We start from the raw sequence: 115,343 nt of genomic DNA, 5'->3' as shown, positions 1-115,343 counted from the left end.
GGTCGCTCACTGGTTGACCCACCACTGCCAGCTACCGGTTTCCCCACTTTGTTAAGGAACTGCCCGTATGAAGACTCTCGATAAAATACCCAGCATCACACCCTGCGCCAACCAAGCACGAACTGAATACCAGCAACTGCTTGCCTGGTTGCTGGCTCACTGTTACGGCCTGGAGCTTAACGATACGCCCTTTCACGACGATCAGGCCATAGCACAACAGATTGAGCATGGCGTCACGGTACGGGAAACCGTCAATGAACTGGTGGAGAAGTTCGACCTATTACGCATTGATCGCCCCGGTTTCAGCTTGATGGCACAAGATCCCACCTTAAGCAGCGGCGATATGTTACGCGCCCGCAGTGCGCTGGGCTTGCGCAGTTCCGTCATTCGCCGCCTCGCCTGACAGCCTTTCACTTAACTCAGTGATCCAACAACACGCCAGCCTCACCGCTGGCGTTTTACTTTTTCAAGTTCAAGGAATTTTGACGATGAAGGAAACCCAATCCAATGCCACCAGCAACGACAGCACTCCGTCGCCTGTCTGGGGCTTGCAATCTGCTATCACGCCACACCTGGGAGCCCGGTTGGTCCAGCAGGGTAATCACCTGCATTTTCTGGCCGACCGTGCCGGTTTTGTCGGTACGTTCTCTCCTGATGCCCTTAAAAGGCTGGATGCCGCTTTCCCCATACTCATTGAACAGTTGGAAGCCTGCTTGCGCTCCGGTGAGCTTGATCAACGCCGCCAGCATTCCGTCACCGTACAGCATGCTGGTTTTACCTGTGATGCAGACACCTTGGGCAGCTTTGGTCATCTCTATATCGCTGTTTATCAGACAACACCGCCCAACCCGGAATAAGCCGTAAGCGCTCACATACCCCAGCCTTTAACCCTGCCTGCGATAACGCGGGCATTTTTTTCTAAGGAACTCATCGATGCCAACCACATTTAATACCGTCATTGAACCAGAAGTTTTAACCGGTCACACCGAAGTGATTTGTTCCACCAGCATTGAACGTATCGTTACTGGTCGTAATGCCGCGCTGGCGCAGATTGAAGCCCTGATTCACCAGCTCGAGGATATCTCGGCCATCACCAGCAGTATTGGCGGTGGAGTGGCAAGAGACTGGGCAATGAAACAAGACTTTCGCTGCGGTAGCTGGCTGATGGAGAAAGCAGAAACGGCCATGTCCGTGATCACCCGCAATCTTGATCGCGATATATGGCGGGATCTGATGAAGAAATCAGGAATGTTCGCCATCATGGACGCTCAGGCGCGTGACCAGTGGTACAGAAACCTGGAGAACAAAGACCTGCCCGCTATCAGCGAAGAAAGTATCTACAGCACATTCGAGCAGTTGCACCGCGATAAGGGCGAGGTGTTTGAACGGGGGGTGATCAATGTCTTCAAGTCGCTCTCCTGGCATTACAAAACCAACAGCCCGTGCCGCTTTGGCAAAAAGGTGATCGTGTCCAATCTGGTGAGTTATAACCAATGGGGATTTACACTGAACCACAGTTATCGGCGTGACCAACTGGCCGATCTGGAGAGGATGCTGCATTTACTCGATGGCAAACCGCTGCCTGATAATCGTAGCGATCTCACCGCTCGGCTTTATGAGCATATCCGTGCCAATCCGCAGATGGCGAAGGTGTATGAGGATGAGTATTTTTCAATCAAATACTTTATGAAGGGCTCGGCACATCTGACGTTTAGGAAACCGGGGCTGGTTGAGAAGATGAATGACATTGTGGCAAAAAATTTTCCAGAAATGCTACCGTCACGACTGTGATAGCGGAGAGCAAGTAAGCTGCCTGACTTCGCATAGACATCCCATCCCCCTACTCTTTTTACTCGCCGATATTCGAGATACCTAACACCGCATTGTGGGTTCTTCAAATATCGATTCAACACAGGGTAAAGGAGGACAACTGAAACCAACATCCAATGGCATACTGGATGGCATACTGAAAAATAGAAAAAACAAAAAACCCCAAGCTTATTAAAAGCTTGGGGTTAATATTTGGCGGAAGGACAGAGATTCGAACTCTGGGACAGTCGCCCGTCGACGGTTTTCAAGACCGTTGCCTTAAACCACTCGGCCATCCTTCCAATGGGCGCAGATATTAGCGCTACCGTTATGAAATGTCTAGCGTTTACATGCGAAAAAATGAGACGAAACGCTTGCCTGCTTAAATTTCAGGCCAATAGTGGTTAAAAATTAAAGAACCTCGAACAGGCGAGGTTCTTTTAGGCAACAGATGGCCGTTATTTAGGCTGGGTATCGTACTCAGAACAGCTCTGATAGCCCTTGTTCATCACATGACCGGTATCGCTGTAGCTGACAAAGTAGGTCTGCACTTTCCCGTCACGCGGGGCAACGGCATAAGTATCGCAGGTGCCTTGGGCGTGGATCAAAGTGGCAGAGGTTGATGGTGGGCCGGCAATCGCACGTACTTGCTGTTTAGTCATCCCGACTTTTACATCGCTTACCACAGGTTCTTGAACATAACTCGCGGCCCTGTCGTAAGCGGTACAACCAGCAAGAATAGAAAATGTCGCCGCTGCGCACACGGCCAAAACCAGTTTCTTCGTCATAGCTTATCCTCTTAGCATACGTTTACTGTTATCTAAGTGTAGAAGTTAAAAGGATTTTCTACAAATTACGCTTTGTCTTCCCGTGCTAAATCGCCCGTCAAGTAACCGTAACATAGCTAATAGTTAGCCCAGATCCCCGGAGTGACCAATTCCAGCAAATGGCCATCGGGATCGCGAAAATAGAGACTTTCGCCACCCTGTTCCCAACGCATACGCCCTTCTATCTCAATACCCTGTTCAGTCAGATGTTGCTCCCAAAGGGGTAACTGTTCTTTACTCACTGCCAAACCGATATGCTGCGGGCCACTGCCATCGTGCGGTGGGATAAAGCCTTCAGGATAGTGGGCTCCGTTCACCGAATCCCCCTCCAGAAACAATAGCAATACGCTTTGGTTGCCAATGTTATAAGCTCGGAAACGTTCATTAGCCACCATTGCCGGCAGTTTTAACACTTGCTGATAGAAGGCCGCAGCGCGCTCGATATCGCTTACATACAGTACCGTTTCAATCACACGCTCAATATTAAGTTGCATATCATCCTCGGGTTTGTGGATTTATTAATAGGATAAACAGGGAGGGAAAAACTGAATAGCAATCAGTGCCGTGCGAAGATCAATTTGTGCAGTTGTCTGCGGGCAAAAAAACGCGACCCGAAGGCCGCGCTGACAAATTCACACAGGTTGATTAGAACTGGTAAACCAGGCCTACAGCAACCACGTCGTCGGTATTGATACCGGCAAATTTAGTGAAGTTGTTTTCATCCAACAGGTTGATTTTGTAATCAACATAGGTGGACATGTTTTTGTTGAAGTAGTAAGTAGCGCCAACATCAACATACTTCAGCAGATCCTGGTCGCCGTAGCCGCGCTCGATATCCTTTCCTTTAGACTGCAGGTAAGCCACAGAAGGACGCAGACCGAAGTCGAACTGATACTGTGCAACCACTTCGAAGTTTTGCGCTTTGTTAGCATAGCCATAAGCAGTGCTGTTGCTGCTACCGATACGGGTCGCATTATAAGACTGGGTAAACATGGTTGCCAGGTAGACATTGTTGGCATCGTATTTCAGGCCACCGCTATAAGCTTCGGCTTTATCACCGCTACCCAGGATGGAGGCATTACCGTTGGCACCGTTCTGCTCGCTGGTGCGGTCAGAGCTGAAGTATGCACCCGCAGCGCTGATGCCGTAGCCCAGATCGTAAGATACGGACATGCCGTAGCCGTCACCGTTCTGGCCCAGCACATCACGGCCATTGTTAGACTCTGTCGCGCTGCCGTTTTTACCCTGATACTGCAGAGCAAAGTTCAGGCCATCAACCAGACCAAAGAAGTTATTGTTACGGTAAGTCACTACACCGTTGGTGCGTTGGAACAGGAAGTTGTCTGCGCCATAGGTATCACCGCCGAACTCAGGCAGCACGTCAGTCCAGGCGCCGATGTCATACATCACACCGTAATTACGGCCGTAATCCAGTGAACCATAATCGCCGAATTTCAGACCAGCGAAACCAACACGGGTGAAGGCATCATTTTCAGCTTCTGTCTGGTTCAGCTGAACTTGATATTCCCACTCGCCATAGCCAGTCAGTTGATCGTTAATCTGGGTTTCGCCACGCAGGCCAAAACGCATATAAGACTGGTCACCATCGGTGCCGTCATTGTCGGAGAAATAGTGAAGACCATCGATTTTACCGAACAAATCCAGTTTATTACCGTCTTTGTTGTAGATTTCCGCTGCACCCGCTGTGCCAGCGATCAACAGAGCGGGAACGATCAGGGAGAGTACTCGAAGTTTCATCGTTATTATCCTCTTTAATTATGTCGAGCTATGGCCACTGCCCTTCTGAGCATTATTAGCGCGACTGTGCATTACCATTCTGGTAACAAGGGTCATATTAATCCAGAAAGAAAATGATACCAAGTATCCAATAGTGTTTCATTCTAATATTTAAACGTTTCCAAATGTGAATTCAAGCGAACTTTTATCAAAAAGCACCACCAAAACAAATAAGGCACATAATGCCAAATAATATGTTTTTACTTAAAATACATATAGATATACAAATCTTCATAAAAGAAGACAGAAGCGTACAAAAGTATTTATCAATAAGCACGTTGTGCCAAAAACCGCGCTAAATCACCAGGCTATAATCCACCCGCTATCATCATTATTTTCATTATTACCTTCATTATCTGTAAGATATTTTATGTACTTACGACCGGCCTATGGCCGGTTTTTTTATTTTCTTTTCAGGCCGACAATCACACGGAAAAAGCATTTTATGTTAAAAATAATAACCAAAAGATATTATTAGCCTATTTGTAAAAAAGCACTATTAGCTAAAAACAATCGCAAATCAGCCGGCTGATTAATCAAATCAGGATGCCAATCCTTGCAGATCGTTTAAATGACATACGATTATGCAAAAATAAGGGTTACGCGGCTTTAAATAGCCATTGCCAATATTTTTGTTTTTCAGCAACACATTTTCACTATGCTCTGCGTGAAATTTCTCAATTATTCCTTCATATCGATGGCGCTGGTCGCGCGAATCCTTTCGACCCCGATCGCAGATTGTGATAAAAACAGGGATTCTTTTGAGTCACTATCCAGAACCGATCCCGATACCTACATGACATCCACTTTATGCAACGAACAACGTAAGCCTGGTGTACCCGAACAGGTTGTTACCCGTCTGGCCTTTTTCATCGCTGGCCTCGGTATGGCCACTTGGGCACCGCTGGTGCCTTTTGCCAAAACACGCATCAGTATTGATGACGGTTCATTGGGATTGCTGCTGCTGTGCATCGGCGTGGGCTCGATCCTGGCAATGCCGCTGACCGGCCTGCTAACCGGAAAGTTTGGTTGCAGACGAGTGATCCTGCTGGCGGGAATAGCCTTATGCATCGACCTGCCTCTGCTGGTGTTGATGGATTCAACCCTTGGGATGGCACTGGCTTTACTGTTATTCGGTGCAGCGATCGGTATGGTGGACGTCGCGATGAACATTCAGGCTGTCGTGGTCGAACGCGCCAGCGGACGGGCAATGATGTCCGGTTTTCACGGTTTCTTCAGCATTGGTGGGATCGCCGGTGCTGGGGGTGTCAGTGCGCTGTTATGGCTGGGGCTTGGGCCATTGCAAGCCACGCTGATCGCCGTTGCAATGATTCTGCTGCTGCTTTTTATCGCCAGTAAAAATCTGCTGCGTGAAAGTGGGGGTAATAAGGAAGGCCCGATGTTTGTCCTGCCGCGAGGCTGGGTGATGTTCATTGGTCTCCTGTGCTTTATTATGTTCCTGGCGGAAGGTTCTATGCTTGACTGGAGCGCTCTGTTCCTGACCAGCTTACGTGGAATGGATCATAGCCAGGCGGGGCTTGGGTACGCGCTGTTTTCTATCACCATGACGTTGGGCAGGCTGAATGGCGATCGCGTCGTTAATGCCATGGGAAGATACCAGGTGCTGTTCCTGGGTAGCTTGTGTGCGGCTATCGGTCTGGCACTGGCCATTGCCATCAATAGCGTGATGGCGTCACTGATTGGTTTTATGCTGGTCGGCATTGGCGCATCCAACGTCGTCCCCATTCTGTTTAGCGCCGCCGGTAATCAACAGGCCATGCCTGCCAATCTGGCTATCGCTTCAGTCACCACTGTCGGCTATGCCGGTATTCTCGCAGGCCCTGCGCTGATCGGGTTTATCGCCCAGGTTTCAAGCCTGACGTTTGCCCTGAGCTGTGTCGCCGCCATGTTGCTGATCGTGACCGCCAGCGCTAAAGCGATCACCCGATAAATTCAGGGATGCGTTGCAATGCTACAGAATAGACAACTGACTATCAGCTCCAGCTATATCACCCGCAGTTTCTGGCTGTTCATCATACTGCTGGCCGTGGGCGTGGGTATTTATGGCTACAACTATACCAACGCCTATCTGACGGAGAAAAAACACGCTGTCGTTACCATTGCCAACGCCCTGCAAAAACGTATTGATAGCTATCGTTACCTCACCGATCAGATCTATGACAAATTCGGTAACACGGCGGCCCCCCTCTGGAGACCGAGATACAGGAAACGCGTCTGCGCCCGGATGTCTATTACATTGAGAAACCGCGCAATAAAACCGATGCGGTCATTTTCGGCAATCACGATAGCAGCACGCTCACCACCATGGCGAATATCTCGAACTACCTGGATATCCGCTGGGGAGCAAAAACCGAAAACTATGCAATGTATTATCTTAACGGGCAGGATAACAGCCTGAGTCTGGTAACCACGCAGCCGCTTAAAGAGCTGACATCGCGTTTAAAGGAGAACTATCTTACCGCATCAGCATCGGATCGGCGGGCTGAAATGCTGCAACAGGCCAACCTGCTGGACGAACGGGAAAGCTTCTCTGGCTTACGTAAACAACGCTTCCAGAACGCCTATTCATTTTCCATTCGCACCACTTTTAACCAGCCCGGGCATCTGGCCACGGTGATCGCCTTCGATCTGCCGATTAACGATATCATCCCTCTGAATATGGCCCGAGCCAACTTCCTGCTGCTGCCTGACGATGATGAGCTTGATGATAATGGGGCACCCAGCGATCCTCTGATCAACGCCGAAGCCGCATTAAAAGGCAGTTGGGTTGAGTTCAGCGTTTCTTTGCCAAATGCGCCGATGAAACTGGTTTACCGCGTTTCTGCCTTTAACCTGGCGGTTGACCTGCTACGCAACAACGTCTGGTTACTGGTGGTAAACCTGATATTGCTGGGCCTGTCGATGATGGGCATCTACTTTATTCGCCAGCAATATATTCGCCCCAGTGAGAACATGGCTGCTGAGCTGGAAAGCGAACGCTCGTTAAACCAGGAAATTGTCGCCAGTCTGCCCTCGGGGCTGCTGGTTTATGATTTTGCCAGCAACAGCGTCATTATCAGCAACAAAATTGCCCAACACCTGATGCCGCACCTTAGCCTGCAAAAAATTGCCCATATGGCCGAGCAGCATCATGGCGTGATCCAGGCCACGGTAAACAACGAAGTCTATGAGGTTCGTATCTTCCGCAGCCCTCGCACACCGGAAACCTACCTGTTCCTGCTCAACGATCAGGACAAGGAAGTGGTGGTAAACAAACGGCTGCAACAGGCCCGCCGTGAATACGAAAAAAATGTTCAGGCACGCAAGCTAATGCTGCATAACCTGGGGATCGAACTCACCCAACCGGTGCGCCAGATGCACAACCTGGTCGAAAGCCTGTGTGATGCCCAGGACGAGGAACAGCAGGCATCACTCAAGCAACAGATAAGCCTTGCTTCGGCATCGGTATTGACGCTGATTGACAATATTACCCTGCTGACCCGGCTGGAAACCCAGGATTGGCAGCCTTCACGGCAGCCTTTCAGCCCTTCTGCGCTGTTGGATGAACTGCTGCTGGAAATGCTGCCAGCGATGAATCAGAAAGGGTTGGCACTGCTCCATCATTTCCATCTTGATGTTGGCCAACGCTACATTGGCGATGCAGAGGCCTTACGCAAGGTCATCTCTTTACTGCTCCGCTATGCCATCATCACAACCGACTACGGTAAGATCTCTTTGGTCGTTGAGCATGAAGCCGATCGCCCGGAACATCTGGTTTTTCATATCAATGATACCGGCTCCGGGATCTCCAACGAGGAGATCAGTAACCTGACGTATCCGTTCCTCAGTCAAACGCTGGTCGATCGCTTTAACCACGGTTCCGGGCTGACGTTCTTCCTGTGCAATCAACTGTGTAAAAAGCTCAATGGTCAGTTAGATATCCGCAGCAAAATCGATATCGGTACGCGCTATACCATTCGCGTCACCCTGGAGTTGGAAAAGCCGGAAGAGGAAGCAGCAGAAAAATTACTGGACGGTGTAACCGCGCTGTTGGATATCGCCTCTGATGAAGTCCGCAGTATCGTCACCGCGCAGCTTGACGCCTACGGAGCCAGTTGTCTGGTTGCCGAAGACCGGCAGACCAACCGCGATTATGATGTTCTGCTTACCGATAACCCACAACAGGCCGATGATTATACGCTGTTGCTGGCCAGTGATGAAATCGGCTGGCAACAGTTGGATAAACGTTACATCCGGGTTAACTTTAATCTGCATGGTGCGATGATTGACGCCATTCTCATGCTGATCGAACAACAAATGGCTGCGCTAGAACAGCAGGATGACAGCCTTGCGCCGGCGGAAGATGACATCCAACTCTATGAAAAACAATTGAGATCAAGCGATTACTATGGTTTGTTTATAGAGACAGTACCCGATGATATCAAAAAACTGTATACTGAAGCGGGCAGCGGCGATTTTGCGGCGTTGTCTCAAACGGCACACCGCCTGAAAGGCGTGTTTGCTATGTTAAATCTGCTTCCCGGAAAGCAACTGTGTGAATCGTTAGAACAGCACATCGCGGACGGTGATACGCTCAAGATCGAGAATAACATCAGTCAGATTGATTTTTTCGTCAGTAGACTGCTGCAGCAAGGTAGCCAACAACATGAATAACCTGAACGTAATTATTGCCGATGACCATCCTATCGTACTGTTTGGCATCCGGAAGTCACTTGAGCAAATTGAGTGGGTGAATGTTGTTGGGGAGTTCGAAGACTCGACAGCACTGATCAACAATCTGTCCAAGTTGGACGCCAACGTCCTGATCACCGATCTTTCTATGCCGGGTGACAAATATGGCGACGGCATTACGCTAATTAAATATATCAAACGCCACTATCCGCAGTTGTCGATCATTGTTCTGACCATGAACAATAATCCGGCAATTCTGAGTGCCGTGTTGGATCTGGACATCGAAGGTATTGTACTCAAGCAAGGCGCGCCAACCGATCTGCCAAAAGCGCTGGCTGCATTGCAAAAAGGCAAGAAATTCACGCCCGAAAGCGTTTCCAAGCTGCTGGAAAAAATCAGCGCCAGTGGTTACGGTGACAAACGCCTTTCGCCAAAAGAAAGTGAAGTGCTGCGCCTGTTCGCAGAAGGCTTCCTGGTAACCGAAATCGCCAAGAAGCTGAACCGCAGCATCAAAACCATCAGCAGCCAGAAAAAATCAGCCATGATGAAGTTGGGTGTTGATAACGATATCGCCCTGCTCAACTATCTCTCTTCCGTCAGCATGACGCAGTTGGATAAAGACTAAACCAGCGGGTAAATCGAACGGTAAAGGGCGCTTGTGCGCCCTTTGCTTTTTCTAGCCTTCCTCGCGTGCAACCCGGTTGCGCCGCACCTGTTGGCTGTAATAGGCCAACGCCTGATCCAGCGTTTCCAACGTAACCGGTTTCGACAGGCAATTATCCATCCCGGCCTCAATACAGCGCTGTTTCTCTTCAGCCAGGGCATTGGCCGTGACGCCGATTACTGGCGCGGTAAAGTGCGATTGGCGCAGACGCTGTGTCAGACGGTAGCCGTCCATATTCGGCATATTGACATCCGTTAACACGATATCCACCGTATTGCGGTTCAACACTCCTAATGCATCAATACCGTCATTGGCTGTAATCACATGATAGCCCAACGACGTCAGTTGATCGGACAATAACCGGCGGTTAATCGGGTGATCGTCCACCACCAGCAGGTGAATATCACCGTTATCAACACTGTTGGTTTTGGTGGGCAATGGCAGTTGCACCAGATTTTTGGCGCTATCGGTTTCAAAGCCAAACAGCCGGTTCAACAAGACGATGATATCCCTGGGTGTCGACGTGCTATGCAGCCAATAACCGGGATGTATTTCTAATGACGGCCCAATGTGCGCTATAGAAAGCTCAATCTGGGCCAACAACGGGGTAGTTACCTGCATAGCGTAGTCACTGAGCAGGACATCACCCGATGCAATCTCCTGCCCTTCATGGCGTTGTAGCGTAGCGCCATAATCCCCAAGGATCGCCATCAGATAATTTTCCAGCCGTTGGTTACGGATCTGCAACCACAGGGTTTTCCCCTGCCAGACATCGCTGATCTGCGGGGTTGGGAACTGCACCCCAAACAAAGGAATACGGATGGTGAACAAGCTGCCAAGCCCAGGCTCAGATTCCACCGCGATATCACCGTCCATCAGGTTGATCAGCTTTTCACAAATTGCCAACCCTAAACCGGTTCCCTGGAAATGGCGCTGCACACCACTGCCAACCTGGAAAAACGGATCAAACAGGCGGGTGATCTCTTTCTCAGGGATGCCAACACCCGTATCACGCACGCTAAATTCCAGATAGCTATCACGCGTGCAGACCTGCAAAATGATGCAGCCGGTATCGGTAAATTTAATGGCATTATTCAATAGATTGGAGAGCACCTGCTGCAGGCGCACCGGGTCACCGTTAATCCGTTCCGGCACCCCCGGCTCAATAAAGCAGTACAGCCCAACGCGTTTCTTCACCACCAGCGGCAGATAGTTACCGGCAATATGGGTAATCAGCTCCAGGCAGGAAAACTCGCGTGGCTCAATCTTCAACTGCTCCGACTCTATCTTGGAGAAGTCCAAAATATCGCTGATAATTTTCAGCAACAGCCCCGACGAATTATTCATCGCGTTGACCAAACGATCCACGCCTTGTGGCAGCGATTTGGTTTGCAGCAGATCCAGGTTACCGATAATGCCGTAAAGCGGCGTGCGCAACTCATGGCTGACGGTGGCCAGGAACATCGATTTGGACTGACTTGCCTGCTCTGCCGCCGCGGCCATTTCCTGCAGCGACTCTTCCATTTTCACACGGGCGCTGACATCAACCAGCACGCAAATAGCAACGTCTTCATTGCGATAGCGGGAATGCACAAAGCTGATTTGCAGATTGTTGTTGTTGCTGGTCATCACATCGACAAAATTGACCTGCTGCTCGCAAATAATACGCGTAATGCGATCGCGATCTTCATTGGTCAGCAGATTGATATAGTTATGGGCCAGTTCATTACTCAGGATATTGGTGCCATCGCTGATACGCAAAATACAGATGCCTACCGGTGCCGAAGCCACAATCTTGCGGTTAAACTGCTCGTGCTCCTCCAGGCGGAATGCATTCTCCTCCGCAGGCAGGAACATTTTGCGTTCAAACAGCCATGCCAGGCTGAACAACACCACGGCAGAAAGCAGGTTAAGCAGGACCGCATTGAGGATCAACACTTTAAAGCGCTCCACCACGGTTTTCACCGGCAATGAATAAACAATGCTGAGTGAAGAAGGCGGCAGGGCTTTTTTCATGATTAAATCGTGATAGCTGTCGACATAACCAAAATAATTGTGTTCCTGCGGGTAGGTATTGAGTGACGAAGCATAGCGATCGCCGTTGGCCAGCCGCAACACCGGTTCGCTATTTTCATCCAGCAAGGTGACCCCTAGCGGCAAGTTACCTGCAGTGACAAAATCCTCCAGCCGCACGGTCTGCTCAATCCCCAATAACGCTTCCAGCTTGTTACCGATATAGATTGGCGTCATCACATACAGATAGCCAACGTCAGGCCGCTGTGTGCTGGGGTTGATCCAGTAGAGGTTATTGTCTTTCTCCGGGCTATTGGCGTTGCGGTATTTGAGAATGCGCTCATGTAGCGATTTCAGTACGTTTTGCCGATCGGTGATGCCGCTACTGCTGCCAAACTCGGCCATGCACAAATTATCGCCACCAATAAAGAAAATCCGGTTCAGGTCATACGCTGCAACAAAGTTTTCTTTCCAGTATTGGATCAGGCTGTTCAACGAGGTGAGTGAGTCACTGTAGGACGAATTAAGCGTACAGTTAGATTCTGGGTACAGCGGCTGCAACTCCGGCTGGCTGTCCTTACCGTTCATCATGCCGGTGAACAACTCCAGGCTGCCAACCGCACCGTTCAGGCGATTCTCCGCCATATATTTGATGTCACGGATGATGTCTGCCGAATGGCGGATGTAACCCTGGGCCTGATCAAAATTGAGGTTATATTCTTGGCGAATATCAGACTCTTTTTCATGCAGGATATCCAGGATATAAAAGGTGGTGAGCAGCGCCCCCAGCGACCACAGCATGATCGCCAATACCCGGAACAGATAGCGGGAAATTTTTAAAGTGGTGCGGAAGGACGCTAAATATTTCAATTTGTTACCATGAAAAGGTGAGTAATAACGAGCGTATTCATAGCCAAATGACGTTCCCGGGAAGCACCGCTAAATGATTGTGGCAATTAAACCATATAACTGAAAAAGGGCCTAGCATCGCTGCCAAGCCCTTTTGATTTATGGGCTCGCGCACTGCCAAGCCCTGCACCTACGGGTAATAACCCTTAGGCGTTTTCGTCATCCACATCGTCTGCGGCGCCAGTATCATCACCATCATCTAATGGCGTAGTATCTTCTTCCGCTTCTTCTGCACCCGGTTCGAGGCTGTCGAGCTCTTCATCTTCAACCGGTTCGGCAACGCGCTGCAGGCCAACGACGTTTTCGTCTTCCGCAGTACGGATCAGCGTCACGCCCTGGGTATTACGGCCAACAACGCTGACTTCCGCCACACGGGTACGCACCAGCGTACCTGCATCGGTAATCATCATGATCTGGTCAGTGGTTTCAACCTGAACGGCTCCGACAACCTGGCCATTACGCTCGCTGACCTTGATGGAGATAACCCCTTGGGTCGCGCGCGACTTGGTTGGATATTCCGTCACCGCAGTACGCTTGCCGTAGCCGTTCTGCGTTACGGTCAGGATATCACCCTCACCACGTGGAATAATCAGGGAAACTACGCTGTCGCCCTCACCCAGATTGATACCACGCACACCGGTAGCGGTACGGCCCATAGAACGGACCTGCCCTTCAGGGAAGCGCACCACTTTACCGTTGGCGGAGAACAGCATGACTTCGTTACTGCCATCGGTCAGGTCAACACCAATCAGTTCGTCACCCTCATTGAGGTTGACAGCGATGATGCCAGCACTGCGCGGGCGGCTGAATTCGGTCAATGCGGTTTTCTTCACGGTACCGCTGGCGGTTGCCATAAACACATGGCGCCCTTCTTCGTACTCGCGTACTGGCAGAATGGCGGTAATACGTTCGTTGGCTTCCAGTGGCAGCAGGTTGACAATTGGACGGCCACGGGCACCACGGCTCGCTTCCGGCAGTTGATAAACCTTCATCCAGTACAGACGGCCACGGCTGGAGAAGCACAGGATCGTGTCGTGGGTGTTAGCCACCAGCAGACGATCGATAAAGTCTTCTTCTTTAATGCGGGCCGCCGACTTGCCTTTACCGCCACGGCGCTGCGCTTCATAGTCGGTCAGAGGCTGATACTTCACATAGCCCTGATGCGACAGCGTCACCACAACATCTTCCTGGTTGATCAGGTCTTCAATGTTGATGTCAGAGGTATTCGCGGTGATCTCGGTACGGCGAGCATCGCCAAACTGGTCGCGCATCGCCACCAGTTCTTCACGGATCACTTCCATCAGGCGATCCGGGCTTTCCAGAATAAAGATCAGCTCGGCAATCACGCCCAGCAGCTCTTTATACTCGTCCAGCAACTTCTCGTGCTCCAGGCCGGTCAGTTTCTGCAAGCGCAGATCCAGGATCGCCTGAGCCTGTTGCTCGGTCAGGTAATACTTACCGTCACGGATGCCGAATTCGGGTTCCAGCCACTCTGGGCGCGCGGCGTTATCACCTGCACGTTCCAGCATCGCCCCCACGTTACCCAGTTCCCACGGTTGCGCAATCAACGCAATCTTGGCTTCGGCCGGGGTCGGTGCACGGCGGATCATTTCAATAATCGGATCGATGTTGGCCAGCGCGATAGCCAGAGCTTCCAGGATATGAGCGCGATCGCGGGCTTTACGCAGTTCAAAGATCGTACGGCGGGTAACCACTTCACGGCGGTGACGGACAAATGCCCGCAGAATGTCTTTCAGGTTCAGCAGTTTTGGCTGGCCCTGATGCAGCGCCACCATGTTGATACCAAACGTCACCTGCAGCTGCGTCAGCGAATACAGGTTGTTCAGCACCACTTCGCCCACCGCGTCGCGTTTGACTTCAATCACGATGCGCATACCGTCTTTATCAGACTCGTCACGCAGCGCGCTGATGCCTTCCACACGTTTATCTTTCACCAGTTCGGCAATTTTCTCGATCAGGCGAGCTTTGTTCACCTGATAAGGAATTTCATGCACGATAATGGTTTCGCGGCCAGACTTGGCGTCGGCTTCTACTTCAGCGCGGGCGCGGATGTACACCTTGCCACGGCCAGTGCGGTAGGCCTCTTCAATACCCCGACGGCCATTGATGATCGCCGCCGTTGGGAAGTCTGGCCCCGGGATGTGTTCCATCAGGCCTTCGATGCTGATGTTTTCATCTTCGATATAGGCCAGACAGCCATTGATAACCTCAGTCAGGTTATGTGGCGGAATGTTGGTGGCCATACCCACAGCGATACCGGACGAGCCGTTAACCAGCAGGTTCGGGATCTTGGTCGGCATAACGGCCGGGATCTGTTCGGTACCGTCATAGTTCGGTACAAAGTCGACAGTCTCTTTTTCCAGATCTGCCAGCAGTTCGTGGGCGATTTTCGACATGCGCACTTCGGTATAACGCATCGCCGCAGCGGAGTCGCCGTCCACAGAACCAAAGTTACCCTGGCCGTCCACCAACATGTAGCGCAGTGAAAACGGTTGGGCCATACGAACGATGGTGTCATACACCGCGCTGTCACCATGCGGGTGGTATTTACCGATAACGTCCCCAACGACACGGGCCGATTTCTTGTATGGTTTATTCCAGTCGTTACCCAGTACATTCATCGCGTACAGAACGCGGCGGTGCACCGGCTTCAGTCCATCACGAACATCTGGCAGCGCACGCCCGACAATAACGGACATCGCATAATCCAGATACGAGCTTTTCAGCTCTTCTTCGATATTAACCGGTGTGATTTCTCTGGCAAGGTCGCTCATGGAGCTGCTATCCCTCTACTGAATGATTCATCTGCCCTGGCATAGTGCCAAAGGTGTAAAACTATATCACAAAGCACAGTTTACGGGGAAATTACCGCCGCTGTTTCGCTGAAATATCCCTACAGCAGCGGTAAAAAGCATTAGGCTGTGTCCCTTAATTGCACCTGGGTGCCGCTGGCGGTCATCGGGTTACGCGACAAGGCACGCGTCGTGAGGTTTAGCGGCCCAGATAGGCGGCGAGTAACGTCGTTGCATGCTCCTATGGCCCAGCCCGGAGAGCCGCGCCCCAAAAAACCGTACTCCGCGTTGTCGGGCCTGCACCCAGGCCCGCCATGCCCTGCCCCCACCGCCTTGATAACGGGCTTTTGGGTGTGCGACGGCACCCTGTTCAATTAAGGGACACAGCCTAGCACAACAGCGCTGCGCCAAGTGGTCCGGAACATGTATAATCCGCGTAATAGAGAACAAGGAGCCTATAACGCCCATGAATGCTGAATCATCCCGCCACATGCAAAACGTCGATCACCAGGAAATAGCCAAATTCGAGGCTGTCGCTTCGCGCTGGTGGGATCTGGAAGGCGAGTTCAAACCGTTGCATCGGATTAATCCGCTGCGCCTGAATTATATCATGCAACGCGCCGGTGGCATTTTTGACCAACAAGTGCTCGACGTTGGCTGCGGCGGCGGCATTCTGGCAGAAAGCATGGCGCGTGAAGGCGCAATAGTTACCGGCTTGGATATGGGAGCAGAGCCGCTGCAGGTGGCGCGCTTGCATGCGCTGGAAAGCGGCATGAATGTGACCTACGTTCAGGAAACCGTCGAAAGTCATGCCCAGGCTCATCCACAACAGTACGACATCGTCACCTGCATGGAGATGCTTGAGCACGTTCCCGATCCGGCCTCGGTCATCCGTGCCTGCGCCCATCTGGTCAAGCCTGGCGGCCACGTTTTCTTCTCCACGATTAACCGCAATACCAAAGCCTGGCTGATGGCGGTTATCGGCGCAGAATATGTGCTCAAAATGGTGCCGCAAGGAACGCACGATCATAACAAGTTCATCCGCCCTTCTGAGCTGATCGGCTGGGTAGACGGCACCGAGCTGCGTGAAAAACATATCATCGGCCTGCATTACAATCCGATCACCGACCATTTCAGATTGGGCCGCAACGTTGATGTGAACTATATGGTTCATACCCAGCACCAAGGCTAAACCTGCCGGGGCGGTTTTGGGGCAGGTTACAGCCTCCGGGGCCGCTTAAGTATCAGGGTAGATTGCCATTTCTCCGGTTTCGATCAAAAAAGACGACATAATCCGTTTTTAAGAATATTAAAGCAGATCAATATGCCGTTTTTTTCTAACGTTTAATAAAGCGGCAAACGATCCGGATTTTAAGATTTTCCGTAAAATCTTATCCGGCTTATTGACAAACTTGTCGCCCCAGTCACAGCGCGCACTGGGAACCGGGCGTAACATTTCACCCCCAAGTTATCCACAAAATAGGCAGGTTTTGTTCACTTGCAAACCCGCTGTTTTATCACTATCTTGTTACCTCACCGACATACACCCCCTATATATAGTGTTTACATACTGAGCAGAGCGACTACACTTTCTGCTTAGGGGAACCACACGGACAAGTCAAAATGAACCAAAGTCTGCTTGTAACTAAACGCGATGGCCGTACAGAGCGCATCAACCTCGACAAAATCCACCGGGTCATCGATTGGGCCGCGGAAGGTTTACACAACGTTTCGGTATCTCAAGTAGAGTTGCGTTCACATATTCAGTTTTATGACGGCATTAAAACCGCCGATATTCATGAAACCATCATCAAGGCTGCCGCCGATCTGATCTCCCGTGACGCTCCGGATTATCAGTATCTGGCCGCGCGCCTCGCTATCTTCCACCTGCGCAAAAAAGCCTACGGCCAGTTTGAGCCACCAAAGTTGCTCGATCACGTAACGCGCATGGTTGAGATGGGCAAATACGATAAGCATCTGCTGGAAGACTACACGGCTGAAGAGTTCGAGCAGATGGACTCCTTTATCGATCACTGGCGTGATATGAACTTTTCCTACGCAGCCGTTAAGCAGTTGGAAGGCAAATATCTCGTGCAGAACCGCGTAAGCGGCGAAATCTACGAAAGTGCGCAGTTCCTGTATATCCTGGTGGCCGCGTGTCTGTTCTCCAACTATCCGCGCACAACCCGTCTGGACTACGTAAAACGTTTCTATGACGCGATTTCCACCTTTAAGATTTCTTTACCCACGCCAATCATGTCTGGCGTGCGTACCCCAACCCGCCAGTTCAGTTCCTGTGTGCTGATCGAGTGTGGTGACAGCCTGGATTCCATCAACGCCACCTCCAGCGCCATCGTGAAATACGTGTCACAGCGTGCCGGTATCGGTATCAATGCGGGTCGAATCCGTGCTCTGGGCAGCCCGATCCGGGGTGGCGAAGCCTTCCACACCGGCTGTATCCCGTTCTACAAACACTTCCAGACCGCCGTGAAATCCTGTTCGCAGGGCGGCGTGCGTGGCGGTGCGGCGACGCTGTTCTACCCGATGTGGCATCTGGAAGTAGAAAGCCTGCTGGTGCTGAAAAACAACCGTGGCGTTGAAGGTAACCGCGTGCGCCACATGGACTACGGCGTGCAACTCAACCGCCTGATGTACCAGCGCCTGATCAAGAACGAAGACATCACGCTGTTCAGCCCGTCTGACGTCCCGGGACTGTACGACGCATTCTTTGCCGATCAGGATGAATTCGAACGCCTGTACACCCATTATGAGCAGGATGACAGCATCCGCCAAAAACGTGTGAAAGCGGTAGAGTTGTTCTCACTGATGATGCAGGAACGTGCTTCAACTGGCCGTATCTACATCCAGAACGTCGATCACTGCAACACCCATAGCCCGTTCGATCCGCTGGTTGCTCCAGTGCGCCAGTCAAACCTGTGCCTGGAAATCGCCCTGCCAACCAAACCGCTGGATGACGTTAACGACGAAAACGGTGAGATTGCGCTTTGCACCTTGTCGGCGTTCAACCTGGGTGCCATTGAAAGCCTGGACGATCTGGAAGAGCTGGCGATCTTGGCGGTACGTGCACTGGATGCGCTGTTGGATTATCAGGATTACCCCATCAAAGCCGCGCATCGTGGTGCGATGGGCCGCCGTACCCTGGGTATCGGCGTGATCAACTTTGCCTACTATCTGGCGAAGAACGGCGTGCGTTATTCCGATGGCAGCGCCAACAACCTGACCCACAAAACCTTCGAAGCGATTCAGTATTACCTGCTGAAGGCATCGAATCGACTGGCTCAGGAACAAGGGGCTTGCCCGTGGTTCAATGAGACCACCTATTCGCAGGGCATTCTGCCAATAGACACCTACAAGAAAGACTTGAATACCATCTGCTCCGAGCCGCTGCATTACGATTGGGAAACCCTGCGTAAAGAAATCAAAGAGTCCGGCCTGCGTAACTCAACGCTGTCTGCGTTGATGCCTTCGGAAACCTCTTCGCAGATTTCCAATGCCACTAACGGCATCGAGCCACCACGCGGCCACATCAGCATCAAAGCCTCCAAGGACGGCATTTTGCGTCAGGTGGTGCCGGAATATGAGCGTCTGAAAAACAACTATGAGCTGTTGTGGGAAATGCCGAACAACGACGGTTATCTGCAACTGGTAGGCCTGATGCAGAAATTCATCGACCAATCGATCTCGGCCAACACCAACTATGATCCAACGCGTTTTCCAAGCGGCAAGGTGCCGATGAAGCAGTTGTTGAAAGACTTGCTCACCACCTACAAATTCGGTGTGAAAACGCTGTATTATCAGAACACCCGCGACGGTGCAGAAGATGTCCAGGAAGATTTGCAGCCTGCTCAGGCTGGCGATGACGACTGTGAAGGCGGCGCCTGCAAGATCTAACGTTTGACACAGCGGGCCGGAACTCTTCCGGCCCCTTCAATTCAGCCCGGCACTAATGGATCCAAGCTTATGGCTTACACCACTTTTTCTCAGAACAAAAATGACCAGTTGCTTGAGCCGATGTTCTTCGGCCAATCGGTCAACGTGGCACGTTTCGACCAGCAAAAACACGAAATCTTCGAAAAACTGATCGAAAAACAGCTTTCCTTCTTCTGGCGTCCGGAAGAAGTCGACGTTTCCCGCGATCGTATCGACTATCAGGCGCTGCCAGAACATGAAAAACACATTTTTATCAGCAACCTGAAATATCAGACGCTGCTGGACTCCATCCAGGGTCGTAGCCCCAACGTTGCTTTCCTGCCGTTGATCTCGATCCCTGAACTGGAAACCTGGGTAGAAACCTGGTCTTTCTCGGAGACCATTCACTCGCGTTCTTACACGCATATCATCCGTAACATCGTGAACGATCCGGCGCTGGTGTTTGACGATATCGTCACCAACGAAGAGATCCTCAAGCGTGCAAAAGACATTTCCGGCTACTACGACGATCTGATCGAGATGACCAGCTACTATCACCTGCTGGGTGTCGGTACACATCAGGTTAACGGCAAAACCGTTACCGTGAACCTGCATGCCATCAAAAGGTTGCTGTATCTGTGCCTGATGAGCGTCAACGCGCTGGAAGCCATCCGTTTCTACGTCAGCTTCGCCTGCTCGTTTGCCTTCGCCGAACGCGAGCTGATGGAAGGCAATGCTAAAATCATCAAGCTGATCGCCCGCGACGAAGCCCTGCACCTGACCGGTACCCAGCATATCCTGAATCTGATGCGCGCTGGTGCAGACGATCCTGAGATGGCCGAGATCGCCGTAGAATGCCAGCAGGAGTGCTACGATCTGTTCGTCCTGGCGGCACAGCAAGAGAAAGAGTGGGCTGAGTATCTGTTCCGCGACGGCTCGATGATTGGCCTGAACAAAGACATTCTGTGCCAGTATGTGGAATACATCACCAATATCCGCATGCAGGCAGTTGGCCTGGGCTTACCCTTCCAGACCCGCTCCAACCCGATCCCGTGGATCAACGCCTGGCTGGTTTCGGACAACGTGCAGGTGGCGCCGCAGGAAGTCGAAGTCAGTTCCTATCTGGTTGGCCAGATTGACTCTGAAGTCAATGCTGACGACCTGAGCGATTTCGAGCTGTAAGTGGCTGCATCAACCATTACGCTGCGTACCAGCGGTACGCAGCTCCCTGCCCCGAAGGTGAAAGCTGCCTGCTCGACGTGCTTGAATTGCACGATGTTGCGGTAGAATACCAGTGCCGCTCCGGTTATTGCGGCGCTTGCCGCTTGAAGTTGCTGAAAGGCAAGGTCGCTTACCGCCAGCAGCCATTGGCATTTATCAATGACGGGGAAATCCTGCCCTGTTGCTGTATGCCGCTGGTGGACATCGAGCTGGAGATTTAGAGCGGGAGTTCGCCAGCCGCGCCAGATACCGTAATGCGGGGTTTCCCCACATTACGATCCCCAGGTTATCTCCCGGCAAACGGCATCTGTTTTATTCAACGATCTCAACAATTTCCAGCCAGCTGTTTTTGCCGCAGACTTTTCCACCGTTCAACCAGCGGCGCAGCATATCCAATGCCAGCATCGCCACCGACTCCTGGCGTAAACGCAGGCTATGGCGCGCCGCACGATAGCTCACCGTCTGGCCAATACCGCCTTTTGGCGTATGCAAGACGACGCTGACACGATCCCCCGCCATTGCGCTGACCGCCAACGCCAAAGGGGCTCCGGTAAGTTGGGCCAGAGACTGGGCGCGGGCCAGCAGCGTTTCCAAGGTCTCAGAGCAGTACGCAGGCAGCAGCTCGCCACCCGCCAGGGGAGCCTCTTCGCTCTGCAATTGCAGGTTGACAAGCCCGGCGGTAAATTGCTCGCTCAACGCCAATTTCAGCCCCTGTTGCTGTAACCGTTGCGCCAGTTCCGCAGGCAGACCTCGCGTTCCTTCAAAAATCGTATTATCACCGGCTACCGCACGCACTCGTTGCCATGCCTGTTTCATGGCAGCCTGTTGGCTACGCGGACCGGTCAGCTTCAGCTCAATAATCGGGCTGGAAGAGCGGTAGCCCAACGCCACATCCGGCGGTAAGGGCATACCGTCCAGTTCCGCTGCCAGATCGCTTTCCGAGGTACCGAACGTAGTCAGGCGCAGGCATAACGGCGGCTCCGGCAGAGTAAAGCCTTGTCGCAGGCGTGGGAGGATCTGCTCTTCAACCATCACTTTAAATTCTGAAGGCACGCCTGGGGTGAAGAACATCTGGCATTTATTCAACGTTAAGACAAAGCCACAGGCAGTACCGACGCGGTTATCCAGCATGTCGGCATTCGCCGGGATCTGCGCCTGTTTGCGGTTGGAGGCGGCCATCGGGCGGCCACGTTCGGCAAAATAGGCCTCCATGCGGGCAATCCATTCAGGATGCTCCACCAACCCCACTCCGCTGGCCTTTGCCGCCGCCAGCGCACTGAGATCGTCACTGGTTGGCCCCAGGCCACCATTGACGATCAGCACATCGGCAATATGGCTACGCTCTTGCAGGATTTCGATCAGCGAGGAAAGGTTGTCCCCCACTGTTTCACGCCCACTCATCGGTAAGCCTTGCTGGAACAGGTAATCGGCCAGCCAGGCAGAATTGGTATCTATAATTTGCCCATGCAGCACCTCATCGCCGGTGCTGAGCATCTCCACCCTTAACATAGATCTCTCCCTTATTTTCAGATCCATCCACTATAGAAGTCTGGAAATAACTTTTCACTAGAGACTCGAAGATATTGTTCATCAAAGGCATTGTTATCGCCGCCACGGCGCCATTCACGCCGTAAACTTAGATGTACAGCGCACGTAACGCCCGTTTGACACAAAATGGGCAATCAACTATTCTGCCGCACTAAAAATGGGGTCCTCATAATTCCCCTAAATCGACGAATAGCAGAGAAAAAGTGAAGAATCGCACTCTGGGCAGTGTTTTTATCGTAGCAGGCACCACCATTGGTGCCGGAATGCTGGCCATGCCGCTGGCGGCGGCAGGCGTAGGTTTTGGCGTAACGCTGGCGTTGCTGGTGGGGCTGTGGTTACTGATGTGCTATACCGCACTGCTATTGGTTGAGGTCTATCAGCATGAGCAGGCTGATACCGGCCTGGGTACGCTGGCCAAGCGTTATCTTGGCGATGGTGGCCAGTGGCTTACCAGTTTTAGCATGATGTTCCTGATGTATGCGCTGACGGCGGCTTATATCAGCGGGGCTGGCGAACTGCTGGCCGTCAGTATCGCCCAGTGGACCGCTCAGGAGTTCCCAACCTATCTCGGCGTACTGCTGTTCACCCTGGTTGCCGGCGGCGTGGTGTGCATTGGCACACATTCGGTCGACCTGTTTAACCGCATTCTGTTTACTGCGAAAACCATTTTCCTGCTCGTCATGCTTGGCCTGATGATGCCGCATATCCATCAGACCAACCTGATGACTCTTCCGCTGGAACAAGGGCTGGCGCTTTCTGCCATACCGGTCATTTTCACTTCGTTCGGTTTTCACGGCAGCGTGCCAAGTATCGTCAACTATATGGGCGGTAACATCCGCAAGCTGCGTTGGATTTTTATTATCGGCAGCGCCATACCGCTGGTTGCTTATATCTTCTGGCAGTTGGCAACGCTGGGCAGCATCAGCTCAACCACCTTTGTCGGTATTCTGGCGCAACAGGCCGGGCTGAATGGCTTATTGCAGGCGGTACGCGACGTGGTTGCTTCGCCGCATGTCGAGCTGGCGGTACATCTGTTTGCCGATCTGGCGCTGGCAACGTCATTCCTGGGGGTTTCGTTGGGGCTGTTTGACTTCCTGGCTGACCTGTTCAAACGCCAGGATAATGTCCGTGGCCGCTTGCAGACCGGCGCCATCACCTTCCTGCCACCATTAGCTTTTGCGCTGTTTTATCCGCGTGGCTTTGTGCTGGCGCTGGGGTTCGCCGCAATTGCGCTGGCCATTCTGGCTTTGCTGTTACCTTCCCTGTTGGTCTGGAAAACACGCCAGCGGCACCAGACCCACTATCGAGTCTGGGGCGGTACACCGGCTCTGGCGCTGGTATTTGTCTGCGGGATAACCGTGATCGCTATTCAGATTGGCATTGCCAGCGGGATATTGCCGGCGGTTGGATAAGTAGACAATCGGGGGCAATAATGCCCCCATCGGGTCAGAAACTCAGGCCAACCCCCACGTAAGGGCCATCGGCCAACGTGTTGTCGCGCCGGCCATCTTTACCTTCCATATTGATGTAGCGGTAGCCCACATCCACATTAAGCGGACGGATAACATTCCAGCGCAAACCGCCATTGGCTTCGTTATAAGCCTTAACGCCACTGGTCAGTGATTCCGGAGCAAAATAACCTTCACCGTAAAGGGTGAAATAACGGTTGAGGGTCCACTGCAGACCGCCACCTACCGCCAGTGCGCCGCCGTCCTTACCCTCTTCAGGGCTGAGGTAGATGGCCTTACCGCCCACGGTGGCCATCAAAGGCCCTACCGGCAAACTAAAGCTTAACCCCAGACTCCCTACTTCCCCATCATGATCGCTACGCATCCAGTTACCACTGATGCCAATACCAGACGTAGAAGTCCCCATACCAACGCCCACATTGGTGTAATGTTCTCCGGCTTCACCACTTACACTGATGGCATTGGCAGAACCAGCCACAAACAGCAAACCAGCTGCACACGCGACTAAAGTTTTATTCATTATCTTTCCCTTTCTATTTTCATCTTCAGACAGTGAAGATGAGTTACCTAAAAATGATTCGGCGATAAGTGTCATTGAAGCGTCATGGATATCGGGATAATTTAAAGCAATAATCTTCAAATTTTTCAATAAACTGTAAATAAATGAAACCTGGCTAAAACTGGATTACAACGATAACCCGAACCTATTTGCCGAGGATTGAGAATAAGACTACAACTAGTAGTGACTTTGATAGAGGTCAGCAGAAGGCGGCCTCACATTAGTTATGATTATGAAGATGTACAGCACCCGATACTGAGCTATCAACTTAACTGCAACACAGTAAGGAGCAATTGATGAGCAAGAAAGGATTAACTACCGCAGCAGGCGCCCCCGTTGTTGATAATAATAACGTGATCACCGCAGGCAAACGTGGCCCAATGCTGTTACAAGACGTATGGTTCCTGGAGAAACTGGCCCACTTTGACCGTGAAGTGATCCCAGAACGCCGCATGCATGCCAAAGGCTCTGGCGCCTATGGCACCTTCACCGTTACCCATGATATTACCCAATACACCCGCGCAAATATCTTCTCTGAAATTGGCAAGCAAACCGAGATGTTTGTCCGTTTCTCCACAGTAGCCGGTGAACGCGGTGCTGCCGATGCCGAACGCGATATTCGTGGCTTTGCCATGAAGTTCTACACCGCCGAGGGTAACTGGGACCTGGTAGGTAACGATACGCCAGTATTTTATCTGCGCGATCCGCTGAAATTCCCCGATCTCAACCACGTGGTAAAACGCGATCCGCACACTAACCTGCGTAACCCGGTCTACAAATGGGACTTCTTCTCCCACCTGCCGGAATCCCTGCATCAGTTGACCATCGACTTCAGCGATCGTGGCCTGCCTAAGTCCTACCGTCATATGCACGGTTTCGGTAGCCACACCTTCAGCTTTATCAATGCCAATAACGAGCGTTTCTGGGTCAAATTCCACTTCCGCTGCGAGCAGGGCATCGAAAACCTGATGGATGATGAAGCCGAAGCCATCGTCGCCAAAGACCGTGAAAGTTCACAACGCGATCTGTACAACGCCATCAAAAACGGTGATTTCCCACGCTGGAAACTGCAAATTCAGATCATGCCGGAACATGAGGCCTCTCAAACTCCGTATAATCCGTTTGACCTCACCAAGGTTTGGCCACACGGCGATTACCCACTGATTGACGTTGGTTTCTTCGAGCTGAATCGCAACCCGGATAACTACTTCTCTGAAGTGGAACAAGTGGCGATGAACCCGGCCAACGTGGTGCCTGGCGTGAGTTTCTCGCCAGATAAAATGCTGCAGGGCCGTCTGTTCTCCTATGGCGACGCGCACCGCTACCGTCTGGGTGTCAACCATCACCAAATCCCGGTTAATGGCGCAAAATGCCCATTCCATAACTATCACCGCGATGGGGCGATGCGGGTGGATGGCAACAGCGGTAATGGCGCAACCTATGAGCCAAACAGCTTTGGCGTGTTCCAGGAGCAACCCGATTTCAGCGAACCACCGTTAAGCATTGAAGGTGCCGCCGATCACTGGAATCATCGCGAAGATGACGATTATTACAGCCAGCCGCGCGCGCTGTTTAATCTGCTGAGTGCCGAAGAACATCAGCGTATGTTTGCCCGTATTGCCGGGGAGCTGTCGCAGGTGCCTGAGCAGATCCAACGCCGTCAGGTCGATCTGTTCACCAAGGTACATCCAGACTACGGCAACGGTGTCGCCAAGGCTCTGGGCCTGAAATAGTCTGTTACAGCAATGCCAAGGCCGCCCTCGGGCGGCCTGTTTTTACTCGATTCATCTATTGTTGTTAGATATAGTGAGGCCAATGCCGCTAGGGCCAATCTATACCTGTAAGTCATTGCGAGCCAACTCGCGCAATTTATCACGAAAATAGACAAAACTTGGTGACAGGTTATTAGTGATATCCATATGTGGGCTAATTCTTTCAGCCCACAATGATTTCTCTGTGCCGACGGCCTGCCATCCTTTTGCGGAAAGAGTCGTTGCCCCTCCGTGATAAAGTGCATCAGCCAATCTCTCCCAGGTCCCAGAGATAGAATCATGCACGTAGGCACGTAAAACAGCGTCTTTAGCTTTCGGATACGCGGCCTTGATAGCTGAAATATCGCCCAAGAACCATGCCTCTCCCTCCTCAATAGCGATACAAAAACGTGTCTCCGGTCTCGGGTTACAAGCATCAAGAAGCCTGTAAAGCTCTTCGTGGAAAGCCTTTAAACATTTGTCATCAAGATCACAGACCACTATCACTGCTGCCGGATAATTGATAAACGATTTGCCATATCCACGCAATAGCCGTGGCAACTCGTTAAGTAAAATACGTTTACTCGCGTCTCCCGTTGCCATAAGGTTCTTGGGAATCCGCCCCACACCTTTATAAGGGCGAACAATAAATGTATGAACAGTCTTATCAACAATTTTGGGAATCAAGATATCAAGCATTTTTTTGCCTGATTGATCCTCAACCAGAATTTCAAAATGCATCCATTCATCCCCTGTCCAAATAATCGCTGTACCACAGCCCACCTAGCGGTAATCCCTCATCGACCATATTCATTACCAGCACATCGTCACTTGCCCTGCGAATGACCGAGAAACCGTCCACACCTTTCTCCAGGATCCAAACTTCGGCAGGTTCCAATGCATCTACTAAATAGGGTTGATGAGTCGTAATAAAAACCTGAGATCCCCCTTTGCGCCCTGTCGCATGCTCACGAAATTCTCTAGCCAACGATTCAAGCAATTTGTGATATAAACCATTTTCCGGCTCTTCAATGCATAAAAATGGTGGTGGAGTAGGATCTTCTAGTAATAATAGATAGGCAAAAACCTTTAGTGTGCCGTCAGACATTTGTTGCGAATAAAATGGATCTTGAAACCCTCTATCATTAAAGCGCAGCAGTAATCGACCATCGTTGGTTCTTTCTGTGTCGATTCTATCGATGCCTGGGATTTTTTCGGCAATTCTATTAAGAATGGTTTGAAAGCGTTTTGGATGCTCCCGTTCCATAAACTGCACGACATTACCAAGATTATCACTCTTGCTATTGAGATGTTTTTGGGGCCCCGCCAGCGGTAAACTGCGAGCCGCATCGGGTGTAAAGTAGCTGAGGTACCATCCCTCAATAAACCGACGAAATGCCGAGATTCGCGGATGCTGTTTCAATGACCCCAACGTGGCAATACCAAGTTTGCGAACATCCTCTAATTCAACAAGTTCGGTTTCCTTGGACTCTTCTTCGACCTCACTTAACTTAATCGATTCAATCAAGCCTGTTAAGTCAAACTCCCCCTGTTCTTCATCGATTAAATGCCCTTCCTGCTCCCCTTTCCATACCACACCTTTACCACGGTTCAAGACCAAAAATGAGAATGGCCAACCACGTGTCTGACCTTTACGTCGCTGCCTGAGACGCTCCTTCAGCACAAATGGACGACCAGAACTATCAATATCAATAGCAATCTCATAAGTAATCGGTCGAGCGTTACCATCTTCTTTATAGTAAATTTCGAACTCTATCGGTTCCTTTTGCCCTTGCGCTCTGATCCTTTCAAATCCCCCTCGTCCTCGAGAATCGCAAGCTTCCTCTACTCCCAGTTTCAAAGCATCGGCAAGAAAACCGAAGGCATCGAATAATGTGCTTTTTCCTACGCCATTTTTACCGATAACAGCCGTCATCGGAGTAAGAGGTACTGCCCGCTGTAGATTCCACAAGCGGCCAAGTGTAATGTCCTTCAGTGCCCTGAAGTTTTTTATACGAAAACCTTCTATTTTTGCCATTCCCGCCTCCCATTTCTTTCCTTGCCCGATATCATCACATGCCCAACATGATGTATAGCTCTTTCATGGTTAGACTCAGAGCACCGTAAAGTGTTTGGCAGCCCATAGCTGCAACCGGCGGCGTGAAATTTTAATCCCACCGTTTTTCAGCTCTGCGGGTAATGGCAGTAAAGCAATGGGCCGCTGGAAATTGGCCAAGCGATCCTGTGCCCATAACAGCAAAGCCTCCAACGACAATTCACCTTCCAGACTGACAACCGCTACCGGGCGTTGGCCAAACTCCGGGTCGTCGACGGGCACGACAAAGGCTTGCTCAACCTGCGGATGTGCCGCCAATACGCGTTCGACATCCTCTGGCTGCACCCCTTCTCCTCCGCAGAAGAACAGGTTATCCAAGCGGCCAATAATACACAGCTCACCCTGCTCCATAGCCCCGCGATCGCGCGTGTGGAACCAGCCATCATCATCGGCAATCGGCCGTAATGCCCCTTGATGCCAATAACCCAATGCCAGGCTTTGCGAACGGATCCACACTTCCTGATCCACCAGCTTTATTTCACGGCCCTGCAAAGGCAAACCAACCCCAGGCAGTTCATCAGCACGTTTGGCGCAAACCGTGGAGGCCAGCTCCGTCAGGCCATAACCGCACCAGCAGCGGATCCCCATAGCTTCGGCCTGCTGAGTAAGAGAAACCGAGATCATCGAGCCCCCAAGCAGCACTTCCTTCAACGCATGTTTAGCCATAGGTTCAGACAGCAATCGCCATAGCTGCGTCGGCACCAGCGATGCATGCGTGCAACCCGCCAGCGCATCAGCCAGGGGTTGCATATCGCGGACCACCAACTGGGCACCCACCGCCAGCCAGCGCCAGACAATGCCCTGGCCGGAGACGTGGAACAGCGGCAGGGAGAGCAGCCAGCTATCCTGCGGCTGGAAATCCATCAGATGCAATACCCCTTGCGCGCTGGCAAGGTGCCCGGCATAGCTGTGAGCGGCCGCTTTTGGCACGCCGCTGGAGCCGGAAGTCAGCGTCAGCGTTGCCAGCCGCTGTTCATCCCACGCCAGCCACTGCAGATTGCGTTCATCCACTCCTGGCGGCGACAAGACTATCAGCTCAGGCGGTAATTCCGGCAAAGTATCCGGGCTGAAAGCGAAGGAAATATCCAGGTCGGGTAACAGCTTCGCCAGCAATGGCGCAGGCAGCGTCGGATTGAGCGGTAACAGCCGTGCGCCACACTGCAACAGCGCGAGATAAGCCAGCAGCAAGGGGTAGCTGTTTTTCCCGCACAGCGCTGCGCCACTGCCGGGCTGCACGCCCTGGTGCTGAAAGTCAGCCGCCAGAACGTCTACCTGCTGTTGCAGCATCAACCAACTGACCGGCTGTTGCTCAAAGATTACCGCAGTGTCCTGTGGACGCAGTGCTGCCCAATGCCGCCACGGCCAATCATTTAACTGCGCCATATACACTCCAGGGCTTGGGTATCCAATAACGGCAGGTTGCACTCTGGCCAACCGCGTAACAATTGGGCCTGCATCAGGTTTAGCGTATCCAGGCCCGGCACCGTATCCGGCGTCAGCCAATGGGCGATACGCGCCAATTGTGTCAGCCCAAGACTGGATTCGATACTGGAACTGATCACTGCCACCAGACCCGCTTGATGCGCCTGCGTGACCAGTTCACGGCAACGCGCCAGGCTACCGGTCAACGTGGGTTTGATAACAATGGCTGCCACGCCCGGCTCGGCCTGCACCACAAAATCCGCCTCCCGCACGCTCTCGTCCCAGGCGATGGCAATCCCGGTGGCCCGGGCAAAGTCACGTGACTCATCGCGGGTTTTGCAGGGCTCTTCCAGAAACGCAATGCGATCGCGCCACGAAGGGTTGACGTATTTGGCAAAACCGTCGGCCTTGGCCCTTGTCCAACTGCGGTTGGCATCCAGCCGCAGTTTCAGATCCGGCAGCGCTTCCAGCAACACGTTGACCACCATACCATCCCGTACCGCTTCATACAGGCCAACCTTTACCTTGGCGACTTTCTCGCCAGGCAAGGCGGCCAGTACATCAAACAACTCATCGGGATCGCCGGTACACAGCGGCGCCTTGCGGTAATCGGCCTGCTGCGGCAATTGCCCGGTCAACTCAGCCAAAGCACAACTGGTGCCGAAGGCAACCGAAGGCCATACGCTGGCTGCGGGTGTCTCCCCCGCTTGCCATGCCTGCGCCCAGGCTAATGCCGCCTGCTGAGCCTGTTCAAGCGTCTCCTCACTGAACTCCGGCAAGGGGGCAATCTCCCCCATCCTTGCTGCTCACCCTGTTGCAGGTGAATCAGCAAGCCGTCACGGGTTTTCAGCCGCTGATTGCGCAGCACCACGCCAGCCTCCATCGGCAGGCTATAGCGATAGATCGCCACGTTACGGGTTAGCGTCGTCATTACGGATTACGCTTGAATTTGCTGAAGTCCGGCTGGCGTTTTTCGATAAAAGCGTTGCGCCCTTCCTGGCCCTCATCCGTCATATAGAACAGCATGGTGGCGTTACCGGCCAGTTCCTGTAGCCCCGCCTGGCCATCACAGTCAGCGTTGAGCGCGGCTTTCAGGCAACGTAGCGCCATTGGGCTGTTTTGCAGCATCTCACGGCACCAGCGCACGGTCTCTTTTTCCAAATCAGCCAAGGGGACAACGGTGTTGACCAGGCCCATGTCCAGCGCGGCGGCAGCGTCGTACTGACGACACAGGAACCAGATTTCACGGGCTTTCTTCTGGCCGACGATACGCGCCATATAAGAAGCGCCCCAGCCGCCATCAAAGGAACCGACTTTCGGCCCAGTCTGGCCAAAAATGGCATTGTCGGCGGCGATAGTCAGATCGCACATCATATGCAGCACATGACCACCACCGATGGAGTACCCGGCCACCATGGCTACCACGGGTTTAGGGCAGGTACGGATCTGGCGTTGGAAATCGAGCACGTTCAGGTGATGTACGCCACTGTCATCACGATAGCCGCCGTAGTCACCGCGTACTTTCTGATCGCCACCGGAACAGAAGGCTTTATCACCGGCACCGGTCAGAATAATGGTGCCAATCCCATCGTCGTAACGCGCGTTGGCCAGCGCCTCGAGCATTTCTTTTACGGTATGCGGGCGGAAAGCGTTACGCACCTGCGGGCGGTTGATGGTGATTTTGGCAATGCCGTCACTGGATTTGTGGTACAGGATATCTTCAAAATCACCTGAACAGTCCTGCCAGTCGATGGCGGCATACAGTTGTTCTTCATTGGGATAAAGCATGTTCGGTTCCTTTATTATCAAGAAATTCATGTAGCGCGGCGGCGAAATCCGCCGGGTTTGCCAGATGGGCGTTATGGCCAGCCTGTGGCACGGTGCCTAATGGCAAACCCGCCTCACGCGCCAGCGCCTGGAATTTGTGGTCGTCAGCACCGCACAACACTTTTATCGGCAGTGCCAGCCGTTGTAATTGGGGCACCAGCCAAGGCTGCCTCCCGAGCGAAGTGGCTTCCAGCATATTGGCAACCGATGGGCCATGGTTATCGGCCCGGGCGGCGATCAACGCCTGGCGATGTACCGCGCTGAGGTTGGCAAATACCGGTTGTTGATACCAGTCCGCCAGCACTTTTCTGATGGGTTCAGAGCGAAAACGCGCCGCCCAGCCAGCATCATGCGCCATGCGTTGAGCACGCAGGGTGGGGTTCTCTAACCCGGGGTTACCGCCCTCAATCACGATGCCCTGCAGCCCCTGGGTATCGCCATGACAAGCGTGGTACATGGCAATGCGCCCGCCAAGTGAATAGCCCACCAACCAGTAACGCTCAATGTGGTGTTGTTGCAGCGTGGCGGTGATCTGCTGGCTGACATCGGCAAAATCCAGGCAAGTCTGCGCCACGGAATCACCATGACCGGGCAAATCGATAGCCAGTGATGGCCACTGCTCACAGCGGGAGGCAATCACCCGCCACTCATTGTTATTGCCCAACAGGCCATGCAGCCAGACCAGCCACGGGCGTTGGCTTTCACCCTGTTGCAGAACGCGGGAGGCCAGCATCATTTAGCCGCCATCAGTTGAACCAGGTGCTGCAAAGTCTCAGCCCCATCGCTTGGCGGCACCTGCAGCTCAATCAACGTTGTGCCGCTATGACGCCAGGCCTGCTCCACCGCCTGTTGCAATTGGCCCCAGTTTTCCGGGCAGGCATAGCCCAGTTGGAACATCGCCGCCGCATGGCTGAACTCCACGTCCTGCGGCATGCAGTAGAAACGCTGGCGTTCCGGCTCCGGCGTTGGCAACAGCGAGAAAATCTGCCCGCCGTTATTATTCACCACGATCAGCACCGTGGGTGCCGAGCTCTGGCGCAGCAATGCCAGAGCATTAACATCGTATAGCGCAGAAAGATCACCCACTACCGCCAGCGTCGGTTTGGCGGTTGCGCGCTGCACCCCAGCGGCGGTGGAGATTAATCCGTCAATTCCGCTGGCGCCACGGTTGCTGAAAACCGGATAACCGGCTGGCAACTGGGTTAACGCATCGATCAGGCGCACAATCAGGCTGTTGCCAAGAAACAGCTGGCCGTTTTCCGGCAACAGTTCCGGCAAACGGTGGGCCAGTTGCGCCTCGCCAAAACGATTAACCAGATATGCCGACGTTGCATCCAAAGCCTCGTCCGCCAACACCGCCAATTCGCCAGCCCAGGGAGAACGCGGCTGTGCCGGGTGCAGATCCAGCCATTCACCAACGCTGGAACGAATACGGCGGCCACGGTGATGCGCAGGATCAAGGCGGCCAGGCAGAGAGTCGATCAGCCAGAACTCTTCAGGTTGGCAACGTTCCTGCCATTGCAGCAGGCGTTTACCCGTCAGGCTGCTGCCGAACTGCATCACCAACTGCGCATTTTCCAGCAGGTGCCGCGCCTGCGGGTTGGCCAACCACAGATCAGCACAGGGCAAGGGCTGCCCGGTTTGCGAAAGCACATCGCCAATCAGTGGCCACCCGAGCATGCCTGCCCACTCGGCCAGTTGCACGCCCTCTTCGGCACTCATCCGCCCGGCAATAACCACACCGCGCTTTTGCCGCCAGAAAAACCAGTCTGGCTGTTTCAGCACCTGACGGGGATCCAGTTCACGCAACCAAGGGTGCGTATCCTGCCACCAGTCCCCCAGCGCCGCCGACCACTCTGCATACTTCTGTTCATCGCCACCATACAGCGGTTCGGCAAACGGGCAGTTGATATGCAAAGCCCCGTGCAACAGCTGCGCCAGGGCGCTGTCCAGGGTAGAGACCAGCCAGCGGGCCGGGATATCCGGGCTGGGGCGGGGTAAATCGATATTCAGCGTCGGGTGGCTCGCGTAGAGCCCCTGCTGGCGAATCGCCTGATTGGCACCGCAGTTAATCAACTCAGGAGGGCGATCGGCGGTAAGAAACACCAATCGTTCCCCGGTTAACCCGGCTTCAATCAGCGCAGGGTAAAGGTTTGCCGCCGCCGTTCCGGAAGTGACGATCACCGCTACCGGCTCACGGGTGGCTTTTGCCAGGCCAAGCGCCAAATGGCCCAGCCCCCGCTCATCAAAATGGGTATGACAGACTAAGGCGCGGTTTGCCGCCGCTGCCAGCGTCAAAGGTGTGGAGCGCGATCCTGGAGCGATACAGACATGCCGTACCCCGTGGCGGACCAGCGTTTCCAACAACAACGCCGCCCACCGGCGATTAAAAACACTTGTCGACATAATTCGCTCACAAGTCAGTAAACAGAGGTTACGCGCCGAGCCTCACCCTAATGAGGTAGCATACCAGGGGTCATAACTCTGAATTATAAAAGTAATTATCTTTACGGCTTTTGCGCTGGCGCAAAAACGCCGTATTTCCCTGTGGCAGGTTTACCCTGAATATATCAATGCCAATCTTCTAACGGTCAATAACCGCCCTGAATGGAACAAAAAACAAACATATGAATCACAATAAGTTTACACACGAACTTCAAGCTGCTCAATTCGGCTCTCGGGGAGCTTATCGCGGATCGTCGGGTTGCAGTAAAGTGCGCAGCCCTGCGGCTTTGTTTTCGATCTCCTGCCACTCCTGCACCGGGTCCGAACCGGCCACAATCCCGGCTCCGGCGTAGAGCTGAACCTGGGCGTCATCAATCTGGCAGGAACGCAAGGCAACACAAAACTCAGATTGCGCAGCAGAAAGATACCCAGCGGAACCGGCATACCAGCGGCGAGGAAAAGGCTCATGCTGGCGGATAAAGTCCCGCGCTGCCTGACGGGGTAACCCGGCAACCGCCGCCGTTGGCTGGAGCCGCTGCAGGCAGTCTGCATCATCACAACGATTCAGTTGCCCTTCAATGCGCCGCCTTAGATGTTGCACCTTACGCAGCCGCACCACTTCTGGCGGCATGACATCCACCGCACTGGCCCCGCCTTGCAGGCGTTGGCAGATATCATCTACCACCAGCAGATTTTCCTGCTGGTTTTTCGTATCCAGCAGCAACCATTGCGCCAGTTCCTGAGCCTGTCGCTCGTTGTGGTGATTGGCCACGGTACCGGCCAGCGCTTCGGTAAACAGATGATGCCCTGCACGCAGGTACAGCCTTTCCGGGCTGGAGCCTAGAAAGGCAGAGTGGGCGTCCATACGCATCATAAAGTGGTAGCACTGATGATTGACTCTCCGGCTGGCGGCCATCAACGCAGGTGCAAACAGCGGCTCTTCCAGCGTTAACCGCGAGCTACGTGCCAGCACCACTTTATCCATCTGCTGGCGATCTATCGCCTTCAGCGCTGCGCGCAGCATGATTTCCCACCCGGCCTGCTCCGGCTGATGCTGTACTCTGCGCACTTGCACCTGCAAATCCGCTATCGGCTTCGCTACCACCAGCTTTTCGAGCCAGGCTCGTGCAGCCTTGGCGTCCTGGTCTAAAGCCCGCTCTGAAAACAGATTAAGCGTCAGTTCACCTTTGCCCTTACGGCTGAGAATTTCCAGACGCGGCAACAGCAACAGCGCTTCACCGTCAAATGCGTTAAGCCCCCAGAGCCGGGCACCCGGATGGGTATTCAAAAACGCCTGCGCCCGTGCGGTTTGTGAAAACTGCCTGGCCGAACCGCATACCGCCGCCTCATGCCCCCCTTCACGATGTCGCCAGTAGAACTGAGGAAACAGCGCCTGCGCCGCCAGCCACTCCAGCAAAAGTTCGGTCATGCGGCCCGGCACAGCCAAGGTGATCTGCCGAAATCCGGCTTCAGAGGGAAAGCCTTGCTCAAGCTGCTGGCCTAACTGCCGCAGCAATCCCGAAAGTTGTTCCACTGCCACCTCATTAACCAAACGCTATGTGGGGAATTATACGGTAAAACCACTGCGGCGGGCGGAAAAATACCGTGCGTTTATCAATACCTTTTCTCGCTAATTGTTTATTAAAATTAAAGGATTAGGTTAAAAAACAACCCAATTCACCGAGCAGGACTATACTTAGAAGCTATGTTCCTGCCGCAGTGAACCCTTGCCATATCAATTCGATGGTAAATACAAGATGTTCGCAGCCTCCCAACGGTTTTCACCGGCTGTCCTTTGGGCCAGATGTAAGGAGCTTTTTGCGTGAAAGAAATACTTATCAATTGGTTAAAGAAACATCGTCGCCTCCTCAAGCCCCATCTGTCGCCAACGCGACATAACAGGGCCGCTGCCGAAATCCCTCCCGCCAGCAATATCAAGGCAGAGCTGTTTTCTGTTGACCAAATGGAGCGCTATGGCCAGCGCCTGGCGCGTTCGCACAAATTGGCAACGCGTAAAACCCCGTTCAATCTGCTCAAACGTCTGGATAACAACGAGCAGGTGCTGACTGAAAGCTGCAGCCTGTTGAGCAACGGCAAGAAAACCACCATGACCCCCGCAGGTGACTGGTTACTCGATAACTTTTACCTGATCGAGGAACAAATCCGCGTAGTCCGCCACCATCTGCCCAAAACCTTTGGCCGTGGCCTGCCGCAATTAAGCGCACCACATAACTGCCCAAGGATTTACGATATCGCAACCGAAGCCATTGCTCACGGCGACGGGCGCTGGGATGCACAAAGCCTAACGCGCTATATTGCCGCCTACCAGAAAGAAACCAATCTGACCCTGGGCGAACTTTGGGCATTGCCGGGCATGTTAAGGCTGGCGCTGATTGAGAACCTGCGCCGCGTGGCGGTAGAAGTTGCCCAGGCTCAGGAAGAGCGCAACCTGGCCGATAGCTGGGTGACTAAAATGCTGGAGTCGGCAGAAAACGATCCGGCCAATCTGATTATCGTGATCGCCGATATGGCGCGATCCAACCCACCACGCACCAGCGCCTTCGTAGCCGAGCTGGTGCGCCGCCTGCAAGGGCATGGCACCATGCTGGCGCTCCCCCTGACCTGGGTTGAACAACGTCTGGCAGAAGTCAGCCTGACCTCTGATGAACTGATCCACCGTTTTAACCAGCAATTGGCTATCAGCCAACTGTCGGTCAGCAACAGCATTGCTGGCCTGCGCCAGTTGAGTGAAATGGATTGGGCGGAATTTGTCGAAACCATGAGCCAGGTCGACCAAACCCTGCGTGAAGATCCCGCCGGGGTTTACCCGATGATGCATTTCGATACCCGTGACAACTACCGCCATGTGATCGAAATGCTGGCCCGTCATAGTCCGTATAACGAAGTCGGGGTAGCCAGATATGTGCTGAATATGGCCCAGGTTGCTGCCGAAGATCCCAGCAGCGATCCGCGTACTCATCATGTCGGCTATTACCTGATCGACGATGGTCGTCGGCAGTTGGAAAAACAACTGGACGTGCAACTTGGCCGTATTACACGCATCCGGCATGCCCTTAATCAGTCGCCTTTGCTCTCCTGGCTGGGCAGCCTTAGCCTGCTCACTACCGCCTGCTGGGCACTGCTGCTGCGCGATACCTATCAAACCGGCATCACCTGGGGATTGCTGATCCTGCTGTTCCCATTAGGGATTGTGATCGGCCAGTTCGCCCTCAACCTGCTCAGTGAAATCACCACGCGCAGCCGCTCGCCACAGCCGTTGCCAAGGCTCGATTTCTCCTGCGGTATCCCGGCGCAATTTCGCACGCTGGTGGTGATCCCAACGCTTATCGACAGCAAACCCGGCATTGATCAACTGATCAACAAGCTGGAAGTCTGTTATCTCGGCAACCCCATGCAACACCTGCATTTTGCCCTACTCACCGACTTTACTGACTCCCCTCAGCAGCAGCACCCAGATGATGCCGAGCTGCTGGCTTATGCCAGCCAAAAAATGACCGCGCTGAACGCACATTATGCCTGCGAAGGGCCAAGCCACTTCTTCCTGTTCCACCGTGAGCGCCAATGGAATGAAAAACAGCAGACGTGGATGGGCCATGAGCGTAAACGCGGCAAACTGAATGCGCTGAATGATTGGTTGCGCAATCAGGGCAATGCGTTCACCACCCAGATTGGCCAAGAGCTGGAGGTGCTGAAGAACGTTAAATACGTGATTACCCTGGACAGCGATACCGTTTTACCGCGCGAAACCGCGCATCAGCTGATCGCTGCGATGGCTCATCCCCTGAACCAGCCACAATACGATGCCAAACAACAGCGGGTGGTGGAAGGCTACGCCATCCTGCAGCCACGCATGGCGGAAGAGATCCCCGCTTACGGCCAGAGCCGCTATGCTGCCCTGTGCAGCAGCACGCCGGGTAACGATCCCTATACGTTGATGGCATCGGATATCTATCAGGATCTGTTTGGCGAAGGCTCTTTTATCGGCAAAGGAATTTATGACGTCGACGTCTTTGCCCAAAGCCTGAAAGGCAGTTGCCCGGAAAATCTGGTGCTAAGCCACGATCTGCTTGAGGGTTGCTATGCCCGTTCCGGTTTGCTGAGCGATGTGTTGCTCTATGAGCAATACCCAAGCAATTATCTGGTGGATGTGGCCCGCCGTTCGCGCTGGATACGGGGGGATTGGCAGCTACTCAACTGGCTGATGCCGAAGGTGACCACCGAAGACGGTAGCCGCGTTGCCAACCCGCTGAGCTATCTGTCACGCTGGAAACTGCTTGATAACCTGCGCCGCAGCCTGGTAGCGCCCAGCTTCCTGTTGCTGCTGTTCTTCGGTTTTACCTGGCTGCCGAATACCCGCTACTGGTTGGTGGTATTCGCCATTATTCTGCTGCTGCCCACGCTGCTGGCGCTGTTGCAGGATGTGGTGCGCAAGCCTCCGCGCCGCCCCTTTATTCAGCACCTGCAGCTGGCGTTGAATGGTTCACTGCATCGGCTTTCGCAGGTGGGCCTGCGCCTGGCCGAATTGCCCCATGAGGCTTTCTACAGCCTGAAAGCCATTGCCATCACGCTGTGGCGTTTACTGGTAAGCAAACGCAATCTGCAAGAATGGACCAGCTTCGCTCAATCCAAGCATCATCAGGCGGTCACGTTAGAGAATTTTTATCGTAACCTGTGGTTTAACCCGTTTGCAGGCCTTCTGCTGGTGGTACTGGCGGCGTTTTCCGGCCCGGTATCGCTGCTGGTAGCCATCCCGTTTGCCTCATTGTGGATCCTTTCACCCTTCCTGCTTTACACTCTCAGCCTGGAGCCACAGCGCAGCAAAAAGGCGCTCAACGATCAGCAGCGCCATTTCCTGCGCCAGACCAGTCGTGAAACATGGGAGTTTTTCGCCACCTTCGTCAATCAGCAGGAAAATTGGCTACCACCAGATAATTTCCAGGAGATCCCGGAACCGGTGGTGGCACACCGGACTTCACCCACCAATATCGGGTTGGCTTTACTGGCCGATCTGACCGCGTATGACTTTGGTTATATCACCTGCAGCAGCGCCTTGCAGCGTATTACACTGACGCTGGATACCTTGGATCGCATGGAGCATTATCGGGGTCATCTGTACAACTGGTACGACACCCGGACGCTGGAACCGCTGGTCCCACGCTATGTTTCCAGCGTAGACAGCGGTAACCTGGCCGGTCACCTGCTTACCCTGAGTGCCGGGCTACCGGCGCTGGCAACACAGCCTGTCATCGAGCCAGCGCGCATTCTGGCCGGGTTGGAAGACACGCTGCTGTTGCTGGAACGCCATTGGGGCAACGCCGCGCCGAAAGTATTAGATAAGCTACGTAAACATTGGGAGCAGGCACAAAACGCTCCCCCGACGGCGCTGCTGGTTGAACTGCATGCCATGCGCAATCACAGTAACAGCCTGCAGGAACCCGCATTGCAACAGGGTGATGAGGTCAAACGCTGGGCCGGAGCCCTGCATCAGCAGCTTAATGAACTCTGCGCCGAGTGGGCATTGTGGTTTGGCTGGTTGAGCGACAGCATGCCAGAACTGGAACAGGTTCCCAGCCTGCAGTGGCTGGCCACTCCCCCAGACGGCTGACGCTGTCGGCAGAGCAGCAAACACAGTTTGATGAGGTGACGCAGCTCGCCAGTGAACGCCTCACGCGGTTGGCGCAATTGCAACAGCGCCTGGAAAACATGGCACAGATGGATTTCAGCTTCCTGTATGACGAAGCTACCCATCTGCTGACCGTCGGTTTCAACTGCGATCAAAACCGGGCAGACAGCGGTAAATATGACCTGCTGGCCTCAGAAATCCGCCTGACCAACTACGTGGCGATTGCCACCAACCAGATCCCGCAGCGCAGCTGGTTTGCTCTGGGGCGGCTATTTACGGTGATCGACAAGGAGCCCGCGCTGATGTCCTGGAGCGGCTCGATGTTTGAATACCTGATGCCGCAGTTGGTGATGCCCGCCTATCCCGATACGCTGCTGGTGCAGATGTGCCACTCGGCGGTAGATCGGCAGATTGCCTGGGGCAAGGAGCGCGGCGTTCCCTGGGGGATTTCTGAATCCGGCTATTTCGGCTTCGATGCGTTGCAAAACTACCAATACCACGCCTTTGGTGTACCAGGTTTAGGGTTACGGCGCGGGCTGGGCGACGACATGGTGATCGCCCCTTACGCCACGGTGATGGCGCTGATTGTCGATCCTGACAGTGCCTGTAGCAATCTGGTCACTCTGGAAAAAAGCGGCGCCAAAGGCCGCTACGGATTCTATGAAGCGTTGGATTACACCACTTCACGTCTGAGCCGTGGTCAACTGTATGTGATTGTCCGTTCTTATATGGCCCATCACCAGGGCATGAGCTTCCTGGCGTTGTCACACCTGTTACTGGACGCGCCAATGGTGAAGCGCTTTGCCAGTTATCCTGCTTTCCAGTCGGCCCGTTTACTGTTACAGGAACGCGTGCCGGATGCCGTAGAGCTTTACAGCACCCGCCGCCACTTCGAAACCCACGAAGGCACGATTAAACCGGCCAGCTTTACCGCGCGCGAGTTTACCCGGGTTGATTCGCCGATCCCGGAAGTGCAGTTGCTCTCCAACGTCAATTATCATCTGATGATTACCCAAAGCGGCGGCAGTTACAGCCGCTGGCAGAACCTGGCGCTGACCCGCTGGCGTGAGGATGCCACCTGCGATAACTGGGGGGCATTCTGTTACCTGCGCGATCCGCAGACCGGCGAGGTCTGGAGCAATACCTGGCACCCGACCGGCAGCACAGAGAAAGGCTTTCGCGCCGTATTCAACGATGCCGGGGCTGAATTCCACCGCAAACAGGGAACCTTGACGGTGAAAACCCAGGTGGTGATTTCGCCAGAGGATGACATTGAATTGCGGCGTCTGACCTTGGTGAACCGGGGCAAGCAGCCCAGGATCATTGAAATCACCAGCTACGCCGAAGTGGTATTGGCACCTGCCAGCAACGATCTGGCGCACCCGGCGTTCAGCAACCTGTTTGTACAAACCGAACTGCTGGCGGATCAGGATGCCATTTTGTGCCACCGCCGCCCGCGTGAGCCTAAGGATAAATCCCCCTGGCTGCTGCATATGATGATGGTGCAAGGGGGAGCAGCCAAACCTCCTTTGAAACCGACAGGGCCAAATTTATTGGCCGTGGCCGTACATCCGCCAATCCGCAAGCGTTGTACCAGAATCAGCCGCTGACCAATAGCGCAGGCCCGGTGATCGACCCGATCATTGCCATCCGCCAGCGAGTCCAGCTTGAACCCAACGTTCCGCTGACGCTGGATATCTTCTATGGCGTCTGTGAAGATCGCGCCAGCAGCCTGGCCATGCTGGAAAAATACCGCGATCGTCATATGGCCGATCGTATCTTCGAACTCGCCTGGTCACATAGCCAGGTGGTACTGCGCCAATTGAACGCCAACGAGGAAGACGCCAATCTGTTTAACCGCCTGGCCAGCGCGGTGGTGTTCCCAGCACAGGAAATGCGTGCCGCCAGCCATGAGATCATCAGTAACCGCCGGGGGCAGTCCGGGCTGTGGGGCTATTCGATCTCTGGCGATCTGCCGATCGTGCTGGTATCCGTTACCGACAGCGAGAACATCATGTTGGTGCAACAGCTTATCCAGGCGCACAACTACTGGCGCCTGAAAGGGTTGCAGGTCGATCTGGTGATCCTCAATGAAGACTCTGGCGGCTACCGCCAAGATCTGCAAAATCAGATCCTGGGGCTGATCGCCGCGGGGATGGAATCTTCCCTGACGGATAAACCCGGCGGGATCTTCGTGCGCTCCAGCGAGCATATGTCGCCGGAAGATCACACTCTGCTGCTGAGCGTCGCACGTATTTATCTGGACGACCGGCGCGGTGGTCTGGTGGAACAACTCAACCACCGTCTGCAAATGCCGCAGACCTTGCAGCAACCCTTGGGTCCCCCGACGGCGTCCTCCAGGCTGGCCACCGTGGCCAACTTGCCGCGTAATCTGCATTCACCCCAGTTACCCATTATCGACAAGCTGCAATTTTACAACGGTTACGGTGGGTTCTCCGAGGATGGCCGGGAATACGTGATTACCATGAACGAAAGCAAAGTCACGCCAGCGCCCTGGTCAAACGTTATCGCCAACCCGATGTTCGGTTCGGTGATCTCGGAAAGCGGCCAGGCTTATACCTGGTATGAGAATGCCCACGAATATCGGCTGACCCCTTGGGATAACGATCCGGTCAGTGACCGCAGCGGCGAAGCTTTCTATCTGCGTGATGAAGAAAGTGGCCATGTCTGGTCGCCAACGCCGCTGCCTGCTCGAGGACGTGGGCATTACCTGACGCGTCATGGCTTTGGCTACAGCGTGTTTGAGCACCGCGAAGCGGGTATCGACAGCCAATTGACCATGCTGGTGGCCAAAGACGCCCCGGTGAAACTGTTCCTGTTAACGCTCACCAACACCTCTGGCCGTACGCGTAAACTCTCAACCACCGGTTACGCCGAGTTTATTCTCGGTGATTTACGTCAGAAATCGGCGATGCATGTGGTCACCCGGGCCACGACGCCGCAAGGGGTTGCGGGATCCTCGCGACCAACCACTACACCAGTAGCGGATCGCCACGCACCGCGTTCTTCGGTGTCTCCGGCGTGCATTGTTCTATCACCGGCGATCGGCGGGAATTTATTGGCCGCAACGGGACCTTGGCCGATCCGGCAGTTCTGAGGCTGCGCAGGTTATCCGGCAAGACCGGCGCCGGATTGGATCCTTGTGGCGCAGTGCAGTCGGCCATCAGCATGATTGACGGCGACCAGCGTAGCTTTGTCTTCGCGCTTGGCCTGGGGCAAGACGCCGATGAAGCCGAGACCTTGCTGCAGCAATATCTGCGGGAGGAAGCCGTGCAACAGGAACTACAACGGGTAGGTGAACATTGGAATACCCTGCTGAACAAGGTTCAGATCGGCACGCCGCACCCGGCAGTGGACCTGCTGGCGAATGGCTGGTTGCTGTATCAGACCCTCTCCTGCCGCATTCAGGCACGCAGCGGTTACTACCAGTCCGGTGGGGCATTTGGTTTTCGCGATCAGCTCCAGGATACGCTGGCCCTGACGCACGCCATGCCGGAACGGATGCGTGAACAGATCCTGTTATGTGCTTCGCGCCAATTTATCGAAGGTGATGTTCAGCACTGGTGGCATCCACCGCAGGGTAACGGGGTCCGTACCCGCTGCTCTGATGATTACCTGTGGCTGCCGTTGGCGATTTGCCATTATCTCGACGCCACCGGAGATCAAGAGATCCTCGAAGAACAGGTCGGCTATCTGACCGCCCGCGCATTGGCGCCAGGTGAAGAGTCTTCTTACGAGCAACCCGGCGTCAGCACGGAACAGGAAAGCCTTTACCAGCACGGTGCCAGAGCGCTCAAGCATGGCCTGACGCTGGGTGAACACGGCTTGCCATTGATGGGGGCCGGTGACTGGAACGACGGCATGAATATGGTGGGGCTGGAGGGCCGTGGCGAGAGCGTCTGGCTCGGTTTCTTCCTGTTCCATATCCTGCAACGTTACGGAAAACTGGCCAGCCAACGCCAGGATAATGAACTGGCCGAGTTGTGCCGCCAGGAGGCGGAAAAGCTGCGCACCAATCTGCACAACAACGCATGGGATGGCGAATGGTATCGGCGTGGCTACTTCGACAGCGGGGAACCTTTGGGCTCACAGCAGGCGGCGGAATGCCGCATTGATGCCATCGCCCAAAGCTGGTCGGTTCTTTCCGGCGGCGCAGACAAAGCGCGCAGCGCACAGGCTATGCAGGCGCTGGACAAGCATCTGGTGGATAACCAGGCAGGGATCATCAAACTACTGACCCCGCCGTTTGATGGCAATGGGCCGAACCCGGGTTACATCCGGGGATACCTGCCAGGCGTGCGTGAAAATGGTGGCCAATATACTCACGGCGCGGTTTGGGCGGTAATGGCGTTCGCCGAAATGGGCAATATTGAGCGGGCCTGGGAATTAATGGCATTGATTAACCCGATCAACCACAGCCTGGACAGCACTGCGGCAGAACGTTACAAGGTTGAGCCTTATGTCGCCACGGCGGATATCTATGCGGTGACCCCGCATGTTGGCCGTGGCGGATGGAGCTGGTATACCGGCTCGGCAGGCTGGATGTATCGCCTGATAGTCGAATCCTTGCTGGGGCTCAAACGCCAGGGCAATACGCTGTCCATCAATACCCGTTTACCCGCCGACTGGCCACCGGTCACCCTGACCTACCGTGAAGGCAGCAGCGAATACCAGATAGTGGTGCGCCAAGGCGAAGGAGATACTCAGGTGAGGGTTGATGGTGAACTGCAGTCAGAGGCGGTAATTACGCTGCGGGACGAAGGCAAAACCCATCAGGTGGACGTCACGCTGGGGCGATGATCAACACGGGCGCGGCAGTTTCCGCGCCCTGTTCCGGTTATTTACGAGCTAACAATAAGCCAAGCACCAAGCCTACCGTGGCGCCAATGCCAACGCTGTGCCAAGGCTTTTCACGCACATAGACATCGGTGCAGCAGGCAAGGTCTTTCGCCCTGGAATAATAGGAGTTGGCACTATCTGCCATGCGTGACTTTACCTGCTTCAACGCGTTCTCGGCATGCGCCTTGATGTCCATATAGGCCTGGTCAGCACGGTCGCCAGAGTATTCCAGCACTTCCTGCAGGGTGTCGCTCAGCATTCTCAGATCGTCATCAAGCGTCGTTTGGTTCTCATCTCTGTATGTCGCCATTTTTAAGCTCTCCCATGATTAGAAAATTCAACGTTGCTTAACCGTAAACAACCATTGGTCGCAGTCCATGGTAGGACACGACCAGTATAGATGCTATCGGATTTTTGGCTAAAAAAACGGCGCTGGCGGGGCGTGGTCAGGTAGCCAACGCCTTTTCAGGCGTCGGTAGAGGCTTGTTCCGCCAGGGGAGAAGAGACGGTTTTACGGCGTGCTGCCAGCCACAGGCCGCTGTTTTTCATCGCATAGCCAAACACCAGCCCGACCAGCAGTGAAACGGTAATCAGTGGCCAGTTGCCCCCACCCGCGAAAGTCGCGCAGGCGCCAATAAAAGTGCCGGGGACAAACCCTAGCCACTGTTGCCGGGCCTGAATACACATCAGAAAGGCTACAGCACCGGTCAGTAGATACCCCAGCAGGCTCCAGGCCGGTTCCAGCGCGCTGCCATGGATAATCACCATTGCCCAGAACACGCCGCTACAGCTGGTTAATGTGCTGATCAACAGGCCCTTGAGCCCCCCTTGCGGACAGGCAAAGTAGGCTGTGCAACCAAGAAAGCCCGCCCAACTGATTAACCCCAGGCTGATGGCAACCCAGCCCCATATACCGGAAAGAATACCGGTGGTCACCGCAATGGCAAGAATGACGTTCATAAACCGTTCCGCAAAAAATAATGCGCACAGTTTACGCGAAACCTCGTTATTTTAAGTGACTTAAGTCACATTAATTATGCAATAAAAGAAACTGTAATTTCATAAACAGGATTTAGATCACAAAAAAACAGCGTGCAAGCACGCTGAAAGTGACACATAACAACACCAGGGAAATCGGCAGTAACGCTAATCACGAAGCGTGAAAGACTCCGGATCTCAGCGCGGGAATCCCGCCCTCGTTACCCGTATACCTAAGCCCACGCAAGCTACTGCGCTGACCATAAATAACAGATTGACCGCCAGTTGCAGGCTGGCATGGTCGATAACTACCCCCAACAGGATTGGCACCCAGTTGGCAATATAGGCAATCACATAGAACAGCGAAATCAACCTTGCATGGCTGGCCTTGGGCGAAATCAGATTCACCAGCGTCGCACTGCCGACGAAGATGGCGCCATACGCATAACCGGCAATCACCATGCCCGCAGCGGCCAACCCCAGCGAGTGGATGTAAATGGCTTCCGCAAACACCACCACCGACAGCGCCTGCGCCTGCGCCAGGCAGCCAAACATCAGCGAATAGCGCGCAGGAAGGCGACGGCTTAAAATCTGGCTGGCTCCGGCAATCATCAGGTAGATGGCAATCACATAACCATAGATACCCCGATCCTCCATGCCCAATAGCTTTTCTGCCACGTTAGGGCCGATGGCCAAAATGCTGGCAGCGACCACCCAACAGATAAATAGCGCCCCGGCACAGAGGAAAAATTTGCCTCCCGTAGCACGCAGGCCTGCTGCCAGAGTGCTGTTTGGTCCGCCAACGCCAGCAGCCACGCCCCCCACTGGCTCTGCAATTTCTATCGCTGGCCACCTGAACATCACGCCCAAGGCAGCAATCGCCGCCACCGCCATAATGATCACAAACGGCATTGAAGTCGCATGGAAACCGGTTTGCAACGCTACGCCACTGAAAATTGGCCCCAGCGCCAACCCGGCAGTAAAAGACAAGGTTGCTATCAGCGCCGCCTGTTTGCCGCCATCCCGCGGGCCAAAGCGAACCAGCGCAATATTTGCCGCACCGGTCAGGGCCCCGGTGCCAACACCGGCCAGCAAGCGAGCCATAAACATCATGAAGAATGAATCAGCCATGGCAAACAGCAACGCCCCCACCAGCACGACCAACAGTGCAGGCACGATCATGCTGCGCAAGTCTTTCACCTTGCCAGCCATATTACCCACGCCAAACAGGGAAATCAGGACACCTGCGGCATAAGCACCATAAATCAGGGTCAGGCTGACCGAGGTCAAAGCCAACTGATGCTGGTAAAGAGGATAGAGCGGGGTCGGCGCACTGCTGTTCAGCAGTGCAGACATCAGTGCCAGCGCCAGAAACAGCAGAATGGCAACCTGCGACGAACCCGTATTGGTTTTCGTGACCTCATCAACGGTCAGACCGTCAGACATGCATTTCTCCAGCAACAGCCAGGTCTTCACCTGTAATGAAAACGCCCCCAGAACCAGACAGGTTCGGAAAACGCGCTCATCATACCGTTCGGATATCACCGCAAAAATAGCCAAGAATGCATCATGGTGATTCATTTTTGCATGTTGCTACATGCAAAATTACATCGTAGCGGCCTTAACCGTTTTGGCTGGCGCGCGGCGCACTAGCGCCAAAGCACCGGAGAGAATAATCAGAACCATACCGACGGCGGCAATCGAAGACAGCGTCTCTGCAAAAATCAGGTAGCCAAGCAGCGTCGAGAAGATGATCGTGGTGTAAGAAAGAATGCCGACGGTCACCGCGTTACCGCTGCCATAGGCGCGGGTCATGGTGATCTGCCCCAGACTGCCGAACACGCCGATGGCACAGACGCACAACAAGGTGGCCGTATCCAACGCCGCAAACCCGACGATCGAGGTCATTACTCCCCCACCAGGGTACCGACCAGCGAGAAGTAAAACACCACCCGCAGTTCAGGCTCCCCGGTGCGTACCAGCTTGCCGACGTTGAAATAGGCCAACGCCGTCAGCAAACCGGAGAGCAGACCAACCAAGGTTGCGGCAAACTCGCCATGCGGCACGTCCGGACGTAGCAGGATCAGAATGCCGACAAACCCCAGCAGCACCGAGAACAGCAGTTTGCCGGTCAGTTGCCCCCTGGCCGTGACGAAGGTGATCACCGACTGAAAAATGGGGTTGGTATAGCCCAGAGTGGTGGCAGTAGCGATAGGCAGATGGATCAGCGAATAGAAACCACAATACATGGCCGCGTTGCCGATAGCGGCACGTTTCATGTGCAGGCCCAGATGTTGGGTGCGAAAGCCGATGTTCTTGATTTTAATCAGCACCGCGACGATCGCCACGTTGATAAATGAGCGGTAAAAAACAATGTCGAAGAAACCGACTTTTGCCGAAGCCAGTTTGATACAGGCCCCCATCAGCGCAAAAAACAGGCTGGCGACCACCATCCATAAAGCAACCATAATTTCCCCGGAATGCAGCCCAAACGGGCTGCAAAAAATAATCTATACCCTATGAATTTCACGTTGGCCGCTTTAACACATCCATGCACCTGCGGCATTCGTCCATCCCTGTACAACACCGCCAGGCGACCGGTTATTGAGACTAACTCATTGTCTGGATTCACAGATCTGTCTGGAACAGATTTGAACGCTGCAACGTGAAAGACAGCGGGTCTATTATTCGGCGGCTTTCACCGTCAGTGATTTATTATCAGCACAGGCAAAGAATACCAGCATTTCCGCACCTTTATCGCCGGAAACCCCCTGATGAACAATATCTACCGTATCGGTAAAAGAGTCACCTTGCTTAAAGGTTTTTTCACTCCGGTGGCCTTTACCGTCAAAGAGACGCTGCCTCCGGTCATATACACCGCACTGATACAAGGGTGTGTATGCCAGGCCAGCACCTTGTTCGGCTCTACCGTCACCTTCAGCATGGTGATTTGCGGCGCTCCGGCAGGATAGTGCTGATAGGCCGTCCCTTCCCATGAGGTTTCGGTTTTCAGCAGGGTTTCTTTGGTGATCCCTTCACCGTGTTCATCCGCTGCCATCGCGTTGCCCTGAAATGCTGCCATTAATGCCAGAAGTATCCATTTATACATGGTTATTGCTCCATCGTTGCTGTGATTAAAAAAACAGAATGGGGAAAGGCCTGGAAGTGAAAGTCATTGACCCTGTGGATGTCAAGCTGGCCGCTTAAGCGCATCCATGCGCCTGCGGCATGTGTACATTCCGGTACCGTTAACTCTGTTTAACCCGCTGCTCATAGTCACTGAAGCTGTCGGCATAATAGCGATTAGGCACCCTGTGGTTGCCGACGATCATTTCGATCAGGAACGGGCCATCGTGTTCCGCCGCCGCAATCAGGGCGCAGTCCAGTTCCTCCAGGGTGCTCGCCTTGGCCGAAGCGACCCCCAGACTATTGGCAAACGCCTTCCAGTCATGATTGGGTAATGCGGTATAAGCAGCAGAGACGCCCCGGTTTTGCAGGGTATCAATATGCATCGCGCCGTGTGCGCTGTTGTTCATTACTACAAAGGTCATTTTTACCCGATAACGTGCTGCGGTCTGGATCTCCATACCATGCATCAGCATACAGCCGTCGCCGGTTACTACCAGGCAGTTACGCTGTGGGGCGGCCAGCTTGATGCCGATACCGGCACAGATGGCCCAGCCCATCGGTGCCAGACAGCTGGAAGTATGGTAATCGCCACCACCGCGGGCCTGCCAATGGTGTGCCATAAAGATGCGGTGTGCGCCAGAATCCACCACGACGTTGGTATCATCCGCCATGCGGCTGCGAAGGTGCCTGATCGCGTCCCCCGGGTACATATTGGTTTCACCCAGAACCTTGCGTGCCGGTAAATCTGGATGCTCTTGTTCCAGAGGCAAAGAATGCAGTTGACCAATCCACTGATCGCGCAAACGGTTCATGCAGGCCAACCGCTGTTGGTGAGGCTCGGCAGCAGACAGTAGATATTGCAAGGAACCGCTCAGGCTGGAGAAAATCTCTACGTCCGGCTGATAATGGGAGCTTACCTTGTCAAAGTCTTCGTCAACCACCACCAGCGTTTTGGTGCCGTGCAGTTTCGGGTTCCAGTTAAGGCTGTCGCGCTGGTTAAGATCGCAGCCCAGTACCAGCAACACGTCCACGCTGTCACCATTAATGGTTTCCACCGCGCGGGTATGGCCAGCAAAACCGTACAGACCCAGCGCCAACTCATGCTGTTCCGGAAAAGCGCCCTTTCCTGACAGCGTGGTCGCCACTGGCAGGCGGTATTTCTCGGCCACGGCCAGTAGCAATTTTGCGTCTTGGGGATTATTCACCCGGTTGCCGACCAGGCAGGCTATGTTCAGCCCACGCAGCAGATAGCTGTCTAACAGCATCTCCAGCGCCTGCTGATCGACCGCCGCTTCACGACACAGCGGCTTACGGCCTGACTCCGGCTGGCTTTTCCCGATGGCAGCCTTCTTTTGCATATCCACAGGGACGCTCAGATAAGCCCGCCCTTTACGCTGGGTATTCAGATACGACAGGCTGCGCCGCAGTTCATGCTGCAGTGTGAAGTTATTTTTGACCTCAATGGCGGCAGAGAGCAACGGCTTGACGACGGTTAGCTCATCAATGCCGCTATTGCTGCCATCCTGGAATGCGCCCTGCGCCTCATGATAGGTAGCGATACTCCCGGCAAGATAAAGCACCGGGATTTTATCGGCCTGTGCGGCAGCCATCGCAGGGAGGAAGTTCATGGTGCCGGGGCCGGAGATCCCCAGACAGGCACCGAATTTGCGGCTGGCGCGGGCATAACCATCAGCCATAAAGCCGCAGGCGGTTTCATGAGCACCAACGATGCCTGTCACCGTAGAATCTTCAATGGATTTGATCAGTGGGTAGACCAGCTTGCCTGGCACCAGAAAGATATATTCAATGCCGCGCGCTTCAAGCCCTTCGATAATAATATCTGCATTGTTTCTCTCTGCCATGTTGGCAACGGATGAAGGGATCACCCTGATCCCGTCCGCCGTGGCGAGTGCCACAGGGGCGTGCATTTTCTCTGCGTGAGACTCCATTATTTTATATCCAGTCATGGTAGGCCAACCTGATTCAGAGCGGTTCTCATCAGGCAGTAATGCCCACAGAGACAGGCTCTCATGCGTCTTTACTGATCGCCATACCGGCTCAAATCACCACAAAATGTGTGTCAAATGACGGCATTGCGCTGAGTAGCATAAAGATTGTTTACTAAAAATAAAGATGCAAAACTGCTTCATGTGGATGCAATTATTCATATCCTGAAACATAATGGCTGCTTGTGATACGGGAGCCTCAATTTTCGTCAGGTGTTTGCCAGCCAAGGGCAAAACCGAAAAGATGGGCAAAGAATCGATAAATTTCCACCAAGGAAATAGCATTATGAATTGGGATGATGCACGTTTCTTCCTGGCGGTGGCACGTTGCGGCACCTTGAGAAAAGCCGCCCATGAGCTACACGTCGATCAAGCCACGGTTGGCCGCAGGATCGCCGCTTTCGAAGAAACTCTGGGATCCAAACTGTTTATTCGCACACCAAAGTCTTTCTCACTTAGCCCATTGGGCGAAGAAATGCTGGCTGACGTGATCAATATGGAAAACGCCGTACAGGCTATTGGCCGCAAGGCAACCAGCGGTGATGAAAGCCTGTGCGGGAATGTGCGTATCGCCACCACCGATACCATGGCAGAAGCCTTTGTCATACCTGCGCTGAGGCAGCTACGCGAAAAACACCCCCGCATTACCGTGACGCTACTGACCGCGGTGAATATCTCTGACATCTCCTATCGCGGTGCCGATCTGGCTATCCGTGGCGCACGCCCGGAATCCGATGAGCTGATCATCAAACGGTTAGCGACCATTGAGATGGGGCTGTACGCCACGCAAGAATACCTGGATAAACATGGGGAACCGGTCAAAGGTGAGCATCTGTGCGGCCACAACCTGCTGATGTTCCCACGCGAACTGGTGCCGCGCCATTGGAGCAACTTCTGCGGTGAGACACTGAACGATCCAAACGTGGTATTACAGTGCAATTCGCAACTGTTATTGCGTTCGGCGACGCGCAATGGGCTGGGTATCGGCCTGCTCTCTTCCTTCCTGGCCGACAAAGACCCCGATCTGGTGCGCATCTTCCCGGAAAACAAAGACTGGGTGGATATCTGGCTGGTGTTACACCCAGACTTGCAGCGCGCTGCCCGGGTGCGGGCGGTAGTTCATGAGCTTGAAGCGTCGTTTAAAAACTGCCCGGAATAATCTTTTGGCGTCCCACAATGAAGAAAGGCCGCCGGATGGCGACCTTTCTTGGTCTGGCTAGCAGGTTTGCCAATCAGAACATCGGTTGTGCCATCTGCACCAGCGTAATCAGCGGCTGCGGGTAGATACCCAGGAACAGCACCAACGCGGCGGAAATCAGCACTACCACCCCCTGCGGTCAACGCCCAGTTGTTTGGCGTATCACGAGCCAGGGTTTCCGGCGCACTGAGGAACAGACTGACGGTCACGCGCAGGTAATAGTACAAACCAATCGCACTACCGACCACTACCGCACCGGTCAGCCACCACAGGTGAGCACTGACGCCCATAGCAATGACGAAGAACTTACCGATAAAGCCCAGGGTCATCGGAATACCGGCCAATGACAGCATCATCACCGTCATTACCGCCGACAGGATTGGCTTGTGCCAGAACAGACCACGGTAGGAGAACAGTGAATCCGCATCCGGGCCACGGTAAGGACTGGACATCAGACTGACCACACCGAAGGCACCCAGGCTGCTGAACAGGTAACCGGCCAGATACACACCGGCTGTTTCCAGCGAAAGCTGGTGGGTTTGCACCGCAATCAGCGCGACCAGCAGATAGCCCAGGTGAGCGATCGAAGAATAACCCAGCAGACGCTTAAGGTTGGTCTGGCTGATCGCCATCAGGTTACCAAACAGGATTGAGCAGAAGGCGATGATCGACAGCACCATACGCAGTGCTTCGCTATCGGCGGCCGGTGCGTACAGGAACAGACGCATGACTACCGCGAAAATCGCAATCTTGCTGGCCGTGGCCAGGAAGGTTGAGACCGGCGCTGGCGCCCCCTGATAGACATCCGGCGTCCACAGCTGGAAAGGTACCAGCGAGAGCTTGAAGCCCAGACCGACGATCATCATGCCCATGCCGGCCAGGATCAGCGGCTGATGCACCATTTGCTCCTGCAGGCTCTTGCCAAGGCCGGCCAGTGACAGGTCACCGGATTCGGCATACAGCAGCGCCATACCAAACAGCAGGAAGCTCGAGGCAGCCGCAGACAGCACCATGTACTTGATCGCGGCTTCCAGCGAACGCTTCTGCCGGTAGGCATAGCCAACCAGACCAAACAGCGGCAGCGAGATCAGTTCAATACCGAGGAACAGCGAAGCCAGGTGATTGGCGCTCGCCAGCAGAATGCCACCCAAGGCGGCAATCAGCACCAGCAGGTAGAACTCTTCGCGGTTATCCGGGTAACCCACCAGCCACGGGTAGGCAAAGGTACAGGTTGCCAGACTGGCCAGCAGCACCAACCCGGTATAGAACATTGAATAACCGTCAACCCGCATCATCGGGGTGACATCCATTGGGCCTGCCTGGCCAACAAAATACAGCGAAAGCAGCGCCAGGTTTAGACCAATCACTGTCAGGGTGGCGTTGATAAAGTGGTCGCGTCGCCACGCAATGCACAGCATCACAACCACCACCGTCAATCCGACGATCAACAGCGGTAGCAGTGCGATCAGTTGTTGAGGAGTTATTGTCATGGCGAATTACGGCCTTGTTGTTAAAATTGCTGAAACTGACGGACCAAACCAGTGTTGCACGTTGCTCATTGCCGCACTTGAGGTATCGAGGATCGGCTGAGGATAAACCCCCAGCAACACCAGCAGCACCACCAGCAGCAGAACGATAAACAATTCACGTGCGGTCATGCCCGGCAACGGTTGATCAGATTTTGGTGCGCCGTAATAGGCACGCTGCATCATGATCAACGAGTAAACCGAAGCAAACACCAGACCGAAGGTAGAAATTACGGTGATCACCGGCACCACCTGGAAGCTGCCGAACAGGATCATGAATTCACCGACAAAGTTACCGGTACCCGGCATCCCCAGCGTTGCCACGGCAAAGAACAGCGACAGCGCCGGAATGAATTTGATCCGGCCCCACAGGCCGCCCATCTGGCGCATATCACGGGTGTGCAAGCGCTCGTACAGCTGGCCACAGATAATGAACATACCGGCTGCAGACAGACCGTGTGCAATCATCTGGATCACCGCCCCCTGGTAAGCCAGTTGGCTACCGGTGTAGATGGCAATCAGCACGAAGCCCATGTGTGAAACCGAGGTATAGGCAATCAGACGCTTGATGTCGGTTTGCGCGAACGCCATCCAGGCACCGTAGAAGATACCCACCACGCCCAGCCACATGGCAATAGGGGCGAACTCGGCAGAAGCGTTCGGGAACAGCGGCAGGCTGAAACGCAGCAGGCCGTAGGCCGCCGTTTTCAGCAAAATCCCTGCCAGGTCAACAGAACCCGCCGTGGGTGCCTGGCTGTGTGCATCTGGCAACCAGCCGTGCAATGGCACCACCGGCATTTTCACCGCGAAAGCAATGAAGAAGCCCAGCATCAGCAGATACTCGACGTTATGCGACATCGGGGTTTTCAGCAGGTCTTCATAGTTGAAGGTCCACACGCCGGTTGCGTTGTAATGCACAAACACCAGACCGAGGATGGCAATCAGCATCACCAGACCACTGGCCTGGGTGTAGATGAAGAACTTGGTTGCTGCGGTGATACGGGTTTTACCATCCGACGCCTTGTGACCCCATAGAGCGATCAGGAAGTACATCGGCACCAACATCATTTCCCAGAAGAAGAAGAACAGGAACATGTCGATGGAGAGGAACACCCCGATAACGCCGCCGAGGATCCACAGCAGGTTCAGGTGGAAGAAGCCCTGATATTTCTGGATTTCATTCCAGGAACAGAGGATCGCCAACACGCCCAACAGGCCGGTCAGTACCACCATCAGCAGCGACAGGCCATCCAGCGCCAGGTGAATATTGATACCAAAGCGTGGGATCCAGGGCAGCAGGAACTCAGACTGCCACTGCGGAATGCCCACAGGCTTGATCAATGAATAGCCGCCCTGCAACCAAAGTTGCAAAGAGAGGACTAATGTCAGCCCCATTGCGATCAATGCGATCCAGCGCGGCGCCTTAGTACCGAAACGCTCACACTGCCAGCACAGCAGACCGCCGATAAAGGGGAGAAGAATTAGCCAAGGTAATAGCATGGCGTTTTGTGTCCCTTATTCTACCGTTGTCTTTCACGCTGTGGCGTCGTTGGCTGCGTTCGCTCATCCCGGTCACTGACTTCAGTAAGCTCCCGGGGATTCACGCACTTGCCGCCTAGCCACAACACGAAATTCATACGGTATAAAACATTCTGCATAGCACCGAGTTAACGGACACTACGCCCGATAATTGCGTCTGTTTAAATTAGTTATATATCCTCAATAATTGGAGTTGCATCAAGGCGGCAAGTCTGTAAGTCCCCAGGAACATAGATAACTATGTGACTGGGGCTACAGGCGCAGCCAACAAAGAGGCAGCCTCAAGTATGACGGGTATATTTAAACCAAAATCAACAGAGCCAATACGACCACTGCACCCACACCCATAGACGCGATATACCAGCGAATCTGACCGTTCTCGCTCACCGTCAGGCCACGGTTCCCCCAGCGGGAGAACAGCGCAGGCAGGTTCATCAGCGAGTTCAGCGGATCGCTCTGCAGCAGCTTGGCTACAGCCAGGTATGGCTTGACGAACACTTTGTCATACAGCCAATCGAAGCCCCAGGCATGGAACCACCAGGTCGAGAAGAAACGACCCGGAGCGCTGTTCGCGATACTGTTCACCAGGCTGCGCTTGCCCAGCCACAGTGCTGCAGCCAGCAGAATACCAACGATAGCCACCACGCCAGAGGCGATTTCCAACGTCAGTACGCTGCCATGCGCCAGTTCGGTAGTTTCCGGCAGCACACCTTTCAGCGGCGGAACAATCATCGCGCCGATAAAGGTAGACAGCACCATCAGAACCAGCAGCGGCAGGTGGTGAGTGATGCCTTTTCCGGCATGTGCTTTGATTTTCTCTTCGCCGTGGAACACGATGAAGATCATGCGGAAGGTATACAGTGAGGTCATAAATGCGCCAATCAGGCCGGCAATCATCAGATTGATATGCCCGTTCGCCATCGCACCCGCCAGGATCTCGTCCTTACTGAAGAAGCCTGCGGTAACGATAGGCAATGCAGACAGCGCCGCGCCGCCCACCAGGAAGCACACATAAACCAGTGGAATGCTCTTGCGCAGACCGCCCATCTTGAAGATGTTCTGTTCATGATGGCAAGCCAGGATCACCGAACCGGAAGACAGGAACAGCAACGCCTTGAAGAACGCATGGGTCATCAGGTGGAAGATGGCCGCATCCCATGCCTGTACGCCCAGCGCCAGGAACATGTAACCAATCTGGCTCATGGTTGAATAGGCAAGCACGCGTTTGATGTCAGTCTGCACCAGCGCGGCAAAGCCCGCCAGCAGCAGCGTTACGCCACCCACGATACCCACCAGGTTCAGCACTTCCGGCGCCATCAGGAACAGGCCATGCGTACGGGCAATCAGGTAAACACCAGCGGTGACCATGGTTGCCGCGTGGATCAGTGCAGATACCGGAGTTGGGCCCGCCATCGCATCCGCCAACCAGGTTTGCAATGGCAACTGCGCAGATTTACCGACTGCGCCACCCAGTAACATCAGGGTTGCCCAGGTAATTGCCGTGTCACCCACAGCCAGTTGCTGCGGTGCCAGCACCATCAGTTCACGGATGTTCAGTGTACCCAGTTCGTGATACAGGATGAACAGCGCAATCGCCAGGAACACGTCACCCACGCGGGTTACGATGAAGGCTTTCATTGCCGCTGCGCCGTTGGCCGGATCTTTATAGTAGAAGCCGATCAACAGGTAGCTGCACAGGCCCACGCCTTCCCAACCCAGGTACATCAGCAGCAGGTTGTCTGCCAGCACCAGGATCACCATGCTGGCGATAAACAGGTTGGTATAAGCGAAGAAGCGTGAATAGCCCTCTTCACCGCGCATATACCAGGAAGCGAACATGTGGATAAAGAAGCCGACGCCGGTCACTACCGAAAGCATGGTCAGTGACAAGCCATCCAACACCAGGGTTACCCCGACGTTGAAGTTGCCAACGGTCATCCAGTTCCACAGGCTTTGCTCAAACAGCTGGACGCCAGCGGCTTGTTGACCAAGAAAATCGATCGCCACATACACCGTGACCAGTGCCGCCAGGCCAATAGACCCTACGCCAACGGTCGCTGCGGTGTTTTCAGACCAGCGGCCACGGGAAAATGCCAGCAGCAGGAACCCGATCAGCGGTAGCAGAATTGTTAAATATAATAGGTTCATCCGCGCATCTCACTGACAGTATCAATATTCAGGGTATGACGACGACGGTAGAGCTGCAGCAGCAACGCCAGGCCAATGCTGGCCTCGGCAGCCGCCAAGCTGATCGCCAGAATATACATAACCTGCCCATCTGCCTGGCCCCAATAGCTTCCCGCCACGATAAACGCCAAGGCTGCGGCGTTGATCATCACTTCGAGGCTTATCAGCATAAACAGCAGGTTACGACGAACCAGCAACCCGGTCAGCCCCAGAACGAACAGGATCGCCGCCAGGATCAGCCCATGTTGAAGAGGGATCATGCTTGCTCCTCCGATTTTCTTTTCGCCATTTCACTGCCCGCCGAAGTGCTGCTCAGCACCTCGCCCGGTTTGTGCTCACGGCCAACGTGGAAGGCAACGACCAGGCCTGCCAACAGCAGCATTGAAGCCAGCTCAACCGCCAGAACGTAAGGGCCGAACAGGCTTATCCCCACGGCTTTGGCATCTACCATCTCACCGCTGATGCCCTGATCGGACACACTGCGGATAGCCACAATCAGCACCACCAGCAGAATCAGTGACAGCAGGCCAGGGCCAATCCAGACGGAAGGCTTCAACCAGTCATGTTCCTGCTGCTGTACCGCGTTGCCGAGGTTCAGCATCATTACCACGAACACGAACAGCACCATGATGGCACCGGCGTAGACGATAATTTCCAGCGCACCTGCAAAGTAGGCGCCCAGGGAGAAAAAGACTGCCGAGATCGCCAATAAAGACACGATCAGATACAGCAGCGCATGCACAGGGTTGGTATGCGAAATGACGCGAATTGTCGCGACAATTGCAATCAAACCTGCCAGATAAAAGGCAATTTCCATGCTTGCTGGCTCCTTAAGGCAACAGACCTTTGACGTCGATCGGTTTGGCTTCATTTTCGGCTTCGCCTTTAGCTTTGCCGTCAATTGCCATACCGGCCATCCGGTAGAAGTTATATTCCGGATATTTACCCGGCCCCGAGATCAACAGATCTTCTTTTTCGTACACCAGATCCTGGCGCTTGAACTCACCCATTTCGAAATCCGGCGTCAGTTGGATCGCGGTGGTCGGGCAAGCCTCTTCACACAGGCCGCAGAAGATGCAGCGTGAGAAGTTGATACGGAAAAACTCTGGATACCAGCGGCCATCTTTCTGCTCTGCTTTCTGCAAAGAGATACAGCCAACCGGGCAGGCAACCGCACACAGGTTACAGGCTACGCAACGCTCTTCCCCATCCGGATCGCGCGTCAGTACGATGCGGCCACGGTAGCGCGGTGGCAGGTAAACCGGCTCTTCCGGATACATTTGGGTTTCGCGTTTGGCGAAGGCATGCAGGCCTATCATCCAGAGGCTGCGCACCTGGGTGCCGAAACCAACCACTAACTCTTTCAATGTCATGGTTCATTCACCCCTTATTGAGCGTTGTACAAAATGACCGCGGCAGTTGCCAGCAGGTTCAGCAGCGTCAACGGCAGGCAAATTTTCCAACCGAAGGACATCACCTGGTCATAACGCGGACGCGGCAACGAAGCACGGATCAGAATGAACATCACCATGAAGAAGGCCGTTTTCAGTGCGAACCAGATGAATGGCGGCAGGAACGGACCCTGCCAACCGCCGAAGAACAACGTCACAATCAGGGCGGACACGGTGACGATACCGATGTATTCCCCCACGAAGAACAGACCGAACTTCATGCCGGAGTATTCAATGTGGTAACCGTCCGCCAGTTCCTGCTCGGCTTCCGGTTGGTCAAATGGATGGCGGTGACACACCGCGACCCCGGCAATCGCAAAGGTCAGGAAACCAAAGAATTGCGGAATGATGTTCCACATATGCGCCTGTGACTCCACGATGGTCTGCATGTTGAACGAATCGGCTTGCGCCACTACGCCCAGCATCGACAGCCCCAGGAACACTTCGTAGCTCAGGGTTTGCGCAGAAGCACGCATCGCCCCCAACAGCGAGTATTTGTTGTTGCTTGACCAACCGGCAAACAGCACGGCATACACTGCCAGGCCAGCCATCATCAGGAAGAACAGAATACCGATGTTGAGATCCGCCACCGCCCAGGTCGGGCTGACCGGCACGATGGCAAAAGCCAGCAGCAAGGAGCTGAAGGCGATCATCGGCGCCAGCGTGAAGATCATCCGGTCAGAGAAGGTTGGCACCCAGTCTTCTTTGAAGAACATTTTGATCATGTCGGCAACCAACTGCAGCGAACCGCCCCAGCCGACACGGTTTGGCCCGTATCGGTTCTGGAACAGACCCAGCAGACGGCGCTCGCCGAAGCTCATGAAGGCCCCACAGGTGACAACCACCAACAGGATCACCACCGCTTTCAGAATGGCGATCAGGATGTCGATCACCTCAGGCGTAAACCAGCTCATCATGCCGCCTCCCGCAGATTTTCAACCTTCGCACCCACCAGTATCGGCGGGATCCCTGGCAAACCGAGCGGCAAACCAACCTGGCCTGGGCTCAGGGTTTCACTCAGGCGTACCGGCAAACGCAACGTCTGGCCAGCACAGCTGAACTCCACCAAAGCACCGGCATTCACGCCAAGCTGCGCAGCGTCTGCGGTGTTGATCATCACATAGGCTTGCGGCATACGCTGCTGGATCACATCCGAGCGCTGTGACATTTCGTCACTGCCAAACAGGTGATAATAAGGCGCGACACGCCAGCCTTCCGCTTTGAATGGTGCTGGGACACGGGTGAAGTAGCCGAGGTTACCCTCCCCTGCCTCGATCAGGCGGATGCCCGGATCGCCGTGGCGCAGTTTGCCACCCACCTCAGCCTGGAACTTGTTCCATGCCTGTGGTGAGTTCCAACCTGGAGCCCAGGCAAATGGGATCTGCTGACGATCGGCCAGCGGGCTGTTGTTCCCTTCCATCGAGAAGGCGAACATGGTGTCTTTATCCTGCGGCTGACGCGGTTCATGTACGCTGATATCAGCGCGCATGGCGGTACGGCCACTGTAACGGTGTGGGGAACGTGCCAGTTTCTGGCCACGGATACGGAAGGTTGCATCCGGTGCGGCTTCGACGATCCCTTGCAGTTGCGGCAACGCGGCCACACAGGCGGCAATCACGTGGTCAAGCTGGGTCCAGTCAACGTGGCGGCTGGTGTAGGTGGAGTGCAGCGAATGCATCCAACGCCAGCTTTCCAGCATCACGCTGTGGATATTTTTGCTGGCGTCATCGTAGTAGGCCGGGTCATACACCTGGAAGAAGCGCTGTGCGCGGCCTTCCTGGTTGACCAACGTACCGTCGCTCTCTGCAAAACTGGCCGCAGACAGGATCAGGTTGGCTTTATCCATGATGGCGGTGTGCTGATGGTCGGCTACGATCAGGTTACTGACCTTGGCCAACGCCGCATCCACCTGCGCCGCTGGCGCGTGGCGGTAGAGATCGTTCTCCATCACGATGGCGGTATCGGCGCTGCCGTTTTCCAACTGCATCAGAGCGTCATCAAGAGAACCACCGCCGATCATCGACAGGCCGATGCTGTTGGCAGCGGCAGCGACAAAGGTGATACCGACGTTGGAACCACGGGCCTTCAGCGCCTTGGCGATATTGGCGGCAGCTTCAATAATCGCATCGCTACCCGCATTGCTGCCGGTGACGATCAGGGGTTTCTGCGCACCGGCCAGAGCCTGCACGATCACGTCAATCTTCTTGTTCAGGCCTTCAGCCAGATCGTTTACCGCCGGCGCTGACTCATCCAGTGCATGGGCAATGGCGAAGCCTAAACGGGCTTGCTCATCAACCGGCGCACGGTAGTTCCACGCAGCGATATCATCCAGACGGGTGTTATCCACGTTAGTGACGAACAGCGGGTGTTTGGCATGCTGACCAATGTTCTGCACCGCCGCAATCTGCCAGTCGGCAACGCGTTGTGCCGCAGCCATGGCGCGTGCCTTACCTTTCACTGCCTGGCGAACCGACAGCGCGATACGTGCACCGGTCTGGGTCAGATCCTCACCTAATACCAGTACCGCGTCGTAGCTTTCGATTTCACGCAGATTCGGGGTATACACGCCACTGTTTTTCAGCACGTTCAACATCAGTTCCAGGCGTTGCTGTTCAGCCTGATTGATGCCGGTATAGAAGTTCTCTGCCCCCACCAGTTCACGCAATGCAAAATTGCTTTCCAGGCTGGCACGTGGCGAACCGATACCGATGGTTTTCTTCGCCTGGCGCAGAATATCTGCCGCGCCCTGCATTGCCTGTTCGGCGTTCAGGGTGATCCAGTCGTTGCCACGCAGCTGTTGCGGCTGGCGAGGGCGATCTTTCTGGTTCACATAACCATAACCAAAGCGGCCACGGTCACACAGGAAATAATGGTTCACACTGCCGTTATAGCGGTTTTCGATGCGGCGCAGTTCGCCATAACGTTCACCGGGGCTGGTGTTACAGCCAACGCTGCATTGCTGGCAGATGCTCGGGGCAAACTGCATATCCCACTTACGGTTGTAGCGCTCGGAGTGAGTTTTATCGGTGAATACGCCGGTTGGGCACACTTCTACCAGGTTACCGGAGAACTCGCTTTCCAGCGTGCCACTTTCCGGACGGCCGAAGTAGACGTTGTCATGCGCGCCGTAAACACCAAAATCGGTGCCATCCGCATAGTCTTTGTAATAGCGCACACAGCGATAGCAGGCGATACAGCGGTTCATCTCGTGTGAGATAAACGGCCCCAGTTCCTGGTTATTGTGAGTACGCTTGCTGAAACGGTATTTACGGAAGCTGTGGCCGGTCATTACTGTCATATCCTGCAGGTGACAGTTACCGCCTTCTTCGCATACCGGGCAGTCGTGCGGATGGTTGGTCATCAACCATTCAACTACGCTCTCACGGAACTGTTTGGCTTCTGCATCATCAATGGAAATAAAGGTTCCATCGGATGCTGGTGTCATACAAGACATCACCAAACGGCCACGCGTATCGTCCGCGTTTTGGTATTGCTTTACCGCACATTGGCGGCAAGCGCCGACGCTTCCAAGCGCCGGATGCCAGCAAAAGTAAGGAATATCGAGCCCGAGGGAGAGACACGCCTGCAACAGGTTGTCGGCTCCATCTACGTCGTATTCTTTGCCGTCTACATGAATCGTAGCCATAGTCAGCATGCTTCCAAGTGGCCTGCCCATAAGGCAGGCGTTAATCAAAAATTCTGGCCGTGTTTCGGGGCGCGCTCACCGCGCCCAGGCAAAGCGGAATTACCAGCGTTGCTTCAACAAGTTGTTTGGCTGAATGCCGCCAATCGCCTGGAGATTACCCAGATATTGAGGGGCAATACCGGCTTCAAACTCTTCACGGAAATATTTAATCGCGCTTTGCAGTGGCTCTACGGCACCTGGCGCATGGGCGCAGAAGGTTTTCCCAGGGCCAAGGGAACGGCATAGCTGCTCGAGGGTTTCAATATCCCCTGGCTGGCCTTCACCTTTTTCCAGAGCACGCAGGATCTTCACGCTCCACGGTAGACCGTCGCGGCACGGAGTACACCAGCCGCAGGACTCACGGGCAAAGAATTCTTCCAGGTTACGCACCAGAGGAACCATGCCGATTTCGTGATCCACCGCCATCGCCAGCGCGGTGCCCAAACGGCTACCGGCTTTACCGATGTGCTCAAAGTCCATTGGCAAGTCCAGGTGATCGGCGGTCAGGAAGTCTGTCCCCGCGCCCCCGGCTGCCAAGCTTTGAACCGTAGACCATCGCGCATACCACCAGCGTAATCTTCCAGAATTTCGCGTGCGGTGGTGCCAAACGGCAACTCCCAAAGGCCTGGATTCTTCACCCGGCCAGAGAAGCCCATCAGTTTGGTACCGGCGTCGTTACTTTTACCGGCGGAGATCCCTTTGTACCAATCCACACCATGCTCAAGGATGGCAGGCACGTTGCACAGGGTTTCCACGTTGTTTACGCAGGTCGGCTTGCCCCAGGCACCCGCAGATGCCGGGAACGGGGGTTTGGAACGCGGGTTGGCACGGCGGCCTTCCAGCGAGTTGATCAGTGCCGTTTCTTCACCGCAGATATAACGGCCTGCGCCGGTGTGCACGATCAGCTCGAAATCGAAGCCACTGCCCAGGATATTTTTACCCAGCAGACCCGCTTCGGTGGCTTCTGCGATCGCGCGGCGCAGGTTCACTGCTGCCTCGACATATTCGCCACGCAGGAAGATGTAACCACGGTAGGCTTTCAATGCAAATGCCGAGATCAGCATGCCTTCCACCAACAGGTGCGGCAGTTGCTCCATCAGCAGACGGTCTTTATAAGTGCCCGGCTCCATTTCATCGGCGTTACACAGCAGGTAACGAATGTTCATGGATTCATCTTTCGGCATCAGGCTCCACTTCAGACCGGTGGAGAAACCTGCCCCACCACGGCCCTTCAGCCCGGCATCTTTCACCAGGTTGACAATTTCGTCGCAGGCCATGCTCTTAAGCGCTTTTTCTGCTCCCTGATACCCGTTTTTACTGCGGTATTCATCCAGCCATACCGGCTGTTTGTCGTCGCGCAGGCGCCAGGTCAGCGGGTGCATTTCGGCAGTACGTTTGATATCCATCATCATTTATACCGCTCCAACAGTTCGACCGCGTTTTCTGGAGTCAGGTGAGCATGAGTATCATCATCGATCATCATGTTCGGGCCTTTGTCGCAGTTACCCAGGCAGCAGGTCGGCAGCAGAGTAAAACGGCCATCAAAGGTGGTTTGACCCGGTTTGATGTTGAGTTTCTTCTCTAATGCGGCCTGAATCCCCTGATAGCCGTTGATATGACAAACAACGCTGTCACAATAACGGATCACGTGGCGTCCTACTGGCTGGCGGAAAATCTGGCTGTAGAACGTGGCCACGCCTTCTACGTCGCTGGCAGGAATGCCCAGCACTTCTGCGATGGCATAAATCGCCCCATCCGGCACCCAACCACGCTGCTTCTGCACAATTTTCAGTGCTTCGATGGACGCGGCGCGGGGATCCTCGTAATGATGCTTTTCGTGCTCGATCGCATCACGTTCTTCGGCGCTCAGCACAAATGCATCAGCGCCGCTCTGAGGAGCGGCTGCATTGGTAGGCTCAAGCGCAGCGTTGACTGCGTGATTATCGTTATGAGAGTGCATAGTTAGCGGTCCACATCTGACATTACAAAATCGATACTACCCAGATAGACGATCAGGTCGGAGACCAGGCTGCCACGGATCACCGCTGGGATTTGCTGCAGGTGAGCATAGCTTGGCGTACGTATCCTGGTGCGATAGCTCATGGTGCTGCCGTCGCTGGTCAGGTAGTAGCTGTTGATCCCTTTGGTGGCTTCAACCATCTGGAATGATTCGTTGGCTGGCATCACCGGACCCCAGGAAACCTGCAGGAAGTGGGTGATCAGCGTTTCAATATGCTGCAATGTGCGCTCTTTCGGCGGCGGCGTGGTCAGCGGGTGATCGGCCTTGAACGGGCCTTCCGGCATGTTGTTCAGGCACTGCTCAAGAATGCGCAGGCTCTGGCGCAACTCTTCCACTTTCAACATCACGCGCGTGTAGCAATCGCTGTTGCCATCGCCAACCGGCACTTCAAAATCAAAGTTTTCGTAGCCGGAGTACGGACGCCATTTGCGCACGTCAAACTCGACGCCAGTGGCACGCAGGCCAGCCCCGGTCACGCCCCATTCCAACGCTTCTTTCGCGTTGTAGGAAGCTACGCCAACCGAACGGCCCTTCAGAATGGCGTTTTGCAGAGCGGCTTTCACATAGGAATCGAGGCGCTTTGGCATCCAGTCCAGGAAATCACGCAGCAGACGATCCCAGCCACGCGGCAGATCGTGCGCTACGCCACCAATACGGAACCAGGCCGGGTGCATACGGAAACCGGTAATCGCTTCCACCAGATCGTAAACTTTCTGACGATCGGTAAAGGCGAAGAACACCGGGGTCATCGCGCCCACGTCCTGGATAAAAGTACTGATGTACAGCAGATGGCTGTTGATGCGGAACAGTTCGGAGAGCATCACGCGGATGGTGTTGACACGATCCGGCACCACGATCCCGGCCAATTTTTCAACCGCCAGAACGTAAGGCATTTCGTTGACACAGCCACCGAGGTATTCGATACGGTCGGTGTACGGGATGAAACTGTGCCAGGATTGGCGTTCGCCCATTTTCTCGGCACCGCGGTGGTGGTAACCCACGTCCGGCACACAATCGACGATCTCTTCACCGTCCAACTGCAAAATGATACGGAATGCACCGTGCGAAGACGGGTGGTTAGGGCCGAGGTTAAGGAACATAAAGTCCTCATTCTCGGTACCACGCTTCATGCCCCACTCTTCCGGCTTGAACTTCAGCGACTCCATCTCCAGATCTTCTTTCTGTTTGGTCAACACAAAGGGATCGAATTCGGTGGCACGGGCCGGGTAGTCTTTACGCAGCGGGTGCCCTTCCCAGCTCTGCGGCATCATGATGCGCGTCAGATGCGGGTGGCCGTCGAAGGTAATACCGAACATTTCCCAGGTTTCACGCTCATACCAGTTAGCATTCGGGAACACTCTGGTTGCTGTGGGCACGTGCAGGTCTTTTTCAGACAGCGCCACTTTCAGCATGATGTCACGGTTACGTTCGACGGAGATCAGATGGTAGAAAACAGAGAAATCCGCAGCAGGCAGGCCCTGGCGGTGGGTGCGAAGACGCTCGTCCACGCCATGCAAATCGAACAGCATGACGTAAGGCTTCGGCTGTTTTCTCAAAAACGTCATTACTTCAAGTAACTGGTCAGGTTTAACCCATACCACGGGCATTCCGGTACGGGTGGGCTGAACAGTAAAGGCTTCCGGCCCAAAACGGTTACGCAGTTCGCCGATCACCGGGTCATCGAGATGATCCCTGGTTTCCCATACAGGCCGGGCAGGCTGGGCGTCGTGCGTCGTTAAATCTGTCATAATTTTTTTCACCACACTAAAGGGTTATTTCGCCGCAAGTTCAACTTTTCGCTGTGTTAACCAATAGCGCACCAAGATGGACGTTAAATGAACGTCTTAAATTTCGTCCGGCGTCCGCAGGTTGGTTACCGCTATACGCTCACCATGCTTACGCTCTTTTTCGGACTGCATATTGGCGCGGTAAACGCCCTGATCGCCGACAACCCAAGACAGCGGGCGGCGTTCTTTACCGATAGATTCCTGCAGTAACAGTAAGGCCTGCATGTAAGCTTCCGGGCGCGGTGGGCAGCCTGGGATGTATACATCGACCGGCAGGAACTTATCCACACCCTGCACTACCGAGTAAATATCGTACATGCCGCCGGAGTTGGCGCAGGCGCCCATTGAGATAACCCATTTAGGTTCCAGCATCTGCTCGTACAGGCGCTGAATAACCGGAGCCATCTTGGTGAAGCAGGTACCTGCAACCACCATAAAGTCCGCCTGGCGTGGGGATGCACGTAACACTTCAGCACCAAAACGCGCCACGTCGTGAACGGCGGTAAACGAGGTCACCATTTCCACATAACAGCACGAAAGGCCAAAGTTATAGGGCCAAAGAGAGTTCTTACGCCCCCAGTTCACCATGTCATGCAAAGCATGTTCGAGTTTACCCATGTAAACCGTACGGTGAACCTGCTGCTCAAGGGGATCGCCAACGATCTCCTGTTTTTGCAGGGGATAACGGTCATTCTCACCGTTCGGGTCTATGCGGGTGAGCGTATAGTCCATCTTAATGCCTCGCTGTTACTGCGGATGACTGTTGCTAGCGTTCTTGATTGTGCCTGGTTTGCTCAGGCGCTTGGAGCGCACCGGAGTCCAATCCAATGCGCCGATACGCACCAGATAAACCAGCCCAGCCAATAACACCAAAATGAAAATGGCGGCTTCGATAAAGCCTACCCAGCCGCTCTCACGAATGGAGACTGACCAGGCAAATAGGTATAAGGCTTCAACATCGAAAATAACGAAGAACATGGCGACCAGGTAGAACTTGGCGGAAAGACGCATGCGCGCCGAACCAACCGAGTCAATCCCGGATTCGTATGGGGTGTTTTTAGCACGGGCCCGGGCTCTCCCGCCCAAGAAGAACGCACCCAGCAGCATAAAGCCGCAAAGCCCGATAGCCATGACAAGAAATACGGCGAACGCCCAGTGATGAGCGATAACTTCAGTGGTTGTTGACATACTCTATGCTTACTCATCAAAAGTGGCGTCGATCGCTCTGCTCTTGTAACTGGCAGTTAGTGCACCACATCGATTTAAGGGAAGGATAAATAACCACACAAACAGACTGCTTTTACAGAGAGTTAGGCAGCGTTTTACTGTGGGCTTTTTACTCCTTTCTATAACCTTTTGTCAACTTTGACAAAAGTATCTACACATTAGTTTACATACCAGTCGTTTGATTAACATTTGATGCGCCAGCTTAGGCTAAATCGTGTCAGTCAATTGCCGTGTAGAAACAAATAGATATAAAGCAACTTATCTCTTTCGTTTTCACTATACCATTCTCTCAGGATTTCCCCGTGGTTCCACTCACTACCTAGGGGTATTTTTTTGATCCAGGACACGTTTTCGGCAGAAAACCTCAAAAAAAGTGTGGCAGTTTAATAATTTTTGTCAATTTCAAGCGATAAAAAGCCGCGATAAACTACCAAAATAACCTCATCAACTCCAGGCCTTTACTCGTTGTTATTATTGTATAAAAAACAGACAAATCTATTTTTCACCCCTCGGCAGATTCCTTGCGGGTAATTAATAGTTAAATAAATAACACTTTCGTATAATTATTTATCCCAACGCCGCATAATGGCAACTCTACTCTCTTTCAGATAAAAAAACCCCCGCCGAGGCAGAGGTTTTCATTAACCAGCAAACCAGAAAAGGGAGGTTACTCGTCCCCCTCCTCCGCCAGGCAGGAATCATCACCTATAGCGGCTGACTCTCCATTGAAATGGTAAGTCTCGTTGCCATTTTGCACGGCACCGAAAATCGCCATTGCCAGTTCGTTCTCGCATTTCATGTCTTTACACAGCGCATACTGAGTATCTGGCAGGTAGGGTAACCCTTCCGCCGCCCCCAGCACCCGCAGTTCCGGGCTCATCATTTCGATAGGCCGCGCGGTAACGCCCAAACCAGCTCTGCACGCTGCCCGCACCGCAGACAACGTTGAAGCGACATAGGCAATACGCCACGGGATCCCGGCAGCATCCAGATGTTTTATCGCCATGGCACGGAATGGGCTAGGCTCGTCCAACACCACCAGAGGGATCGGTTCCCCTGGCTGGAAGTGATAATCCGCAGCGCAGTACCACAGCGTTGGGGATGTGCGCAGAACAATGTGTGGATGCCCTTCGGTATCCACGGTGGTAATCGCCAGATCCACCTCACCGTTCTTCAGCATGTCGATCATGAACGGGCTACGTTTCACCCGAACATCAATTGCCAGCTTGGGATAAACCGACGTGACACGATTGAGAAGAAAAGGAAGGATGGTATCAGCAGTATCATCAGAAGCGCCGATAGTCAGGACACCTTTGATATTGTTGTACATCAATGAGGTACAGGCTTCATCATTAAAGCGCAGGATTTTCCTGGCGTAGCCGAGAAGCTGAATACCGTGTTCGGTTAATAATTTATTGCGCCCATGGCGGGCAAACAACTCTTTGCCAACCAATTGCTCTAACCGCTGCATTTGTTGACTGACCGCGGATTGCGTACGGCAAACGGCAACAGCCGCCGCCGCAAACGTATTCAAATCCGCAACAGCAACAAAAGTTCGTAGCAGATCGAGGTCGAGATTAAGTATCGGACGATTTGCACTTGTCATAGTGTTTTCTTCACTTTTTAAATTCTAATTTACAAACTACCCTGGTGTATTTCTAAGACGTCGCTAAAAAGGGCGAGCGTCACGCATGACAGTAACCCACTCATTAGAGGAGGGCAAAAAAATTACTTATAATTCGTTATCTCTATCGCCTTTTATCCGCGATCTATCGCAGCAGCTTATTGATACAAACAAAAGTTATGACGAAAAGTGCTTATGCGCAAAGGGATCGATAGCCCAAAACATTCATCCCTGGCAGCTTCCTTAGGGCGCACATGGGAAAAACCGCATATGCCCCATGATTTCATTACCAGTTTTTGTGAAAAATATTAGTTACCTGGGATGTATCAATAGATTGATTTATTAGCAATATTAATAAATTCAAGCAGTAAGATTTTTCATTACTATATAAAATCCTTCCCCACTTAAAAAATATTTAAGTTAATTACTGAAGCAGCTCTAATGCAATAACCCCCTCATCTCAATTGTGGTATTGCTGACGATCTTCCTCCACTAGATTATTCTGATAGGTATATTTACTTACAATTATTTATCATAACTTATACATTTGCCGCCAAAAACCGACTCACAGCGTGCCGGACCGGTAAGAAATTTTTACATTGTCTGCGCTTTCTTATGAACTAAAAAACTTATTTTAGGATTAAATTCAGTTTTTTAATCCATTAAATAACAAAAAAAGAAATATTACTTCACGCAAACCCCATGACTCCGAACGTTTGCATCAAAGCCGTGCATAACCCTTCAAAAACAGGGCCTCCAGGAGTACATTGGAGGTATTGTGGTGCTCCATGGTAGGAGCCCCCCTATCTAAGCAAAAGGCTCAACTTTCTATGTCCCCCATTGAGAAATCCAGCAAACTGGACAACGTCTGCTATGACATTCGCGGCCCGGTACTCAAAGAAGCTAAACGTCTTGAAGAAGAAGGCAATAAAGTCCTCAAACTGAATATCGGCAACCCCGCTCCCTTCGGCTTTGATGCTCCTGATGAAATCCTGGTCGATGTGATCCGCAATCTTCCTACCGCACAGGGCTATTGCGACTCAAAAGGGCTTTTCTCGGCGCGTAAAGCAATTATGCAGCACTATCAGGCACGTAATATGCGTGATGTGACGGTTGAAGATATCTACATTGGGAATGGCGTTTCCGAACTGATTGTACAATCCATGCAGGCGTTGCTTAACATCGGTGACGAGATGCTGGTGCCAGCCCCTGATTATCCGCTGTGGACAGCGGCAGTCTCACTCTCCAGCGGCAAAGCGGTGCACTATATCTGTGACGAAGAGTCTGGCTGGTTCCCGGATTTGGACGACATCCGCAGCAAGATCACCCCTCGTACCCGTGGCATTGTGATTATCAACCCCAATAACCCAACCGGCGCGGTTTACAGCAAGGAACTGCTGGAACAGATCGTAGAGATCGCCCGCCAGCATGACCTGATCATTTTTGCCGATGAGATCTACGACAAGATCCTGTACGACGACGCAGAGCATCACTCCATCGCTGCGCTGGCGCCAGACCTGCTGACCGTAACCTTTAACGGTTTGTCCAAGACCTATCGCGTTGCTGGCTTCCGCCAGGGTTGGATGGTGCTCAACGGGCCGAAGAAGCATGCCAAAGGGTATATTGAAGGTTTGGAAATGCTGGCATCCATGCGGTTGTGCGCCAACGTGCCGATGCAGCATGCGATCCAGACAGCGCTTGGGGGCTATCAGAGCATCAGTGAATTTATTCAGCCTGGTGGCCGCCTGTATGAACAGCGCGATCGCACCTGGGAGTTGCTCAACGAGATCCCGGGCGTTTCCTGCGTGAAACCTCAAGGTGCGCTGTATATGTTCCCGCGCATCGACGCCAAACGCTTTAATATCCGCGATGACCAGAAGCTGGTGCTGGATCTGTTGTTACAGGAAAAAGTTCTGTTGGTACAGGGCAGTGCCTTCAACTGGCCTTATCCGGACCACGTACGTATCGTCACTCTGCCAAGAGTCGACGAGTTAGAAATGGCGGTTGGCAAACTGGGCCGTTTCCTCGAAACCTACCACCAGTAATATTGACGGGCGCGGCTCAATTCGCCGCTGCGCCCTCATCGCACAACCTGGTTTGTAAAAACCGCCATCACGACTCACAATAGCTGCCTCACTTGCCGTTGTAGAGAGAGCACCATGAGCCAGAGTCACTTCTTTGCCCACCTGTCCCGTCTGAAACTGATCAGCCGCTGGCCGTTGATGCGCAATGTGCGTACCGAAAACGTTTCCGAACACAGCCTGCAGGTCGCTTTTGTCGCCCATGCGCTGGCGGTGATCAAAAACCGCAAGTTCAATGGCAACCTGAATGCCGAACGCGTAGCGCTGCTGGCGATGTACCACGATGTCAGCGAAGTACTGACCGGGGATATGCCCACACCCATCAAGTATTACAACCCGCAGATCGCCCACGAATACAAGAAAATCGAGAAGATCGCCCAACAGAAATTATTGGAAATGATCCCGAAAGAGCTGCAAAACGATTTTCGCCCGATCCTCGATGAACACTATTACAGTGAAAACGAAAAGCTGATTGTTAAACAGGCAGATGCGCTGTGCGCCTACCTGAAATGTCTTGAGGAGCTGTCTGCAGGCAATAATGAGTTCAAGCTGGCCAAAGCGCGCCTGGAGAAAACGCTGCAGCTGCGCCACAGCCCGGAAATGGACTATTTTATGGACGTGTTTATCCCGAGCTTCAGCCTGTCGCTGGATGAGATCAGCATCGACTCTCCGCTGTAATCATTTTAGGCCCGCATTCCGGGCCTAAAACGCATACAACCAGGGCACCATGATCACGCTGACAATCATGACCAGAATGGTGAATGGCACCCCTATTCTGACAAAATCGCCAAACTTGTAGTTCCCCGGCCCCAAGACCAGAGTATTCACCGGCGATGATACCGGGGTCATAAAGGCCGCAGAGGCGGCAATGGCGATAATCATGGCAAACGGGTAAGGCGACACCCCCATTTTATGCGCGGCGGCAATCGCAATTGGCGCCATTAATACCGCGGTCGCCGTGTTGGAAATAAACAACCCGATGGTGGCACACAGCACAAACAGGCAAACCAGCATAACGCGAGGCCCGGCGTCACCGGCAACACCCATCAGGCCCTGTACGATCAAATCCACACCACCGGTTTTCTGCAACGCCTGGGCAAACGGCATCATACCGACGATCAAAATAATGCTCGGCCAATGGATAGCCTTATAGGCACTCTCCATATCAATACAGCGGAATCGCCCCATCAGCAGACAGGCAATCAATGCGGCAATCGGATTGGGGATTTCATCGGTCAGCATCATCGCCACCATCAGCGCCAGGCAGAACAGAGCGTGAGGGGCCTGAGTGCTTGCCGGTGCCACTTCATCCACTTCGGCTGGCAGATTCAGTACAATGAAGTCATGAGTTTTAGCCTGCAACTGGCGGATGGCTTTCCAGTCACCAATCACCAGCAGGATATCCCCCAGCCCAAGCGGCTCATCCACCAGCTTGCCGGACAGGGTCTCACCGTTACGGCGAATACCGACCAGGTTGATATCATAACGGCTGCGGAAACCGGCATCACGCACGCTTTTCCCCAGCAGCGCAGACTCAGGAATTAACGAAACCTCGGCCATCCCGACGTTACGGGACTGTTCAGAGAAATATTCGCCGCGCAGCACCATCGGCTCCAGCAATTGCTCGCTGCAGAACTGGCGCAAATCGACACCGCTATCCGACATATCAATCAGCAACACATCCCCTTCCCGCAGTTCCGTACTGCCAAAGGCGCTGATCATGACCCGGCGAAAACGTTTCCAACGTTCAATGCCGATGACGTTAGCACTGTAACGGGTACGCAGATGCAGTTCATCCAACGAACGGCCAATCATCGGCGAACCGCTGCGCACGGCCAAACGACGAGCACGGCCGGTTAACTTATAATCACGGATCAAATCACGGAAGGTCCGGCGTTGCCACTCGGTTTTGGTTTTAGTGCTATTGCTGTCTCCCAACCAGCGACGCGCAATCAACATGTACCCGACGCCCAACAGCAACACCACCAGGCCGACTGGCGTAACGCCAAAGAAGCCAAAACCAGCGATACCCTCACGCACCAGCTCGCTGTTGACTACCATATTCGGGGGCGTGGCTACCAAGGTCATCATGCCGCTGATAAGCCCAGCGAAGCTCAACGGCATCATCAACCGCCCCGGGGAGATTTTCATCCGCACCGCAACGCTGAGCACCACGGGGATAAATATGGCTACCACACCGGTCGAGCTCATAAAAGCACCCAGCCCGGCGACGGTAAACATCAGCAGCGCCAGCATCTTGATCTCACTGCTACCCGCCACCTTCACCAGCCAGTCCCCCACCTGATAGGCCACGCCGGTACGCACCAGACCTTCGCCGATCACAAACAGGGCGGCGATCAGGATCACGTTAGGATCGCTAAAACCGACCGTTGCTTCCTGCAGGCTCAACGTCCCGCTGAGCACAAACGCAATGATGACCAACAACGCCACCACATCCATGCGCAACTTGTTGGTAGTAAACAGCACTATGGCTATCAGCAGTAAAATCAGAACCCAAAGTAATTCGCTGTTCAAGACGGCCTCGTCCGGCAGTGATCCAGGCCTTAAAAACTACCATAAAAAAACCCCGCAGATGCGGGGTCTAATCAATTTGGGGGAAGAAATTGCAGATTAAGCAATCAGTTCGATGCGTGCACCCTGCTCGGTCCTGATAATTCTGATCTGCTCCAACGAAGAAAGGATCAGATCGACCTGGTCCAGTTTCGGCGTATCTGCTGGTGCATTGACCGCGATTACCTGGCAGCCTGCCGCCAGCCCAGAGAGGATACCAGCGGGAGCATCTTCAACTACGACGCATTCCTGTGGAGCCAGGCCAAGACGCTCAGCGCCCAGCAGATAAGCATCGGGTTGTGGTTTACCTTTTTGACCAGTTCACAGGTAATAAACACCTCAGGATGAGGCAAGCCACCGGCAATACGGCGTGCGCTGGCTACCGGGACCGAGCCTGAAGTCACTATCGCCCAGGGAATAGCCAACTCATTGAGCTTCTCCAGCAAAGCCTGAGCGCCAGGGAGCGCGATAACACCTTCGGTATCCTGCGACTCGACCTGCTCCAGCAGCTCAAATTCGTGCTGGAGTTCCGCCTCGCTGGCATTTGGCATAAAATGACGCAACGAGGTTATCGCCTGTTTCCCATGGATAAAACCCAGCACCTCCTGCGAATCGATACCGTGACGCCCGGCCCATTGAGTCCAGGCGCGTTCCACTACCGGCAATGAATCCACTAACGTTCCATCAAGATCGAACAGAAAACCCTTACAATCCACGGTAAACCTCTTACGTTAATCCCTGCTGCCAGGCAGCATGAAGCCGAGGGGCTATCAGGCATTGATAATTTGCGCAATTTCCACGGCGCTCAAATGGTACTGACGTGGGCAAGACAGCCAGATCGCCAACATGCGCTGGTACTTTTCCCACATTTTGGTTTGGGCATTGAAACCGTGGCTGCCGGAATCGAAATGAGTATACCGCCCTTCGGTACTTACCAGGAAACGGACATAGCTCAGGTAACGCGCTTCGGTCGCGGCATCAAAACCAAGGAATGCCAGACGGCGTGCATCCAGCCCTTGGCGATCCTTGAGATTTTCCCAAGACACCTGCAGTGCATGGTGCATTTCCATGATGTTGATAATGGTGCGGCACACCTCTTCACTCATTTCACCAAAATCCCGATCCAGTTCACGCATCTGCAAACCAAAACCGCGCTCGATAATAGTTTGCAGACGACGATAGCGCTCGGCATTATCCGGATCGAGCATGGTCATCATCTTGTATTGATTCGACAAAATCAAACGTTGGGCGTTAGTCATTTCCATTTCATATTCCTCAGTTCTGCAAATTGACGAGAGCATCGCATACTGAATTATGGCGTGGAATCACAACTAGACCTTTCTTTGATTTGAACCGGGGTTTAACCCGTTGCCTTTCAAGCTGCTGTGTTGTTACCTGCCCTAACCAGTGACGCTCATGATGGTTAAGCCAATAGCTTGAAAAGGTAGAGGGAATGGCAGGCCGGTAAGATACCGGCCTGAGGACACTCAGAGATCGTCCAGGAAGGTTTTATCCAACTGCTTGAAGGCACGTTTCAGCACGTCCGCCAAGGCCTGATAGGTTGGCGTGCCTTCAACTGGAGCCACCGCCTGCCCGGCTTCGGCCAGCTTGTTACGCACATCCTGGAACCACTGTAACAAGGTAGGCGGTAACGGGGTGACTGAACGGCGGCCCAGCCACCACAGGCCCTGCATGGGTAAACTGCAGGCAAAAAGCGCCGTGGCTATCGCCGGACCAAGCTGCCCACCGAGGGCAATCTGCCAGGTCAGGGTAAATATCGCCAATGGGGGCATAAAGCGAACGGCAAAGCGGGTAGCGCGCGCAACGCGGTTCTCAGGGAAAATCGGCGCCAGTCGTTTGTCCAAAGGCCAGGTTTTCATGTAATGCTGCCCGCGCTGGAAAATCTGAAACCAGCTTACGGAACCGGATGGTTTGCTCGTCATCGCATACCTCAACTTCACGTATGAAAAATAAAATAATCTTACAAACACACTAACAAAAAAGTTGAAGCTTTAAATTTATTTTGTGTTTGCTGCAGGCTATCGGTATCCTAAGCCGGCCTTGTGGCCGGTAGAAGATGACATAAGATCCGTCAACTTTTAGCCCTGTTCTCTTTTTTGCCTGCAAGTTGCAGCCTGTTGGGTTGCCACTTGGATCCGTCAGGGAACCCACAAGCAAAATTACTTAAACCGCCGAGCAATCAACGGTTTTTTCACCATTGTGTCCTTTGTTTAACTGACATGATGTTAATCATAAATGTCAACGGCATTATGCGCTACGCTTGTTGTTTGATTGACGATTTATTCACCATGTGTTTTGGGTCTTCCATATACCAACACGAACTATTAATAGGTACTTCCATGTCGAGTAAGCTAGTACTGGTCCTTAACTGCGGCAGTTCTTCTCTGAAATTCGCCATCATCGATGCTATCAACGGTGAAGAATATCTCTCAGGTCTGGCCGAATGCTTCCATCTTCCTGAAGCCCGTATCAAATGGAAAATGGATGGCGCGAAACAAGAAGCGGCACTGGGTGCCGGTGCTGCGCACAGCGAAGCACTGAACTTCATTGTTAATACTATTCTGGCACAAAAACCAGAGCTTTCTGCTCAGTTGACCTCTATCGGTCACCGCATCGTTCACGGTGGCGAAAAGTTCACGGCTTCTGCCGTGATCAACGACGAAGTGCTGCAGGGTATCAAAGATTCGGTGCCTTTTGCACCACTGCATAACCCGGCTCACCTGATCGGTATTGCTGAGGCATTGAAATCCTTCCCGAATCTGGCTGATAAAAACGTTGCTGTCTTCGATACCGCGTTCCATCAGACTATGCCGGAAGAATCTTACCTGTATGCCCTGCCATACAATCTGTACCGCGACCACGGCATTCGCCGCTACGGCGCACACGGCACCAGCCACTTCTACGTAACGCAGGAAGCGGCGAAGATGCTGAACAAGCCGGTAGAAGAGGTGAACGTCATTACCTGTCACCTGGGTAACGGCGGGTCCGTCACTGCGGTTCGCAACGGCAAATGTGTTGATACGTCGATGGGCCTGACCCCGCTGGAAGGCCTGGTGATGGGCACCCGTAGTGGTGACATCGATCCAGCCATCATCTTCCATCTGCACGATGCGATGGGCATGAGCGTTGACCAGATCAACAAGATGCTGACCAAAGAATCTGGCCTGCTGGGCCTGACCGAAGTCACCAGCGATTGCCGTTACGTTGAAGACAACTATGCCACCAAGGCTGATGCCAAGCGTGCAATGGATGTGTTCTGCCACCGTCTGGCCAAGTACATCGGTGCATACAGCGCCCTGATGGAAGGCCGCCTGGACGCGGTTATCTTCACCGGCGGTATCGGTGAGAACGCAGCGATGGTTCGTGAACTGACACTGGACAAACTGGGCCTGCTGGGCTTTGAGATCGACCACGATCGCAACATGGCAGCCCGTTTCGGCAAATCTGGCAACATCACCAAAGATGGCAGCCGCCTGGCGCTGGTGATCCCGACCAACGAAGAGTTGGTCATCGCGCAAGACGCTTGCCGTCTGACCGCTTAATGCTCTCCACACCGTCAGCCAAGGCTGGCGGTGTTGTTTCAGAGCCAGTCTTTGTCTGCGCACCCGTTGCAGGCGAAAAACCGTGAAGAGGACTATTCTGTGTCACGTACAATTATGTTGATCCCCACCGGCACCAGCGTCGGCCTGACCAGCGTCAGCCTGGGTGTCATCCGCTCCATGGAGCAGAAAGGCGTTCGTCTGAGCGTATTTAAACCTATTGCCCAACCTCGTTCCGGCGGCGATTCTCTCGACCAGACCACCACCATTATCCGCAGCAGCAACACCGCCATTACGGCGGCTGAACCGTTGCGTATGAGCTACGTTGAAGGCCTGTTAAGCTCTAACCAGCAAGACGTGCTGATGGAAGAGATCGTGGCGCGTTACCACGAGAACACCAAAGACGCGGAAGTGGTTTTGATTGAGGGCCTGGTGCCAACCCGCAAACATCAGTTTGCCAACTCATTGAACTATGAGATCGCCAAGACGCTGAACGCCGAAATCGTTTTTGTGCTGGCACTGGGTAACGATTCTCCAGCGCAGTTGAAAGAGCGTATCGAACTGGCGCGTACCAGCTTCGGCGGCAGTAAGAACAAAAACATTACCGGCGTGATCATCAACAAATTGAACGCTCCGGTGGACGATCAGGGCCGTACTCGCCCCGACCTGTCTGAAATCTTTGATGACTCCACCAAGGCCAGCGTGACCAACGTCGATCCAGCGCAACTGTTTGCCAACAGCCCGCTGCCGGTGTTGGGCTGCATACCTTGGAGCTTCGATCTGATCGCGACCCGTGCCATCGATATGGCCCGCCACCTGAAGGCGCGAGTGGTCAACGAAGGCGACATCATGACCCGCCGTGTGAAATCCGTGACCTTCTGTGCGCGCAGCATTCCGCACATGCTGGAACATTTCCGCCCAGGTTCCCTGCTGGTCACTTCCGCCGACCGTCCAGACGTGCTGGTTTCAGCCTGCCTGGCGGCGATGAACGGCGTGGAGATTGGTGCCCTGCTGCTGACCGGTGGCTACGAGATCGACGCATCAATCAACAAGCTGTGTGAGCGTGCATTTGAAACCGGCCTGCCGGTGTTTATGGTCGACACCAACACCTGGCAGACCTCGCTGAGCCTGCAGAGCTTCAACCTTGAAGTGCCTTCAGACGACCATCAGCGCATCGAGAAAGTGCAAAACTATGTGGCAAGCCACATCAACACCGAATGGATCGATTCCCTGACCGCCACTTCCGAGCGCTCACGCCGTCTGTCCCCACCGGCATTCCGTTATGAGTTGACCGAGCTGGCACGCAAAGCTGGCAAACGCATCGTCCTGCCGGAAGGCGATGAACCGCGCACCGTCAAAGCGGCAGCTATCTGTGCCGAACGCGGCATCGCAGAATGCGTGCTGTTGGGCAACCCGGAAGAGATTAAACGTGTTGCCGCGGCACAGGGCGTTGAGCTGGGCCAGGGCATCGACATCGTCGATCCGGTTGCTGTGCGTGAACTCTATGTACCGCGCCTGGTTGAGCTGCGCAAGAGCAAAGGGATGACCGAAGTGGTAGCCCGCGAACAGCTGGAAGACAACGTGGTTCTCGGCACTCTGATGCTGGAGAAAGGCGAAGTTGACGGGCTGGTTTCCGGTGCGGTTCACACCACCGCCAATACCATCCGCCCACCGCTGCAGTTGATCAAAACCGCACCGGGTAGCTCTTTGGTTTCCTCGGTATTCTTCATGCTGTTGCCGGATCAGGTTCTGGTTTATGGCGACTGTGCGATCAACCCGGATCCAACCGCAGAGCAACTGTCTGAAATCGCTATTCAGTCTGCCGATTCCGCAGCCGCATTCGGTATCGAGCCGCGTGTGGCGATGATCTCCTACTCTACCGGTGATTCCGGTGCGGGTAGCGACGTTGAGAAAGTGCGTGAGGCAACCCGCCTGGCACAGGAAAAACGCCCGGACCTGATCATCGACGGCCCACTGCAGTATGACGCCGCAATCATGGCGGATGTCGCCAAGTCGAAAGCGCCTAATTCACCGGTTGCAGGTAAAGCCACCGTGTTCATCTTCCCGGATCTGAACACCGGTAATACCACCTACAAAGCGGTGCAACGTTCTGCCGATCTGGTGTCCATCGGGCCAATGCTGCAAGGCATGCGCAAGCCGGTGAACGATCTGTCCCGTGGTGCTCTGGTTGACGATATCGTTTATACCGTAGCACTGACGGCGATCCAGTCTGCTCAAGCTGACGCCCAGGCAGCCAAGGCCTGATGAAATGGAGCTACTGCGTCAGCAGTGGCTCTATCAGCGTCTGGTTAGCTCCAAAAAAAGCGGTCCGAATTTTCGGGCCGCTTTTGTATTTATAACAACGTTAGTGATTACTGATAGCTGATGTCAAAGGTCGCAACAGAGTTTGCCGGGCCTGGGGTGACATTACTTTGTGTGGAAACATAACGCGCCACGAAGTCCAGATTGTTATCAACAACGCTAACTAACGGGTAAGCCTGAGAAGGTACACCCAGAGACATTACTGCCTGGGAAACATCAGAAATCTGAATGCCCACGCCGGTAGCCACATCAGTTTCCTGAGTGAGGGCCAGAACGCGGTTATCCCCATTTTCAGCATTACCGTTAAACGCCACGGTCGCTGCGCTAACTCCAGGAGGGCAATTTTTCAGTACCAAGGTGAATTTTTTGGCAGCCGCAGTGGCACCAACGGTTGGGAATGCCGTTTTAGCTACTTTGCCCAGATCAACTTGCGCTGGATTACTCATGTTGTTAACGACCTGGCAAGCGTCAGTAGTGAGCTCCCCTCTGAAGTTGACCTTACCATCTTCGGCCAGCACGTTAGCAGACAGACCTAACCCCATAGCAACCAAGGTAGTGACACACAAAATCTTTTTCACTATTAGAAACTCCATATTCTATAGATACAAATTGCCTTATACACGGTTGATGCTATTTTACTTGCAGCATCGGACAAGCCAAATCACGCCCTGCAAAATCATTAATTTCAAAACACCTGGCGTACGCATTGGAATTAAAGATCGGGAATACTACTTGTCATAATGGAAAGATGCTGTTTTAACACAGACAAAAATCAGCCAATAGAAACAGCAATACCTGTTCAAGGTACAGTGTTGGCTGCCAAGCTCCATTAATTAATTCCGTTGTATTTTAGTTAAATAGGTTTCAATGTAAAGAACAAAATAGCAAAACCAGTTTTCAAGCCAGGGTATCATTTAATCCGCTTTACAACCCAGAGAATCAGGCAAGAATGAGCCAACTTCATGTTATTGTATTTAAAGGATTTTAATGAAAAATCGCAAGCGGAAGCAAGAAATATCCTTTATTAATCATCAGATGAAATCATTAAGCTTATTATTCAAACAGTAGCAAAGATTAATAGAGGGATAATATATTTGGCGTTAGCAACCCACCAGCAAACACCGCAGGATAATTCAAATATATTGTCGATTCCTTAAACTGAAATTACTGCGGTGCCACGATTGATTGAGTATTTGCCAGAGAGGGAGCGCTATTCTATATCAACCCCTTGGCTCGGTATTTTCTTATAAAAATCCCGCAATAATCCCGGAACATAAAAGCAGCGACCAATACGCGTCACAGAAAGTGGGTTGTTGAAAGCTTTATCGTTAGGATTTCTTATTTTGCAGCAATGCGACTGCCGGATGCCAGGCTCCGGTCCACTTGTCGCCGGGCGGGAAGAATCACGCTGATTGAGAACACCGGAAATGAACACCCAGGGGGCGGTATGCTCCCTGGGTTTGGCCTATTGAGCGGCAAGCAACTGCTTTGCTGCCGCCAGAATATGTTCCGCTGTCAGGCCATATTCCTGCTGCAAGAACTCCTGAGTACCCACTTGGCCATAGCGTTCCTTCACCCCGACTCGGCGCATCGGGACCGGGTATTCCTCCACCAGCACCTCTGCCACGGCCGAGCCAAGGCCATTATGGACGCTGTGATTTTCACAGGTGACAATCCGGCCGGTTTTGGCGGCATAGGCTTTGATGATGTCACGATCGATTGGCTTGAGAGTGAACATATCAATCACTGCGGCGCTGATACCCTCCCGTTCCAGCATCTGCGCCGCACTTAACGCTTCGGCCACCATGATGCCATTGGCAATCAGCGTGATATCGTTGCCATCACGCAGCAGATTGGCCTTGCCGATAGTAAAACGGGAACCGTCCTGATAAATGCGCGTAGCCTGTTTACGAATAGTCCGCACCCAGTAGAACCCTTTCAATTCCACCAACTGCTGCAAAATGTCCTGAAACATGGTGGCGTCGGTCACCTCCAGCACCACCGAGTGGGCCAGACCACGCACGATCCCCATGTCTTCAAACGACATATGTGTGCCACCGTTATGGCAGGCACTGACGCCCGCATCGGAGGCGATCACCTTGACGTTGTTACGCTGATAATCCAGCGACATAAACAGTTGGTCAAAGCAACGGCGGCTGGCAAAGGCGGTAAAGGTATGCACAAAAGGCACACGCCCGGTGAGTGACAGGCCAGCAGAGACGCCAATCACGTTGGCCTCCATGATGCCGCAGTTAATCACGTGTTGCGGATAATCCCGGTGTACGCCATCCATCGCCATAGAACTCATCAGATCGGCTTCCAGTGCGATCACCGGTTTACCGGCCTCAACCTGCTGGCGGATCATACCGGCATAGACCTTACGCATTTCTATGGCGTCTTTTTCCAACTGTGTTACCACGTTAAACATAAGCGGCCTCCAGACTGGCAATGGCTTTTTCGATTTCTGCCTGAACATCCGGCGTTAAACGCAGGTGGTGCGAGTTTTTCAGATTCTCCAGATATGCCACCCCCTGCCCTTTGATGCTATCGAGAATAACCACCAGCGGCCGCTGTTCTCCGCTGCGTTGTGGTAATACCGCATCGCGGATCGCGGCGATGTCATCCCCCCGAACCTCTTGCACGTCAAAGCCAAAAGCACTGAACTTGGCGGCCAGATCGAAAGGTTTGATCACTTCATCAAGCGTGCCATCCAACTGCTGTTTGTTGTAATCAATAAACAGCGTCAGGTTATGCAGGTTGTGGTGGGCGATAAACTGGAATGCTTCCCAACATTGCCCTTCATTAAGCTCGCCATCCCCCAGAATGCAGAACACCCGGTTACGCCGCCCCGCCAGTTGATGTGACAGCGCCATACCGGCAGCGATGGATACGCCCTGTCCGAGCGAGCCAGTCGTGGCATCGACTCCACGGGTTCGCAACCGATCCGGATGGCTTGGCAAGCGGGTGCCGTTCTGGTTCAGCGTCTGCAACTGATCTTGTGGAAAATAGCCTTTGATCGCCAAAGTGCTATACAGCGCTGGGCCAGCGTGGCCTTTCGACAGTACGAAGTAATCACGCTCCGGCCAATCGGGATCTGCCGGATCGATACGCATCACTTCGCCATACAGCACTGCCAGCGTTTCCACCACCGACATACAACCGCCGTAGTGGCCAAATCCGAGCCCGGTCAGCGCTTTCAGCGTTTCCAGGCGGATCGCCCGGGCCAATGCCCGCAGTTCCCCTATCTCTGTTGTTACATTATTCATCAAACTCTCCTCGCTTATTTCTCTGCGCTATCGGTAGCCGGAGCACTTTTGCGTTTGCCCAGAAAGTTGTGCGCGACCAGCAGCGCAAAGATGGCGACGATCACCACCATGATCATTTCTTTCGTCAGGAAGCGCGCCATATTGCCCAGCACAATGCCAATCACGCCAAAGTCCGCATCGGAGAAAGTGGTATTGGCAAAACCAAGAGCGCCTAGCACTGGCAGCAACAAGACAGGCAGGAAAGTGATCAGCAGGCCGTTGGCAAAGGCGCCCAGCATGGCCCCACGACGGCCTCCGGTGGCATTACCGAAAACGCCAGCGGTAGCGCCGGTAAAGAAGTGCGGTACCACGCCCGGCAGGATCAGCACCATTTTCATTTGCCCCAGCAGGAACAGACCGACCAGCCCACCGAGGAAGCTGAACAGAAAACCAATCAGTACTGCGTTAGGGGCGTAGGGATAGACCACCGGGCAGTCCAGTGCCGGGCGGGCATTTGGCACCAGTTTTTCAGAAAAACCGGTAAAAGCAGGCACGATCTCCGCCAGGATCAGGCGTACCCCTTGCAGGATGATGAACACCCCCGCAGCGAAAGTGATCGCCTGTATAATGGAATAGACCAGATAGTTCTGCCCACCGCTAAGCTGGCTTTCCACGTAGTCCTGACCGGCACAGACGGCCAGGATCAGGTAGATGACAATCATGGTCATCGAGATAGAAATGGAGCTGTCGCGCAGGAAGCTGAGGTTCTTAGGCAGGTTCATCTCTTCAGTGGAACGTGAATTTTTCCCTACGCGGGAACCGATCCAGCCGGAAAGCACGTAACCCAAAGTCCCGAAATGCCCAAAGGCGATGTCATCATTGCCGGTAATGCGACGCATATAACGCTGAGCAATTGCCGGGAAGAACGCCATCACCAGACCCAAGGTTAGCGCGCCGGTGAACACCAGTTGTACACCTTCAAAACCGGCTACCGTAAGGATGATGCCGATCATACAGGCCATGTAAAAAGTATGGTGGCCAGTGAGGAAGATGTATTTCAAGCGGGTAAAGCGCGCCACCACAATGTTGGCCACCATACCAAAAGCCATGATAAGCGCCGTGGAAGCCCCGTATTTCTCCAGTGCGATCGACACGATCGCTTCGTTATTGGGGATAATGCCCTGAATATTGAAAGCATGCTCAAACATGCCGCCCAATGGATTCAGCGAACCCACCAATACCGAGGCGCCGCCCCCCAGCACAATAAAGCCAAGAATGGTTTTAACCGTGCCCTTTACTACATCGGAAAACGATTTCTTCTGCGCCAGCAAACCAATCAAGGCAATAACACCCACCAGAACGGCTGGCACTTTCAATATATCAACCACAAATTTAAGCGTTTCCTGGATAAACATATCCACCTCGCCATCTGGTCTGATTAAATAAGGGAGTGAGCTTCAAAGTAAGCACGCAGCTTGGCTTCAAGTTCATTAATATCGATGATATTACTGATTACTACCAACTGATTGTCTGGTACGCTGGCGCTATTGGCAATATCCTTTGCCATCACAAAAATATCTGCGGCACCCGGCGTTGCGGAAGAAAGATCGGAGTGTTCAACCTCCGCCTCAATATTCATTTTCTTCAGCACTTTTTTAATGTTCATTTCCACCATAAAACTGCTGCCCAGCCCAGAACCACAAATAGCCATGATTTTCATTATTATCACCTATTGGATTTTACTTATAGAGGAGCGTCACCCGATATTTATCAGATGCTGAGTATCAACCTGGAAATCGAATAAAACCGTCAGACTTTAATAGTTGGAAATAATATCCTCGATTTGCTGTTTATTTTCTGCCTGGAACAATCTCTCCATGGCTTCGCTGTCTGAAAATAATTCTGCCAACTGCGATATCAATTCGATATGGCTGCTGCTGTCCGTGGCAGAGAGCAACACCACCACGAACACCGGATCATTATCTTCAGAATGAAAATGCACACCCTGGTTAATTTTCAATAATGAAAGACCCAGAGCTTTGGCCCCCTCCTCCGGCCTGGCATGCGGCATGGCGATACCGGGTGCCAAAACAAAATACGGCCCCAGGGCCTGATGCTGGCGAAATATCGCCTTCAGGTAATCGTCGGTAATAATACCGCGCTGCAACAGCGGCTGAGCACTCAGCGTCACCGCGGCCTGCCAGTCAGCGACGCGATCACACAGTTGTATATGATCGGCGTTTAGCCAGTCGTTGAGCATGACTTCCTCCTGTTCTTTATTTTTCAAACCACTGTAGCCGCGGCCCGATTCGTGAAATTCACGCCCTCCACTTGCCGGGCTCTGCGTCTTAAACCGGCGATGCTAAAACTTTAATCAACGCCAAGCGGTTCAACTGTGATTGATATCACAAAGATAGCGCTACCAAAGTTCTATCATCCAGATCTGTGATAGCGCTATCAAAACCGCCAGACCTGATGTCAGCGTCACAGTTTTTTTATCCCTCCCCCAAGGAACGGGGTAGAATGTATGGCAAAGCGGAGCAGTGACCCCTGCAAGGGGTTTCAGTCCATTAGCTCATTTATGCGCAAGGCGCATTTCAGCAGGATTAGTAATGTCGATCGGTAAAAAACGACGCAGTACCGGCCGGGTCACGCTGGCTGACGTAGCCCAATTGGCAGGGGTGGGTTCCATGACCGTTTCACGGGCGCTGCGGACACCTGAACAGGTTTCGGACAAGCTGAGAGAAAAGATCGAGGCGGCAGTCAGTGAATTGGGGTATCTGCCCAATCTGGCAGCCAGCTCTCTGGCCTCAGCGTCTTCTTATACCGTTGCCATGGTGGTGCCTAGCTTCTCGGAATCCGGCTGTGCGGAGATGTTTGCCGGATTACAGCGGGTATTGCAACCGGCGGGATACCAGATCATGTTGGCCGAATCCCAGCATCATCTTGAGCGGGAAGAACAATTGCTGGAAACCCTGCTCTCTTACAACCTGGCCGCCGCCGTGCTGTTAAGCGTGGAGCATTCGCAAAATACCCGCCAGGCATTAAAAGCAGCCAATATTCCGGTGGTGGAGATCGGGGCAATACGCGCTGATCCAATCGACATGAACATTGGTATTGATTACGTCGCTGCCATGTACCAACTGACACAAACGGTGATTGCCAGCGGTTACCAGAACATTGGTCTGCTGTGCGCCAATCAGGAACAGTGGATTTTCCAACAGCATTTACAGGGTTGGCACAAGGCGTTATTGCGCAATCATATGTCTCCGCACAGGGTCATTAATGCCGCAGAACCCGCCAGTTTCAGCACCGGGGCCCAGCAACTGCCGGAGTTTCTCTTGGCGTGGCCGGAGCTTGATGCCCTGGTCTGTGCCTCTGATGAGTTGGCCTGCGGTGCGTTGTATGAATGCCAGCGGCGCCGGATCAAAGTACCGGATCAGTTAGCGGTGGTGGGTTTTGGCAATAGCGAAGTCAGCCAGGTCTGCCAACCCCCGCTGACCACCATGACCGTGCCACACAAAGAGATTGGCATTCAGGCAGGTAAAGCGCTGTTAGCCCGCATGAATGAAGAGGATTGGCAACCTGAAGGTTCTATACCCTCGGCGCTGTGTCGGCGCAGTAGCTGTTAAGGCCTGGCCGAAAGACCGGGAACCCACCTGATGCGTTATCGCTTCCAAGCGGAATTCCCGGCCGCCCAACAAAGCGTGATTACCAGCTGTAGGCAACCCCGACACGATAACGTGTCTGGCGATTGTCGTTATGGCTATCCTGCTTGACGTTACCTACCTGGATATAAGGCTTCCAGTTTTTATCCCATTTATAGGCCAGCTTGACATCATGCTCGTAATCCGTTTTGCCATCATCAAAGATGATCTTGTTACTGTGTTTATAAACGTAGTTATATTCGATCTGCCAATCATTGAGGAAATTATAACCTATCCAAAAATCACCACGGTTGGTTTTTTCATCACCCTCAGAACCTTTCGAGGTGGTTCTTTTATATTCGTAGCGGTATCGGGCCGCCACATAAACATCTTTGGTTAAATTATATTGCGTACGTAAGAAAGGCCGATAGCCATTATTATTGCTGTTGGATTCTATTGAGAACCCAGGTTGTAAATTGAATACGTCATTTACTTTATACTGATAGCTCGCAACCGCTTCAGTACCATTACTGACATGCTCATGGAAAGGTTTATCCGGCGTAGAGTCTGAAGAATCCTGCTTCCATTTCGCTTCCAGAGAGAAACCAAACCCATTGGCAAAGCGGTGGGAAACCAACATACGGTTCTTATGATCACCCTTGGCGGTATCCATCATTTCATGTCGTAAATCAACAGACATTGCCATTGCGCTAAAGTTAACTGCAGAAGCTATCACCAGAGTTAGTAATTTTAATTTCATTATTCCTACCCTTATTTTTTAATTTAAAATCGACATCCACCCTTGAATAAAGGGCCCTAGAGGTATTTAAAATGCTTACAACTCAAACACAGGCGAAGTAAATCCACCCCTGTAAATAGGTATTGTTTATTTATTCTATTGATGATGAATATTATTGGCACTGCAAAACCAAAAGATGAATATTTAATTCGCAGTGGCCATTCTATATTTATCTCAGGTTATTCCCCGCCATATAATGACGGGGATATTACATGCCTTATCTCATCGCACGCTTGAGAATACGATCGCCCTGCCGTTGGAAATCTTCCGCGGCTTCTTTTACCGTTTTCTTGCCGTAATCGATGGTCTGAATCGCATCCTGGAACAGTACCACGATCTGCGGGTCGTCAAAGTACGGCACGGCATTGATGGTATGCGGCAATGACAGCGCCAGATTCAGGCCGGAAACCGCCGGATCGCTGTCCTGGATCACCCCATTGGCGCGCAGTTGGCTTACGGCGGCTTTACTCAGCGGCACACCACGCTCCAGTTTCAGCGCATCAATCCCTTCTTTGCTGTTTAGCAGGAAGTTAATCAACATGGCCGCTTCTTTCGGATGCTTGCTGCTTTTACCAATTGAGAACATCTGCGAAGGCTTGAAGAACAGCCCGGCATCCGTCGCACCTTCCAGCATCGGATAATGGCCCAGGTCCAGCTTGGCCGGTGGCTTCAAGTTGTCAGAATATTTGTTAATTGTGGAGTTCCACATGTAGGTTCCGGCCCATTCACCGGCGATCCACGGCTTCATCTCATACATATTGCTTTTGCCGAAGGAGGCATAGTATTTGGATGAAGGCATGACATGGCTGTCTACCATATCCTTGTACATCTGGAAGAATTCGACCCATTGTTCTGGGGTATAACCAAACTTCTTCTGCTCTTCATTGATCATATCAACGTTGTGTTTTTGGATCATATAAGAGCGTAACAGCGCGAACGTATCCTGATGTTCGAGCACAACCGGGTAGTATTTTTCACCCAGTTTCTCATTAAAAGTCTTGCCAGCCGCCAGCAGTTCATCCCAGTTTTTAGGGTAATCGACACCGGCGTTCTTCCAGGTGATATCATTAAAATAGAAAACGCGAGCGGTGACGGAAATCGGGATCCCGTTCAGTTTGCCGTTGACCGTGGTGGTCTGCAGTTCCTTCGGATCAAACTGGGTCAGATCCAGATACTCACTCACCTTGTTCAAATCGTAGAAACCACCCCCGTCTTTGGAAAAGATCGGCAGCCAGTTCCAGTTGGTCTGCATCACATCGGGTTCGGTACCACCGGCAATCTGCGTCGTCAGGCGCGAAAGGTGACCATCCCAGCCGGTATATTCCGATTTAACCCTGATATTCGGGTTCTGTTTCTGGAATTCTTCAATCGCTTTCAGCGTTACCTGATGACGGCCATTACCTCCCCACCAGGACATGCGCAGATCGACCTGCTCGGCAGCCACGGACTGGTAGGCAAACATTGACAGGGAAGCAGCTATCAGGGTGCGCAATACTATTTTTTTCATTAGTTAAAGCTCCTGTTATAGAGAGATATTTTTTTCAGTTTTCGCGTCAAAGATGTGGCATTTATTCATGTCAAACTTGAAGTAAACCGGACGATGCAGACCATTATTGAGAATAGGTTTCACATCATCGGACGGAATACGGCAGGTCAGTTCAAAGTCATTAACCTTGAGGTAGACAAAGAATTCATGGCCCATGTTTTCCACGCGGACTAACTCGCCCTGGGAGTGGTTCCCTTCAAAAGGTGATTCTGAAATGCTGATAAACTCTGGACGAACGCCAAAGAACACCTCTTCACCCACAAAGCTGGCAACTTTATCCTGCTGATCCTGGTTCAGGGTTAAGGTGTAATTGCCAACCGTCAGGCCCACCTGGCCGTCTTTCTCCACCAGCTTGCTCGGTTTGATGTTCATTTCTGGTGCGCCGATAAACCCGGCGACGAACATGTTTTTCGGGAAGTGATACAGATTGTCTGGCGTATCAACCTGCATGATGTGGCCTAGCTTCATCACACAGATACGGTCGCCCATGGTCATGGCTTCGGTCTGATCGTGGGTAACATAGACGGTTGTCGCGGGTTTGCCGCTCTTCTTAAGCTGCTTGTGCAAATCGGAGATACGAATACGCATGGAGGCACGCAGCTTGGCATCCAGGTTGGACAGTGGCTCGTCAAACAGGAACACATCCGGCTTTTTCACGATGGCACGGCCAACGGCAACACGCTGTGCCTGCCCACCGGAGAGCTGGCGCGGCAAGCGATCCAGTAACTCGCCCAGTTCCAGGATCTTGGCCGCTTCGTTGACCTGCTCTTCAATCTGCTCTTTAGGCAGCTTGCTCAGCTTCAGCCCAAAAGCCAGGTTCTCTTTCACCGTCATGTGCGGATACAAAGCATAGTTCTGGAACACCATGGCAATGCCACGGGATTTCGGGGCCAGATTGTTGACGACGCGATCGCCAATGCGCACTTCGCCACCACTGATGGTTTCAAGCCCGGCCAGCATCCGTAACGTGGTTGACTTGGCGCAACCGGAAGGGCCGACAATCACCATAAACTCGCCGTCGGCAATGGTCAGATTGATACCATGAACGGCCTTGTAACCGTTGCTGTAAACTTTCTGCAGATTATTAAATACGACTTCAGCCATGATAGATCCTCAATTAACCTTTAATTCCGCTGCTGGTAACGCCCTGCACAAAGTAGCGTTGGGCCAGGAAGAACACGATGATAGACGGCAGGATGGAGATGCTTGCCATAGCCAGAATTTCATTCCACGGCGCCCCTTCAGTGACGTCTATGGACATTTTCAACGCCAGCGCAATCGGGTATTTATCGACGCTGTAGACGTAAATCAGTGGGCCAATAAAGTCATTCATCGACCACATAAACTGGAACAGAGCGACAGAGATAATTGCTGGCTTGAGGATCGGCACCACCACATACCAGAGCACCTGGAAAGAGTTACAGCCATCAATCTGAGCGGCCTCTTCCATATCACGCGGCACGCCACGCAGGAACTGGATCAACATAAAGACGAAGAATCCCTGGGTCGCAAAGGCCAGCGGTAAATACAGCGGCAGATAGCTGTCCAGCATGCCCATTTCACGGAACATGATGTATTGCGGGATCAGCAGCACCGTACTTGGCAGCAGCATGGTAGTGATCAGGGTAGCGAACCAGAACTTCTTCCACGGGATCTCAAAGCGGGCAAACCCATAGGCCACAATGGTCGAAGAGATAATGGTCAGTAATACTTTGGGAATAACAAACTTAAAGGTATTAAGCATGTAGTGACCAAAGTTATATTCTGTCCCGGTTTTCCACCCATTCTTGAAACCGTCCGAGGTGGGGTGATCCGGCCACAGGCCCAAGGTACTGAAGATCTCATGGTTCGGCTTGAACGACGCAGAGAACATCCAGACCAACGGATAAAGCATGAGCAGGCCCACCAGCAACAGCACAATATAACGAATAGAGGCGTTGATTTTTTCCTTGCGTAATGTCCGCTTCACTTCTTGTTCAGCGATTTCCTGCGCACTGGACATGGGGAGTTGGTTCTGTTGCATATCAGCCATTTTTGCCACCCTTATCTGCTGAGTAGAAGACCCAGTATTTCGAGGATTTAAAGGCGATTGAGGCAAACAGTGCCACAACCAGGAACAGGATCCACGCCAACGCTGCGCCATAACCCATGTCAAAATATTTAAAGGCGGTATCGTAGATATAGAGTGAGAACAGATAGGTATAGTGCGTTGGTCCTCCTCCGGTTATTACATACGGGGCGGTAAACTCCTGGAATGCCTGCGTCGTCTGCATAATAAAGTTGAAGAAAATAACCGGTGTAATCAGCGGCACGGTAACTTTCATAAACATCTGCCACTTGGAGGCGCCATCAATCATCGCGGCTTCATATTGTGACTGTGGGACGTTTTGCAGTGCCGCCAGGAAAATGACCATGGCCGAGCCAAACTGCCATACGCGCAGCAAAGTCACCGACATCAATGCCAGTGAAGGTTCACCCAGCCAGTTAATCGGATCCAGGCCAAAAACACCGATGAAACTGTTTAACAGGCCGTCGATGGCAAATAATGCACGCCATAAAACGGCGATTGCAACGCTACTGCCAAGAATGGAAGGAATATAATAAGCCGTTCGGAAAAAGCCTATCCCACGCAGTTTAAAATTAAGAACAAAAGCTATACCGAGCGCGAAAGCCAGCTTTATTGGGATGGTAAGAAACACATAGGCAAAGGTTACACCCATGGATTTCCAGAAAAGATGGTCTTCCATCAGCATATAACGATAGTTTTCCACCCCGTTAAATACCGGAGGATTCATCAGGTCATATTCTGTAAAACTGAGCAAGAATGATGACACAAAGGGAAAAGCCGTAAATATTATCAACCCTATAATATAGGGTGATATATAGGCTAACCCCAACATTCTGTTTTCATTCATGGTTATTACCCATATAAATATAAATAAAAGAAAGTAAAGTTAAACATTACTGAGATTATGAATAAAGATAAAAGCCGGCCGTTTACGAAACCACTTAACACATTGAATAATGTATGCTTTACCTTGCATACGCTACTCCAATGGACTAAGCGGAACTCTCCATTTTCGCTAACTATCCTCAACCGCGGACAACGTGCCGAGAGCGGAATTGACAGGACCCTGTCGAACGTCTTACTGCAGTGCGCTAAATCCATTTTGCGGTCTCCCAGATGAGCCAGGCATATACCAGCCAACAAACTGAAACACTATTTCAAATTATTATATCTGAAATTTTTCCAGCGTCATTCAACGAATGACAAAAGTGTGAGCAAAGTAGAAACGTTGTTTTGATTTTTTTAAATACTTAGCTTGGTAATTAAAATAAGATGCGAGAATTATGCGTAATCGATTGATTTTAAACAAAATAAATTAGATTCACGATTGTGATGTTAACGATAGCGATTTGAAGATGATTGGTTAGTGAATTGTAATGCTGGCAAAAGCAGCAAAAATTAGCGCGCAGAGGGGGATTACAATCTGACACATTGTTACATTTACCTGTGTATGCAAACAGTGTTGTAAGCCGCATTGAATGGAGGTGGGTAATTTATGGGGTATGCCAGGAGCAGGCTGGCAGATTCAGAGGGAGAAGGGGATACCGCAAGGGCAGACAGCCCCCTGCTCAACGGAGCAGAGAGGCTGCGGAATTTAACTTCAGACGTTATCTTCGTCAGAGAGCGTTCTGCTCTCACGCGCCAGAGGCTTGCCATAATCCTGGCCATTATTGCGCGTCAGCCACAGTGACAATGCCTTCAGTGAATCTGGCGTAAATTCGTCGCAACGCGCGGTGATCTCTTCGGGTGTCAGCCAGCTCACCTCCGCGACTTCTTCTTCCTGCAATGCAAACGGCCCGTGGGAAACACAGCTGAACAGCGCGCCCCAAATACGGCATTGATCTTCTTCGAAGTAGAACAGACCGTGCTCGGCAAAAGGGACACCGGCAATGCCCAGCTCTTCTTCCGCTTCACGCCGGGCGGAATCCAATACGTTTTCCCCGCTTTGTACTACCCCGCCAGCGGTTGCATCCATCCAGCCTGGGTAAAAATCTTTGATCTCGGTGCGGCGTTGTACCAGAATTCTCCCCATTCCATCATGCACCACAATATAGGTCGCTCGGTGACGCAGCCGCTGAGCACGCATCTGTTGACGACTGGACTGAGCAATCACTTCGTTTTGCTCGTTGACGATATCAACCCACTCGGTTTCTGTAGCCTGATCCTGTTCCGCCATCCTATAAAACCTTCTATTTGGGCGCGATGCATGCCGCGCGCTGGTTAATCAATGAGTTTGCTTCAATGATTCTTTGCGTGTGCCCCTGCACTTTCAAACGGCAAGCTTGGCTGCTGCTTGAAAGACGACGGGTATAAACTAGTGCGTTAATGCCACCTCTGCAACAACCTTGCCGCTTTGCAGACTGACTACGCTCAAAGTGCCGTTCTCCAGTATGCCATAACTGGCAGGAAAGCCCCCTTTTGGAATGCTGACCGAGCCAGGATTAAAGCAATAAATATCCCCCTGCCTTTCTGCCTGGGGTAAATGCGTATGGCCATAGACCAGCACATCTCCGCTGGCTAAAGGGGGCAGCATATTGGGATGATAAAGGTGCCCGTGGGTTAAAAACAATCGCCTTTTGGGCAGCAAAACTTGCTGAAAGGGCGCCATGATAGGGAATGAGAGCAGCATCTGGTCAACTTCACTGTCGCAATTGCCACGAACGGCAACGATCTTGTCGCGATAGCGATTCAATTGCTCGGCAACCTGTGCTGGCTGATAATTATCCGGCAGGGCATTACGCGGGCCGTGATTGAGTAAATCGCCCAGTAGAATCAACCAGTCAGCCTGGCTTTGCTCGAACAGTTCGAGGACTTTATCGGTAGCGGAGAGTGAGCCATGCAGATCCGAGGCGAACATCAGCTTCATAAACTTTCCTTCAATGCGGAATATGAAACCATTTTAACTCAGCGGGAAGAGACAACAAGAAAGGAAAAACGGTGGCCGATATTCGGCCACCAGAGGAAACATACCCACTATCAGGCGCGGGCCAGGATCTCTTTTACAAAGGCTACGATTTCAGGTTTCTTGCCGTTGGAGAACAGGCATTCCTGGAAACGCGCGCCGCTGACGGCAGTTTTCACCAGCTCAGGATCGATGGCGCGCAGGGTATCCAGATAGTTATCTTTGATCACCGCACTCTTAACCTGGTTGAGGATGCCAGCGTTGCGAACCTGTGGTTCTTTACGCTCAACGGGGTAACCTTCACCTTTACGCCCGGTAAAGGCTTTCTCAAAGATATAACGGACGTTCAGTTCCGCGCCCCAGCCAAAGCCTTTGGCAAACGGCAGAGACAGCGCATTACCGTTGTTGATCTGGGCAAACAGGAAGGCATCGGCCGGATCGATACAGTAACCGCACACCACACCTGGGTGAATGTTCAGAGACATCAGCGCACCCTGGCCGGTACCGCAACCGGTCACCACAAAGTCGACTGCTTCCGAGTTCAACAGGATACTGGCCATGATCCCCAGATGGATATAGGTCAGGTGGTGATCCTGCTCATCGCTCATGCCAACGTTGAACACCGCATCATGATTGCCAGCCGCAACCGCCTGCAGTTGTTCGAGAACCAGCGCATTTTTGCCCGCCTGGCTGTTTTCCATCATCAGTGCAATATTCATCTCTTTCTCTCAGCAAATAGAATCAATCGGTTATTCTTTATACCCTATGGGGTTCAGCAGGCAGCCAAGCAGGCTACCGTGTGAAACCCCAAGAATATAGACTTAGCGAGCCAACCAACCGCCATCAACCGCGATGGTGTAGCCATTGATATAGTCTGAAGCCGGTGAAGCCAGGAATACCACCGGCCCCATCAGATCTTCTGGTAAACCCCAGCGGCCAGCTGGAATACGCTCAAGGATTTCCTCACTGCGAGCCTGATCGTCACGCAATTGGCGAGTATTGTTGGTGGCCATATAACCCGGAGCCAGCGCGTTAACGTTAATACCGTGGCTGGCCCACTCGTTGGCCAACAGACGGGTTACGCCCATTACAGCGCTTTTTGAAGCGGTGTAAGAAGGGACGCGAATACCCCCTTGATAAGACAGCATCGAAGCGATATTGATAATCTTGCCGCCCGTGCCCTGAGCGATGAATTGGCGAGCCACGGCCTGAGACATAAAGAACACCGTCTTGATGTTCAGGTTCATCACATCATCCCAATCCTTTTCACTGAAAACCAATGCATCCTGGCGGCGAATGATACCGGCGTTGTTGACCAGAATATCAATATGGCCAAACTCGGCCACCGCACGCTCCAGCAGTTCTGGCAACACTTCCAGTTTGCTCAGATCGGCCTTCAGGCTCAGGAAACGGCGCCCCAGAGCAGTGACTTTGGTAATGGTTTCTTCTGGCTCTACCACGTTAACGCCGACAATATCACAGCCAGCCTGTGCCAGCCCAATTGCCATCCCCTGCCCCAGGCCGGTATCACATCCGGTCACAATCGCCACTTTACCCTGCAATGAAAAATTATCGAGAATCATGCTTAATCCTTAGTACTCAGGGCATCAGTGGCCCTTATCAAAAAGTGGGGATAGCGTTGCAATCCCATCAGTATTGCAGCCTGCTGCCGCACAGGGAGGGCGCTATTGCCTGCCCCTGTCATCATGATGTGGCAAGTCTAACGCGTATCTCTGACGCAATCAATAAAGTTGAAACAATGTTTTGATTTAAGTGAAAGGTATTTTTTATTTATGTGAGGTCAGGCGATCTCTGGCACTGATAAGCAAACCGGGCTCAATTGAGCCCGGCCAAAAAATCACTTGTCTGTTGCCAGAATAAAAGCGTTGTTCTCTGCTATCTGCCCTACCACCGCATCAGCATATTCCCCAGGCTTGGAGCGCAGCGAATTATTGCCGCTGAACAGCCCCTGCTTATCCTGTGTCGTGTAGGGACCCGGACGGAAGATATAGTTAAAGCGGTTATTATCAATAGCGGTATTGTTGGTGACCTTAAGCGCGCCGGGGTTAAAGTTGTCGGTAAAGCCATCCATGCCGTTTTCCATGGCGAGGCTGCCCGAAATTTCATGTGCCACCGGTAGCCCTTCGCCCCCCAGTTTGAACCCGTTATTAACGTTACGCAGCGCAATGCTGTTCTCTATAACCACCCGCCCATTTGGGCCATCTTCAATCTTGTTAAACAGGTCAAAACCGTCATCTACGTTGTCATGAGAGAAACAGGCAACCAGGCGATTCCCCTCACCCACGCGCATTTTGACAGCAAAGCCATCGGCGTTAATCATGCCTGGATCCTTGTTAGCATAAGACTCGGAATGGGTGATCAGGTTATGGCTGGCCCATAGCGGCCTATCCGCTTGGGCTGGGGAAGAGACCACGATCCCGGTGTCGTCTGCGTGATGGGCCACTACCCGGTCGATACGGTTATGGCTGCCAGCAATGCGGAAGCTTTTTTCGGTAACCGTGATCCCCTTGATGTCCCAGTAGCTGGCATCAAGATTTAAACCATGCAGCACAACGCTGCCCCCTTGCGGCCTGAGCTTTTTGACCTGAGTAGCCGCGCCGCTGGCAGTTGCGGGCAGTACGCTAAAGGGATAATCGCCCGCCGCCAGCCACAATGTGCCTCCAGGCGGCAACGCCTGCGCAGCAGTGGCAAGATCCAGCGGTTGCTGCCTGGTGCCATCATTATCCGCTTTGCCCTGCGGGGAGACATACAGATTGGTGGCATCGGCGTAATGCACTTTGCGCACTTGGACTGTGTCATTTGAAGTCTTGCCGTCCTGAGTGATGAAACGGTAATCCAACTGGGTTTCAGGCTTGGTTAGCGGAACCCTCAATGCCAGCATTTCACCAGCCTGTACCGCCCGTTCGGCAGCCATCACTACACCGTCTTTACTCAGCGTTAATTTGCCTTTCTTATTGCTGCGTAACTGAAAAATATACTCATCGGTAGCAGACAGCGTGGCTGAGCCAATTTCGATCTGTGTTGGCAGCGCTTTGGCGACAAAGGTTTTTGCCGGGGGCAGATGGCTGTCACTCAGCGTCAGGCTGGCCTGCTCCACGGTGATGCGCGCATTACGCGAAGCAAAGAAACCGACGTAATAACCCTCGGGATCCTGTTGGGTGACCCGGTGTGGATCCCCCGTAGTGTGACTGACCCAGTTATCGCTACCCTGAGGCGCATAAGCCGCCGTAAAGCCCTGATCGGTGCGGGCCAGTCGGAGCCGGAAGCTTGGGGTTTTACGCAGATCGACTTCTGGCTGGTAACCTTCACGCTTGATCTCCACCCCCGCGTTACCCCAGGAATTGAGCACGCCATTGCGGGAGATCATCGTCATTTTGACCCGGTGATGATCTTTTTTATCCTGCGTCATAATGGCGTTCATCACCATATTGGCGGCTGCCGGGAACTCCTCGTAACCCGGCTGTACTTTCTCCAACCGTGGCTTACCCAGAATATCGCGGATCAGCAGCCCTGCACCTTCCTGTCCGGCCGGCAACGCCTGGTTTTCCGGGCCAAACTGATCGACAGTAATGTCCGCCTCCAGCACCACATTGGCACTGGCTGGAATGCGCGTGTAGTAGAAGGTCAGCCCATCGTGGCTATTACCAATTTTGCCGCCCCGGCTTTCCAGGTGGAAAGGCGTCTTCAGCGGCCCCGCAGTCACAGGCTGGCCATCGGCCTGGAATGCATGGTTAGTGCCAACCTTGTCTGGCAACACGTTGGTAGCGAAATTAACATCCGTTGACTGACCAAAAGCCATTGTCTGCCAAACCAATTCACCAGCAACAGGCAGCGGTGCCGCATTGCCGTTAAAACTGAGGCTGGCCAGGGCACAAAATAGCGACAGAGGTACGATCTTCATTTCCCTTTCCTTATTTTTAGCATGAGTGGATCTTCCCGCAGCTTAAGCGAGAAGATCCTATCAGTGGTTTTTGGGGAGATCTGGCCTGTTAGGCCGGTTTATAAGAAGTAGCTGGAACTTCAGGAGTAATATTCATTTTCTGGCAGATCTTGCTGTTGCCCCAGCATTGTTCATAGGGCAGCCCCACCAGTTTCTCAATCACCAGACGCACTTCGGGCTTGATATCACCGAGTTTGCCGCCAGCCTTGATACGGGCAACTTCGTACAACACCACCTGGTGGGTTTGGCGGTTGAGTGTCATCTGGCTGCTGAAAACAATCGCCATCAGCGCCAACAGGATCACACCGGCAAAGAACACCCAGGAAATAGCGGTGATCGCAGTTTCCGGTTGAGTATGGGATTTCGATTGGAAACCGTAGTAGCTGAGGATAGCCCCCATGGTGAAGACAATAATCGAACGCATAATTTTGCCGGAGAAGGTCATCGCCCCGGCGTAAATGCCCTCACGACGGCGTCCGGTAAAGACTTCATCCACATCCGCCAGGAAGGTGTAGACCGTCCATGGGATATAATAGACCCCCCCGTACCCAAGCCAAAAATCACGGTAATACCGATAATCGCCGCCGTAGCGATATGGGCTGGCAAATTAAAGAAATGCAGCAGGGAGTAACAGCAGACGGCAAACATAACGATGCCGAGCGCCCAGCAATAAGGCTTACTGAAGCCTTTTTTCACGCACAGGCCGATAAAGATAGCCGTCGAGATTAATTGCAATATGGCGTTGAGGCTATTTAGCCCAGCCAAAATGGCGGGATCGTATTGCAATACAAAGATAACAAAATAGGTAAATACCGAAGCAAACAGCCATTCCGCGCCAAAACCGAACAGATACATACCCAAATGTTTACGGAATACTCGCAAGTAGAACGTCGATTGCATATCCCGCGCCAGAGAAACCAGCGTTTCCAGCAGAGACTTTTTATGCGTCGCCACCACGACCGCTTCTTCCTTGCGCTCCCAGGAGAACAGATAGAGAGTGCCGATCGCGATAAACAGGATCACGCCATAGGTGATACCGGTGTACAGGAAAGGCTGCGCCGACTCTTTACCGTAGATCAGGATAAATTGCCCAGGAATAAATGCCGCCAGGAAGTTGGCCATCTTGCCAAAAATCGCTTTGTAGCCAGTCAGCTTGGAGCGCACGGCAAAGTCATCGGTCATTTCGGTCGCCAGCGTCTCGTAGGGCACCATTACCGAGGTATAAATCAGCTCGAAAATCACATAAGTGGCGAGATAGTACCAAAAACCAAAGCCCTCAACCCACAGCAGTGGATAAAACACCATCAGTGGTGCGCCGATCAGCACAAAGAAACGCCGCCGACCAAAACGCTTGCCGAGCCAGGTATTACCAAAGTTATCCGTCAGATACCCCATCACCGGGTTACTGATCGCATCGATGACACTTGCAACAGAGAAGATGAATGACGCTTCCAGCAGCGTCAGCCCACAAAAGGTCGTATAAAAATACAGCAACCAGGCCCCACTGATTGCCAGCGCACCACTACCAAGCAGGTTGCCTCCGCCATACGCTAACTGATGCCCAAGCGTGACCTTCCGTCCATTGCCCAAAGGAATACTGCTGTTAGTTGTCATCTACTTTTCTCGTAATTAAAATGAACCACTATTTCACTTTTAAAGGAATGTTGTTTTATACTTTTTAGTAGAGCAGAATGATGTGATGAAGGTCACATAAAAAGTAAGGTTTTCCGATTTATATCCCGGTGATTACAGTTGCAGTACTTGATGGTTACATTTAGTGATTACATAGGATGCAACAGCTACGCCAGGGCTAGCCATGAGCAAAACGGTTATCCTGCGCTTTACCGGGAGAGATAAACGATTTATGCGATGCAGGTCGCATAAATCGTTCGTCTGGGTTGGCCTTCAGCTTCACTTTGATATGATTTTTCTAAATTTATGAAACGCTGTTTTATTAATTAATGAGCTGTTCACGCACTGGACGGTTTATCGCTAAGCTTAAGGGAGGCCATTGTGGCTAAAGGTTCAGTCCTCAATTTCAATTTCCACCATACAACCGATGCCGGTACCGGCGCACAGATCACTCGCTTAACGCCACCAGACGTACTGTGTCATCGGAATTACTTCTATCAGAAATGCTTTACCACAGACGGCAGTAAGCTGTTGTTTGCCGGGGAGTTTGACGGTAATCGCAACTACTACCTGCTGGACTTGCAACAGCAACAGGCCGTTCAACTGACCGAAGGCGCAGGCGACAATACCTTCGGTGGTTTTTTATCGCCGGACGATCGCTTCCTCTACTATGTGAAAAATGAACGTGAACTGCGCCGGGTGGAACTCAGTAACTGCCATGAGCAAACCATCTATCAAGTCCCTGAAGAGTGGGTTGGCTACGGCACCTGGGTCGCGAACAGCGAATGCACCAGCCTGGTGGGTATCGAAATCAGTCGCAAAGACTGGGAACCGCTGACCGACTGGAAGATTTTCCACAGCTTCTTTACCAAAAATCCGCATTGCCGCCTGCTGCGTGTCGATCTGAAAAGTGGTGACTCCCGGGTGATCTACCAGGATAACCTCTGGCTGGGTCACCCTATTTATCGCCCTTATCACGATAACTGCGTCGCCTTCTGCCATGAAGGGCCACACGATCTGGTGGATGCGCGCATGTGGTTGATTAATGAAGATGGCAGTAATATGCGCAAGGTGAAAACCCATGCCGAAGGTGAGAGTTGCACCCATGAATTCTGGGTGCCAGACGGTTCAGCCCTGATGTATGTCTCTTATTTAAAAGGCCAGCAAGAACGCCATATCTGCCGTTACGATCCTGAAAGCGGCAAAGATGAGATTGTGATGACAATGCCAGCCTGTTCGCATCTGATGAGCAACCACGACGGGAGTTTGCTGGTCGGCGACGGTTCAGCCTCACCGGTAGATATCAAAGATGCTCAGGGCTATACCATTGAGAACGACCCTTGGCTTTACGTATTTGATGCCAAACAGAAACGCCAGGCACGCCTGGCCGCACACAACAGTTCCTGGCGAGTGCTGAACGGCGATCGTCAGGTCACTCACCCGCATCCGTCCTTTACCCCAGACAACCAGCAGGTGCTGTTTACTTCAGATTATGAAGGTGAACCGGCACTGTATCTGGCACGGTTGCCGGAAAATCTATTTGCTTGAATACCCAAACTCCCTAAGGAAAAGTCATGTTTATCTATCAAAAAGAGTGCGAGCTAGAAGATTTGGGTAACGGTATTACCAGGCGTGTTCTTGCCCATGGTGGAACCATGATGGCGGTAGAGGTTAACTTCAGCCAAGGTGCCATTGGCACACTGCACAGCCATCCCCACGAGCAACTCACCTATGTGCTCTCTGGCCGTTTCAGTTTTACCATTGATGGCGTCACCAAGGAAGTTGGGGCCGGGGATACCTTGTACAAGCAGCCTGACGTAGTGCATGGCTGCGTGTGCCTGGAAGCAGGAACCTTATTGGATACCTTTACTCCACAGCGTGAAGATTTCCTGAAATAACGCTGAATCTCATCCCCCGGTGTATACTGCCGGGGGCTTTCTCTTTCTCGTTCCCATCCCCATTCCCAATCGATGCCTTTATTAGGCTCAACTGTTTGCCCCTCCCCTAAAATGCGTCACCGTACTTCTCGAATCAAAAAAAATATAAATAATTAATATTTATTATGCCCACCAAATAATACATACAAAATACAAATGATAATATAAAACTCACAATCTGGCTTATCGGTTGATTTTATTGGAATAAACCACAAATTCATCACTAAAAATGATAGGTTTTATCTTATCGATCTATTTTATTGATCATTAAAATCGGCTCTGATATGATCATCAAACTAACTTATCAAGATAAATCAATGGAATGAGTGAATATTATGACTTACGCCGAATATGTCGCCTGCCCCCTCCCAGACCAGAATCCTGCCAGGTTAAAAGCAGAATCAAAGCCTCCAGCAAGGGGTTCGGCTACAGCCAAATGCGCAAAGAAGAAATATGACCTGTTTTTCAAAAAGCCGGTGAAAGGCTATGCGTTCAACACCCCAGCAGGGATTTGAATGATGAACAATGCACTGGCAGTAATATTCTGACGAGGATAGATAATATGGCTGATCTTGATATCTATACGATAAGTAATGACAGGTATTTTTGCGCGGGTTTACGCTTCCTGCTTCTTGGCTGCGAAGAGCTGGCTCACAAAGCTATCTCTATGAAGGAGTTACCTTTCGAGAAAGATAGCTTCGAGTGTCGCACAATAAAAAAACTCAAAAAGAATGCCTGCGACATACTGATCCTGGATTGCAGTTGTGGCTTTATTAATTATTACAGCGCCTGTTCAACACTCTATTCGGCCTTGGAACGGGGAGTATTATACGCCCGGGTGATCCTGTTCTACGAAAACAGTCTTTGTCTTACCAACCCAGACATGTACAACCACTTTGTCACCTTAGACAAAAACACCAGCGTGGGGAATATCCTGCTGTTGTTTACTCGCCTGTCTTTGCTGCAAAAAAGTTTCCCTCCCGATAACGAAGACGCCGAGGAGAGTATCAGTATCCAGCAATGCCTGACGGGAAGAGAATTGGTGGTCATCAATGAAATTTATAATGGCGCATCACCGAGTGAAATAGCTAACAAACTCAAGCTAAGACTCAAGACCATTAACAGTTATAAAAATAAAGCCATGAAAAAAATCAATACTAAAAGAGCGTTGGACTTTCAACTTTCATAGCGTCGGCAACGACCTGACCAGGATAAATAAATCAAGAAAAACGTTTGTGCATAAAACAAACAAAAACCGCCCCGTAAATAACTAAGGGGCAGCTTCTGGCATGATATAAATCAATGACGGTACTATTTTTTCTTGTACACATCTGCTGTGCCGTAAATTTTATTTTCCGTGTTCGCCGAGGTCAGAACATAGATATCCCCGCCCTTCTCATCGGCCTTCTTAGAGAGTTCCTCTTTAGCATCAGATTGGGAGACTTCACCGGAAGTGGAAATACTCCCCACTTTTTCATATTGATCCTGCACCTTTTCAAAGTCTGCTTTTGGCATCAATTCTGCGGCGAATGTGCTAAAGGCGAGTGTGCTGATAAAAAGACCCAATATGGTTTTTTTCATATAACGTTTCCTTTTAGCTGACGATGGTAAATATATTCATTTAATATATAGTTTACATCATAGGATTTATCAAATTTATGATTTCACTTTTCTGGTAGAAGGCCCCCGCGTCAGCGGCTCCTCAGCCTACCTTCAGCCATAACTCTGCTTTTGCATCATGTGATCGTCTCAGCAGCATTTGTCCCTGATGGCGAATCTCTCCTGGCTGGTGTATAAAGCCAAGGGACAGCATAAGAATGGTCTTATGGACCCTAAGACACCGATGGCCTCATACTCTTCTATCATTATGTTTCATAAGGAGTATTACAATATGATTGACCTGTATTACGCGCCAACTCCCAATGGGCACAAAATTACCCTGCTTCTGGAGGAGGTTGGTTTACCTTACCGTATCCACCGCGTAAATATCGGTGCTGGCGATCAGTTCAAACCCGCATTTCTGGCCATTTCCCCCAATAACAAAATCCCAGCGATTGTCGATCAACAACCTGTGGATGGTGGTGCGCCAATCGCTCTGTTTGAATCAGGGGAGATTTTGCTTTATCTGGCAGAGAAAACCGGCAAGTTTTTAAGCAAAGGGCTGCGTGAACGTGCAGCAACCCTGCAATGGTTATTCTGGCAAGTGGCCGGGTTTGGGCCAATGCTGGGGCAGAACCACCACTTCAATCACTACGCCCCGCACCCCGTTCCTTATGCGATTGAACGCTACCAACAGGAGACCAAACGCCTGTATGCTGTGCTCGAAGCCGAGCTGCAAAGGCATCCTTATCTGGGGGTGACCACTACAGCATCGCCGATATGGCAACCTATCCCTGGGTCGTTTCCCACCCTCGTCAACGTATCAGCCTGGCGGATTATCCGGCAGTGCGTAACTGGTTTGAACGCATCAGTAACCGTCCGGCAACTGAGCGAGCCTACAAGCTGGCTGAGCAGGCTTAATCTTCCCTATTGAAATGGAAATCAGAGTGCGGGTTACGCCTGGCTAACCCCTCTGCTGCTGCTCAACTGATTGTGAGCTACCCCGCGTTGCTCTGTTTAACCTTCTGGCCACATTACCTTTTCTTTACTTTCCGTGTATTCTGAATACCAACATTCAGACCTCCGGAGAATCTCTGATGTCATTCAACCAACCCGATGCCATTATCCGTATTAAAAATCTGCGATTACGCACTTTCATCGGTATCAAGGAAGAAGAAATCAATAATCGCCAAGACATCCTGGTTAACGTGACCATCCATTATCCGGCGGATAAAGCACGAAACAGTGAGGACATTACCGATGCTCTTAATTATCGCACCATCACCAAGGCGATAATTTGCCATATCGAAGATAACCGCTTCGCTTTGCTGGAAAAATTAACTCAGGATGTGCTAGAAATCGTGAAACAACATCCATGGGTAACCTATGCTGAAGTAGAGATAGATAAATTGCTGGCCCTGCGTTATGCCGATTCGGTTTCTATGACCATGAGCTACCGCCGGGAATTGCCTAGCACCTAAACCTGTCAGGGAGGTCGACCATGAAAGTCCTGATAACTGGCGCGACAGGGTTGATCGGCAGCAGCCTGACAAGGCAGCTGCTGCACCTTTCACATGAACTCACGCTGTTGACCCGCGATGTCGCTAAAGCACGCGATAAATTTGGCGAAGCGGTCCACTACTGGCCTTCTCTCGACCCGCAACGTTCTCTGGACGGTTTCGATGCCGTCATCAACCTGGCGGGCGAACCTATTGCTGACAAGCGATGGAGCAAAGCACAGAAAGAACGCCTGTGTCGCAGCCGCTGGGAACTGACCGCACGACTGGCAGAGCTTATCAATGCCAGCAGTACGCCGCCCTCAGTGCTGATTTCGGGATCGGCGGTCGGTTATTATGGCGACCAGGGCCAGGCGGTAGTTACCGAAGAAGAATCCCCGCACGATGAGTTTACCCACCGCCTTTGCCAACGCTGGGAGGAACTGGCGCTGCAAGCTCAGAGTAGCCATACCCGGGTTTGCCTGTTGCGCACCGGCGTGGTTCTGTCTCCCAAGGGGGAGCGTTAGCGAAAATGATCCCGCCTTTCCGCCTGGGCGTTGGGGGGCCGATTGGGGACGGGCGTCAATATCTGCCCTGGATCCACATTGACGATATGGTCAACGGCATTATTTATCTGCTGGACAACCCTGCCCTGCAAGGCCCGTTCAATATGGTGGCGCCTTACCCGGTGCATAATGAGCAGTTCACCGCCACGCTGGCCAACGTGCTGGATCGCCCTGCATTTTTACGTGTTCCGGCCTTCGCCATGCGGTTATTGATGGGGGAAGCCGCGGTGCTGGTGCTGGGGGGCCAAAGAGCCGTACCGAAAAGGTTGGAGGAAGCGGGTTTCACTTTCCGATTCTTTGAGCTGGAACAGGCGCTGGACGATGTGATCAATCAACAGGCATGAGTTACCCCCTCACCCTCTCCCTGTAGGAGAGAGTGAGGGGAAAACACCTACTTAAGAGTACCGGAAAGGAACTGCTGCAAACGCGGGCTTTTTGGATGACCAAAGACGTCTGCAGGTGGCCCCTGCTCTTCGATCAACCCCTGATGCAAGAAAATGACGTGGCTGGAAACATGGCGCGCAAACTCCATCTCATGCGTCACCACCACCATCGTTTTCCCTTCTTCAGCCAGCTTTTGCATAATGCGCAATACTTCACCCACCAGTTCAGGATCGAGCGCCGAAGTCGGTTCATCGAACAGCAGCACTTCGGGCTCCATCGCCAAGGCCCGCGCAATTGAGACGCGCTGTTGTTGCCCGCCGGAAAGGTGCACCGGGTATTTGATACGGGCACGTTCGTCAATACCCACCTTTTCCAGGTAGCGCACCGCACGTTCACGCGCCTCGGCCTTGCTCAGGCCCAACACCTGAATCGGGGCTTCCATGACATTCTCCAGTACCGTCATATGGCTCCACAGGTTGAAATGCTGGAACACCATCGTCAGGCGGGTGCGCAAAAGCTGCAGCTGTTTCCTGTCAGCTACCTTTAGCTGGCCATCTTTATCGCGCACCATGCGGATATCTTCATTATTCAGGCTAATCGACCCTTCGCTCGGCTTTTCCAGGAAATTAATACAGCGCAGAAAGGTACTTTTCCCGGAACCGGAAGAACCGATAATACTGATCACATCGCCCGCATTGGCTGCCAGGGAAACCCCTTTCAGCACCTCATGATCGCCATAGCGCTTGTGCAGTTCGGTGACGGCTAATTTATTGTCAGGCATGATTTATTCCCGTCATTCATCGATGAGTTACGTGAGCCATCCAGCGTTTTTCGGCCTTACGGAACAGGCTGATCAACACATAGGAGATAATCAGATACAACACCGCTGCGATACCGAAGGCATAGAAAGGTTGATAGGTCGCAGCGTTGATATCACGGGCAATCTTCAACAAGTCCGGCACCGTTGCCGTAAAGGCCAACGCGGTGGAATGCAGCATCAGGATAACTTCGTTACTGTACGCCGGTAGTGCGGTGCGCAGCGCCGAAGGTAAAATAATGCAGCGATACATTTTAAAACGTGAAAACCCATAGGCTCTGGCCGCTTCAATTTCCCCATGAGGTACAGAGCGAATCGCACCGGCGAAAATCTCTGTGGTATAGGCGCAGGTGTTGAGCGTCAATGCCAGAATGGTACAGTTAAGCCCGCTGCGGAAGAACGCATTAAGGAACTCCGTGCCGCGCACAATCTCCAGGCTATACATACCGGAGTAAAACACCAGCAATTGTACATACAGCGGCGTGCCACGAAACACATAGGTATACAGCCATACCGGGAAGCGTAACCAGCGCAAAGACGATACCCGCGCTACCGCCATCGGGATCGCCAGTAAACCGCCCATCACCACCGATGTAATCAGCAGCCACAGCGTGACAGCCACGCCGGTAAAGCGATACCCGTCACTCCACAGCAATTGTTGCCAGTACTGATGCAAAATATCAATCATAGATCGGCCCTTTTGACGCCCAGTGAATAACGCCGCTCAAGCCACAGCAACACGCCGTTGGAAAGGGTGGTGAAAACCAGATAGACCGCGCCAGCAACAATGGCATAAAAGAATGGCTGGTAAGTGCCCTTCCCCGCAAGCTGCGTGGCCTTTACCAGATCGTTCAAGCCAAGGATCGACACCAGCGCCGTTGCCTTGAGGATCACCTGCCAGTTATTGCCGATGCCAGGTAAAGCAAAACGCATCATGGCCGGGAAAAGAATGCGGCGGAAAATCTGCCCATTGGAGAAACCGAATGCGGTGGCCGCTTCGATCTGCCCGCGGGGTACCGCCAGGTAGGCACCACGGAAGGTTTCCGTGAAATAGGCTCCATAGATAAAAGCCAGTGTGATAATGCCAGCACTCAGGGGATCGATATCAATCTGAGAAATACCGACCAACTCCGTGAAACTGTTCAGGGCAATCTGCAGGCCGTAGAAGATCAACAGCATCAATACCAGATCCGGCACCCCACGGATCAAGGTGGTATAAGCGCCGAATATTGTTGAGATGAGGGGTTTGGTGAGAGTTTACCGCCGGCGCCGATCAAACCAATCACTACCGCCAGCAGAACGGAACTGAGGGCCAGCTCAAGCGTCACCAGAGCTCCCTCAAATATCAGTTGGGAATAGCCTTGCAGCATTTACTTCATCCTGTCGTCATTGGATCCCGAACCACCAGGTGCAGCAGGCTGCGCCCCTACGTCGTGACACCGTATTGAGGTTCGCACGGGCCCGGCAGGCCGGACCCGCAGCCACAGCATGTTACGAGCGGGGATTAGCCGCCGTAGACGTCAAAGTCGAAGTATTTTTTCGCGAATTTGTCGTAAGTCCCGTCTTTACGCATTTCGGCAAAGGCTTTATCTAACGCCGCTTTCAACTCGGTTTCATCCTTGCGCAGGCCCATACCGGTCCCCACGCCGAAGAATTTATCATCTTTCACCGATTCACCGGCAAAAGCGTAATCCTTGCCCGGAGGCTGTTTCAGGAAACCGTCGCTGCCCGCCACTTCATCCTGGAAAGCCACATCAATACGCCCGGATGCCAGATCGGCATACACCAGATCCTGGTTCTGATAAGGAACCACGGTCACCCCTTTCGGCTGCCACATGGCGTTGGCATAGGCTTCCTGAGTTGTCCCTTGTAGCACGCCGACGCTTTTGCCCTTCAGCGATTCGACATCAGGCAACAGCTTCGAACCTTTTGGTGCAATCAGGCGGGCATTGGCCGCATAGAGTTTGTCCGTAAAGGCAATCTCCTGCTGGCGTTTTTCGGTGATGGAGAGTGAAGAGATGATAGCGTCGATTTTCTTCGCTTTCAGGGAAGGGATCAGCGCGTCAAAATCGCTTTCCACGAAAGTACATTGGGTATTTATGCGTTTGCACAGCTCTTTGGCCAGATCGATATCAAACCCGACCAGCTCACCCTGCGCGTTTTTGGATTCAAAAGGCGCATAGGTGGGATCGGTGCCAATTTTAAGCGTGGTTGGCAATGCGGCAAATGCGCTGCTGACTGCGCCCAAAGCCAAGACCAAAGGAAGAACCTTAACGAGCTTTTTCATAATTACCCTCAAATGAATATTTTCCGATGCCACTACGGGCACTACTTTCATCACTGACTGAATTAGCAGTAATCGTGCCACTTTGTCGTTACAGAGCGCGGGGAACGGCCACGCTCTACACAAAAGAGTTATCTGGGACGATAACGGCAAAATGTTCGGCCAACTCAGGCTTCCCGCTGCTAAACCCGCAGGATCAAACCACGGATGCAGGGAGAAAGTGGGATCATTATGGTGCATGAATCGCACTAAATCAGTGCGATGTTGCACAAATGTATAAATTAACGCTTAAAACTGTTAATTGGCACCTTGCCAGCGCGTGAACAAGTCTTCTGGAAGTTCGATATCAAACTGGTCGATTACCCGATTTACGGTCTGATTGATAATGTCGTCAATAGTTTGCGGACGATGGTAGAAAGCAGGTACCGGCGGCATAATCATCGCCCCCAGTTCCGCCGCCTGCGTCATTAACCGCAAATGCCCAAGGTGTAACGGTGTTTCACGGACACAGAGCACCAGTGGCCGGCGCTCTTTAAGCACCACATCAGCGGCACGGGTCAGTAGCCCATCGCTGTAACTATTGACGATGCCAGATAACGTTTTGATTGAACAGGGTAAAATAACCATACCCGTGGTTTTGAAAGAGCCGGAGGAGATGCTGGCAGCAATATCACGTGCGTCATAGACCACATCGGCCAGCGTCTGTACATCGCGCAGGCTCAGCGAGGTCTCCAGCGCCAGCGTCTGCCGCGCCGCATTACTCATCACCAGGTGAGTTTCCACATCCTCAACGCCACGCAATACCTGCAGCAAACGCACGCCGTAGATTGCGCCGCTGGCGCCGGAAATACCGATAATGAGTCTTTTCATAAAGCTGGCCTCTGCCTGGGGATATCCGGTTAGAATAGCTGAAGCAGGGCAGAGTTGGCAGCAACTTAGAGAGAAAAACGAAGGGAAAGGATGCACCGCTGCGAACACCACGGTGCACCCTTTTAGTGAGGGGATTATCCCTCGTTATGCATTTCCAGATTCTCGACCTCGGATTGGCCGCGTAACGCCTTGGCGTCATCATTGCGCAGGGCTTCCAGGTACTCCAGATAGCTCTGATCTACGTCTTTGGTCACGTAAATACCGTTGAACACTGAACATTCAAACTGGGCGATATCCGGGTTCTCTTCACGCACGGCTTCGATCAGATCGTCCAAATTCTGGAAAATCAGGCCATCAGCACCGATCAACTGGCGGATTTCATCCACTTCACGGCCATGGGCAATCAGTTCGGTCGCACTCGGCATATCAATGCCATACACGTTAGGGAAGCGGATTTCCGGGGCGGCGGAAGCCAGGTAAACCCGTTTTGCCCCTGCGTCACGTGCCATCTCCACGATCTGCTCGGAAGTGGTGCCACGGACGATAGAGTCATCCACCAACAGCACGTTCTTGTCGCGGAACTCGGCCCGGTTGGCGTTCAGCTTGCGGCGTACCGACTGGCGGCGAGCCTGCTGGCCCGGCATGATAAAGGTACGGCCAACGTAGCGGTTCTTAACGAACCCCTGGCGATACGGCTTATCCAGAATGCGCGCAATTTCCAGCGCGATATCACAAGAGGTTTCCGGGATTGGGATCACCACGTCGATATCCAGATCTTCCCATTCGCGGGCAATCTTCTCCCCCAGCTTCTGCCCCATACGCACGCGGGCGCTGTAGACAGAAATCTTGTCCATAAAGGAGTCAGGACGGGCAAAATAGACATATTCGAACAGGCACGGATTGTTTTTTGGATTCTCGGCGCACTGGCGGGTAAACAGTTGGCCTTTTTCGGTGATATACACCGCTTCACCCGGCGCAACGTCACGCAGGAACTCAAAGCCCAGTGTATCCAGCGCCACGCTTTCAGAGGCCACCATGTATTCACAGCGGCCATCCCCCAGCTCACGCTTGCCGATCACCAGCGGACGGATACCGTTCGGATCGCGGAACGCCACCAGGCCGTGGCCGATAATCATCGCCACACAGGCGTAAGCACCGCGCAGTTGCTGATGCATCGCCGCAACCGCGGTGAAAATATTATCTGATTCCAGCGGATAATGTTGGAAACGGTCAAGCTCGGTGGCCAGCACGTTTAGCAGGATCTCGGAATCGGAGGTGGTGTTGACATGACGGCGGCCGCTTTCAAACAGCTTTTGGCGCAGCTCATGAGCGTTGGTCAGGTTGCCGTTGTGGGCCAGAGTGAGGCCAAACGGTGAATTGACATAAAAAGGTTGAGCTTCTGAAGCACTGGAGCTGCCAGCCGTCGGGTAACGCACATGGCCGATACCCATGTTGCCTTGCAAACGCTGCATGTGGCGTGCTTCAAACACATCCTTCACCAGGCCGTTTGCCTTACGCAAGCGGAACCCGTTATGAGCATCAATCGTAACGATGCCAGCGGCATCCTGCCCACGATGCTGAAGCACCATCAGCGCATCATAAATCGACTGGTTAACCGGCATGAAACCGGCGATACCGACAATACCGCACATGTTGTCTTTTCCTCTAAGCCGCTGCTACCGCCCCGGTAATTGGGTTGGTAAGAAACTCGACGTGCTCTGCAGGTAGTCAAAGAACCACCTGATGATGTAACTGAACTGGGGGATCAGCTGTGACTGTTTCCAATCCGCACTTTGTGACAGGGTGGTAAAGGTATCCAGGAAGAACAGAATCGCCGCCACGATCAACACGCCGCGCAGTGCGCCAAAACACACACCCAACACCCGATCGGTGCCCGATAATCCGGTTTTCTCTACCAATGACCCAATCACATAGTTAACGATAGCGCCTACAATCAGCGTTGCGATAAATAAAATGGCAATCGCAATGCCGTTCCGCACCAGCTCATCTTCAAAACGCGTGAAGTAGGCTGCAAGGTAAGGGTAGAAATGGCTGGCAACAAAGAACGCACATCCCCATGTCACGAGTGACAATGCTTCGCGAACAAAACCTCGGATCAGGCTCACCAGAGCCGAAAATCCAATCAACGCTAAAATGACGTAATCAATCCAGACCATGAACTATTCCAATGATGAATCGCCCTTGCATCCAATTCGCGGCGAATTCTAACAGAAAAAGAAAACGTTTGCGTAGCGGATTTCCCACCACGTAACAAATAAAAAACGGCGATAAAAAAATTCTTAATCGCCGCGCCTACATAGGTCATATGGCCCCTGAAAGGCACAGTTTTAGTGGTATTTATTCTGCACTCCCTGCGCAATGCCCGCTCACCCTGCCCCTCTCCCAGGGGAGAGGGGATCATCTCGTTCCGCCACGGCGGGACCTATCAACGCGCGCTGTAAGCTTTCACCTGCCCACTCAATCCGCTGATGGCATTCAGTTCAGACAGCGACGCCTGCAGTTTCTGCTTCGACGCGTCCGGACCAACGTAGATCCGGGTGATTTCGCCCTGAACCGGCGTTGATGGCACGGTATAGGCCCGGTAACCCGACAAGCGCAGCGAAGCGACAATCTCGCTAACCTTGGCGGCATTCTTCAACGCCCCCAGTTGCACGACAAAAGCCTGCCCTGCGGGTGCTTTTTCTTCCGCCGCCGGTTTCGGTTCTGGCTTCGGTTCTGGTTTCACTTCCGGCTTCGGTGGTGGCACCGGCTTTGGCTTCACTTCTGCCGGTTTAACGTCTACCGGCTTAGGTTTAGGGGTTGAACCGGTTTGGTTTCAATCGGTGGCGGCGCAACAACCTGCGGCGGCTGCGCAGTTTGATTAGCCGCCTGCTGTGTGGCTGCCGCAGTAGCGGCCTGCTGCTCCACCAATGCCCCGGCCCCCTCAGGTGGCTGTGATGGCAACGGCTGGCTGGCCGGCGGTATCAGGTCGGTTTCATGGGCATCGCCCGGTTTTGGCACCAAGGGGATCGCTGCGAACTCATCCTCATAATGTTTCTTTTTCCCGTCCAGCAGCCCAGGGAGAATAATGACTCCCAAGGCGACTAAAATCACGGTTCCAACCAGTCGATTCTGAAATTTACTTGCCACTCACACTCCCCGCCTCTCGTCTAACGCCGTCATCACATGTGCAACGGTGTGGAACGAACCACAGACGATCACAATATCTTGAATATCTGCGTCCTGCATCGCCTGATGCCAGGCAGTTTCGACATCGGCAAACTGCCGGGGTTCCGTTAAATGCTGTGCTAAAAGCTCAGCGCTGGCACCACGTGGGCCTTCCAGTGGGGCACAATACCATTCATCCACCTGCTGACTCAGGCAAGACAGCGTACCGGCAATGTCTTTGTCCGATAACATCCCCACCACGGCGCGCACCTTGCCACCCTTGCGTGGCAATTTAGCCAGCCGCTCCGCCAGATAGGCCGCCGCATGGGGATTGTGCGCCACATCCAGGATCAGCAAGGGGTCCTGCTGAACCGTCTGAAAACGTCCGGGCAACGTTGCCTGCTGCAAGCCGGTGAAAATTGCCTTCTCGTCAATTTCCAATGCCGAATAGTGCAAAGCGGCTAAAGCCGTTGCCGCGTTCGCCAAAGGCACGTTGGGCATCGGCAAATCTGTCAGGCGGGTGCCATCGGCTTCCCATTGCCAACGTTCGCCCTGCTCGCTGAATGCCCAGGCTTCACCACGGCGGTACAGTTGAGCACCCAGTTCCTCTGCCACCTGCTGAATGCTTGCCGGCATATCAGGTTCACCGACCACTGCCGGTTTGCCGCCACGGAAGATCCCCGCCTTTTCACGGCCAATGCTTTCGCGATCGTTGCCTAACCAGTCGGTGTGATCCAGAGCAATACTGGTCACCACGGCAACGTCAGGCGCGACAATATTGGTGGCATCGAGACGCCCCCCAATCCGACTTCAAGGATCACTACGTCGAGTTTAGCCTGTTTAAACAGCTGTAACGCCGACAGGGTACCAAATTCGAAATAGGTTAAAGAGGTTTCCCCGCGCCCCGCTTCGATAACGGCGAAGGAACGGCTATGCTCAGCGTCGCTAAGCTCTTCGCCATGAATACGGACACGCTCGGTGTAACGCACCAGATGAGGGGAACTGTAAACACCCACCCGCAGCCCGGCGGCCATCAGAATAGCTTCCAGCGTGCGGCAAGTGGTGCCCTTGCCGTTGGTACCGGCAACGGTAAATACCGTGGGGGCAGGAGTGAGTAGGTCAAGATGCGCCGCAACGTGCTGCACACGCTCCAGGCCAAGTTCGATCGCCTGGCTATGCAGACGTTCCAGATAGTAAAGCCACGAACTCAAAGGCGACGTGGCTTGGGGAATTTGGTGGTTTTGCATGAGTCCCATCACTGACTTTGGGTTCAAAATCCGTAAGGTGCACCACCTCACCAGGGTCAAAGGCGATGCTCTTTCAGCGGTCACTTAGCCACAAAATGATAGCTGAACCCGGTGCGGGTTTGCGCCTGCACCGGGTCTCGGTCTGTGCCTCAGGCTTCGGCCTGATTTTCCTGAGCGCTCACCGGCGCAGCTTCATCAAAATGCGGCTGCGGCTGGTTGGTCAGCTTGGACAGGATGCTGGCCAGGGTCTGGCGCATCTCTGGCCGGCGGACGATCATGTCGATCGCCCCTTTTTCAATCAGGAACTCACTGCGCTGGAAGCCCGGCGGCAGTTTTTCACGCACGGTTTGCTCGATAACACGTGGGCCAGCAAAGCCGATCAGGGCTTTTGGCTCGCCAATGTTGATATCACCCAGCATCGCCAAACTGGCAGAAACCCCGCCCATGGTCGGGTCGGTCAGCACGGAAATGTACGGCAAACCACGCTCTTGCAACTTGGCCAACGCCGCGCTGGTTTTCGCCATCTGCATCAATGACATCAGCGCTTCTTGCATACGCGCACCGCCACTGGCGGAGAAGCAGACCAGCGGGCAATTATCTTCCAGTGCCTGTTCGACCGCACGCACAAAACGAGCGCCAACCACAGAGGACATCGAACCACCAATGAAGGCAAATTCGAAGGAGGCGGCGACGATCGGCATACCGTAAAGCGTCCCTTTCATCACCACCAGCGCGTCTTTCTCGCCGGTCGATTTCTGTGCCGCAACCAGACGATCTTTATACTTCTTGGAGTCCTTGAACTTCAGAACGTCTTTTGGCTCCAGCTCGCTGCCCAGCTCCACCTCACTGCCTTCGTCCAGCAGAGTATGCAAACGCATACGGGCTGACATACGCATGTGATGATCGCACTTGGGGCAGACTTCAAGATTACGCTCCAGCTCGGCGCGATAGAGAACCTGGCCGCAGCTGTCGCATTTGGTCCAGACCCCTTCAGGAATACTCGCCTTACGGGTTTGAGTAACATTGCTTTTGTTAAGAATTCGTTCAATCCAGCTCATCGATGACCTTTCTGTTTGAACCTGGCAGATGCCAGTTCGCTGTTCATGCTTTAACAATCCCCCCGAAAACACACCCAATGAAAATGCCCGAGCCAGGCTCGGCAAGCGCGCCACGAGGGCGCTGGCTTCAGGGTTGTTCGCAGGAACAGACCATAAATGTCGCTCATTAAACCATATCGGCCCGATACTGTGGACAAAAAACTGGTCGAACCGACTGGTTAAGCGATGTTTTTACTGTTTTTGCTGGCGGGCAGCCGCGCGCTTATGACGCCAGATTTCAATAATGCCCGGCAGAATTGAAACAAGGATAATCGCAACAATCAATAGTTTCAGGTTTTCCTGCACGATCGGCAAGTCGCCAAACAGGTAGCCAGCATAAGTGAACAACAGCACCCAAAGTAGCGCACCAATCACGTTATAGGCAGCAAAGTGACGATAGGACATATGCCCCATACCGGCGACGAACGGCGCAAAGGTACGTACGATCGGCACAAATCGCGCCAGAATAATGGTTTTACCTCCATGTTTCTCATAAAACTGATGTGTTTTATCCAGATAGCTACGGCGGAAAATTTTGGAGTCCGGATTACTGAACAGCTTTTCACCGAACAACCGGCCAATAGTATAGTTCACCGCATCCCCCAGGATTGCCGCAACCACCATCAAGGCAACCATGGTGTGCACATTGAGATCGTTAGAAGGCAGTGCAGCCAGCGCACCGGCGACAAACAGCAGAGAATCCCCCGGCAGGAACGGCGTCACCACCAGCCCGGTTTCGCAAAACAGGATCAGGAACAGAATACCGTAAACCCACATGCCATATTGTGCGACCAGCTCCGCCAGATGCACATCAATATGCAGAATAAAATCAATCAGAAACTTGATGATGTCCATAAACTCTCTCATTTGA

Annotated in this window: 80 protein-coding genes, 1 tRNA gene and 15 pseudogenes (1 of these 96 cut by a window edge); 27 read left to right on the top strand and 69 right to left on the bottom strand. The window is 52.9% G+C overall.

Annotation, left to right across the window (positions count from 1 at the left end; all coding sequences use genetic code 11):
- The 4 genes from ACQ86O_RS14085 to ACQ86O_RS14070 all read left to right on the top strand — a co-directional run.
- A protein-coding gene (locus ACQ86O_RS14085; protein ID WP_431221638.1) for a hypothetical protein crosses the window boundary here: on the top strand, positions 1 to 55 show its 3' end. It extends 407 nt beyond the left edge of the window; the window shows 55 of its 462 coding nt (coding positions 408–462); its start codon lies off the left edge, out of view; its stop codon occupies positions 53 to 55.
- A 12-nt stretch (positions 56 to 67) separates the two neighbouring features.
- Positions 68 to 403 carry a TA system toxin CbtA family protein gene (locus ACQ86O_RS14080; protein ID WP_431221637.1) on the top strand — a complete coding sequence of 112 codons (336 nt, stop codon included), beginning with the start codon at positions 68 to 70 and terminating at the stop codon, positions 401 to 403.
- An 85-nt stretch (positions 404 to 488) separates the two neighbouring features.
- A complete protein-coding gene (locus ACQ86O_RS14075) occupies positions 489 to 857 on the top strand; it encodes a type IV toxin-antitoxin system YeeU family antitoxin (RefSeq protein ID WP_431221636.1) in 369 nt (122 codons plus the stop codon).
- A gap of 76 nt (positions 858 to 933) precedes the next feature.
- Positions 934 to 1,791, top strand: coding sequence for a DUF4942 domain-containing protein (locus tag ACQ86O_RS14070; protein WP_431221635.1), 858 nt, complete (start codon positions 934 to 936; stop codon positions 1,789 to 1,791).
- 232 nt (positions 1,792 to 2,023) lie between these two features.
- Here the strand turns inward: ACQ86O_RS14070 and ACQ86O_RS14065 are convergent.
- The 4 genes from ACQ86O_RS14065 to ACQ86O_RS14050 form a co-directional block, all read right to left on the bottom strand.
- Positions 2,024 to 2,111: transfer RNA gene (locus ACQ86O_RS14065), tRNA-Ser, on the bottom strand.
- Between the two features lie 156 nt (positions 2,112 to 2,267).
- Positions 2,268 to 2,597: an osmotically-inducible lipoprotein OsmE gene (osmE, locus tag ACQ86O_RS14060; protein ID WP_431221634.1), complete on the bottom strand. Its 330-nt coding sequence runs from the start codon at positions 2,595 to 2,597 to the stop codon at positions 2,268 to 2,270.
- Positions 2,598 to 2,713: 116 nt separating this feature from the next.
- Positions 2,714 to 3,130, bottom strand: a complete 417-nt coding sequence (locus ACQ86O_RS14055; RefSeq protein ID WP_431221633.1) for a VOC family protein — start codon at positions 3,128 to 3,130, stop codon at positions 2,714 to 2,716.
- Between the two features lie 151 nt (positions 3,131 to 3,281).
- Positions 3,282 to 4,394, bottom strand: coding sequence for a porin OmpC (locus ACQ86O_RS14050; RefSeq protein WP_431221632.1), 1,113 nt, complete (start codon positions 4,392 to 4,394; stop codon positions 3,282 to 3,284).
- Between the two features lie 835 nt (positions 4,395 to 5,229).
- On the opposite strand from ACQ86O_RS14050, the gene ACQ86O_RS14045 reads away from it, so the two are divergent.
- The 3 genes and pseudogenes from ACQ86O_RS14045 (at position 5,230) to rcsB (ending at position 9,750) form a co-directional block, all read left to right on the top strand.
- Complete coding sequence (locus ACQ86O_RS14045) at positions 5,230 to 6,384, top strand: MFS transporter (RefSeq protein ID WP_431221631.1); 1,155 nt, start codon at positions 5,230 to 5,232, stop codon at positions 6,382 to 6,384.
- A gap of 18 nt (positions 6,385 to 6,402) precedes the next feature.
- A pseudogene (gene rcsD, locus ACQ86O_RS14040) lies at positions 6,403 to 9,107 on the top strand (phosphotransferase RcsD).
- Entirely contained in the window at positions 9,100 to 9,750 is a 651-nt protein-coding gene (gene rcsB / locus ACQ86O_RS14035) for a response regulator transcription factor RcsB (RefSeq protein WP_021178490.1), read from the top strand. The pseudogene rcsD and the gene rcsB overlap by 8 nt, the downstream one beginning before the upstream one ends.
- A 51-nt stretch (positions 9,751 to 9,801) precedes the next feature.
- Here rcsB and rcsC read toward each other — a convergent pair whose 3' ends face one another.
- Together rcsC and gyrA are read right to left on the bottom strand one after the other, a co-directional pair.
- Positions 9,802 to 12,672, bottom strand: a complete 2,871-nt coding sequence (gene rcsC, locus ACQ86O_RS14030) for a two-component system sensor histidine kinase RcsC (protein WP_431221630.1) — start codon at positions 12,670 to 12,672, stop codon at positions 9,802 to 9,804.
- A gap of 185 nt (positions 12,673 to 12,857) precedes the next feature.
- The gene (gyrA, locus tag ACQ86O_RS14025) at positions 12,858 to 15,506 is read right to left on the bottom strand and encodes a DNA topoisomerase (ATP-hydrolyzing) subunit A (RefSeq protein WP_431221629.1); all 2,649 of its coding nucleotides are present in this window, start codon (positions 15,504 to 15,506) and stop codon (positions 12,858 to 12,860) included.
- Positions 15,507 to 15,990: 484 nt separating this feature from the next.
- Between gyrA and ubiG the strand changes: the two genes are divergently transcribed.
- From ubiG to yfaE, 4 genes and pseudogenes are all read left to right on the top strand, one after another.
- Positions 15,991 to 16,716, top strand: a complete 726-nt coding sequence (gene ubiG / locus ACQ86O_RS14020) for a bifunctional 2-polyprenyl-6-hydroxyphenol methylase/3-demethylubiquinol 3-O-methyltransferase UbiG (protein WP_431221628.1) — start codon at positions 15,991 to 15,993, stop codon at positions 16,714 to 16,716.
- Positions 16,717 to 17,147: 431 nt separating this feature from the next.
- Positions 17,148 to 19,436: a class 1a ribonucleoside-diphosphate reductase subunit alpha gene (nrdA, locus tag ACQ86O_RS14015; protein ID WP_431221627.1), complete on the top strand. Its 2,289-nt coding sequence runs from the start codon at positions 17,148 to 17,150 to the stop codon at positions 19,434 to 19,436.
- A gap of 69 nt (positions 19,437 to 19,505) precedes the next feature.
- Positions 19,506 to 20,636 carry a class Ia ribonucleoside-diphosphate reductase subunit beta gene (gene nrdB, locus ACQ86O_RS14010; RefSeq protein WP_431221626.1) on the top strand — a complete coding sequence of 377 codons (1,131 nt, stop codon included), beginning with the start codon at positions 19,506 to 19,508 and terminating at the stop codon, positions 20,634 to 20,636.
- Positions 20,637 to 20,896: pseudogene (gene yfaE / locus ACQ86O_RS14005) on the top strand (class I ribonucleotide reductase maintenance protein YfaE).
- Positions 20,897 to 20,987: 91 nt separating this feature from the next.
- Here yfaE and ACQ86O_RS14000 read toward each other — a convergent pair.
- Positions 20,988 to 22,184, bottom strand: a complete 1,197-nt coding sequence (locus ACQ86O_RS14000; protein WP_431221625.1) for a nicotinamide mononucleotide deamidase-related protein YfaY — start codon at positions 22,182 to 22,184, stop codon at positions 20,988 to 20,990.
- Between the two features lie 242 nt (positions 22,185 to 22,426).
- Between ACQ86O_RS14000 and tyrP the strand changes: the two genes are divergently transcribed.
- Positions 22,427 to 23,635: a tyrosine transporter TyrP gene (gene tyrP / locus ACQ86O_RS13995; protein ID WP_431221624.1), complete on the top strand. Its 1,209-nt coding sequence runs from the start codon at positions 22,427 to 22,429 to the stop codon at positions 23,633 to 23,635.
- A gap of 34 nt (positions 23,636 to 23,669) precedes the next feature.
- Here tyrP and ACQ86O_RS13990 read toward each other — a convergent pair whose 3' ends face one another.
- Complete coding sequence (locus ACQ86O_RS13990; RefSeq protein WP_431221623.1) at positions 23,670 to 24,212, bottom strand: YfaZ family outer membrane protein; 543 nt, start codon at positions 24,210 to 24,212, stop codon at positions 23,670 to 23,672.
- Between the two features lie 335 nt (positions 24,213 to 24,547).
- Here ACQ86O_RS13990 and katA point away from each other — a divergent pair, with 335 nt between their 5' ends.
- Complete coding sequence (gene katA / locus ACQ86O_RS13985) at positions 24,548 to 25,984, top strand: catalase KatA (protein WP_431221622.1); 1,437 nt, start codon at positions 24,548 to 24,550, stop codon at positions 25,982 to 25,984.
- A 99-nt stretch (positions 25,985 to 26,083) separates the two neighbouring features.
- On the opposite strand, the gene ACQ86O_RS13980 is transcribed toward katA, so the two are convergent.
- From ACQ86O_RS13980 to menF, 8 genes and pseudogenes are all read right to left on the bottom strand, one after another.
- Positions 26,084 to 26,743, bottom strand: coding sequence for a hypothetical protein (locus tag ACQ86O_RS13980; RefSeq protein WP_431221621.1), 660 nt, complete (start codon positions 26,741 to 26,743; stop codon positions 26,084 to 26,086).
- Positions 26,744 to 26,747: 4 nt separating this feature from the next.
- Positions 26,748 to 28,040, bottom strand: a complete 1,293-nt coding sequence (locus ACQ86O_RS13975) for an AAA family ATPase (protein ID WP_431221620.1) — start codon at positions 28,038 to 28,040, stop codon at positions 26,748 to 26,750.
- Positions 28,041 to 28,115: 75 nt separating this feature from the next.
- Positions 28,116 to 29,501, bottom strand: coding sequence for an o-succinylbenzoate--CoA ligase (gene menE / locus ACQ86O_RS13970; protein ID WP_431221619.1), 1,386 nt, complete (start codon positions 29,499 to 29,501; stop codon positions 28,116 to 28,118).
- Positions 29,489 to 30,471 (bottom strand): annotated as a pseudogene (gene menC, locus ACQ86O_RS13965) (o-succinylbenzoate synthase). Before menC ends, menE begins: the two are co-directional and overlap by 13 nt.
- The gene (menB, locus tag ACQ86O_RS13960; protein ID WP_431221618.1) at positions 30,471 to 31,328 is read right to left on the bottom strand and encodes a 1,4-dihydroxy-2-naphthoyl-CoA synthase; all 858 of its coding nucleotides are present in this window, start codon (positions 31,326 to 31,328) and stop codon (positions 30,471 to 30,473) included. The pseudogene menC and the gene menB overlap by 1 nt, the downstream one beginning before the upstream one ends.
- A complete protein-coding gene (menH, locus tag ACQ86O_RS13955; RefSeq protein ID WP_431221617.1) occupies positions 31,312 to 32,103 on the bottom strand; it encodes a 2-succinyl-6-hydroxy-2,4-cyclohexadiene-1-carboxylate synthase in 792 nt (263 codons plus the stop codon). Before menH ends, menB begins: the two co-directional genes overlap by 17 nt.
- Positions 32,100 to 33,773, bottom strand: a complete 1,674-nt coding sequence (gene menD / locus ACQ86O_RS13950; RefSeq protein ID WP_431221616.1) for a 2-succinyl-5-enolpyruvyl-6-hydroxy-3-cyclohexene-1-carboxylic-acid synthase — start codon at positions 33,771 to 33,773, stop codon at positions 32,100 to 32,102. The genes menH and menD overlap by 4 nt, the downstream gene beginning before the upstream one ends.
- A 280-nt stretch (positions 33,774 to 34,053) precedes the next feature.
- Complete coding sequence (menF, locus tag ACQ86O_RS13945; protein WP_431221615.1) at positions 34,054 to 35,346, bottom strand: isochorismate synthase MenF; 1,293 nt, start codon at positions 35,344 to 35,346, stop codon at positions 34,054 to 34,056.
- Positions 35,347 to 35,634: 288 nt separating this feature from the next.
- On the opposite strand from menF, the pseudogene ACQ86O_RS13940 reads away from it, so the two are divergent.
- A pseudogene (locus ACQ86O_RS13940) lies at positions 35,635 to 44,277 on the top strand (GH36-type glycosyl hydrolase domain-containing protein).
- A 37-nt stretch (positions 44,278 to 44,314) separates the two neighbouring features.
- On the opposite strand, the gene elaB reads toward ACQ86O_RS13940, so the two are convergent.
- From elaB to ACQ86O_RS13910, 6 genes and pseudogenes are all read right to left on the bottom strand, one after another.
- On the bottom strand, positions 44,315 to 44,626 hold the full coding sequence (gene elaB / locus ACQ86O_RS13935) for a stress response protein ElaB (protein WP_431221614.1): 312 nt from the start codon (positions 44,624 to 44,626) through the stop codon (positions 44,315 to 44,317).
- A gap of 155 nt (positions 44,627 to 44,781) precedes the next feature.
- Entirely contained in the window at positions 44,782 to 45,276 is a 495-nt protein-coding gene (locus ACQ86O_RS13930) for a DUF1097 domain-containing protein (protein ID WP_431221613.1), read from the bottom strand.
- Between the two features lie 216 nt (positions 45,277 to 45,492).
- Entirely contained in the window at positions 45,493 to 46,740 is a 1,248-nt protein-coding gene (locus ACQ86O_RS13925) for an MFS transporter (RefSeq protein ID WP_431221612.1), read from the bottom strand.
- 159 nt (positions 46,741 to 46,899) lie between these two features.
- Positions 46,900 to 47,762 (bottom strand): annotated as a pseudogene (locus ACQ86O_RS13920) (DMT family transporter).
- A 216-nt stretch (positions 47,763 to 47,978) separates the two neighbouring features.
- Positions 47,979 to 48,403, bottom strand: a pseudogene (locus ACQ86O_RS13915) (cupin domain-containing protein).
- Between the two features lie 139 nt (positions 48,404 to 48,542).
- Complete coding sequence (locus tag ACQ86O_RS13910) at positions 48,543 to 50,372, bottom strand: thiamine pyrophosphate-binding protein (RefSeq protein WP_431221611.1); 1,830 nt, start codon at positions 50,370 to 50,372, stop codon at positions 48,543 to 48,545.
- Between the two features lie 340 nt (positions 50,373 to 50,712).
- Between ACQ86O_RS13910 and ACQ86O_RS13905 the strand changes: the two genes are divergently transcribed.
- The gene (locus tag ACQ86O_RS13905) at positions 50,713 to 51,588 is read left to right on the top strand and encodes a LysR family transcriptional regulator (RefSeq protein ID WP_431225730.1); all 876 of its coding nucleotides are present in this window, start codon (positions 50,713 to 50,715) and stop codon (positions 51,586 to 51,588) included.
- Between the two features lie 73 nt (positions 51,589 to 51,661).
- Here ACQ86O_RS13905 and nuoN read toward each other — a convergent pair.
- From nuoN to lrhA, 14 genes and pseudogenes are all read right to left on the bottom strand, one after another.
- Positions 51,662 to 53,117, bottom strand: a pseudogene (gene nuoN, locus ACQ86O_RS13900) (NADH-quinone oxidoreductase subunit NuoN).
- A 6-nt stretch (positions 53,118 to 53,123) separates the two neighbouring features.
- Entirely contained in the window at positions 53,124 to 54,653 is a 1,530-nt protein-coding gene (gene nuoM, locus ACQ86O_RS13895) for an NADH-quinone oxidoreductase subunit M (protein ID WP_431221610.1), read from the bottom strand.
- A gap of 339 nt (positions 54,654 to 54,992) precedes the next feature.
- The gene (gene nuoL / locus ACQ86O_RS13890) at positions 54,993 to 56,840 is read right to left on the bottom strand and encodes an NADH-quinone oxidoreductase subunit L (protein WP_431221609.1); all 1,848 of its coding nucleotides are present in this window, start codon (positions 56,838 to 56,840) and stop codon (positions 54,993 to 54,995) included.
- The gene (nuoK, locus tag ACQ86O_RS13885; protein ID WP_004936014.1) at positions 56,837 to 57,139 is read right to left on the bottom strand and encodes an NADH-quinone oxidoreductase subunit NuoK; all 303 of its coding nucleotides are present in this window, start codon (positions 57,137 to 57,139) and stop codon (positions 56,837 to 56,839) included. The genes nuoL and nuoK overlap by 4 nt, the downstream gene beginning before the upstream one ends.
- The gene (gene nuoJ, locus ACQ86O_RS13880) at positions 57,136 to 57,696 is read right to left on the bottom strand and encodes an NADH-quinone oxidoreductase subunit J (protein ID WP_431221608.1); all 561 of its coding nucleotides are present in this window, start codon (positions 57,694 to 57,696) and stop codon (positions 57,136 to 57,138) included. Before nuoJ ends, nuoK begins: the two co-directional genes overlap by 4 nt.
- A gap of 13 nt (positions 57,697 to 57,709) precedes the next feature.
- Positions 57,710 to 58,252 carry an NADH-quinone oxidoreductase subunit NuoI gene (gene nuoI, locus ACQ86O_RS13875; protein WP_021178518.1) on the bottom strand — a complete coding sequence of 181 codons (543 nt, stop codon included), beginning with the start codon at positions 58,250 to 58,252 and terminating at the stop codon, positions 57,710 to 57,712.
- Between the two features lie 14 nt (positions 58,253 to 58,266).
- Positions 58,267 to 59,244: an NADH-quinone oxidoreductase subunit NuoH gene (gene nuoH / locus ACQ86O_RS13870; RefSeq protein ID WP_431225729.1), complete on the bottom strand. Its 978-nt coding sequence runs from the start codon at positions 59,242 to 59,244 to the stop codon at positions 58,267 to 58,269.
- Positions 59,244 to 61,976, bottom strand: a complete 2,733-nt coding sequence (nuoG, locus tag ACQ86O_RS13865; RefSeq protein ID WP_431221607.1) for an NADH-quinone oxidoreductase subunit NuoG — start codon at positions 61,974 to 61,976, stop codon at positions 59,244 to 59,246. The genes nuoH and nuoG overlap by 1 nt, the downstream gene beginning before the upstream one ends.
- A gap of 99 nt (positions 61,977 to 62,075) precedes the next feature.
- Positions 62,076 to 63,427, bottom strand: a pseudogene (nuoF, locus tag ACQ86O_RS13860) (NADH-quinone oxidoreductase subunit NuoF).
- Complete coding sequence (gene nuoE / locus ACQ86O_RS13855) at positions 63,424 to 63,975, bottom strand: NADH-quinone oxidoreductase subunit NuoE (protein ID WP_431221606.1); 552 nt, start codon at positions 63,973 to 63,975, stop codon at positions 63,424 to 63,426. The pseudogene nuoF and the gene nuoE overlap by 4 nt, the downstream one beginning before the upstream one ends.
- Positions 63,976 to 63,977: 2 nt before the next feature.
- Positions 63,978 to 65,783 carry an NADH-quinone oxidoreductase subunit C/D gene (gene nuoC / locus ACQ86O_RS13850; protein WP_431221605.1) on the bottom strand — a complete coding sequence of 602 codons (1,806 nt, stop codon included), beginning with the start codon at positions 65,781 to 65,783 and terminating at the stop codon, positions 63,978 to 63,980.
- Positions 65,784 to 65,879: 96 nt separating this feature from the next.
- Complete coding sequence (locus ACQ86O_RS13845) at positions 65,880 to 66,554, bottom strand: NuoB/complex I 20 kDa subunit family protein (protein WP_431221604.1); 675 nt, start codon at positions 66,552 to 66,554, stop codon at positions 65,880 to 65,882.
- 15 nt (positions 66,555 to 66,569) lie between these two features.
- Positions 66,570 to 67,010, bottom strand: coding sequence for an NADH-quinone oxidoreductase subunit A (locus tag ACQ86O_RS13840; protein ID WP_431221603.1), 441 nt, complete (start codon positions 67,008 to 67,010; stop codon positions 66,570 to 66,572).
- A gap of 706 nt (positions 67,011 to 67,716) precedes the next feature.
- Positions 67,717 to 68,655, bottom strand: coding sequence for a transcriptional regulator LrhA (gene lrhA / locus ACQ86O_RS13835; protein WP_431221602.1), 939 nt, complete (start codon positions 68,653 to 68,655; stop codon positions 67,717 to 67,719).
- Positions 68,656 to 69,503: 848 nt separating this feature from the next.
- On the opposite strand from lrhA, the gene ACQ86O_RS13830 reads away from it, so the two are divergent.
- Both ACQ86O_RS13830 and yfbR read left to right on the top strand, forming a co-directional pair.
- A complete protein-coding gene (locus ACQ86O_RS13830) occupies positions 69,504 to 70,718 on the top strand; it encodes a pyridoxal phosphate-dependent aminotransferase (RefSeq protein WP_431221601.1) in 1,215 nt (404 codons plus the stop codon).
- A gap of 114 nt (positions 70,719 to 70,832) precedes the next feature.
- Positions 70,833 to 71,432 (top strand): 5'-deoxynucleotidase, encoded by a 600-nt coding sequence (yfbR, locus tag ACQ86O_RS13825; protein WP_431221600.1) that lies wholly within the window; start codon positions 70,833 to 70,835, stop codon positions 71,430 to 71,432.
- A gap of 24 nt (positions 71,433 to 71,456) precedes the next feature.
- Here the strand turns inward: yfbR and ACQ86O_RS13820 are convergent, their stop codons facing one another.
- The 4 genes and pseudogenes from ACQ86O_RS13820 to yfbV form a co-directional block, all read right to left on the bottom strand.
- Positions 71,457 to 73,289, bottom strand: coding sequence for an SLC13 family permease (locus tag ACQ86O_RS13820; RefSeq protein ID WP_431221599.1), 1,833 nt, complete (start codon positions 73,287 to 73,289; stop codon positions 71,457 to 71,459).
- Between the two features lie 96 nt (positions 73,290 to 73,385).
- A pseudogene (locus ACQ86O_RS13815) lies at positions 73,386 to 74,041 on the bottom strand (sugar phosphatase).
- Between the two features lie 54 nt (positions 74,042 to 74,095).
- On the bottom strand, positions 74,096 to 74,590 hold the full coding sequence (locus tag ACQ86O_RS13810; RefSeq protein ID WP_024911412.1) for a YfbU family protein: 495 nt from the start codon (positions 74,588 to 74,590) through the stop codon (positions 74,096 to 74,098).
- 222 nt (positions 74,591 to 74,812) lie between these two features.
- Positions 74,813 to 75,268 carry a terminus macrodomain insulation protein YfbV gene (yfbV, locus tag ACQ86O_RS13805; RefSeq protein WP_431221598.1) on the bottom strand — a complete coding sequence of 152 codons (456 nt, stop codon included), beginning with the start codon at positions 75,266 to 75,268 and terminating at the stop codon, positions 74,813 to 74,815.
- Positions 75,269 to 75,685: 417 nt separating this feature from the next.
- On the opposite strand from yfbV, the gene ackA reads away from it, so the two are divergent.
- Entirely contained in the window at positions 75,686 to 76,888 is a 1,203-nt protein-coding gene (gene ackA, locus ACQ86O_RS13800; RefSeq protein ID WP_431221597.1) for an acetate kinase, read from the top strand.
- Between the two features lie 99 nt (positions 76,889 to 76,987).
- Entirely contained in the window at positions 76,988 to 79,150 is a 2,163-nt protein-coding gene (pta, locus tag ACQ86O_RS13795; RefSeq protein WP_431221596.1) for a phosphate acetyltransferase, read from the top strand.
- A 107-nt stretch (positions 79,151 to 79,257) separates the two neighbouring features.
- On the opposite strand, the gene ACQ86O_RS13790 is transcribed toward pta, so the two are convergent.
- The 6 genes from ACQ86O_RS13790 to ACQ86O_RS13765 all read right to left on the bottom strand — a co-directional run bounded on the left by ACQ86O_RS13790 (position 79,258) and on the right by ACQ86O_RS13765 (position 84,712).
- A complete protein-coding gene (locus tag ACQ86O_RS13790) occupies positions 79,258 to 79,785 on the bottom strand; it encodes a fimbrial protein (RefSeq protein ID WP_431221595.1) in 528 nt (175 codons plus the stop codon).
- 887 nt (positions 79,786 to 80,672) lie between these two features.
- On the bottom strand, positions 80,673 to 81,635 hold the full coding sequence (locus ACQ86O_RS13785) for a transketolase family protein (protein WP_431221594.1): 963 nt from the start codon (positions 81,633 to 81,635) through the stop codon (positions 80,673 to 80,675).
- Positions 81,628 to 82,473 (bottom strand): transketolase, encoded by an 846-nt coding sequence (locus ACQ86O_RS13780; RefSeq protein WP_431221593.1) that lies wholly within the window; start codon positions 82,471 to 82,473, stop codon positions 81,628 to 81,630. Before ACQ86O_RS13780 ends, ACQ86O_RS13785 begins: the two co-directional genes overlap by 8 nt.
- A gap of 14 nt (positions 82,474 to 82,487) precedes the next feature.
- Complete coding sequence (locus tag ACQ86O_RS13775) at positions 82,488 to 83,867, bottom strand: PTS ascorbate transporter subunit IIC (RefSeq protein WP_431221592.1); 1,380 nt, start codon at positions 83,865 to 83,867, stop codon at positions 82,488 to 82,490.
- Between the two features lie 23 nt (positions 83,868 to 83,890).
- Positions 83,891 to 84,172, bottom strand: a complete 282-nt coding sequence (locus ACQ86O_RS13770) for a PTS sugar transporter subunit IIB (RefSeq protein ID WP_431221591.1) — start codon at positions 84,170 to 84,172, stop codon at positions 83,891 to 83,893.
- A gap of 96 nt (positions 84,173 to 84,268) precedes the next feature.
- On the bottom strand, positions 84,269 to 84,712 hold the full coding sequence (locus ACQ86O_RS13765; RefSeq protein ID WP_431225728.1) for a PTS sugar transporter subunit IIA: 444 nt from the start codon (positions 84,710 to 84,712) through the stop codon (positions 84,269 to 84,271).
- Positions 84,713 to 85,064: 352 nt separating this feature from the next.
- On the opposite strand from ACQ86O_RS13765, the gene ACQ86O_RS13760 reads away from it, so the two are divergent.
- Positions 85,065 to 86,084 (top strand): LacI family DNA-binding transcriptional regulator, encoded by a 1,020-nt coding sequence (locus ACQ86O_RS13760; RefSeq protein ID WP_431221590.1) that lies wholly within the window; start codon positions 85,065 to 85,067, stop codon positions 86,082 to 86,084.
- Positions 86,085 to 86,163: 79 nt separating this feature from the next.
- Here the strand turns inward: ACQ86O_RS13760 and ACQ86O_RS13755 are convergent, their stop codons facing one another.
- The 11 genes and pseudogenes from ACQ86O_RS13755 to ACQ86O_RS13705 form a co-directional block, all read right to left on the bottom strand.
- Complete coding sequence (locus ACQ86O_RS13755; RefSeq protein ID WP_431221589.1) at positions 86,164 to 86,859, bottom strand: oligogalacturonate-specific porin KdgM family protein; 696 nt, start codon at positions 86,857 to 86,859, stop codon at positions 86,164 to 86,166.
- Positions 86,860 to 87,115: 256 nt separating this feature from the next.
- Positions 87,116 to 88,405: an ABC transporter substrate-binding protein gene (locus tag ACQ86O_RS13750; RefSeq protein WP_431221588.1), complete on the bottom strand. Its 1,290-nt coding sequence runs from the start codon at positions 88,403 to 88,405 to the stop codon at positions 87,116 to 87,118.
- Positions 88,406 to 88,420: 15 nt separating this feature from the next.
- On the bottom strand, positions 88,421 to 89,548 hold the full coding sequence (locus tag ACQ86O_RS13745; RefSeq protein WP_431221587.1) for an ABC transporter ATP-binding protein: 1,128 nt from the start codon (positions 89,546 to 89,548) through the stop codon (positions 88,421 to 88,423).
- 13 nt (positions 89,549 to 89,561) lie between these two features.
- Positions 89,562 to 90,476, bottom strand: a complete 915-nt coding sequence (locus ACQ86O_RS13740) for a carbohydrate ABC transporter permease (protein ID WP_431221586.1) — start codon at positions 90,474 to 90,476, stop codon at positions 89,562 to 89,564.
- Positions 90,469 to 91,359, bottom strand: coding sequence for a carbohydrate ABC transporter permease (locus tag ACQ86O_RS13735; protein ID WP_431221585.1), 891 nt, complete (start codon positions 91,357 to 91,359; stop codon positions 90,469 to 90,471). Before ACQ86O_RS13735 ends, ACQ86O_RS13740 begins: the two co-directional genes overlap by 8 nt.
- Before the next feature lie 753 nt (positions 91,360 to 92,112).
- The gene (yfcD, locus tag ACQ86O_RS13730; RefSeq protein WP_431221584.1) at positions 92,113 to 92,688 is read right to left on the bottom strand and encodes an NUDIX hydrolase YfcD; all 576 of its coding nucleotides are present in this window, start codon (positions 92,686 to 92,688) and stop codon (positions 92,113 to 92,115) included.
- Between the two features lie 138 nt (positions 92,689 to 92,826).
- A complete protein-coding gene (gene yfcE, locus ACQ86O_RS13725) occupies positions 92,827 to 93,378 on the bottom strand; it encodes a phosphodiesterase (protein ID WP_431221583.1) in 552 nt (183 codons plus the stop codon).
- A 110-nt stretch (positions 93,379 to 93,488) separates the two neighbouring features.
- Complete coding sequence (locus ACQ86O_RS13720; protein WP_431221582.1) at positions 93,489 to 94,133, bottom strand: RpiB/LacA/LacB family sugar-phosphate isomerase; 645 nt, start codon at positions 94,131 to 94,133, stop codon at positions 93,489 to 93,491.
- A 102-nt stretch (positions 94,134 to 94,235) separates the two neighbouring features.
- Complete coding sequence (kduD, locus tag ACQ86O_RS13715) at positions 94,236 to 94,997, bottom strand: 2-dehydro-3-deoxy-D-gluconate 5-dehydrogenase KduD (protein WP_431221581.1); 762 nt, start codon at positions 94,995 to 94,997, stop codon at positions 94,236 to 94,238.
- A 275-nt stretch (positions 94,998 to 95,272) separates the two neighbouring features.
- The gene (locus tag ACQ86O_RS13710) at positions 95,273 to 97,336 is read right to left on the bottom strand and encodes a right-handed parallel beta-helix repeat-containing protein (RefSeq protein ID WP_431221580.1); all 2,064 of its coding nucleotides are present in this window, start codon (positions 97,334 to 97,336) and stop codon (positions 95,273 to 95,275) included.
- An 88-nt stretch (positions 97,337 to 97,424) separates the two neighbouring features.
- Positions 97,425 to 98,989: pseudogene (locus ACQ86O_RS13705) on the bottom strand (MFS transporter).
- Between the two features lie 399 nt (positions 98,990 to 99,388).
- On the opposite strand from ACQ86O_RS13705, the gene ACQ86O_RS13700 reads away from it, so the two are divergent.
- The 4 genes from ACQ86O_RS13700 to ACQ86O_RS13685 all read left to right on the top strand — a co-directional run bounded on the left by ACQ86O_RS13700 (position 99,389) and on the right by ACQ86O_RS13685 (position 102,133).
- The gene (locus ACQ86O_RS13700) at positions 99,389 to 100,555 is read left to right on the top strand and encodes an oligogalacturonate lyase family protein (RefSeq protein ID WP_431221579.1); all 1,167 of its coding nucleotides are present in this window, start codon (positions 99,389 to 99,391) and stop codon (positions 100,553 to 100,555) included.
- A 26-nt stretch (positions 100,556 to 100,581) separates the two neighbouring features.
- Complete coding sequence (locus ACQ86O_RS13695) at positions 100,582 to 100,905, top strand: cupin domain-containing protein (RefSeq protein ID WP_431221578.1); 324 nt, start codon at positions 100,582 to 100,584, stop codon at positions 100,903 to 100,905.
- Between the two features lie 374 nt (positions 100,906 to 101,279).
- A complete protein-coding gene (locus ACQ86O_RS13690) occupies positions 101,280 to 101,459 on the top strand; it encodes a hypothetical protein (RefSeq protein WP_431221577.1) in 180 nt (59 codons plus the stop codon).
- A 47-nt stretch (positions 101,460 to 101,506) separates the two neighbouring features.
- On the top strand, positions 101,507 to 102,133 hold the full coding sequence (locus ACQ86O_RS13685) for a LuxR C-terminal-related transcriptional regulator (RefSeq protein ID WP_431221576.1): 627 nt from the start codon (positions 101,507 to 101,509) through the stop codon (positions 102,131 to 102,133).
- 122 nt (positions 102,134 to 102,255) lie between these two features.
- Here ACQ86O_RS13685 and yahO read toward each other — a convergent pair whose 3' ends face one another.
- A complete protein-coding gene (yahO, locus tag ACQ86O_RS13680; RefSeq protein WP_431221575.1) occupies positions 102,256 to 102,525 on the bottom strand; it encodes a DUF1471 family periplasmic protein YahO in 270 nt (89 codons plus the stop codon).
- A 310-nt stretch (positions 102,526 to 102,835) separates the two neighbouring features.
- Here yahO and yfcG point away from each other — a divergent pair.
- From yfcG to ACQ86O_RS13665, 3 genes and pseudogenes are all read left to right on the top strand, one after another.
- Positions 102,836 to 103,464, top strand: a pseudogene (gene yfcG, locus ACQ86O_RS13675) (GSH-dependent disulfide bond oxidoreductase).
- A gap of 176 nt (positions 103,465 to 103,640) precedes the next feature.
- Positions 103,641 to 104,024, top strand: a complete 384-nt coding sequence (folX, locus tag ACQ86O_RS13670; protein ID WP_431221574.1) for a dihydroneopterin triphosphate 2'-epimerase — start codon at positions 103,641 to 103,643, stop codon at positions 104,022 to 104,024.
- 20 nt (positions 104,025 to 104,044) lie between these two features.
- Positions 104,045 to 104,949: pseudogene (locus tag ACQ86O_RS13665) on the top strand (TIGR01777 family oxidoreductase).
- Positions 104,950 to 104,996: 47 nt separating this feature from the next.
- Here ACQ86O_RS13665 and hisP read toward each other — a convergent pair.
- The 11 genes and pseudogenes from hisP to ACQ86O_RS13610 all read right to left on the bottom strand — a co-directional run bounded on the left by hisP (position 104,997) and on the right by ACQ86O_RS13610 (position 115,327).
- Entirely contained in the window at positions 104,997 to 105,770 is a 774-nt protein-coding gene (hisP, locus tag ACQ86O_RS13660) for a histidine ABC transporter ATP-binding protein HisP (RefSeq protein ID WP_431221573.1), read from the bottom strand.
- A gap of 16 nt (positions 105,771 to 105,786) precedes the next feature.
- Positions 105,787 to 106,494, bottom strand: coding sequence for an ABC transporter permease (locus tag ACQ86O_RS13655; RefSeq protein ID WP_431221572.1), 708 nt, complete (start codon positions 106,492 to 106,494; stop codon positions 105,787 to 105,789).
- Positions 106,491 to 107,176 (bottom strand): annotated as a pseudogene (locus ACQ86O_RS13650) (histidine ABC transporter permease HisQ). The gene ACQ86O_RS13655 and the pseudogene ACQ86O_RS13650 overlap by 4 nt, the downstream one beginning before the upstream one ends.
- Positions 107,177 to 107,310: 134 nt before the next feature.
- Positions 107,311 to 108,093 carry a histidine ABC transporter substrate-binding protein HisJ gene (gene hisJ / locus ACQ86O_RS13645; protein ID WP_431221571.1) on the bottom strand — a complete coding sequence of 261 codons (783 nt, stop codon included), beginning with the start codon at positions 108,091 to 108,093 and terminating at the stop codon, positions 107,311 to 107,313.
- Between the two features lie 294 nt (positions 108,094 to 108,387).
- Positions 108,388 to 108,960: a UbiX family flavin prenyltransferase gene (locus ACQ86O_RS13640; RefSeq protein ID WP_431221570.1), complete on the bottom strand. Its 573-nt coding sequence runs from the start codon at positions 108,958 to 108,960 to the stop codon at positions 108,388 to 108,390.
- Positions 108,961 to 109,094: 134 nt separating this feature from the next.
- Positions 109,095 to 110,612, bottom strand: coding sequence for an amidophosphoribosyltransferase (purF, locus tag ACQ86O_RS13635; RefSeq protein WP_431221569.1), 1,518 nt, complete (start codon positions 110,610 to 110,612; stop codon positions 109,095 to 109,097).
- A 24-nt stretch (positions 110,613 to 110,636) separates the two neighbouring features.
- Entirely contained in the window at positions 110,637 to 111,137 is a 501-nt protein-coding gene (cvpA, locus tag ACQ86O_RS13630; RefSeq protein WP_021178573.1) for a colicin V production protein, read from the bottom strand.
- Between the two features lie 269 nt (positions 111,138 to 111,406).
- A pseudogene (gene dedD, locus ACQ86O_RS13625) lies at positions 111,407 to 112,110 on the bottom strand (cell division protein DedD).
- Positions 112,111 to 113,375, bottom strand: a pseudogene (folC, locus tag ACQ86O_RS13620) (bifunctional tetrahydrofolate synthase/dihydrofolate synthase).
- A 149-nt stretch (positions 113,376 to 113,524) separates the two neighbouring features.
- Positions 113,525 to 114,433 carry an acetyl-CoA carboxylase, carboxyltransferase subunit beta gene (gene accD / locus ACQ86O_RS13615; RefSeq protein WP_431221568.1) on the bottom strand — a complete coding sequence of 303 codons (909 nt, stop codon included), beginning with the start codon at positions 114,431 to 114,433 and terminating at the stop codon, positions 113,525 to 113,527.
- A 231-nt stretch (positions 114,434 to 114,664) separates the two neighbouring features.
- Positions 114,665 to 115,327 (bottom strand): DedA family protein, encoded by a 663-nt coding sequence (locus ACQ86O_RS13610; RefSeq protein WP_431221567.1) that lies wholly within the window; start codon positions 115,325 to 115,327, stop codon positions 114,665 to 114,667.
- Between the last annotated feature and the right edge of the window lie 16 nt (positions 115,328 to 115,343).

The organism is Serratia sp. L9 (assembly GCF_050632285.1).
Taxonomy (GTDB): domain Bacteria; phylum Pseudomonadota; class Gammaproteobacteria; order Enterobacterales; family Enterobacteriaceae; genus Chania.
This window is presented reverse-complemented; position numbering and strand designations above follow the sequence as displayed.

Bases quoted from the DNA above. Each gene is read 5' to 3' on its own strand.
- ACQ86O_RS13710 (WP_431221580.1), bottom strand. From the start codon at position 97,336: ATGAAGATCGTACCTCTGTCGCTATTTTGTGCCCTGGCCAGCCTCAGT.
- ACQ86O_RS13610 (WP_431221567.1), bottom strand. From the start codon at position 115,327: ATGGACATCATCAAGTTTCTGATTGATTTTATTCTGCATATTGATGTG.
- ACQ86O_RS13845 (WP_431221604.1), bottom strand. From the start codon at position 66,554: ATGGACTATACGCTCACCCGCATAGACCCGAACGGTGAGAATGACCGT.
- nuoC (WP_431221605.1), bottom strand. From the start codon at position 65,783: ATGACAGATTTAACGACGCACGACGCCCAGCCTGCCCGGCCTGTATGG.
- ACQ86O_RS13975 (WP_431221620.1), bottom strand. From the start codon at position 28,040: ATGGCAAAAATAGAAGGTTTTCGTATAAAAAACTTCAGGGCACTGAAG.
- ACQ86O_RS13685 (WP_431221576.1), top strand. From the start codon at position 101,507: ATGGCTGATCTTGATATCTATACGATAAGTAATGACAGGTATTTTTGC.
- yahO (WP_431221575.1), bottom strand. From the start codon at position 102,525: ATGAAAAAAACCATATTGGGTCTTTTTATCAGCACACTCGCCTTTAGC.
- ACQ86O_RS14080 (WP_431221637.1), top strand. From the start codon at position 68: ATGAAGACTCTCGATAAAATACCCAGCATCACACCCTGCGCCAACCAA.
- gyrA (WP_431221629.1), bottom strand. From the start codon at position 15,506: ATGAGCGACCTTGCCAGAGAAATCACACCGGTTAATATCGAAGAAGAG.
- ACQ86O_RS13690 (WP_431221577.1), top strand. From the start codon at position 101,280: ATGACTTACGCCGAATATGTCGCCTGCCCCCTCCCAGACCAGAATCCT.
- ACQ86O_RS14000 (WP_431221625.1), bottom strand. From the start codon at position 22,184: ATGTTAAGGGTGGAGATGCTCAGCACCGGCGATGAGGTGCTGCATGGG.
- nuoE (WP_431221606.1), bottom strand. From the start codon at position 63,975: ATGCACTCTCATAACGATAATCACGCAGTCAACGCTGCGCTTGAGCCT.
- osmE (WP_431221634.1), bottom strand. From the start codon at position 2,597: ATGACGAAGAAACTGGTTTTGGCCGTGTGCGCAGCGGCGACATTTTCT.
- ACQ86O_RS13775 (WP_431221592.1), bottom strand. From the start codon at position 83,867: ATGTTTATCCAGGAAACGCTTAAATTTGTGGTTGATATATTGAAAGTG.
- ACQ86O_RS13980 (WP_431221621.1), bottom strand. From the start codon at position 26,743: ATGCATTTTGAAATTCTGGTTGAGGATCAATCAGGCAAAAAAATGCTT.
- ACQ86O_RS13910 (WP_431221611.1), bottom strand. From the start codon at position 50,372: ATGGAGTCTCACGCAGAGAAAATGCACGCCCCTGTGGCACTCGCCACG.
- ACQ86O_RS14045 (WP_431221631.1), top strand. From the start codon at position 5,230: ATGACATCCACTTTATGCAACGAACAACGTAAGCCTGGTGTACCCGAA.
- nrdA (WP_431221627.1), top strand. From the start codon at position 17,148: ATGAACCAAAGTCTGCTTGTAACTAAACGCGATGGCCGTACAGAGCGC.
- purF (WP_431221569.1), bottom strand. From the start codon at position 110,612: ATGTGCGGTATTGTCGGTATCGCCGGTTTCATGCCGGTTAACCAGTCG.
- ACQ86O_RS13990 (WP_431221623.1), bottom strand. From the start codon at position 24,212: ATGAATAAAACTTTAGTCGCGTGTGCAGCTGGTTTGCTGTTTGTGGCT.
- ACQ86O_RS13760 (WP_431221590.1), top strand. From the start codon at position 85,065: ATGTCGATCGGTAAAAAACGACGCAGTACCGGCCGGGTCACGCTGGCT.
- yfcD (WP_431221584.1), bottom strand. From the start codon at position 92,688: ATGGCGGAACAGGATCAGGCTACAGAAACCGAGTGGGTTGATATCGTC.
- ACQ86O_RS13655 (WP_431221572.1), bottom strand. From the start codon at position 106,494: ATGATTGATATTTTGCATCAGTACTGGCAACAATTGCTGTGGAGTGAC.
- ACQ86O_RS13740 (WP_431221586.1), bottom strand. From the start codon at position 90,476: ATGGCTGATATGCAACAGAACCAACTCCCCATGTCCAGTGCGCAGGAA.
- ACQ86O_RS14070 (WP_431221635.1), top strand. From the start codon at position 934: ATGCCAACCACATTTAATACCGTCATTGAACCAGAAGTTTTAACCGGT.
- ACQ86O_RS13770 (WP_431221591.1), bottom strand. From the start codon at position 84,172: ATGAAAATCATGGCTATTTGTGGTTCTGGGCTGGGCAGCAGTTTTATG.
- folX (WP_431221574.1), top strand. From the start codon at position 103,641: ATGTCATTCAACCAACCCGATGCCATTATCCGTATTAAAAATCTGCGA.
- rcsB (WP_021178490.1), top strand. From the start codon at position 9,100: ATGAATAACCTGAACGTAATTATTGCCGATGACCATCCTATCGTACTG.
- nuoM (WP_431221610.1), bottom strand. From the start codon at position 54,653: ATGCTATTACCTTGGCTAATTCTTCTCCCCTTTATCGGCGGTCTGCTG.
- ACQ86O_RS13720 (WP_431221582.1), bottom strand. From the start codon at position 94,133: ATGAATATTGCACTGATGATGGAAAACAGCCAGGCGGGCAAAAATGCG.
- nrdB (WP_431221626.1), top strand. From the start codon at position 19,506: ATGGCTTACACCACTTTTTCTCAGAACAAAAATGACCAGTTGCTTGAG.
- menD (WP_431221616.1), bottom strand. From the start codon at position 33,773: ATGTCGACAAGTGTTTTTAATCGCCGGTGGGCGGCGTTGTTGTTGGAA.
- nuoI (WP_021178518.1), bottom strand. From the start codon at position 58,252: ATGACATTGAAAGAGTTAGTGGTTGGTTTCGGCACCCAGGTGCGCAGC.
- menH (WP_431221617.1), bottom strand. From the start codon at position 32,103: ATGATGCTGGCCTCCCGCGTTCTGCAACAGGGTGAAAGCCAACGCCCG.
- katA (WP_431221622.1), top strand. From the start codon at position 24,548: ATGAGCAAGAAAGGATTAACTACCGCAGCAGGCGCCCCCGTTGTTGAT.
- ACQ86O_RS13810 (WP_024911412.1), bottom strand. From the start codon at position 74,590: ATGGAAATGACTAACGCCCAACGTTTGATTTTGTCGAATCAATACAAG.
- nuoL (WP_431221609.1), bottom strand. From the start codon at position 56,840: ATGAACCTATTATATTTAACAATTCTGCTACCGCTGATCGGGTTCCTG.
- ACQ86O_RS13840 (WP_431221603.1), bottom strand. From the start codon at position 67,010: ATGTCAACAACCACTGAAGTTATCGCTCATCACTGGGCGTTCGCCGTA.
- yfbV (WP_431221598.1), bottom strand. From the start codon at position 75,268: ATGACGAGCAAACCATCCGGTTCCGTAAGCTGGTTTCAGATTTTCCAG.
- ACQ86O_RS13695 (WP_431221578.1), top strand. From the start codon at position 100,582: ATGTTTATCTATCAAAAAGAGTGCGAGCTAGAAGATTTGGGTAACGGT.
- nuoH (WP_431225729.1), bottom strand. From the start codon at position 59,244: ATGAGCTGGTTTACGCCTGAGGTGATCGACATCCTGATCGCCATTCTG.
- menB (WP_431221618.1), bottom strand. From the start codon at position 31,328: ATGCTTTATCCCAATGAAGAACAACTGTATGCCGCCATCGACTGGCAG.
- nuoJ (WP_431221608.1), bottom strand. From the start codon at position 57,696: ATGGAAATTGCCTTTTATCTGGCAGGTTTGATTGCAATTGTCGCGACA.
- menE (WP_431221619.1), bottom strand. From the start codon at position 29,501: ATGGCGCAGTTAAATGATTGGCCGTGGCGGCATTGGGCAGCACTGCGT.
- kduD (WP_431221581.1), bottom strand. From the start codon at position 94,997: ATGATTCTCGATAATTTTTCATTGCAGGGTAAAGTGGCGATTGTGACC.
- ACQ86O_RS13925 (WP_431221612.1), bottom strand. From the start codon at position 46,740: ATGTCTGACGGTCTGACCGTTGATGAGGTCACGAAAACCAATACGGGT.
- ACQ86O_RS14055 (WP_431221633.1), bottom strand. From the start codon at position 3,130: ATGCAACTTAATATTGAGCGTGTGATTGAAACGGTACTGTATGTAAGC.
- cvpA (WP_021178573.1), bottom strand. From the start codon at position 111,137: ATGGTCTGGATTGATTACGTCATTTTAGCGTTGATTGGATTTTCGGCT.
- lrhA (WP_431221602.1), bottom strand. From the start codon at position 68,655: ATGACAAGTGCAAATCGTCCGATACTTAATCTCGACCTCGATCTGCTA.
- nuoK (WP_004936014.1), bottom strand. From the start codon at position 57,139: ATGATCCCTCTTCAACATGGGCTGATCCTGGCGGCGATCCTGTTCGTT.
- ACQ86O_RS14050 (WP_431221632.1), bottom strand. From the start codon at position 4,394: ATGAAACTTCGAGTACTCTCCCTGATCGTTCCCGCTCTGTTGATCGCT.
- ackA (WP_431221597.1), top strand. From the start codon at position 75,686: ATGTCGAGTAAGCTAGTACTGGTCCTTAACTGCGGCAGTTCTTCTCTG.
- yfcE (WP_431221583.1), bottom strand. From the start codon at position 93,378: ATGAAGCTGATGTTCGCCTCGGATCTGCATGGCTCACTCTCCGCTACC.
- hisP (WP_431221573.1), bottom strand. From the start codon at position 105,770: ATGCCTGACAATAAATTAGCCGTCACCGAACTGCACAAGCGCTATGGC.
- ACQ86O_RS14075 (WP_431221636.1), top strand. From the start codon at position 489: ATGAAGGAAACCCAATCCAATGCCACCAGCAACGACAGCACTCCGTCG.
- ACQ86O_RS13735 (WP_431221585.1), bottom strand. From the start codon at position 91,359: ATGAATGAAAACAGAATGTTGGGGTTAGCCTATATATCACCCTATATT.
- ACQ86O_RS13750 (WP_431221588.1), bottom strand. From the start codon at position 88,405: ATGAAAAAAATAGTATTGCGCACCCTGATAGCTGCTTCCCTGTCAATG.
- ACQ86O_RS13745 (WP_431221587.1), bottom strand. From the start codon at position 89,548: ATGGCTGAAGTCGTATTTAATAATCTGCAGAAAGTTTACAGCAACGGT.
- ubiG (WP_431221628.1), top strand. From the start codon at position 15,991: ATGAATGCTGAATCATCCCGCCACATGCAAAACGTCGATCACCAGGAA.
- ACQ86O_RS13930 (WP_431221613.1), bottom strand. From the start codon at position 45,276: ATGAACGTCATTCTTGCCATTGCGGTGACCACCGGTATTCTTTCCGGT.
- accD (WP_431221568.1), bottom strand. From the start codon at position 114,433: ATGAGCTGGATTGAACGAATTCTTAACAAAAGCAATGTTACTCAAACC.
- elaB (WP_431221614.1), bottom strand. From the start codon at position 44,626: ATGGCGACATACAGAGATGAGAACCAAACGACGCTTGATGACGATCTG.
- ACQ86O_RS13755 (WP_431221589.1), bottom strand. From the start codon at position 86,859: ATGAAATTAAAATTACTAACTCTGGTGATAGCTTCTGCAGTTAACTTT.
- ACQ86O_RS13785 (WP_431221594.1), bottom strand. From the start codon at position 81,635: ATGTTTAACGTGGTAACACAGTTGGAAAAAGACGCCATAGAAATGCGT.
- hisJ (WP_431221571.1), bottom strand. From the start codon at position 108,093: ATGAAAAAGCTCGTTAAGGTTCTTCCTTTGGTCTTGGCTTTGGGCGCA.
- ACQ86O_RS13780 (WP_431221593.1), bottom strand. From the start codon at position 82,473: ATGAATAATGTAACAACAGAGATAGGGGAACTGCGGGCATTGGCCCGG.
- ACQ86O_RS13765 (WP_431225728.1), bottom strand. From the start codon at position 84,712: ATGCTCAACGACTGGCTAAACGCCGATCATATACAACTGTGTGATCGC.
- nuoG (WP_431221607.1), bottom strand. From the start codon at position 61,976: ATGGCTACGATTCATGTAGACGGCAAAGAATACGACGTAGATGGAGCC.
- yfbR (WP_431221600.1), top strand. From the start codon at position 70,833: ATGAGCCAGAGTCACTTCTTTGCCCACCTGTCCCGTCTGAAACTGATC.
- ACQ86O_RS13640 (WP_431221570.1), bottom strand. From the start codon at position 108,960: ATGAAAAGACTCATTATCGGTATTTCCGGCGCCAGCGGCGCAATCTAC.
- ACQ86O_RS13830 (WP_431221601.1), top strand. From the start codon at position 69,504: ATGTCCCCCATTGAGAAATCCAGCAAACTGGACAACGTCTGCTATGAC.